This is a genomic window from Halomonas sp. NPDC076908 (assembly GCF_050269715.1).
Taxonomy (GTDB): Bacteria; Pseudomonadota; Gammaproteobacteria; order Pseudomonadales; family Halomonadaceae; genus Vreelandella.
This window is the reverse complement of sequence record NZ_JBNNIW010000004.1, coordinates 56,949-169,290: the sequence shown is the minus strand read 5'-3', so window position 1 is coordinate 169,290 and position 112,342 is coordinate 56,949. Positions and strand designations below refer to the sequence as shown.

General features: G+C 53.7%; 112 protein-coding genes (1 of these 112 running past the window's edge). 60 read left to right on the top strand and 52 right to left on the bottom strand.

Features of this window, described 5'->3' with window-relative positions:
- Positions 1–263 precede the first annotated feature (263 nt).
- The 7 genes from ACQKE4_RS04055 to ACQKE4_RS04025 all read left to right on the top strand — a co-directional run bounded on the left by ACQKE4_RS04055 (position 264) and on the right by ACQKE4_RS04025 (position 7,000).
- A complete protein-coding gene (locus ACQKE4_RS04055) occupies positions 264–1,397 on the top strand; it encodes an ABC transporter substrate-binding protein (RefSeq protein WP_290836603.1) in 1,134 nt (377 codons plus the stop codon).
- Between the two features lie 65 nt (positions 1,398–1,462).
- A complete protein-coding gene (locus ACQKE4_RS04050) occupies positions 1,463–2,323 on the top strand; it encodes a branched-chain amino acid ABC transporter permease (RefSeq protein ID WP_427387013.1) in 861 nt (286 codons plus the stop codon).
- Between the two features lie 12 nt (positions 2,324–2,335).
- Positions 2,336–3,394, top strand: coding sequence for a branched-chain amino acid ABC transporter permease (locus ACQKE4_RS04045; protein WP_427387012.1), 1,059 nt, complete (start codon positions 2,336–2,338; stop codon positions 3,392–3,394).
- Positions 3,395–3,397: 3 nt separating this feature from the next.
- Positions 3,398–4,165 carry an ABC transporter ATP-binding protein gene (locus ACQKE4_RS04040; RefSeq protein ID WP_427387011.1) on the top strand — a complete coding sequence of 256 codons (768 nt, stop codon included), beginning with the start codon at positions 3,398–3,400 and terminating at the stop codon, positions 4,163–4,165.
- Positions 4,162–4,893, top strand: a complete 732-nt coding sequence (locus ACQKE4_RS04035; protein ID WP_427387010.1) for an ABC transporter ATP-binding protein — start codon at positions 4,162–4,164, stop codon at positions 4,891–4,893. The genes ACQKE4_RS04040 and ACQKE4_RS04035 overlap by 4 nt, the downstream gene beginning before the upstream one ends.
- A gap of 78 nt (positions 4,894–4,971) precedes the next feature.
- The gene (locus ACQKE4_RS04030) at positions 4,972–6,162 is read left to right on the top strand and encodes a benzoate/H(+) symporter BenE family transporter (RefSeq protein WP_427387009.1); all 1,191 of its coding nucleotides are present in this window, start codon (positions 4,972–4,974) and stop codon (positions 6,160–6,162) included.
- A gap of 34 nt (positions 6,163–6,196) precedes the next feature.
- Positions 6,197–7,000 carry a universal stress protein gene (locus ACQKE4_RS04025; protein WP_427387008.1) on the top strand — a complete coding sequence of 268 codons (804 nt, stop codon included), beginning with the start codon at positions 6,197–6,199 and terminating at the stop codon, positions 6,998–7,000.
- 18 nt (positions 7,001–7,018) lie between these two features.
- Here ACQKE4_RS04025 and ACQKE4_RS04020 read toward each other — a convergent pair whose 3' ends face one another.
- Positions 7,019–7,921, bottom strand: a complete 903-nt coding sequence (locus tag ACQKE4_RS04020; protein ID WP_427387007.1) for a LysR family transcriptional regulator — start codon at positions 7,919–7,921, stop codon at positions 7,019–7,021.
- Between the two features lie 204 nt (positions 7,922–8,125).
- Between ACQKE4_RS04020 and ACQKE4_RS04015 the strand changes: the two genes are divergently transcribed.
- Both ACQKE4_RS04015 and mscL read left to right on the top strand, forming a co-directional pair.
- Positions 8,126–8,566 carry a universal stress protein gene (locus ACQKE4_RS04015; protein ID WP_290834370.1) on the top strand — a complete coding sequence of 147 codons (441 nt, stop codon included), beginning with the start codon at positions 8,126–8,128 and terminating at the stop codon, positions 8,564–8,566.
- 148 nt (positions 8,567–8,714) lie between these two features.
- On the top strand, positions 8,715–9,239 hold the full coding sequence (gene mscL / locus ACQKE4_RS04010) for a large-conductance mechanosensitive channel protein MscL (RefSeq protein WP_427387006.1): 525 nt from the start codon (positions 8,715–8,717) through the stop codon (positions 9,237–9,239).
- A gap of 63 nt (positions 9,240–9,302) precedes the next feature.
- On the opposite strand, the gene ACQKE4_RS04005 is transcribed toward mscL, so the two are convergent.
- Entirely contained in the window at positions 9,303–10,580 is a 1,278-nt protein-coding gene (locus ACQKE4_RS04005) for a heme biosynthesis HemY N-terminal domain-containing protein (RefSeq protein WP_427387005.1), read from the bottom strand.
- Positions 10,577–11,596 carry a uroporphyrinogen-III C-methyltransferase gene (locus ACQKE4_RS04000; RefSeq protein ID WP_427387004.1) on the bottom strand — a complete coding sequence of 340 codons (1,020 nt, stop codon included), beginning with the start codon at positions 11,594–11,596 and terminating at the stop codon, positions 10,577–10,579. Before ACQKE4_RS04000 ends, ACQKE4_RS04005 begins: the two co-directional genes overlap by 4 nt.
- Here ACQKE4_RS04000 and ACQKE4_RS03995 point away from each other — a divergent pair.
- Entirely contained in the window at positions 11,589–12,083 is a 495-nt protein-coding gene (locus ACQKE4_RS03995; RefSeq protein WP_290834362.1) for a hypothetical protein, read from the top strand. The two genes, ACQKE4_RS04000 and ACQKE4_RS03995, sit on opposite strands and share 8 nt — an antisense overlap.
- A gap of 72 nt (positions 12,084–12,155) precedes the next feature.
- Here the strand turns inward: ACQKE4_RS03995 and ACQKE4_RS03990 are convergent, their stop codons facing one another.
- Positions 12,156–12,935: a uroporphyrinogen-III synthase gene (locus ACQKE4_RS03990; RefSeq protein ID WP_290834360.1), complete on the bottom strand. Its 780-nt coding sequence runs from the start codon at positions 12,933–12,935 to the stop codon at positions 12,156–12,158.
- A gap of 10 nt (positions 12,936–12,945) precedes the next feature.
- Positions 12,946–13,890 carry a hydroxymethylbilane synthase gene (gene hemC, locus ACQKE4_RS03985; protein WP_290834358.1) on the bottom strand — a complete coding sequence of 315 codons (945 nt, stop codon included), beginning with the start codon at positions 13,888–13,890 and terminating at the stop codon, positions 12,946–12,948.
- Positions 13,891–14,025: 135 nt separating this feature from the next.
- On the opposite strand from hemC, the gene ACQKE4_RS03980 reads away from it, so the two are divergent.
- The 8 genes from ACQKE4_RS03980 to ACQKE4_RS03945 all read left to right on the top strand — a co-directional run bounded on the left by ACQKE4_RS03980 (position 14,026) and on the right by ACQKE4_RS03945 (position 22,993).
- Positions 14,026–16,809 (top strand): EAL domain-containing protein, encoded by a 2,784-nt coding sequence (locus tag ACQKE4_RS03980; protein WP_427387003.1) that lies wholly within the window; start codon positions 14,026–14,028, stop codon positions 16,807–16,809.
- A gap of 81 nt (positions 16,810–16,890) precedes the next feature.
- Complete coding sequence (gene argH, locus ACQKE4_RS03975) at positions 16,891–18,294, top strand: argininosuccinate lyase (RefSeq protein WP_290671533.1); 1,404 nt, start codon at positions 16,891–16,893, stop codon at positions 18,292–18,294.
- Positions 18,291–18,422 (top strand): LPS translocon maturation chaperone LptM, encoded by a 132-nt coding sequence (lptM, locus tag ACQKE4_RS03970; RefSeq protein ID WP_427387002.1) that lies wholly within the window; start codon positions 18,291–18,293, stop codon positions 18,420–18,422. Before argH ends, lptM begins: the two co-directional genes overlap by 4 nt.
- Before the next feature lie 33 nt (positions 18,423–18,455).
- Positions 18,456–19,727 carry a diaminopimelate decarboxylase gene (gene lysA, locus ACQKE4_RS03965; RefSeq protein WP_427387001.1) on the top strand — a complete coding sequence of 424 codons (1,272 nt, stop codon included), beginning with the start codon at positions 18,456–18,458 and terminating at the stop codon, positions 19,725–19,727.
- Positions 19,727–20,560, top strand: a complete 834-nt coding sequence (dapF, locus tag ACQKE4_RS03960) for a diaminopimelate epimerase (protein WP_427387000.1) — start codon at positions 19,727–19,729, stop codon at positions 20,558–20,560. The genes lysA and dapF overlap by 1 nt, the downstream gene beginning before the upstream one ends.
- Positions 20,561–20,593: 33 nt before the next feature.
- Positions 20,594–21,304: a DUF484 family protein gene (locus ACQKE4_RS03955; RefSeq protein ID WP_427386999.1), complete on the top strand. Its 711-nt coding sequence runs from the start codon at positions 20,594–20,596 to the stop codon at positions 21,302–21,304.
- Complete coding sequence (locus tag ACQKE4_RS03950) at positions 21,297–22,223, top strand: tyrosine recombinase XerC (RefSeq protein ID WP_427386998.1); 927 nt, start codon at positions 21,297–21,299, stop codon at positions 22,221–22,223. The genes ACQKE4_RS03955 and ACQKE4_RS03950 overlap by 8 nt, the downstream gene beginning before the upstream one ends.
- Positions 22,220–22,993, top strand: a complete 774-nt coding sequence (locus ACQKE4_RS03945; RefSeq protein ID WP_427386997.1) for an HAD family hydrolase — start codon at positions 22,220–22,222, stop codon at positions 22,991–22,993. Before ACQKE4_RS03950 ends, ACQKE4_RS03945 begins: the two co-directional genes overlap by 4 nt.
- Here the strand turns inward: ACQKE4_RS03945 and yihA are convergent.
- Positions 22,966–23,604: a ribosome biogenesis GTP-binding protein YihA/YsxC gene (yihA, locus tag ACQKE4_RS03940; RefSeq protein ID WP_427386996.1), complete on the bottom strand. Its 639-nt coding sequence runs from the start codon at positions 23,602–23,604 to the stop codon at positions 22,966–22,968. The genes ACQKE4_RS03945 and yihA overlap by 28 nt on opposite strands.
- Before the next feature lie 367 nt (positions 23,605–23,971).
- On the opposite strand from yihA, the gene ACQKE4_RS03935 reads away from it, so the two are divergent.
- From ACQKE4_RS03935 to dtd, 8 genes are all read left to right on the top strand, one after another.
- Complete coding sequence (locus ACQKE4_RS03935; protein ID WP_427386995.1) at positions 23,972–24,601, top strand: c-type cytochrome; 630 nt, start codon at positions 23,972–23,974, stop codon at positions 24,599–24,601.
- Between the two features lie 132 nt (positions 24,602–24,733).
- Positions 24,734–25,366, top strand: a complete 633-nt coding sequence (locus ACQKE4_RS03930; RefSeq protein ID WP_427386994.1) for a thiol:disulfide interchange protein DsbA/DsbL — start codon at positions 24,734–24,736, stop codon at positions 25,364–25,366.
- 38 nt (positions 25,367–25,404) lie between these two features.
- Positions 25,405–26,241 carry an endonuclease/exonuclease/phosphatase family protein gene (locus ACQKE4_RS03925; protein ID WP_427386993.1) on the top strand — a complete coding sequence of 279 codons (837 nt, stop codon included), beginning with the start codon at positions 25,405–25,407 and terminating at the stop codon, positions 26,239–26,241.
- 104 nt (positions 26,242–26,345) lie between these two features.
- Positions 26,346–26,894, top strand: coding sequence for a TRAP transporter small permease subunit (locus ACQKE4_RS03920; protein WP_290837722.1), 549 nt, complete (start codon positions 26,346–26,348; stop codon positions 26,892–26,894).
- Complete coding sequence (locus ACQKE4_RS03915) at positions 26,894–28,309, top strand: TRAP transporter large permease (protein WP_427386992.1); 1,416 nt, start codon at positions 26,894–26,896, stop codon at positions 28,307–28,309. The genes ACQKE4_RS03920 and ACQKE4_RS03915 overlap by 1 nt, the downstream gene beginning before the upstream one ends.
- A 9-nt stretch (positions 28,310–28,318) precedes the next feature.
- On the top strand, positions 28,319–29,140 hold the full coding sequence (gene thiD, locus ACQKE4_RS03910) for a bifunctional hydroxymethylpyrimidine kinase/phosphomethylpyrimidine kinase (protein WP_427386991.1): 822 nt from the start codon (positions 28,319–28,321) through the stop codon (positions 29,138–29,140).
- Between the two features lie 137 nt (positions 29,141–29,277).
- Positions 29,278–30,138, top strand: coding sequence for a universal stress protein (locus ACQKE4_RS03905; protein ID WP_427386990.1), 861 nt, complete (start codon positions 29,278–29,280; stop codon positions 30,136–30,138).
- 146 nt (positions 30,139–30,284) lie between these two features.
- A complete protein-coding gene (gene dtd / locus ACQKE4_RS03900; protein WP_427386989.1) occupies positions 30,285–30,722 on the top strand; it encodes a D-aminoacyl-tRNA deacylase in 438 nt (145 codons plus the stop codon).
- Between the two features lie 16 nt (positions 30,723–30,738).
- Here dtd and ACQKE4_RS03895 read toward each other — a convergent pair whose 3' ends face one another.
- On the bottom strand, positions 30,739–32,727 hold the full coding sequence (locus ACQKE4_RS03895) for an ATP-binding cassette domain-containing protein (protein ID WP_427386988.1): 1,989 nt from the start codon (positions 32,725–32,727) through the stop codon (positions 30,739–30,741).
- Between the two features lie 29 nt (positions 32,728–32,756).
- On the opposite strand from ACQKE4_RS03895, the gene ACQKE4_RS03890 reads away from it, so the two are divergent.
- The 7 genes from ACQKE4_RS03890 to ACQKE4_RS03860 all read left to right on the top strand — a co-directional run bounded on the left by ACQKE4_RS03890 (position 32,757) and on the right by ACQKE4_RS03860 (position 39,160).
- Positions 32,757–33,344 (top strand): TIGR02444 family protein, encoded by a 588-nt coding sequence (locus tag ACQKE4_RS03890; protein ID WP_427386987.1) that lies wholly within the window; start codon positions 32,757–32,759, stop codon positions 33,342–33,344.
- A 291-nt stretch (positions 33,345–33,635) separates the two neighbouring features.
- Positions 33,636–34,682 (top strand): TRAP transporter substrate-binding protein DctP, encoded by a 1,047-nt coding sequence (gene dctP / locus ACQKE4_RS03885; protein ID WP_290837708.1) that lies wholly within the window; start codon positions 33,636–33,638, stop codon positions 34,680–34,682.
- A gap of 230 nt (positions 34,683–34,912) precedes the next feature.
- Positions 34,913–35,500, top strand: a complete 588-nt coding sequence (locus ACQKE4_RS03880) for a TRAP transporter small permease (protein WP_427386986.1) — start codon at positions 34,913–34,915, stop codon at positions 35,498–35,500.
- 18 nt (positions 35,501–35,518) lie between these two features.
- Positions 35,519–36,802 (top strand): TRAP transporter large permease, encoded by a 1,284-nt coding sequence (locus tag ACQKE4_RS03875; protein WP_427386985.1) that lies wholly within the window; start codon positions 35,519–35,521, stop codon positions 36,800–36,802.
- A gap of 21 nt (positions 36,803–36,823) precedes the next feature.
- Positions 36,824–37,267 (top strand): universal stress protein, encoded by a 444-nt coding sequence (locus tag ACQKE4_RS03870; protein ID WP_290837702.1) that lies wholly within the window; start codon positions 36,824–36,826, stop codon positions 37,265–37,267.
- A 132-nt stretch (positions 37,268–37,399) separates the two neighbouring features.
- Positions 37,400–38,080: an FKBP-type peptidyl-prolyl cis-trans isomerase gene (locus ACQKE4_RS03865; RefSeq protein ID WP_427386984.1), complete on the top strand. Its 681-nt coding sequence runs from the start codon at positions 37,400–37,402 to the stop codon at positions 38,078–38,080.
- Positions 38,081–38,083: 3 nt separating this feature from the next.
- Positions 38,084–39,160, top strand: a complete 1,077-nt coding sequence (locus tag ACQKE4_RS03860) for an extracellular catalytic domain type 2 short-chain-length polyhydroxyalkanoate depolymerase (protein ID WP_427386983.1) — start codon at positions 38,084–38,086, stop codon at positions 39,158–39,160.
- Here ACQKE4_RS03860 and ACQKE4_RS03855 read toward each other — a convergent pair.
- Together ACQKE4_RS03855 and ACQKE4_RS03850 are read right to left on the bottom strand one after the other, a co-directional pair.
- Entirely contained in the window at positions 39,157–39,750 is a 594-nt protein-coding gene (locus ACQKE4_RS03855) for an SCO family protein (protein ID WP_427386982.1), read from the bottom strand. The genes ACQKE4_RS03860 and ACQKE4_RS03855 overlap by 4 nt on opposite strands.
- Before the next feature lie 5 nt (positions 39,751–39,755).
- Positions 39,756–40,259 (bottom strand): hypothetical protein, encoded by a 504-nt coding sequence (locus ACQKE4_RS03850; protein ID WP_427386981.1) that lies wholly within the window; start codon positions 40,257–40,259, stop codon positions 39,756–39,758.
- A gap of 106 nt (positions 40,260–40,365) precedes the next feature.
- Between ACQKE4_RS03850 and ACQKE4_RS03845 the strand changes: the two genes are divergently transcribed.
- On the top strand, positions 40,366–41,280 hold the full coding sequence (locus ACQKE4_RS03845) for an AEC family transporter (protein ID WP_427386980.1): 915 nt from the start codon (positions 40,366–40,368) through the stop codon (positions 41,278–41,280).
- A 254-nt stretch (positions 41,281–41,534) separates the two neighbouring features.
- On the opposite strand, the gene argE is transcribed toward ACQKE4_RS03845, so the two are convergent.
- The 4 genes from argE to ACQKE4_RS03825 are packed head-to-tail and all read right to left on the bottom strand — an operon-like array spanning position 41,535 to position 45,781.
- The gene (gene argE / locus ACQKE4_RS03840) at positions 41,535–42,722 is read right to left on the bottom strand and encodes an acetylornithine deacetylase (protein WP_427386979.1); all 1,188 of its coding nucleotides are present in this window, start codon (positions 42,720–42,722) and stop codon (positions 41,535–41,537) included.
- A 35-nt stretch (positions 42,723–42,757) separates the two neighbouring features.
- The gene (locus ACQKE4_RS03835; protein WP_427386978.1) at positions 42,758–44,230 is read right to left on the bottom strand and encodes a tripartite tricarboxylate transporter permease; all 1,473 of its coding nucleotides are present in this window, start codon (positions 44,228–44,230) and stop codon (positions 42,758–42,760) included.
- A gap of 25 nt (positions 44,231–44,255) precedes the next feature.
- Positions 44,256–44,759 (bottom strand): tripartite tricarboxylate transporter TctB family protein, encoded by a 504-nt coding sequence (locus ACQKE4_RS03830; protein ID WP_427386977.1) that lies wholly within the window; start codon positions 44,757–44,759, stop codon positions 44,256–44,258.
- 56 nt (positions 44,760–44,815) lie between these two features.
- The gene (locus ACQKE4_RS03825) at positions 44,816–45,781 is read right to left on the bottom strand and encodes a Bug family tripartite tricarboxylate transporter substrate binding protein (protein ID WP_427386976.1); all 966 of its coding nucleotides are present in this window, start codon (positions 45,779–45,781) and stop codon (positions 44,816–44,818) included.
- 229 nt (positions 45,782–46,010) lie between these two features.
- Here ACQKE4_RS03825 and ACQKE4_RS03820 point away from each other — a divergent pair, with 229 nt between their 5' ends.
- Positions 46,011–46,934, top strand: coding sequence for a LysR family transcriptional regulator (locus tag ACQKE4_RS03820; protein ID WP_427386975.1), 924 nt, complete (start codon positions 46,011–46,013; stop codon positions 46,932–46,934).
- A gap of 105 nt (positions 46,935–47,039) precedes the next feature.
- Here ACQKE4_RS03820 and trmB read toward each other — a convergent pair whose 3' ends face one another.
- From trmB to thiS, 3 genes are read right to left on the bottom strand one after another with little or no spacing between them, the layout of a single operon-like run.
- Positions 47,040–47,810, bottom strand: coding sequence for a tRNA (guanosine(46)-N7)-methyltransferase TrmB (trmB, locus tag ACQKE4_RS03815; protein WP_427386974.1), 771 nt, complete (start codon positions 47,808–47,810; stop codon positions 47,040–47,042).
- Positions 47,811–47,825: 15 nt separating this feature from the next.
- Positions 47,826–48,650: a thiazole synthase gene (locus ACQKE4_RS03810; protein WP_427386973.1), complete on the bottom strand. Its 825-nt coding sequence runs from the start codon at positions 48,648–48,650 to the stop codon at positions 47,826–47,828.
- 10 nt (positions 48,651–48,660) lie between these two features.
- Complete coding sequence (gene thiS, locus ACQKE4_RS03805) at positions 48,661–48,867, bottom strand: sulfur carrier protein ThiS (protein WP_427386972.1); 207 nt, start codon at positions 48,865–48,867, stop codon at positions 48,661–48,663.
- Between the two features lie 162 nt (positions 48,868–49,029).
- Here thiS and ACQKE4_RS03800 point away from each other — a divergent pair, with 162 nt between their 5' ends.
- Positions 49,030–49,410 carry a DUF423 domain-containing protein gene (locus ACQKE4_RS03800; protein ID WP_427386971.1) on the top strand — a complete coding sequence of 127 codons (381 nt, stop codon included), beginning with the start codon at positions 49,030–49,032 and terminating at the stop codon, positions 49,408–49,410.
- Positions 49,411–49,448: 38 nt separating this feature from the next.
- Positions 49,449–50,564 carry a metallophosphoesterase gene (locus tag ACQKE4_RS03795; RefSeq protein WP_427386970.1) on the top strand — a complete coding sequence of 372 codons (1,116 nt, stop codon included), beginning with the start codon at positions 49,449–49,451 and terminating at the stop codon, positions 50,562–50,564.
- Here ACQKE4_RS03795 and ACQKE4_RS03790 read toward each other — a convergent pair.
- On the bottom strand, positions 50,545–51,162 hold the full coding sequence (locus tag ACQKE4_RS03790) for a nucleotidyltransferase family protein (RefSeq protein ID WP_427386969.1): 618 nt from the start codon (positions 51,160–51,162) through the stop codon (positions 50,545–50,547). The genes ACQKE4_RS03795 and ACQKE4_RS03790 overlap by 20 nt on opposite strands.
- 97 nt (positions 51,163–51,259) lie before the next feature.
- On the opposite strand from ACQKE4_RS03790, the gene ACQKE4_RS03785 reads away from it, so the two are divergent.
- Genes ACQKE4_RS03785 through paoC form a run of 3 tightly spaced genes read left to right on the top strand, consistent with a single transcriptional unit; the run spans position 51,260 to position 54,930 of the window.
- Positions 51,260–51,793 carry a 2Fe-2S iron-sulfur cluster-binding protein gene (locus ACQKE4_RS03785; protein ID WP_427386968.1) on the top strand — a complete coding sequence of 178 codons (534 nt, stop codon included), beginning with the start codon at positions 51,260–51,262 and terminating at the stop codon, positions 51,791–51,793.
- Entirely contained in the window at positions 51,790–52,740 is a 951-nt protein-coding gene (locus ACQKE4_RS03780) for an FAD binding domain-containing protein (protein WP_427386967.1), read from the top strand. The genes ACQKE4_RS03785 and ACQKE4_RS03780 overlap by 4 nt, the downstream gene beginning before the upstream one ends.
- Positions 52,741–52,743: 3 nt before the next feature.
- Complete coding sequence (gene paoC / locus ACQKE4_RS03775; RefSeq protein WP_427386966.1) at positions 52,744–54,930, top strand: aldehyde oxidoreductase molybdenum-binding subunit PaoC; 2,187 nt, start codon at positions 52,744–52,746, stop codon at positions 54,928–54,930.
- Between the two features lie 5 nt (positions 54,931–54,935).
- Here the strand turns inward: paoC and ACQKE4_RS03770 are convergent, their stop codons facing one another.
- Together ACQKE4_RS03770 and ACQKE4_RS03765 are read right to left on the bottom strand one after the other, a co-directional pair.
- Complete coding sequence (locus ACQKE4_RS03770) at positions 54,936–55,349, bottom strand: PaaI family thioesterase (RefSeq protein ID WP_427386965.1); 414 nt, start codon at positions 55,347–55,349, stop codon at positions 54,936–54,938.
- 71 nt (positions 55,350–55,420) lie between these two features.
- The gene (locus ACQKE4_RS03765; RefSeq protein ID WP_427386964.1) at positions 55,421–57,607 is read right to left on the bottom strand and encodes a malate synthase G; all 2,187 of its coding nucleotides are present in this window, start codon (positions 57,605–57,607) and stop codon (positions 55,421–55,423) included.
- Positions 57,608–57,814: 207 nt separating this feature from the next.
- Between ACQKE4_RS03765 and ACQKE4_RS03760 the strand changes: the two genes are divergently transcribed.
- The gene (locus ACQKE4_RS03760) at positions 57,815–58,852 is read left to right on the top strand and encodes an alpha/beta hydrolase (protein ID WP_427386963.1); all 1,038 of its coding nucleotides are present in this window, start codon (positions 57,815–57,817) and stop codon (positions 58,850–58,852) included.
- Here ACQKE4_RS03760 and ACQKE4_RS03755 read toward each other — a convergent pair.
- The 3 genes from ACQKE4_RS03755 to ACQKE4_RS03745 all read right to left on the bottom strand — a co-directional run bounded on the left by ACQKE4_RS03755 (position 58,809) and on the right by ACQKE4_RS03745 (position 62,005).
- Positions 58,809–60,317, bottom strand: coding sequence for a YifB family Mg chelatase-like AAA ATPase (locus ACQKE4_RS03755; RefSeq protein ID WP_427386962.1), 1,509 nt, complete (start codon positions 60,315–60,317; stop codon positions 58,809–58,811). The genes ACQKE4_RS03760 and ACQKE4_RS03755 overlap by 44 nt on opposite strands.
- Positions 60,318–60,410: 93 nt before the next feature.
- Positions 60,411–61,301, bottom strand: a complete 891-nt coding sequence (locus ACQKE4_RS03750) for an ABC transporter substrate-binding protein (RefSeq protein WP_427386961.1) — start codon at positions 61,299–61,301, stop codon at positions 60,411–60,413.
- A gap of 332 nt (positions 61,302–61,633) precedes the next feature.
- Positions 61,634–62,005: an accessory factor UbiK family protein gene (locus tag ACQKE4_RS03745; RefSeq protein WP_427386960.1), complete on the bottom strand. Its 372-nt coding sequence runs from the start codon at positions 62,003–62,005 to the stop codon at positions 61,634–61,636.
- A 345-nt stretch (positions 62,006–62,350) separates the two neighbouring features.
- On the opposite strand from ACQKE4_RS03745, the gene ACQKE4_RS03740 reads away from it, so the two are divergent.
- The 3 genes from ACQKE4_RS03740 to glnK all read left to right on the top strand — a co-directional run bounded on the left by ACQKE4_RS03740 (position 62,351) and on the right by glnK (position 64,532).
- Positions 62,351–62,689 carry a P-II family nitrogen regulator gene (locus ACQKE4_RS03740; protein WP_007112359.1) on the top strand — a complete coding sequence of 113 codons (339 nt, stop codon included), beginning with the start codon at positions 62,351–62,353 and terminating at the stop codon, positions 62,687–62,689.
- 89 nt (positions 62,690–62,778) lie between these two features.
- A complete protein-coding gene (locus ACQKE4_RS03735; RefSeq protein ID WP_427386959.1) occupies positions 62,779–64,026 on the top strand; it encodes an ammonium transporter in 1,248 nt (415 codons plus the stop codon).
- Between the two features lie 167 nt (positions 64,027–64,193).
- Complete coding sequence (glnK, locus tag ACQKE4_RS03730) at positions 64,194–64,532, top strand: P-II family nitrogen regulator (RefSeq protein ID WP_290833388.1); 339 nt, start codon at positions 64,194–64,196, stop codon at positions 64,530–64,532.
- 176 nt (positions 64,533–64,708) lie between these two features.
- On the opposite strand, the gene ACQKE4_RS03725 is transcribed toward glnK, so the two are convergent.
- Positions 64,709–65,485, bottom strand: coding sequence for a ferredoxin--NADP reductase (locus ACQKE4_RS03725; protein ID WP_427386958.1), 777 nt, complete (start codon positions 65,483–65,485; stop codon positions 64,709–64,711).
- A 181-nt stretch (positions 65,486–65,666) separates the two neighbouring features.
- On the opposite strand from ACQKE4_RS03725, the gene ACQKE4_RS03720 reads away from it, so the two are divergent.
- Entirely contained in the window at positions 65,667–66,593 is a 927-nt protein-coding gene (locus ACQKE4_RS03720; protein WP_427386957.1) for a LysR family transcriptional regulator, read from the top strand.
- 4 nt (positions 66,594–66,597) lie between these two features.
- Here the strand turns inward: ACQKE4_RS03720 and ACQKE4_RS03715 are convergent, their stop codons facing one another.
- The 6 genes from ACQKE4_RS03715 to phnD form a co-directional block, all read right to left on the bottom strand.
- Positions 66,598–68,457 carry a methyl-accepting chemotaxis protein gene (locus ACQKE4_RS03715; protein ID WP_427386956.1) on the bottom strand — a complete coding sequence of 620 codons (1,860 nt, stop codon included), beginning with the start codon at positions 68,455–68,457 and terminating at the stop codon, positions 66,598–66,600.
- 91 nt (positions 68,458–68,548) lie between these two features.
- Positions 68,549–68,977 (bottom strand): host attachment protein, encoded by a 429-nt coding sequence (locus ACQKE4_RS03710; protein WP_427386955.1) that lies wholly within the window; start codon positions 68,975–68,977, stop codon positions 68,549–68,551.
- 92 nt (positions 68,978–69,069) lie between these two features.
- Positions 69,070–69,879: a phosphonate ABC transporter, permease protein PhnE gene (phnE, locus tag ACQKE4_RS03705; RefSeq protein ID WP_427386954.1), complete on the bottom strand. Its 810-nt coding sequence runs from the start codon at positions 69,877–69,879 to the stop codon at positions 69,070–69,072.
- Positions 69,873–70,685 (bottom strand): phosphonate ABC transporter, permease protein PhnE, encoded by an 813-nt coding sequence (gene phnE / locus ACQKE4_RS03700; protein ID WP_427386953.1) that lies wholly within the window; start codon positions 70,683–70,685, stop codon positions 69,873–69,875. Before phnE (ACQKE4_RS03700) ends, phnE (ACQKE4_RS03705) begins: the two co-directional genes overlap by 7 nt.
- Positions 70,672–71,469 carry a phosphonate ABC transporter ATP-binding protein gene (gene phnC / locus ACQKE4_RS03695; protein ID WP_427386952.1) on the bottom strand — a complete coding sequence of 266 codons (798 nt, stop codon included), beginning with the start codon at positions 71,467–71,469 and terminating at the stop codon, positions 70,672–70,674. The genes phnE (ACQKE4_RS03700) and phnC overlap by 14 nt, the downstream gene beginning before the upstream one ends.
- Before the next feature lie 74 nt (positions 71,470–71,543).
- On the bottom strand, positions 71,544–72,536 hold the full coding sequence (gene phnD / locus ACQKE4_RS03690) for a phosphate/phosphite/phosphonate ABC transporter substrate-binding protein (RefSeq protein ID WP_427386951.1): 993 nt from the start codon (positions 72,534–72,536) through the stop codon (positions 71,544–71,546).
- Positions 72,537–72,726: 190 nt separating this feature from the next.
- On the opposite strand from phnD, the gene ACQKE4_RS03685 reads away from it, so the two are divergent.
- Entirely contained in the window at positions 72,727–73,320 is a 594-nt protein-coding gene (locus tag ACQKE4_RS03685) for a histidine phosphatase family protein (RefSeq protein ID WP_427386950.1), read from the top strand.
- Here the strand turns inward: ACQKE4_RS03685 and ACQKE4_RS03680 are convergent.
- From ACQKE4_RS03680 to hemE, 8 genes are all read right to left on the bottom strand, one after another.
- Entirely contained in the window at positions 73,317–73,709 is a 393-nt protein-coding gene (locus ACQKE4_RS03680) for a RidA family protein (RefSeq protein ID WP_290833368.1), read from the bottom strand. The two genes, ACQKE4_RS03685 and ACQKE4_RS03680, sit on opposite strands and share 4 nt — an antisense overlap.
- A gap of 213 nt (positions 73,710–73,922) precedes the next feature.
- On the bottom strand, positions 73,923–74,684 hold the full coding sequence (locus ACQKE4_RS03675) for an amino acid ABC transporter ATP-binding protein (protein ID WP_427386949.1): 762 nt from the start codon (positions 74,682–74,684) through the stop codon (positions 73,923–73,925).
- Between the two features lie 50 nt (positions 74,685–74,734).
- The gene (locus ACQKE4_RS03670; RefSeq protein ID WP_427386948.1) at positions 74,735–75,835 is read right to left on the bottom strand and encodes an amino acid ABC transporter permease; all 1,101 of its coding nucleotides are present in this window, start codon (positions 75,833–75,835) and stop codon (positions 74,735–74,737) included.
- A 15-nt stretch (positions 75,836–75,850) separates the two neighbouring features.
- A complete protein-coding gene (locus ACQKE4_RS03665) occupies positions 75,851–77,041 on the bottom strand; it encodes an amino acid ABC transporter permease (RefSeq protein WP_427386947.1) in 1,191 nt (396 codons plus the stop codon).
- A 90-nt stretch (positions 77,042–77,131) separates the two neighbouring features.
- Positions 77,132–78,157 carry an amino acid ABC transporter substrate-binding protein gene (locus ACQKE4_RS03660; protein ID WP_427386946.1) on the bottom strand — a complete coding sequence of 342 codons (1,026 nt, stop codon included), beginning with the start codon at positions 78,155–78,157 and terminating at the stop codon, positions 77,132–77,134.
- A gap of 228 nt (positions 78,158–78,385) precedes the next feature.
- Positions 78,386–79,399, bottom strand: coding sequence for an amino acid ABC transporter substrate-binding protein (locus tag ACQKE4_RS03655; RefSeq protein WP_427386945.1), 1,014 nt, complete (start codon positions 79,397–79,399; stop codon positions 78,386–78,388).
- A 92-nt stretch (positions 79,400–79,491) separates the two neighbouring features.
- Positions 79,492–80,352, bottom strand: coding sequence for a polyamine aminopropyltransferase (gene speE, locus ACQKE4_RS03650; protein ID WP_427386944.1), 861 nt, complete (start codon positions 80,350–80,352; stop codon positions 79,492–79,494).
- Positions 80,352–81,464, bottom strand: coding sequence for a uroporphyrinogen decarboxylase (hemE, locus tag ACQKE4_RS03645; protein WP_427386943.1), 1,113 nt, complete (start codon positions 81,462–81,464; stop codon positions 80,352–80,354). The genes speE and hemE overlap by 1 nt, the downstream gene beginning before the upstream one ends.
- A gap of 288 nt (positions 81,465–81,752) precedes the next feature.
- Between hemE and ribA the strand changes: the two genes are divergently transcribed.
- A complete protein-coding gene (gene ribA, locus ACQKE4_RS03640; RefSeq protein WP_427386942.1) occupies positions 81,753–82,388 on the top strand; it encodes a GTP cyclohydrolase II in 636 nt (211 codons plus the stop codon).
- A 66-nt stretch (positions 82,389–82,454) separates the two neighbouring features.
- On the opposite strand, the gene mnhG is transcribed toward ribA, so the two are convergent.
- From mnhG to ACQKE4_RS03585, 11 genes are all read right to left on the bottom strand, one after another.
- A complete protein-coding gene (mnhG, locus tag ACQKE4_RS03635; RefSeq protein ID WP_427386941.1) occupies positions 82,455–82,832 on the bottom strand; it encodes a monovalent cation/H(+) antiporter subunit G in 378 nt (125 codons plus the stop codon).
- Positions 82,829–83,107, bottom strand: a complete 279-nt coding sequence (locus ACQKE4_RS03630; protein WP_298056362.1) for a K+/H+ antiporter subunit F — start codon at positions 83,105–83,107, stop codon at positions 82,829–82,831. Before ACQKE4_RS03630 ends, mnhG begins: the two co-directional genes overlap by 4 nt.
- Before the next feature lie 12 nt (positions 83,108–83,119).
- A complete protein-coding gene (locus ACQKE4_RS03625; protein ID WP_298056365.1) occupies positions 83,120–83,623 on the bottom strand; it encodes a Na+/H+ antiporter subunit E in 504 nt (167 codons plus the stop codon).
- The gene (locus tag ACQKE4_RS03620) at positions 83,620–85,251 is read right to left on the bottom strand and encodes a monovalent cation/H+ antiporter subunit D (protein ID WP_427386940.1); all 1,632 of its coding nucleotides are present in this window, start codon (positions 85,249–85,251) and stop codon (positions 83,620–83,622) included. Before ACQKE4_RS03620 ends, ACQKE4_RS03625 begins: the two co-directional genes overlap by 4 nt.
- A complete protein-coding gene (locus ACQKE4_RS03615; RefSeq protein ID WP_298056369.1) occupies positions 85,248–85,592 on the bottom strand; it encodes a Na+/H+ antiporter subunit C in 345 nt (114 codons plus the stop codon). The genes ACQKE4_RS03620 and ACQKE4_RS03615 overlap by 4 nt, the downstream gene beginning before the upstream one ends.
- A complete protein-coding gene (locus ACQKE4_RS03610) occupies positions 85,592–88,510 on the bottom strand; it encodes a monovalent cation/H+ antiporter subunit A (protein WP_427386939.1) in 2,919 nt (972 codons plus the stop codon). The genes ACQKE4_RS03615 and ACQKE4_RS03610 overlap by 1 nt, the downstream gene beginning before the upstream one ends.
- A 274-nt stretch (positions 88,511–88,784) precedes the next feature.
- Entirely contained in the window at positions 88,785–89,399 is a 615-nt protein-coding gene (locus ACQKE4_RS03605) for a glutathione S-transferase family protein (protein WP_427386938.1), read from the bottom strand.
- A 109-nt stretch (positions 89,400–89,508) separates the two neighbouring features.
- Positions 89,509–90,270 (bottom strand): co-chaperone DjlA, encoded by a 762-nt coding sequence (gene djlA / locus ACQKE4_RS03600; RefSeq protein ID WP_427386937.1) that lies wholly within the window; start codon positions 90,268–90,270, stop codon positions 89,509–89,511.
- 57 nt (positions 90,271–90,327) lie between these two features.
- On the bottom strand, positions 90,328–92,253 hold the full coding sequence (dxs, locus tag ACQKE4_RS03595) for a 1-deoxy-D-xylulose-5-phosphate synthase (protein WP_427386936.1): 1,926 nt from the start codon (positions 92,251–92,253) through the stop codon (positions 90,328–90,330).
- Positions 92,254–92,255: 2 nt separating this feature from the next.
- Entirely contained in the window at positions 92,256–93,149 is an 894-nt protein-coding gene (gene ispA, locus ACQKE4_RS03590; RefSeq protein WP_427386935.1) for a (2E,6E)-farnesyl diphosphate synthase, read from the bottom strand.
- Positions 93,143–93,430, bottom strand: coding sequence for an exodeoxyribonuclease VII small subunit (locus ACQKE4_RS03585; protein WP_290835933.1), 288 nt, complete (start codon positions 93,428–93,430; stop codon positions 93,143–93,145). The genes ispA and ACQKE4_RS03585 overlap by 7 nt, the downstream gene beginning before the upstream one ends.
- 251 nt (positions 93,431–93,681) lie before the next feature.
- On the opposite strand from ACQKE4_RS03585, the gene serA reads away from it, so the two are divergent.
- Positions 93,682–94,926 carry a phosphoglycerate dehydrogenase gene (gene serA / locus ACQKE4_RS03580; RefSeq protein ID WP_427386934.1) on the top strand — a complete coding sequence of 415 codons (1,245 nt, stop codon included), beginning with the start codon at positions 93,682–93,684 and terminating at the stop codon, positions 94,924–94,926.
- A 79-nt stretch (positions 94,927–95,005) separates the two neighbouring features.
- On the opposite strand, the gene ACQKE4_RS03575 is transcribed toward serA, so the two are convergent.
- Positions 95,006–95,695 carry a pirin family protein gene (locus tag ACQKE4_RS03575; RefSeq protein WP_427386933.1) on the bottom strand — a complete coding sequence of 230 codons (690 nt, stop codon included), beginning with the start codon at positions 95,693–95,695 and terminating at the stop codon, positions 95,006–95,008.
- Between the two features lie 245 nt (positions 95,696–95,940).
- On the opposite strand from ACQKE4_RS03575, the gene ACQKE4_RS03570 reads away from it, so the two are divergent.
- The 5 genes from ACQKE4_RS03570 (at position 95,941) to ACQKE4_RS03550 (ending at position 101,803) form a co-directional block, all read left to right on the top strand.
- Positions 95,941–96,891 (top strand): rhodanese-related sulfurtransferase, encoded by a 951-nt coding sequence (locus tag ACQKE4_RS03570; RefSeq protein ID WP_427386932.1) that lies wholly within the window; start codon positions 95,941–95,943, stop codon positions 96,889–96,891.
- A gap of 71 nt (positions 96,892–96,962) precedes the next feature.
- Entirely contained in the window at positions 96,963–97,763 is an 801-nt protein-coding gene (locus tag ACQKE4_RS03565; protein ID WP_427386931.1) for an enoyl-CoA hydratase, read from the top strand.
- Between the two features lie 158 nt (positions 97,764–97,921).
- Positions 97,922–98,743, top strand: a complete 822-nt coding sequence (locus ACQKE4_RS03560; protein WP_427386930.1) for an IclR family transcriptional regulator — start codon at positions 97,922–97,924, stop codon at positions 98,741–98,743.
- A 12-nt stretch (positions 98,744–98,755) separates the two neighbouring features.
- Entirely contained in the window at positions 98,756–99,187 is a 432-nt protein-coding gene (locus ACQKE4_RS03555; protein ID WP_427386929.1) for a YqaA family protein, read from the top strand.
- Between the two features lie 201 nt (positions 99,188–99,388).
- Positions 99,389–101,803 (top strand): mechanosensitive ion channel domain-containing protein, encoded by a 2,415-nt coding sequence (locus tag ACQKE4_RS03550; RefSeq protein WP_427386928.1) that lies wholly within the window; start codon positions 99,389–99,391, stop codon positions 101,801–101,803.
- A 67-nt stretch (positions 101,804–101,870) separates the two neighbouring features.
- On the opposite strand, the gene ACQKE4_RS03545 is transcribed toward ACQKE4_RS03550, so the two are convergent.
- Positions 101,871–102,617: an SDR family oxidoreductase gene (locus ACQKE4_RS03545; protein ID WP_427386927.1), complete on the bottom strand. Its 747-nt coding sequence runs from the start codon at positions 102,615–102,617 to the stop codon at positions 101,871–101,873.
- Between the two features lie 181 nt (positions 102,618–102,798).
- Here ACQKE4_RS03545 and folK point away from each other — a divergent pair, with 181 nt between their 5' ends.
- Together folK and ACQKE4_RS03535 are read left to right on the top strand one after the other, a co-directional pair.
- Positions 102,799–103,251 carry a 2-amino-4-hydroxy-6-hydroxymethyldihydropteridine diphosphokinase gene (folK, locus tag ACQKE4_RS03540; protein WP_427386926.1) on the top strand — a complete coding sequence of 151 codons (453 nt, stop codon included), beginning with the start codon at positions 102,799–102,801 and terminating at the stop codon, positions 103,249–103,251.
- Positions 103,252–103,318: 67 nt separating this feature from the next.
- Positions 103,319–104,137 (top strand): flagellin, encoded by an 819-nt coding sequence (locus ACQKE4_RS03535; protein ID WP_427386925.1) that lies wholly within the window; start codon positions 103,319–103,321, stop codon positions 104,135–104,137.
- Between the two features lie 26 nt (positions 104,138–104,163).
- Here ACQKE4_RS03535 and ACQKE4_RS03530 read toward each other — a convergent pair whose 3' ends face one another.
- Positions 104,164–105,732 (bottom strand): BCCT family transporter, encoded by a 1,569-nt coding sequence (locus ACQKE4_RS03530; protein WP_427386924.1) that lies wholly within the window; start codon positions 105,730–105,732, stop codon positions 104,164–104,166.
- A 360-nt stretch (positions 105,733–106,092) separates the two neighbouring features.
- Between ACQKE4_RS03530 and ACQKE4_RS03525 the strand changes: the two genes are divergently transcribed.
- The 3 genes from ACQKE4_RS03525 to ACQKE4_RS03515 all read left to right on the top strand — a co-directional run bounded on the left by ACQKE4_RS03525 (position 106,093) and on the right by ACQKE4_RS03515 (position 108,991).
- On the top strand, positions 106,093–107,154 hold the full coding sequence (locus tag ACQKE4_RS03525; protein WP_427386923.1) for an ABC transporter substrate-binding protein: 1,062 nt from the start codon (positions 106,093–106,095) through the stop codon (positions 107,152–107,154).
- Positions 107,155–107,156: 2 nt separating this feature from the next.
- The gene (locus tag ACQKE4_RS03520) at positions 107,157–107,939 is read left to right on the top strand and encodes an ABC transporter ATP-binding protein (protein WP_290835958.1); all 783 of its coding nucleotides are present in this window, start codon (positions 107,157–107,159) and stop codon (positions 107,937–107,939) included.
- Between the two features lie 281 nt (positions 107,940–108,220).
- Positions 108,221–108,991: an ABC transporter permease gene (locus ACQKE4_RS03515; protein ID WP_427386922.1), complete on the top strand. Its 771-nt coding sequence runs from the start codon at positions 108,221–108,223 to the stop codon at positions 108,989–108,991.
- Positions 108,992–109,015: 24 nt separating this feature from the next.
- Here the strand turns inward: ACQKE4_RS03515 and ACQKE4_RS03510 are convergent, their stop codons facing one another.
- Complete coding sequence (locus tag ACQKE4_RS03510) at positions 109,016–109,786, bottom strand: DUF481 domain-containing protein (RefSeq protein ID WP_427386921.1); 771 nt, start codon at positions 109,784–109,786, stop codon at positions 109,016–109,018.
- Positions 109,787–109,884: 98 nt separating this feature from the next.
- Between ACQKE4_RS03510 and ACQKE4_RS03505 the strand changes: the two genes are divergently transcribed.
- Complete coding sequence (locus tag ACQKE4_RS03505; protein WP_427386920.1) at positions 109,885–111,558, top strand: ATP-binding protein; 1,674 nt, start codon at positions 109,885–109,887, stop codon at positions 111,556–111,558.
- A gap of 98 nt (positions 111,559–111,656) precedes the next feature.
- On the top strand, positions 111,657–112,342 hold the 5' portion of the coding sequence (locus tag ACQKE4_RS03500; RefSeq protein WP_427386919.1) for a response regulator. It continues 46 nt past the right edge of the window; the window shows 686 of its 732 coding nt (coding positions 1–686); it begins with the start codon at positions 111,657–111,659; its stop codon lies beyond the right edge, outside the window.

The following is a 112,342-nucleotide window of genomic DNA, read 5'->3' as shown; positions in this document are numbered from 1 at the left end:
TACAAGAAGACCGACAGCTTTTTCGGCACGTCGTTTTACACCCTGGACGTGTCGGGTGAGACCCCGCTGATCACAAGAAAAGTCGTGCAGTTGAATAACGACTATATCCATCAAGTCATCGACGTGTATCACGTCTGATTAGCTCTAATAAGACAGGGATGTCACTTACTGCGTTAACAGCGTAGCCAAAAATAACTCAACAACAACTAAACCCTGGTAACTAAATAATGAAAACATTTAAAAAGACCTCCCTAGCAGCTTTGATGAGCGCTACTACTCTGATGTCAGCAAGCGTAATGGCTAATGATGGACCAGTGAAGCTTGGCCTGATGCTGCCTTATTCCGGTACCTATACTGCGCTCGGTGAAGCCATTACTAACGGCCTGAAACTTGCCATTGAACAAGAGGGAGGCCAGTTGGGTGGTCGTGAAGTGGAGTACGTTCAACTTGATTCAGAGGCTGACCCTTCTAAAGCACCACAAAATATGAGTCGTCTGGTTAATAGGGACGAGGTTGACTTCGTTATCGGCCCCGTACACTCCGGCGTTGCCATGGGTATGTTGCGAGTCGCTCAGCAGACCGGTGCGATTATGATTATTCCCAATGCTGGGCTAGGTGCCGCGACGAATGAACTGTGTATGCCAAACGTTTTCCGCACATCTTTCAGCATGTGGCAGGACAGTTATCCAATGGGCAAGGTGGCCTACGATCAAGGGCATCGTGAAATTGTCACTATTACCTGGGATTACGCCGGTGGCAAAGAAGATCTCGCGGGTTTTGAAGAAGCATTTACCGCTGAAGGCGGCGAGATCGTCGAACAAATTTTAGTACCCTTCCCCAGCACTGAATTTCAGAGTTATCTAACGCAAATAGCCAGCTTGGCACCAGACGCTGTGTACACCTTCTTTGCTGGCGGTGGCGGAGTAGGTTTTGTGAGGGATTATGCAGCGGCAGGCTTAAAGGAGAGCATACCGCTGTTAGGCTCCGGCTTTCTTACCGAAGGTAACCTAGCTGCTTTAGGGGATGCGGGTGAAGGCGTGATGACAACACTGCACTATGCCGAGACGTTAGAAAATGAGCAGAACCAAGCCTTCGTTGCCGCCTACGAAAGTGCTTACGGTGAAATGCCCGATACCTATGCGGTACAAGGCTACGATACGGGCATGATGCTAGTTCAAGCGCTCTCTGTACTGGGAGGTGACACCTCTGATCAAGAGCGGCTGATAGATGTATTAGCCAATGTTCAATTGGCAAGTCCACGCGGGCCTTTAAGCTTCTCAGACTCCCACCATCCCATTCAAAATATTTACCTTCGCGAGATCCGCGATGGTAAGCACGAAGTTGTCAGCATCGCTGCCGAGAATCTAGAAGTACCCGATGAAGCCTGTCAGATGTAGCAACGTCTTTAGGCATCCTGGGGCGGGCATGACCCGCCCCTTACTATGATTCTCGGAGGGATCGTATGGATCTCGCATTTTTCAGCGTACAGCTACTTAACGGTCTGCAGTACGGTCTGCTGCTTTTTTTGATTGCCAGCGGTCTGACGTTGATTTTCGGCATTATGGGAATCATCAATCTGGCCCACGGCGCCATGTATATGATTGGTGCCTATTTGGTTTATGACCTGACTATGAGACTGGGCAATTTTTGGTTGGCCATTGTTGTGGCTATTCCCATTGCTATTGCACTGGGCCTTATTATCGAACGGCTGTTTCTCGATACGCTTTACAAACGTGACCACCTTTATCAGGTGCTGCTTACCTTTGGCATGATTTTAGTGCTCAACGAAGTACAGCGCATTATTTGGGGAGGCAATGTGCACAGCGTGCCGGTACCTGCACCGTTTGATTCCAGTATCCAACTGACGGCCAACCTGCGCTATTCGGTCTACCGCCTATTTGTGATGGGGGTCTGCTTAGCATTGGCTGGTGTTATTTATTGGATTATTCGTCATACGCGCCTGGGCATCATTATTCGCGCTGGGGCGGTCAATCGCGACATGGTGGAAGGTTTAGGCATCAATGTACGCACGTTCTTTACCCTCATTTTCAGCGCTGGTGTTGCTCTGACTGCCTTCGCTGGCATGATCGCCGCGCCGCTCACCTCCATCACCCCCGGTATGGGCGATAGCATTCTTATCACCTGTTTCGTGGTCGTGGTGATTGGCGGTATCGGTTCTATTAAAGGAGCGTTTTGGGGCGCCATTATTATTGGCATGGCGACTACGTTTGGTTCCGTGCTGATCCCGAGTCTCGCCAGTATGGTGATCTACCTGATTATGGCGGCCGTGCTGCTAGTTAAACCACGCGGCTTGTTCGCGTGAGGAGAATAAGAAATGTTGCATAGATATCCCAAGCGCGTTGCGATCATCATGCTGGTATTGACGGCTTTGGTGGCAACATTTCCTCTTTGGGGGGAAGCCGCATTTGGTAATCAAGCCAACTTTATGTTGGAGAAACTGACTTTCATGCTGATTCTTGCGCTTTTTGCTATGAGCTTGGATCTATTGGTGGGGGTTTTAGGCTTAGTGAGCCTGGGGCATGCGCTATTTTTTGGCCTTGGTGCTTACACACTGGCATTAGCCAGCCCTGATTTCAGTCCGGCATCAATGTGGTGGATGCTGCCTTTGGTAATGGGTATTTCTGCCTGTGTCGGGTTACTAATCGGCGTGTTAGTGATCCGCACGAAAGGCATCTTCTTTATTATGACCACCCTGGCGTTTGGTCAGATGCTTTATTACTTCGTTAGTACTTCCCGATTTGCGGGGGGCACCGATGGGGTTTTCATCATGTTCCGCCCCAGCTTGGCGATAGGAGAAAGCACGCTGCTGGATCTTGATAACCCTTACAGTTTCTTTTACTTCTGTTTGGGCATGCTGTTGATCGGTTATCTCTTCCTACGCTGGTTAACACGCTCCTATTTCGGGCAAGTGCTCGACGGCATTCATGACAACGAGCATCGTATGCAGGCCTTAGGTTATGCCACCGGCGGTTACAAACTGATTGCCTTTGTTATCTCAGGGGTGATGGCCGCAATTGCTGGCATGTTAGCCGCTATGCAGTACGGTTTTGCTAATCCAGCACAGTTAGGTTGGCACACTTCTGGCGAGGTGTTGATGATGCTGATTTTAGGTGGAATGGGAACCATCTTTGGCCCTATTTTAGGTGCCTTCGCCTACGAAATTCTGCTCTTTACCTACGAGCATATGACGACTCACTGGCCGATACTAATGGGGCTGACCATCATCGCCGCCGTTTTAGTGCTTCCACGTGGTATTGCGGGCTTGATTATCGCACCACCCTGGAAACGCAAGCATCAAACGACGACTGAACCCATCGAAAATCCCAAAGCGTCTCCCTCCGCTCAACCCGTCACCAACAGTAAGGAGGGTTGAGCTATGCGCGATGAAATCATATTAGCCACCCAAGGTTTGACCCGTCGATTTGGTGGTTTAGTAGCGGTCAATGATGTCGATTTTGATGTTAAGTCCAATGAGATTCACGCTATTTTGGGTCCTAATGGCGCGGGTAAAAGTACGCTCATTAATTTGCTTTCCGGTGAGATGCCTCCCTCTGAAGGCCAGGTGCTTTATCGCAGCCAGCCGATTCAAGGTAAAAATTCGCGCCAGATCGCGCGCATGGGGATTGGGCGCAGCCACCAGAAGACCAACATATTCCCTCGTCTTAATTGCCTTCAGAACTGCGAGTTGGCTGCGCGTATTCATATGGGGGGAGTATTTGGCAGTTGGCGTTCTCGGCAAAAAGCCTTTGCAGTGAGCGAGCGTGCTCAAGAGGTGCTAGATACCTGCCAATTAACTCATCGCGCTTATACAACCGCATCAGACATGAGCTATGGCGAGCAGCGCCAACTCCAGATCGCGATGGTGCTGGCGACAGCACCGTCGCTAATGCTGCTCGATGAGCCGATGGCCGGTATGGGGCGAGAAGAAACAGCGCAGGTAACTGAACTGCTCGCAAGCCTAACAGACCGTTATACGTTGGTACTGATTGAGCACGATATGGATTCAGTGTTTCGCTTGGCGGATCGCATCACGGTGATGGTTGATGGCTGTGTTTTGGAGAGTGGTCCGACTGAACAGATACGCACCAGCGAACAGGTGCGCGATGTCTACCTGGGGCGTCATGATAAAGGGGCAACCGCATGAGTGCAGACAACACAACCACTCCCTTGATTGACGCGCGGGGGCTGCATACTTACTACGGTGAGAGCCATGTTTTACATGGGGTGGATTTAACCCTTATGCAAGGCGAGACGCTGAGTCTTCTGGGACGTAACGGTATGGGCAAAACCACGACGCTAAAATCGATTCTGGGATTTGTTCCGCCGCGGCGTGGCGAGGTTTTTATTAAGGGTGTCTCAGCCACCAAGCGGCGCCCCTGGCAACTGATTCGACAAGGTATCGGCTACGTTCCGGAAGGGCGCGGTATTTTTCCAGGCATCAGCGTGCGAGAGCACCTCATTATGGCTGCGCGTCCCAATGAGCGAGGAGAGACTCCTTGGACGCTGGAGCGTGTATTGGATACGTTCCCGCGGTTGAGCCAACGTATTAACCACGATGGTGCCTTACTATCAGGCGGTGAGCAGCAGATGCTCTCGATTGGCCGCGCGCTGACAACCAATCCTGATCTGATGATCCTTGATGAAGCGACCGAAGGTCTTGCGCCGCTGATCCGCGATGAAATTTGGAAGATCATCCGTGAAATTAAAGCAACCGGTATTTCCACTATTATCGTCGATAAAAATATCGATCACCTACTCGATATAGCCGAGCAGCACCTGCTACTGGTCAAAGGCGAAGTGGTCTATAGCGGTGATTCGCAGGGATTAAAAGAAAACCCTAAGATCCTTGAAACTTATCTCGGTGTTGCCTAATACGATGCCGACGAGGCTGCCTTGTCGGCGTTGTTAGCTATTAACGGCTAAATCCAGCGACATTAGGAAATTTGTTACATGCAATTTCATAAGGACTTGTCGATTCCAGCGATCACCGCTGGCTTTGTAGCGGTGTTGATCTCTTACTCTGGTCCGCTCGCTATCTTTTTCCAGGCGGCTCAAAGCGCCGAAATATCAAGCGCCATGATGACGTCTTGGGTCTGGGCCATCTCTATCGGTGCCGCCATATCAGGTATTTTCCTTAGCCTGTGGCTGAAGGTGCCGGTGGTAACCGCATGGTCAGCACCTGGCACAGCACTATTGGTGACTCTGTTTCCGGGATTATCACTGAATGAAGCGGTAGGTGCTTATCTGACGGCAGCGATAATCATTTTTGTGATCGGTGTTACAGGCTCTTTTGACCGTATTATTCAGATGATTCCACCCGGCATTGCCAGCGCAATGATGGCGGGCATTCTTTTCCAGTTCGGTATAGGAATCTTCACTTCATTGGAGAGTGTGCCAGCGCTGGCGATTGGAATGATCATCGCTTATCTACTATTTAAGCGGCTAACCCCGCGCTATAGCTTGGTACTGCTGTTGGGGGTGGGCATCGTTTTGGCGGTGTTTATCGAAGGAGCCAGTTTAGATGGCGTTTCTGTCCAGCTTGCTGAGCCACAGTTCATCCACCCTGAGTGGACCTGGAACGCTACCTTGAGCTTAGCCCTCCCACTGGTGCTCGTGAGCCTCACCGGACAGTTTTTACCGGGCATGGCGATCATGCGAAGCTCTGGATATAACACGGCGGCCAAGCCAATTGTCACCGTGGCGAGTTTAACCTCTTTTTTCACTGCCTTTTTCGGCGGTATTACCACGGTGGTCGCCGCGATTACGGCGGCGATTTGCACTAGTAAGGAAGCCCACGAAGATCCTGACAAGCGCTACATCGCTGGTGTCGCGAATGGTGTTTTCTACCTAATTGGTGGCATCTTTGCAGGCACAATTGTGGCGCTATTCACCTCGTTGCCGGGAGAGTTTGTTGCCGTACTGGCGGGGCTAGCGCTGATTGGGGCTATTACCAGCAATATAAGTGCATTTGCAGCCGAAAAGAGTCACTTGGAAGCCTCTGTACTTACTTTTGTTGCCACAGCGTCGGGCATCAGTTTTTTAGGACTCGGCTCCGCTTTTTGGGGGGTAATCGTTGGGGCACTTGCCTACAACTTATTGCACCGCCCCTTTCTCTCGCTTAACCAAAAAGCTCAAAAATAACAGTAATTACTATAGTGGTAGCAGAGGTGTGACCATGGAAAAAATAGTGGTAGCGATCGACGATAGTGAAACCTCCTTACTTGCTTTGGCATTTGGTCAAAGATTTGCCACGCAACTTGGAGCGGATTTAAGCGCTGTTTCGGTGGTGCCGGAGCAGGGCGACGTAGCAGCGCGGCGCTCTACGTTGCAGGCACGAATGATGGCTTCTCATCTAGAAGAATTAAACCTCGATGTGATTGCCCATAGTAGCGCTAAAGAGTATCTCGGCCAGCTTGCCAGTGACAAAGATATTGGTCTATGCATGATGGCGCACGGTCGACGGCCCGTGTCCGAAATGCTTATAGGGAGCGTAACGGCAGGCGTTGTGCGACGAGCGCTTCGTCCGGTTTACTTGTGCGGGCCACGTTATAATAGCCTTATTCACCAGCGGGTTGAGGTCTTCGCCGTGTGTGTGGATGGATCGACATTGTCCGAGCAGATCCTCCCCTATGTGGCCGCTCTGGCTAAGCGTTTGGGCGCGCGTTTGCAACTGTTACAAGTGATGGAAAACAGCGCTTCAAGAAAACCATCGGCTTTAGGTCATGCCGACGTGATGGAATCGAGCTATTTAAGCGCGCTGGCGCGACGTGTCGAGAGTGAACAAAAACTCGAGGTTGATTGGGAAGTGCTGCATGGCGACCCCGCGGATTCTATTGTCAGCTACTTGGCTGATAGCCATAACACTATGCTCGCAATGACCACTCATGGCCGCAGTGGCCTTTCGCAAGTGGTGGCAGGCAGTGTCAGCCATGAAGTGCTGCACGAGGCTTGTTGCCCCGTGGCCGTTCTGCGACCTTGAACCACTGGCTTGCTGAAATTATGGGTAACGCCCCGAGCGGCGATTCTCAACGAGGACTTCTAAAATAGCATTAGCTTCCAGCATAAGCGCGGAGGGCTTTTCTCCGCGGCGACGGCTGCAGATAACAGGAGAAGTAATAGACTTATCCGCTAATGCAACGTAGGTAATGCCGTCACGCTGCACCCGCTTTACCTGCTCTGGAACAATGGTAATGCCGATACCTGAGGCAACGAGGCTAAGCGCTGTTTGCACCTCGTTGGCTTCCTGCACAACTTCGACCTTCAATCCTTGACGGCGGAAAATTCCCAATACCATATCGGCAAGGCTAGGGCGGGGTTTGGCCGGGAAGAGAATTAACGGATAGCGCGCCAGCTCTTCACAGGTAGGAGTAGTGCCCTCTAGCGGGTGGCCGCTAGAGAGCGCTGCAATTAATGGCTCATCAAAGAGGATCTCTTGCTCAACGTCAGGGTCATCGATGCGTAAACGCCCGAACCCCATATCGATGCGGCCTGCTTTGAGTGCCTGGATTTGTTGTACCGTTGTAAGTTCGGCCAGAGAGAGCTCCACATTGTCCATTCGGCGTAGATCACGCACCAGCATGGGTAGTTGCCCGTAAAAAACTGAAGGCACAAACCCAATGCCGAATAGCGCGCGCTTGCTGCGCGCCATATGTCGAGTAGCTTCAATGGTGACTTCTACTTTCTCTAGTATCTGTAGAGCGTGCTGTTGAAAAAACACACCTGAAGGCGTTAGGCGCAAGCCTCTAGAACTTCTCTCAAATAGCTCTGCACCAACTTCTTGTTCTAATTGCTTAATTTGGCGCGAAAGAGGGGGCTGCGACATGTGTAAACGTTCGGCAGCGCAGGTGAAATTAAGCTCTTCGGCAACAATACAGAAGTACCTCAGGTGGCGTAGTTCCATGATACCTCCAAGGTATGAGTGGCTACTTAAATAATATTTGTTTTGTGTTTCTGATAATTTCAAGCTGGCTAGTATTCTCATGCATCACATTTTTTAACTAACCCAATGAGGCGATACAAAGCTATCAGGGTTTATGCGTGAGAAAGTGAAATATCGTCTAAGACTTTAGTAATAAAAGACATAATAAATAGAGGTGAACTCGCCATGTATACCCGTATTCTCGTGCCTATTGATGGTTCTGAGCACGCTAAGCAAGCGCTGTCAGTAGCTTGTAAATTATTAGATGAAAATGCCACGCTTTATTTACTGCACGTACCAGAAGCGCTGTCCTATACCACCACACTGGTATGGGGAATTGGTGCTGTTAATGCCGAAGCAACACTCGCTGAACGGGAGAAAGCGGGCGAGCAGTTGCTACAGCAAGCTGCTAAGTCGGCACGCGAGCAAGGTGCCAAGCAAATCGAAGAGCTACTTACCCAGGGCGATCCGGTGCGGGTAATTTTAGACTCTGCTAATGCATTTGATATCGATACGATTGTGTTGGGAAGCCGTGGATTAAGCAATTTAGGCAGTGTTGTCATTGGTAGTGTCTCGCACAAAGTGAGTCACTCTGCTAAATGTGGTGTGATTACTGTGAGGCAGTAAGCGTTGATATCAGCGTGTGTCACAATTCCGCCGTGTACAGGTTCTACGTTAAGAAATTAACTTGCCGCCTAACTCACCGTCACCCATGCTCTTAATTGGATGAAGTCGTGATGGGTGTTGGCTAAAACGAAACATTAGGACGTTTGAAATGGCAAAATTCTTCCAGGAATTCCGCGAGTTTGCGGTAAAGGGCAACGTCGTCGATATGGCGGTGGGGATCATTATTGGCGGGGCGTTCACGCTGATTGTGCAGAGCTTGGTGGCGGATGTAATGAACCCGCTGATTGGCTTACTAGTGGGAGGCGTCGATTTTTCAAATCTGTTTGTGGTTCTGCGTGAAGGGGGAGTGGCGGGTCCTTATGCGACGCTCGCGGATGCGCAGGCAGCAGGGGCGGTAACGCTAAACCTAGGGCTATTTATCAATGCGGTGGTTAGTTTTACGATTGTCGCGTTTGTGGTCTTTCTGTTGGTGCGTACTATCAACCGTTTGAAGCGTGAAGAGGCAGTAGCGCCAGCAAGTCCTACGGAGCAGCCTTGCCCTTACTGTTTAATGGTGGTGCCGATTAAAGCCACGCGCTGCGGCCACTGTACGGCGACGTTGTCTCAGCCTGAGGTGGCAGAAACATTGGTTGAACCCACTGTTTCACCCGGTATGCCTCCAGCTAAACGGTAACCTACTAAAAAGGGCGCCTCCTTGAAGAGGCGCCCTTTTACGTTATACCAGCAGCATTTGTGATTACGCGCGTTTCTTAATGGTTTTGCTGTCTGGTTTTTTAACTTCTGGCTTTTTGCTGTCGTTGGCATCGCTTGGCTGAGGCAGCGAGGGTAGCGATTTGGCCAACATTTCAACGCTATGGCGATAGTAGAGCTGACTTTTGTTATGCTCGCCAAGGCTTGCATAGAGACGGGCAAGCTCAGCGCATACTTCGCCATTAGGGCGCTGGCGCTGGCTGGCTTCAAAGTACTCCAGCGCTTTTTCCCACTTGCCGGTGCGTAGTGAAAGCCGGCCACAGGCGAGCAGCAGCTCGGGATCGTTGGGGCGCTCCTGCAACCACTTTTCAGCTTTAACGAGCTGGCGAGCAGCATCTACGTTCAGCAGGCCATAGCGTTTTACCAGGCGTGCATCCCAGTGGTGATCCAGCGAGTGGTTAAGCAGGCGTTCAGCAATCGGCTCTTCATTGGCGTGAATTAACGCCTCTGTGTAGAGCACAATCAGCTCAGTATTGCCGCGCAGGTAGTCCGGCATATCTGCCCAAAGACCACGTACCCGCTCAATATCGCTGGGGTTATGACCTTCAAAAATAATCAGCTCACGGTAGGCTTTAAACTCTAACTGCTCGCGCTCCTGCTGAGTGATCAGCTTTTGTGCAGCCAAACGCGGAATCAAACGCCGTAGGCCTTCCCAGTCGTTGACACTCAAATGCACCTGCTTGAGTAGCTTTAATACCTGCGGATGGTTAGTCAGCTTCTTATCCAAGCGATTAAGGATCGCCAGCGCTTCTTCTGGCTGCTGACGCTCAATCATCATCTGCGCCTGCATTAACCCTACCGCGGTATCGGCGCCTTCAGTGGTTAACTGCGCCTGATTGAGGTGTTCCTGAGATTTAGTGTAATTGCCTTGATAATGGGCTGCCAACGCTGCAGAGAGGTAGTTCACCAGCGGCGTGCTGGAGTCATCGGCGGCGTTAACCAGGGTTCTTTCGGCCTTTTTCCAACGGCCTTCAGTCAGTGCGACTAAGCCGCGAACGGTGCGCTGCATGGCACGACGATTACGGGCACGGCTATTCCAGCTGCGGAAGCGTCCCATGGGGCGAATAATGCCGCTGAGCAGGCGTAAAGCAAAATGCAGCACAATAAAGGCAGCGAACAGCAGCACCAGTCCAAACCAAAACGAGGTTTGCATGGAGGTGTCGCCGACACGAATAAGCCAATAGCCAGGCACCGACATCATCAGGTGCCCAAACAGGGCACCGACGGCAAGGCCTGCAACAATCAGGAGAATAAGCTTTCTCATGAGTCACCTCCGCTCTGGTCACGCGACGCATAGCGGTTCTCGATAAAGCGTGCTAACTCCTGCTGTGAAGCACTGATATCCGGAAGCTCTGGTTTTACCTGGGCTTGTTGAAGCTCTTGAAGGCGCGCGATAACGCTCTGCGCTTCTTCACGTGAGGTGTCGTAATAGCCGTTCAGTAGTTCCAGCGCCTTGTCGATGCTAGCTTCATAAAGCGCCTGCTCTTCGTTGAGCAGCGCCAGCTGAGATTGCTCTAACACAAGGCGCAGACTTTGACGCAGATAAGACTCTTGCTCGGGCGTCACCAGTGCTTCCAGCGCTTCATCGTGATGGCGAATCACCACCAAGTCTTTGAGCTCCTGACCGAAGCGCGCCAACTGGCGCTGGAAAGTGCCGGTTGGTGGCTGTTCGATACCGGACGTTACCGCACGCTCTTCAATTTCTTGAGAAAGGCGTAGGCCAGAAATACGCTCCTGCTGGGCATTCAGCGCTAGGTAGAGGCCTGTACGGTCAACCTGGGGCACGGCATCAAGTGCGGCCAGCTCACTGGCAATTTCACGGCGTACGCTGGTTAGCGCGGGGTTGTCAGCATCCACCAGACGAGCATCGGCGGTGCGCAGCAGGGCCGCGGAGCCTTCAACATCGCCTTCTAGCTGCAGGCGTTGGTTGGCCAAGCGCAGCAGATAAGCGGCTTCAGCATGCAGCCAATCACGATCGTCGGTTTCCTGCTCTTGAGAAAGCTGGTCAAGCACCTGGCCTAAGGTGTCATCAACGTCGCTACGGTAACTGGCAAACTCATCGCGAAGCTCATCCAGATTACTTTGTAAGGCCTCATCGCGTTCAGCTTCACCGCTGTCGAAGCGTGCTTCAAGGTCGCTGACTGCCTGTTGGGTAGCGCTACCTTCAGCCTGTTGCGCCAACTCGTTGATACGCTGTTGCTGGCTCTCTAAACGTTGCCAGCCTTGCCAAGCGATAAACGTTAGTGCAACCGCCAGGATAATCACCAAGACAATGGCCAAGCCGCTACCTTTACCGCCGCCATTGCCTTGGTGGCTTGTCGTGGCGAGAGGCGGCGTACCTTTTGAACCCCCATCAGACGCAGGCGGTGGTGCGCCTGGCTTTGATGTGCCAGGCGTAGATGCGCTGGACGATGATTTATTGGGCGCTGATGTACTGTGCGTTGATGCAGCAGGCGCAGGCTTAGCGGTAGAGGGAGTCGTACTGGTCAAAGGCGTCGCCGTATCGCTGGTGGAATCTTTTAAGGTGTTTGGCGCGCTGGCGCTTGTTGCCGGCGTTGTGGTGCTTTTATCGGTGCTGGCGGAGCTAGCGTTGGTTGAGCTGGTGCTAGTAGCATTTTTGCCACGTCGCCGCGAACGGCTGTTTTTCGCGCCGTTTTGCGGAGGCGTCGTGGAACTTGGCGTTTTAGCGGCATCACCCCATGCTTTTTCTGAACCAGGTGGTGTGCTGGTGGACGCGGCAGTGTCAGTCGTTATTCCACTCTCTTGAGAGGCATCGACGGACGTCTTTTGCACATCGTCCTGATCGTTTGGTTGTTTGCTCATCTGTCGCTAGCCCTTGTTAAGTTCCTTGATCAACATCGGCACCCGTTGGGTGGCTGTTCCAAGCCAGCGCGGCTTTTAGCGCTGCCGGCGTTGCTCCCGACGCTACCCTGAGGTTACAAAATCCCAGTGTACCGGCCAGTGTAGCTAAACGGCGACTGGAAACGATTAGCGGTTGGTTCAACGCTACTTGGTCGCACCATTTTGCCAGATGTTCTAGTAGTTCGCCGCTGGTGACGATTAACGCCCGGTAATTACCCGCCGCAAGACGTGCCTGTAGGGCGGGTGTGGGTGGCTGCAAGATGCGCCGATAGGTGGCTAATCGCGTTACGCTTGCGCCACGCTCAGTCAAGCTGTCCGTCAATAATGTACGACCACCTTCACCCGCTACCAGTAGAATACGCTGGTGGTCACACTTTCGTAGCGAAGCTAGTGCTAATAATGCTTCACTAGTGTCTTCGCCTGCCTGTGGAGGGGGGATATGAACGCGTACCCCCAACTGCTCAAACAGTATACGAGCCGTCGCACTGCCGACGCTGTAATAATCAATCCCCATGGGTAGCTGCGGCCAGTAGCGATCTACTGCTTCGCACAAACAGAGTGCCGCGAAGGGGCTGACAACCACTATCTTATGGTACTGATCAATATCCAGCCAGATTTGGCGCATGGCAGGGTCTTCTGGCAATGGCTCAAGCTGCATGATGGCCAGTTGCTCGACCTCAGCACCTTGTTCACGCAAGGCATCCGCCAGCGCTTCACCGCGCTCACCAGGTCGACAGATCAGCACCGGAAGGCTCATGGCTCGTTGCTCATAGCTCGTTGCCGTAAACCTCTGCCAATATATCCCCTGCGCCTTGATCAAGCAGGTCTTCAGCAACGCGAATACCTAACGCCTCGGGTTCGTGCATTGAGCCGCTACCTTCGGCGCGAATAACTTCGGTGCCTTCAGGGTTGCCGACCAAGCCGCGCAACCAAATGGTTTCATTAACGGTATCCAGAATGGCGTGGCCCGCAATGGGCACTTGGCAACCACCCTCCAGGCGCGTATTCATCGCCCGTTCGGCGCGCACGCGCGTTGCAGTATCAGCATCATCCAACGGGGCTAATAGCGCAATCAGCTCGGGGTCGTGAAGGCGGCACTCAATGCCCAATGCGCCTTGGCCACAGGCGGGCAAGCACACTTCTGGCGGTAACGCCTGGGCAATCCGCTCATCTAGACCTAGGCGCTTTAAGCCCGAGGTAGCGAGAATAATGGCGTCAAACTCGCCAGCATCTAATTTGGCGAGTCGTGTTTGCACGTTGCCGCGCAGATTAAGAATTTGCAGATCTGGCCGGGCTTCGCGCATTTGTAGGCCACGGCGAAGGCTGGCTGTGCCAATGCGCGCCCCTTCGGGTAGCTCATCAATGTTAGAGTAGTGATTCGATACAAACGCATCGGTGGGATCGGCGCCCACTAAGATGACTGACAAGCCCAGCCCTTCCGGAAAGTGCATCGGCACATCCTTCATGGAATGCACCGCGATATCGGCGCGGCCATCCAGCATGGCATCTTCCAGTTCTTTAACGAATAATCCTTTACCGCCAATTTTTGAAAGTGGCGTGTCGAGAATTTTATCGCCCTTGGTAGATAAAGGCACGAGCTCAACGTCGAGCCCGCTGTGTGCCGCCATTAAACGGTCGCGAACGTACTCAGCCTGCCACATGGCCAATTGGCTTTTACGCGTGGCGATGCGCAGTTTTGTGATAGATAGCACGTACTTCTCCCTATACCGCAGACACGGCGAGTCAAGCTATGATAGTTATCATCATAAAGCACCGAGCGCCACAGTAAAAATGAAGGGGCTAATTATAGTCTCCGCAGCGTGTGTTCCTCATCCCTAGGAAGCCTTATGCCCTCAGTGTTACCTCACGGCCAGTTGGATCAGTTTTTCCTGCTTTCGCAGGATCTGTTCTGTTGTCTTGATTTTGAGGGCAAGCTGCTCCAGGTCAATCCTGCCTTTGAGGCACTACTGGGCTATTCGTCGGATGCGTTGGTCGGTCGCCGTTGTGGCGTTGTCGTAGACCCACAGGATCACCCGGTGATTGAGGTAGCGCTGGCGCGTATGCAGAAAGGGGAAGTCATTGCTGCTTTTGAAGTGCGCGCACTGTCGGCATCAGGTGAAACCCACTGGATTGAAATTACCCCAAGTACTGGTGGCGACATTATTTATATTATTGCGCGGGTAATTACGGGGCATAAACAGGCAGAAGCGCAGTTGCTGCGTAACCAGCGGTTGTTTCAAATTGCTGGCGAGACGGCGCTCATTGGCGGCTGGTATGTCGATATGGCGGACGGGGTGCCTATTTGGTCGGATGAGCTTAGCCATATTCATGGAATGCCCTCAGGGTTTCAGCCGACGATGGCAGAGGCTTTCAATTTTTATGCCCCCGGTTCTCAGGAGCGCCTTTTAGAGGCGTTTAATGCCTGCTGTGAGCGCGGCGTTAGCTTTGATGATGAATTTGAAGTAATTACTCAGCAGGGCAAGCACCTTTGGGTGCGGGCTATTGGTAAAGCAGTACGCGATGCAGAAGGCACTATTATCCAGGTGCAGGGGGCGTCGCAAGATATCACCGAGCAGAAACAACTGCGGGAAAATTTAACTCAGCTTGCGCAACGACTCACCACAACGCTTGACAGTATCACTGATGGTTTCTTTACCCTAGATACTCGCTGGCACTTTACCTACGTTAATCGTGAGGCGGAGCGTATTTTACAGCGCCGCGAAGGCGAGCTTCTGGGCCAACATATCTGGCAGAGCTTTCCTGATGCAGAAGGCAGCCGTTTTGATGATGAGTATCAACGCGCTGCCAGACAACAAAAGGCGGTACATTTTGAAGCCTACAATCCGCGGCTGGGATTATGGCTTGAGGCGCACGTATACCCTTCCGCTGAAGGTCTTACGGTCTATTTTCGCGATATCACCGAGCGCAAAGCGAGTGAGCACCAGCTGAAACTGCTGGAGCGTAGCGTTGAATCAAGTACCAACGGCGTCATCATTGTTGACGCCCAAAGCAGCGATCTTCCGATGGTCTATGTGAATACCGCTTTCGAGCGGATTACCGGCTATTCACGTGACGAAGCGTTGGGGCGCAATTGCCGTTTCCTACAAGGCGAAGACACTGACCCCGCCGCGATTAAGTTGCTGCGTGAAGGGGTTGCCGAACAGCGTGAAGTGCACGTGGTGATGCGTAACTATCGGCGTAATGGGGCAGTGTTTTGGAATGATCTGTACATTTCACCTGTCCGCGATGAGATGGGCTTGGTTACCCACTATTTAGGGGTTCAGAATGATGTTTCTGAACAGCGTGAATACCAGACGCAGCTTACCTATAACGCTAATCATGACGCGCTAACGGGGCTACCCAATCGCGTCATGCTTAGTCAGCTTTTGGAACAGGGATGTGTGTTGGCGCGCCGTTATCAGCGCTATATAGCCGTCCTGTTCATTGATTTAGATGACTTCAAGCCGATTAACGATACGCTCGGCCATGATGTAGGCGACTTTATTTTGATTGAGGTCGCTAAGCGCCTAGAGGACGAGCTACGCCCCTGGGATACCGTGGCGCGCTTTGGCAGCGATGAATTCGTTGTTCTACTGCCAGATCTAGCCCATGAAAGCGATGTGATTCAAGTCGTCGAGCGTGTGCTGCAGCGCCTTTCACCGCCTTACTGGTATCGCGACAGTGAGTTACACATTACCGCCAGTATTGGCATCGCCATCAATGACGGCAGCACAGAAAACCCTCGCCAGTTGATTCAGCAGGCTGATTTGGCCATGTACAAGGCCAAACGACGTGGCCGTAACACTTACCATTGGTATACCGAAGACTTGAATCGCAAGGTTAGCCAGCGGGTGAGCCTGCGCAGTGCGCTGCAGCAAGCGATCGAAAAGCAGCAGTTTGAGCTCCACTACCAACCCCAAGTTCATGCGCCGAGTGGTCGCGTGGTCGGCGTAGAGGCATTGATCCGCTGGCAGCATCCGCAGCGCGGTAATATCCCCCCGTCTGACTTCATCAGCCTGGCAGAAGATACCGGTCAGATAATTCCCATCAGTGAATGGGTGCTGGCCACTGCCTGTAAAGATGCTCGCAAGATCAATAGCCTAGGTTTTGGTGAAATCACCATGGCAGTCAATATTTCGCCAATGCAGTTTCAACGGCCGGGGTTTTTAGCCTCTATTGAGCAAGTATTAGCTGACAGCGGCTTAACGCCTGCGCTTTTAGAGCTGGAGTTAACTGAAGGCGTGATGATGGACAGCACTGAGCAAGCCATCCAAGTGCTACAAGATTTACGCACGTTGGGAATACTTATTGCCCTGGATGACTTTGGAACAGGCTTCTCCAGCCTGAGCTACCTAAAGCGTCTGCCGATTAATAGAATCAAAATTGATCGCTCTTTTGTTCGCGATGTCATCACTGACATCAATGATGCGGCCATTATTGATGGCGTCGTTGCCATGGCGGGAAAAATGGGGTTAGAGGTGTTAGTAGAGGGCGTGGAGACGTGGGAGCAGTTCGCCTACTTAGAACAGCGTAAGTGTGACTATTTTCAGGGTTACTACTTTGCTCGCCCCATGCCCCTCAGCGCTCTCTGTGCGTTTCTGAACTTACCGCCCGCGTTTACTGCTCGCTGAGCGACGACTCTGGTACACTTTCCGCAACGACTCCCACTTTCCGTAACGACTTTTACGTTTTGTCAGCAGGATATACCTTCGATGAGCCAAGCTACGAATCAGTCTTGGGGCGGTCGCTTTAGCGAGCCCACCGATGCCTTTGTCGCACGCTTCACTGCGTCTGTTACTTTCGACCAGCGCTTAGCGCGTCAAGATATTCAGGGCTCCATTGCCCATGCCGCGATGCTGGCCCGCGTGGGCGTGCTGACCGATGACGAGCGCGATGCCATTATCAACGGTCTGAACGAGATTCAGGGTGAGATTGAGCGTGGCGAATTCAACTGGTCGGTGCCGCTTGAAGATGTGCACATGAACATCGAAGCACGGCTGACCGACAAAATCGGCATTACCGGCAAAAAGCTGCACACCGGGCGTTCGCGCAACGACCAGGTAGCCACCGATATCCGCCTGTTTATGCGCGATGAGATTGATGTCATTGAAGTGGAATTGAAGCGCCTGCGCGAAGGCATGATTGAGCTTGCCGACCGTGAAGCCGACACTATTATGCCGGGCTTTACGCATCTGCAGACCGCCCAGCCGGTTACCTTTGGTCACCATATGTTGGCGTGGCAAGAGATGCTGGCCCGGGATCACGAGCGCTTATTAGACTGCCGTAAGCGCGTTAACGTGATGCCGCTGGGGGCCGCCGCGCTGGCCGGGACGACCTACCCGATTGATCGCCACGTAACAGCAGAGCTACTAGGCTTTGACCGCCCGGCGGAAAACTCGCTAGACGCCGTTTCAGATCGTGATTTTGCGATTGAATTTACTAGCTTCGCCAGCATCCTATTGATGCACTTGTCGCGCATGAGCGAAGAGCTGGTGTTGTGGACCAGCGCCCAGTTTAACTTTATTGATCTGCCCGACCGCTTCTGCACCGGCTCATCTATCATGCCGCAGAAGAAGAACCCCGACGTACCTGAACTGGTACGCGGTAAAACCGGACGTGTGTATGGCCACTTAATGGCGCTGCTGACGCTGATGAAGTCCCAGCCGCTGGCCTACAACAAAGATAACCAGGAAGATAAAGAGCCGCTGTTTGATGCCGTGGATACTGTGCGCGACTGCTTAAAAGCATTTGCCGATATGGTGCCTGCCATCGAGCCGAAAAAAGCCAGCATGTATGAAGCAGCGCGACGCGGCTTTTCTACCGCCACAGACTTGGCCGACTACTTGGTGCGCAAAGGTGTAGCGTTCCGCGATGCTCACGAAATCGTTGGTCAGTCGGTGGCTTACGGCCTTAAAACTGAAAAAGATCTCTCCGAAATGAGCCTTGATGAGTTGAAACAGTTCTCCGACATTATTGAGCAGGATGTCTTTGAGGTGTTGACCCTGGAAGGCTCGGTGGCTGCGCGTAATCACATTGGTGGCACGGCGCCGAACCAGGTGCGCGCTGCTGCCCAGCGAGCGCGTGAGGCCTTAAGCGCGCTCAAGGCGGGCGCATGAAAGCGCTAGTAGCCGTTGCCTTTGCGGCATTGCTGTTAACTGGCTTGGCTGGCTGTGGTCAAAAAGGGCCGCTGTATCTGCCTGAGGATGAACCCGCTACCGCGCCGTCTGACCCAGGGGCAGAATAAACAGCCTAAGGCGCAGCAGAAGGAGAGAGCACCATGGATTATTTTAATTACCGCGATGGCGTGCTGTATGCCGAAGACGTGCCGCTGTCACGGATTGCCGACGAGTACGGCACGCCCTGCTACGTCTACTCAAAAGCAACCTTTGAACGCCATTTTCGCGCCTATACCGAAGCGTTGGGCAGCCATCCGCATCTCATTTGTTACGCGGTAAAGGCCAACTCCAACCTGGCAGTGCTGGGCCTGTTGGCCAAGCTTGGCGCAGGGTTTGATATTGTCTCCATCGGTGAGCTTGAACGTGTGCTCCAGGCTGGTGGCGACCCGGCCAAAGTAGTATTTTCCGGCGTAGCTAAGCAGGCCCACGAAATGGCCCGCGCGCTTGAAGTGGGCATTAAGTGCTTTAACGTCGAGTCGCGCCCAGAACTTGAGCGTTTGAATCGCGTCGCGGGGGAGCTGGGTAAAATTGCACCGGTGTCGCTGCGGGTGAACCCGGACGTGGACGCGGGTACCCACCCTTACATCTCAACCGGTTTGAAGGACAACAAGTTCGGTATTCCAGTCGATGCAGCGCTGGATGTCTACGAACTTGCGGCAAGCCTGCCCAACCTGCAGGTGAAGGGGCTCGATTGCCACATTGGCTCGCAACTGACTGAAACAGCACCGTTCTTGGATGCGCTGGATCGCTTGCTAATGCTGATGGAGCGGCTACGTGAGCGGGGTATCGAAATCGAGCACCTCGATTTAGGCGGCGGTTTGGGCGTGCCCTATCGCGATGAAAAACCGCCCCAGCCGTTCGATTACGCTAGCCAGTTGCTAGCACGGTTATCGCGCTGGGAAGGGGGCGAAGCACTTATGCTGCTGTTTGAGCCCGGCCGTTCGATTGCCGCCAATGCGGGTGTCATGCTGACCCGGGTGGAGTTTCTTAAGCCCGGCGAAACCAAGAATTTTGCGATTGTCGATGCGGCCATGAACGACTTAATTCGCCCTGCGCTGTATCAGGCATGGCAGGCGATTGTGCCTGTTGATACTCGCGAAGTGCGCGAAAGCGCCCTTTACGATGTGGTCGGCCCGGTATGTGAAACCGGTGACTTCCTGGGCAAAGAGCGTGAGCTGGCGATTGCCGAAGGGGATTTGTTGGCAGTGCGTTCGGCAGGCGCTTACGGGTTTGTCATGGCGTCAAACTACAACAGCCGACCACGCGCCGCTGAGCTGATGGTTGATGGCGACCGTTGTCATGTGGTGCGGGCGCGGGAAACCATTGCTAGCCTGTGGGCGGGTGAGGCTCTGCTGCCTGAAGGGGGGCGCTGATGCTATTACATTTCACCAAGATGCATGGTCTGGGCAATGACTTTGTCATGGTCGATCTAGTTACTCAGCGCGCCCGACTGGACGAAGCCCAAATTCGTGCGTTGGCTGACCGGCGCTTTGGCATTGGTTTTGACCAGCTGTTGGTCGTCGAACCGCCCCAGAATCCAGAGATGGATTTTCGCTACCGTATTTACAATGCTGACGGCAGTGAAGTAGAAAATTGCGGCAACGGCGCGCGCTGCTTTGCCCGTTTCGTGCGTGATCAGCGCTTGACCCATAAGCACGAAATTCATGTGGAAACCGCCGGCGGGCCGCTGGTGCTCACTGTACAGCTCGATGGCATGGTGCGGGTCGACATGGGGCGACCGCGGTTTAGCCCCATGGCACTGCCGTTTGACGCGCCTGGCGATCAGCCGCTACATGCCTTAGAAGTGGGCGGTGAAACGCTGCGGATTGGCGTGGTTTCCATGGGTAACCCCCACGCGGTGCTGCAGGTGGACAGCGTCGACACTGCGCCGGTCGAGCGGCTGGGGCCATTGGTGGAAGCGCATCCCCGCTTCCCCAAGCGTGTTAACGTAGGCTTTATGCAGATACTCTCGCCCAGTGAGATTCGCTTACGCGTCTATGAGCGTGGCAGCGGTGAAACGCTTGCCTGCGGCACGGGTGCCTGCGCGGCGGTGGCCAGTGGTATTCGCCAAGGGCTGTTAAAAAGTCCCGTAAAAGTCCACTTGCCTGGTGGAGAGCTCAGCATCGAGTGGCCTGATCCTGAAGGGGCGCTAATCATGGTGGGCCCTGCGACACGCGTCTTTGATGGCCGCGTAGCGATCAGTTAAGCAGCACTCAATTAATCCGAGGAGAGAATGGCGATGTCACAAGCCCCCGAACCCCGCAAAACGCTCGATCCTGATCAAGTGGCGTTCTGGCTGGCGCGTCATCCCGATTTTTTCGTCGGCCGTGAAGGGTTGCTGCAGCAGCTGCAGGTGCCCCATCCCCATATTGATGGGGCGGTGTCGCTGTTAGAACGCTTGGTTTTTGATCTGCGCAAGCGTGCTGAAACGGCGGAAGGCCGCCTAGAGCACTTGCTTGAGACCGCTCGCCATAACGAGTCCCAGTACCGTAGGCTGCGCGAAACGTTGATTGCGCTGGTGGAAGCGCAAGACCGCGATGCGCTGGCGCAAGCGCTGGCTACCCAATTGAGCGAGCGTTTTGAAACGCCTGCTATGGCGCTGTGGTGCCCTGCCACGCTAAGCGATACGGAGCCGGCGCCGCCCCAACCGCCCCGGCATGTGCTGGATCAGCATGCAAGCGCACGTTTGGCGGCGCTGTTAGATGGTCGTACCAGCCGCTGCGTGAAACTTAGCGTTAGTGATTGGAAATGTTTGTTGCCGCACGTTACAGCGCCTCGCAAAGCGGGTTCATGCGCCATTTCGCGCCTCTCGGCGGGAGATCCATTGGGTTATCTGCTGCTAGCCAGCCCCAGTCCCGACGCCTACCGGGCCAGCATGGACACGCTGTTTACCGAGTATTTAGGCGATATCGTTGCCCGGCTGCTGGTACGTCTAGGCGATCATGGTTGAAACGCTCCCTGCTGAAATAACCATAGCCAAGCGCGCCGAGGCATTTCTGGCCGCGCTGGCGACCCACGCAAGCCCTGCTACCGTAGAGGCTTATCGGCATGATCTGGCCGCGCTGTGTAAATTCACTGAGCGCCGCGAAGTAACCGATCCGACGGCGTTAGATACCGCGCTGTTAAGAACGTTTTTGGGCTCGGAACGCAGCCGAGGCCTGGCGCCTAGAAGCCTTGCCAGGCGTAGGGCGGCGCTTTCCCAGTTTGCCGACTATCTCGTTAAACAGGGCGTGCTGGTCGATAATCCCGTAGGTTTGCTACGTACGCCGAAACAGCCTAGCCACTTACCGCGTCCGGTCGATGTAGACGCCCTGGCGCGCTTTCTCGATACCCCTCACGACGGCTCGCCGTTGGGTATTCGGGATCAGGCCATTCTTGAGCTGTTTTACTCCAGTGGCCTGCGCTTGGCAGAGCTGGCGGCGCTTGATCTTGGTGACCTGCAAAACAGCCGAGTAAGAGTCATTGGCAAAGGCGGCAAGCCGCGTCAAGTACCGGTAGGGCGCCGCGCTCAACAGGCGCTTGCTGAGTGGCTGGGCTGCCGCTCAGCGCTCGCACCGATGAATGAGCTTGCGCTATTTGTAGGGCAGCGCGGCTCGCGTTTAGGCCATCGTGCTATTCAAAAACGCTTAGCGCAGCTATCGCTGGCTCGGGGCTTACCCGAGCACCTGCACCCTCACCGTTTGCGTCACTCCTTTGCCAGTCATCTGTTGGAATCAAGCCAGGATTTGCGCGCCGTGCAAGAGCTGCTCGGGCACGCCAACCTATCGACGACACAGATCTATACCCGGCTTGACTGGCAGCATCTTGCTACCAGCTACGATGCCGCGCATCCGCGTGCTAAACGCAATAGCCCAAGGAGCAAGCCATGACCACGCTGAAGGCGATTACTTTCGATCTAGACGATACGCTGTGGGATAACCATGGCGTGATGGCACGTACTGAAGAAGGGCACTACCGCTGGCTACTGGAAGCGCTTAACGCTTGGCGTGCTGCACGCCAGGAGCCTGCTCTAGGATTATCACCGGCAGGTGGCGGGAACGATTATCTTCAGCGCCGACAGCAGTTGGCTAAAGACGTACCGGAGCGGCGGGGCGATTTTACCTGGCTGCGGCTGCGCTCCCTGGAGGCACAGCTAGAAGCCACCGGTTTGCCGCGCAGTGCCGCGCTATTGTGGGCGGCGGCAGCGATGAATGAGTTCCATCGCCTGCGTGTTCAGGTGACGCCCCATCCTGAGGCAGCAGGGTTGCTGGCCGCGTTAACCGAGCGCTATCAACTGGCGGCAATCACCAACGGTAATATTCATTTGGCCCGCCAGCCACTGGCTGCTTACTTTCCTGTGGCGATTGCCGCAGGCGAATTATTAGCGCCTAAACCTGATCCCACGCCGTTTCTCACTGCGCTTTCGCGTTTAAACGTGGCCCCCGAATGCGCGATGCACGTGGGTGACTCGTGGCTGGAAGACATATTGCCCGCGCAGCAGCTGGGGATGCACGCCGTATGGGTGTCAGCGGCCACGGATCAAAAACTTCCCCCTCGGGTGCACCGCATTGCCCATATTAAAGAGCTACCCAGCGTGTTGGAGAGATTGGAAAACCAAGCTGTGGAAAGCCATCACTCTGGCGGCGTGTATAGCCACTGATTGAGTTTCTGTGACAGCGTATCGACCCCATCGCGCTTGAGTGAGGAGAATAGCTGTACGGAAACGAGATCTTCCCACTCTTTTAGGCGTGAACGCACTTTTTGTAGCGCAGCGTTGGCAGGCCCTTTCTTGAGCTTGTCTGACTTAGTCAGCAGAATATGCACCGGCATTTCGCGCTGATCGGCATAGTTAAGCATCATCTGGTCAAACTCGGTGAGCGGATGGCGTACGTCCATTAGCAGTACTAAACCGCGCAGGCTAAAGCGGTTGCGTAAGTACTCGGCCAGGTGTTTTTGCCACTCTAATTTGACTGATTCAGGCACCTTGGCGTAGCCATAGCCTGGCAGATCCACTAAGCGCCGCGCTTCATCGTTCATGACGCTAAAAAAGTTGATCAGCTGTGTACGGCCAGGGGTGCGCGAGGTGCGCGCCAGCGCAGTTTGCTGGGTTAACGCATTGATAGCGCTGGATTTGCCCGCGTTTGAGCGGCCAGCAAACGCCACCTCTGCACCGGTATCATCCGGGCAAAGCGCCAGGGTGGGAGCGCTGATAATAAAACGCGCCGTGGGGTAGTTCAGTCGAGAGACCGGGCTATCATGGGGGGTAGACATGGACTTAATCCTGGAAGACGAACATAAAAGCGGCCAGCTCGGCGCACTAATATCTCATTATTGCCTCACTATCACGTACAGTAGACAGCACGATAGCGAAGCATGATATAGAGAGCACAAAGCAGTACCGCGACGAATTACCCCTAAAGCAGACCAGGACTTGCATTCCCGCCGCCGAGGTGATTCGTTATAATGCAAGCGGTTTATATCTGCGACCTGGGGCGCTAGTGTACCATCGCGCTCTAGCCGACAGCGACCAACGCGATACGTTGTTCGTATTGGCGGAGCTAACCCTGGTAATTTATGGAGCCTGGGAAGCGCCCAGGGTGCGTACCAGTCAAACATAAAACGGCATAGTGGAATAGCAATGAGAAAGTTACTGGCAAGCCTAGCAATTACCATGGGCGCCGTTGGCACCGCCCACGCACAAACGGACTACCAAGCCGATGCTGACGCATCTGCCGGGCAAGAGATGGCGCAGACCTGTGCTGCCTGTCATGGAGCGCAGGGTATTAGTCCATCGGGTGCCTTCCCTCACTTGGCGGGGCAGCAAATGTCTTACCTCGCCAAACAGATCATGGATATTCGTGACGGTAACCGCATCGTGCCCGAAATGGCCGGTCAGGTAGACGACTACTCTGATCAGGATGCGTGGGATGCGGCGGCATTCTTTGCTGGCCAAGAGGCTAACCTGGGCCAAACTAACGACGAAGACGAAGAGCTGTTGGCGCGTGGTGAAGAGCTCTACCGCGCTGGCGATATGTCGAAGGGCATTCCAGCCTGTGCCGCTTGCCATACGCCGACTGGCGTGGGTATTGGCAGTGCCGTATATCCCGGTCTTTCGGGTCAGCATGCGGAGTATACCGTGGCAACGCTGCAGGACTTCGCATCGGGTGACCGTGCCAATAGCCCTAATAACGTGATGGGTGATATCGCTTCAAAAATGAGCGATGCCGATATGGAAGCTGTGGCTAACTATTTGTTAGGCCTTAACTAACGTTTTAAAGCGCAAATGCTTACCTATGCTGAACTTGGAACCTCATCTAGTGCTAACCGCGTGGGCTAGATGAGGGAACCCTTGGCAGTATTGCTGGTCTCAGCTTTCGCTTCCCAATGGAGAATTCACGCTATGTTTAAAACGCTAATGGTTGCGGTGGCCGGTTTAGGACTTTCTGTGGCGGTCAATGCCCAGGAACTGGTTGAGGGTCAGCACTATGAGCTGCTCCAATCGCCTGTAGAGACCCACGTTGAAGAGGGTCAGATTGAAGTCACCGAAGTGTTCTGGTTTGGCTGCCCGCACTGCTACCGGCTGCAAGAGCCGATTAATGCGTGGTATGAAACGCTGGAAGACGACGTTAGTGTAGAGCATATGCCTGCCACCATGGGGGGTGATTGGAATACCCATGCGACCGCTTTTTATGCGGCTGAATCGTTAGGCATTGGGGACGAACTGCACGCGGATTTCTTTAATGCTATTCATCAGGAAGATCGTTCGCTAACAGAGACTGATGATATCGCCGCCTTCTTCGCCGAGTATGGTGTGAGCGAAGAAGAAGCCAAACAGGCATTGACCGCTTTTAATGTGCGCAGTGATGTCAATAAGGCCAATAGCCGCATGCGTGAAATGCGTTTAATGGGCGTACCCGCCCTGGTGATTGATGGCCGCTTTGTGGTCACGCCTAGCACCGCCGGTAGCCTTGATAACATGCCGCAAATTGCGCAAGCGCTAGTTGAACAGGTGCGTGCAGAGCGCACGGAATAACCGTGTGGGAGGAAGTGAGGGAAAGTGATGAGCCCACGATGAAAGGCGTTGGATCCTCAACGACAAAGTCGTCGTTACTTGAGGGCGGACACCTGCGTCTGTTGACGTTTAACCTGCAAGTGGGCATCCAAACGTCGGCTTATCATCACTACCTCACTCGTAGTTGGCAGCATTTATTGCCCCATCCGCGGCGCCAGCATCGCCTTGATATGATGGGCGAAGTGCTCAGTCAATTTGATGTGGTGGGGTTGCAAGAGGTTGATGGCGGTAGCTTTCGTTCCAGCCGCGTGAACCAAGTGGAGTATCTTGCCACTAGAGCGGCATTTCCCCACCATTTTCAGCAGTTAAACCGAAACTTGGGGCGTATTGCTCAGCATAGTAATGGCCTGCTCTCGCGTTTAGTGCCCTGTAAAATTGAAGAGCACCGACTGCCAGGGGCAATGCCAGGGCGTGGCGCCATTCATGCGCGTTTCGGTGATGGCCCGGATGCGCTGCATATTTTTGTCGCTCACTTAGCGCTTAGTCATCGTGGCCGGGTACGGCAGTTGAATTATTTAAGTGAAATTATTCAACCGCTGCGCCATGTGGTGGTGATGGGCGACCTGAATTGTACGCCAGAGCAGTTGCATGCCCATGAACGGTTTTGTACCTCACTGCCGCTGCACCCAGTTAAACCACTGCTTAGCTACCCTTCCTGGCAGCCTCGCCGTGCGCTTGATCACATTCTACTGTCTCAGTCGCTGGAAGCTGCCGAAGTACGGGTGCTTGACCACCTTTTCTCTGACCATCTGCCAATTGCCTTGGATTTGCCGCTTCCAGCTGCTTGCCTGTTGGCGCTTGAAACGGCCAATACAAAGCAAAACTTATCCAAATAGCCGCGTTTTAAGCCGCTAAAGCAGATCTAATTGGTAGATGGGGATGACGTTCGGCCCAGAATCAGCGATGATTCTGGGCCGTTTTCTTTTCCAGGACATTTTACATGCGCTCCAATGCTCATGAGCCACGGTTACTGCGTTGGCTCGACTGCTTGACCGAGGGAGTGGGCCGGGCCATTGCCTGGCTAGTAGTCATCATGATGTTAGTGCAGTTTGCCATCGTGATAATGCGCTACGCCTTGGGTATACACAGCACCGTGATGCAAGAGTCGGTGATGTACATGCACGCGGCGGTGTTTATGCTGGGTGCCGCCTGGACGCTGCGCCATGACGGTCACGTTCGGGTCGATATCTTTTATCGTCGCTGGTCAGACCGCGGCCGGGCGTGGATCGATTTTTTAGGTACGCTTTTTCTACTTATTCCCGTATCGCTGTTTATTGCCATCAGCAGCTTTCGTTATGTCGCTACCAGCTGGGCCATTATGGAGCGCTCTCCTGATGGCGGCATCCCCGGCGTTTTCCTACTTAAAACGTTAATCCTAGTGATGGTTGGGCTGCTGCTGCTGCAGGCCGTTGCGCAGTTGATCCGCCAAGCGTTAATCATTCGTGGCAAGTTGCCCAGTTCATCCCCCGAGCATGAGGAGATCATCTAGTGCTGGCGTCCGTATTAGAATTTATGCCGCTGGTACTGTTTGCTGCGGTGTGTGTGGTACTCATGCTGGGTTACCCAGTGGCCCTGGCGTTGGCGGGCACAGCGCTGGCCTTTGCTGGGATAGGGCTAGCGTTGCAGTCCATGGGCATTCCTGTGCCGTTTGAATCACGCATGATGAGTGCTATGCCCAATCGGCTGTATGGCATCATGACCAACCAAACCCTTTTAGCGGTGCCGTTGTTTGTCTTGATGGGTGTGCTGCTAGAAAAATCGAGATTAGCGGAAGCGCTGTTGGATGCCATGGCCATGGCCCTTGGTGCATTGCGTGGTGGCCTGGGTATCTCCGTGGTATTGGTGGGTATGCTGCTGGCAGCTTCTACTGGGATTGTGGGAGCTACTGTTGTCACTATGGGGCTGCTGTCGTTGCCCACCATGCTTAAGCGCGGCTATTCACCGGCACTAGCGACAGGCACTATCTGCGCGACGGGCACGCTTGGGCAGATTATCCCCCCTTCGATTGCTCTGGTGCTGTTAGGCGATGTGCTTTCTACGGCCTATCAGCAGGCCCAGCTTTCGATGGGGGTATGGAGTCCGAAAACGCTTTCAGTGGGCGATCTGTTTATTGGTGCGCTAGTGCCGGGCCTACTGCTGGTCGTTGCCTATATCGTTTACTTGCTGATGGTTGCGTGGCTGAAACCAAGCGTGGCACCCGCAGCGGATCGTGAAGCACTTAAGGCCGAGCTTGGTCATACGGGGAGTATCTGGCCTCTGCTATTGAAGGGGCTAATACCCCCGGTTCTGTTAATTGTTGCGGTTCTTGGTTCGATTTTGGGCGGCTTTGCCACGCCGACGGAAGCGTCAGCAGTCGGTGCCTTCGGTGCACTACTGTTGGCTGCGGCCAACCGGCGGTTAAGTATCACCATGCTGCGTGAAGTGGTGCGCTCGACCGCCCAGGTCACCAGTATGGTGTTTTTGATTCTGATCGGTGCTGCGCTGTTTTCCCTGGTGTTTCGCGCCTATGGCGGTGAAGAGCTGGTAACGCACATGTTTGAAGCGATGCCGGGGGGCGTCATCGGCGCCACCATGGTGGTCATGCTGGTGATTTTCTTGCTTGGTTTTATTCTCGACTTTATTGAGATCACGTTCGTGGTGGTGCCCATTGTTGGGCCGGTATTGCTAGCCATGGGGATTGATCCGATCTGGCTGGGCATTATGATTGCCGTCAATCTACAAACATCGTTTTTAACGCCGCCTTTTGGTTTTGCACTGTTCTATTTGCGCGGTGTTACCCCACAAAGCGTGCCTACCTCGGCTATTTACCGTGGTGTGATACCCTTTATTATCATGCAGCTAGGCATGTTATTGGCGCTTGCACTGTTCCCTGAACTCGCCACTTGGCTACCGTCAGTGATGTAAGGGGGAAGTATGCAGCCTATTGCTAATGTGCTCACCATTGCAGGCTCTGATCCGTCCGGCGGCGCAGGTTTGCAAGGCGATTTAAAAACCTTCTCGGCGCTGGGTGTGTATGGCACCAACGTGATCACTGCGGTGATCGCCCAGAACACCTGTGGTGTGGCGTCGGTGTACCCGGTGTCGCCCCAGGCTATTCGCGAACAGTTAGAGCATTTGCTGGATGATGTGGCACTGGACGCGGTTAAAATCGGTATGGTCGCTAGCCGTGAAGTCGCTGAGGTCATTGCCGATGTGCTGCGCCAGCGCCGCCCGCGTTGGATTGTGCTCGACCCGGTGATGGTCGCCAAAAGCGGCGATATTCTAGTCAATGATGAAGGCATTCGAGCGGTACGCGATATTTTAGTGCCGCTGGCCGATGTGATAACGCCGAATCTACCGGAAGCGGCGGTGCTGCTTGATTCGCCATCGCCCACTAGTTTAGACGCTATGGAAGCCATGTTGCCGGGCTTAACGCAACTGGGAGCGCCCTATGTGGTGCTGAAAGGCGGCCATTTGCGCGGCGCTACCTGCCCTGATCTGCTGGCAACGCCAAGCGGCCATCAGTGGCTTCCCGCTTCGCGCATTGATACCAACAACCTGCACGGCACTGGCTGTGCGCTCTCTTCAGCGATTGCTGCCTGCCTGGCGAAGTTGCCTCTGGATGCAAGCATTGATGCGCCAACGGCCGCGATTAGCGATGCCAAGCAGTGGCTGCATTCAGCGTTAGAAGCCAGCGTGCGCCTAAATGTAGGTAAAGGACGCGGCCCGGTGCACCATTTTCACGCTTGGTGGTAATTTGGTGCTTGGTGGTAATTTGGCATAGTGCATTTAGACAGCAGGTAGCTTGCCAGAAAGCGTATTGCACACCATGCTAAGGAGTGTTTGCTTAACGGCTTGTAAGGCTGAGTTGCTCAGCCAAGGAGCGTTTCGCCATGCCCCGCACTCACTCACCAAGCACAATCCTATTTGCCACCGATCTCTCCGCTGAAAATCGTGCTGCCTTTGCCCGCGCCCTACGGCTAGCTTACGCCCAGGGCGTTCAGTTAGACGTACTGCACGTACTGGATCCGTATCTACCGCGGCATGTGCTGTTGGATGTAGAGCGCGCGGTGGTAGAAGATATCACCGCTACCTTGACGGACCTGCGCGAAGACTACGCTCTCGAAGCGCCGAAAACGTTAATTCAAACGGTGGCTGGCTCCCCCCATGTTGAGATTGTCCGTGAGGCCCACGAGCGCAATGCTGAACTGATTATTCTCGGCATGCATCGTAAACGTGGTCAGAAAGACCTGCTGGCGGGCACCACAGTAATGCGTGTGCTGCGCAGTGCCCCTTGCCCGGTGGTGGTTTCCTCTTATCAGCCAACCCAGTCCTGGCAGCATATTTTGGTGCCTATCGATTTTTCGCTGACCGCCCGGCATACCTTAAAAGAGGCCCTGATCCGCTTCCCCGAAGCGACGCTAACGCTACTGCACGCCTGGACCCTGCCCGGCGAACGTGAGCTTGGCTCGCAAGCCTATTACGCTCAGTGGCGTGAGCATGAAGTGCTACGTTTGCGTGAACAGTTGACCAGCGAAGTTGATAGCCTGATGCGCGAGCTAGATGGTGTACCTGACATTGAGCTGGTGCTAGAACAGGGAGCACCCTGCGAAGTGCTGCAAGCCTATATGAAACGCCACACACCAGACCTTGTGATGATCGGCAGTCGTGGTCAGCTTCATCACACCAGCCAAGTAACCGAAATGCTACTTAGTGAACCCCACTGCGATCTTATGCTATGCCGTGCGTGGTGAAGATAATAAGTATTTCCTTAGGCTATTTTCTGGGTAAATCGGACTGCATCTCACTTAGCTGCATGCAAAGCGGGAGTTAGCCTTTGAATAGGAAAAATCGGCCTAGCAGCGCTACACTGGCGATTTGTTAGCGCAGGAGTGGCACCTTGAAAGCATTGATTCAACGGGTGAAGCGCGCAAGCGTGGAAGTGGAAGGTGAATTGGTCGGTAGCATCGATCACGGGCTGCTGGCACTGATAGGGGTTGAGAAACACGATGACGCGACCACAGTGGAAAAGCTGCTGTATAAACTGCTCCACTACCGTGTGTTTAGCGACGCTGACGGCAAAATGAATCAAAACCTGCAGCAGGTTAACGGTGGGCTGCTGCTCGTCTCCCAGTTCACCCTCGCCGCAGATACCCGCAAAGGGCTACGGCCGAGTTTTTCAAGCGCTGCCCCTCCGGCCCAGGGTGAAGAACTGTTCGAGCTATTGGTTACCCAAGTGCGTGCTGCGTGGCCGAACGTGGCCACCGGTGAGTTTGGCGCCGATATGCAGGTGGCGCTGGTCAACGATGGCCCGGTCACGTTTTTGCTGGAAAGCTAGTGGGGCCTTGCGAGGTCTAGCTAACCTCTTCTTCGCTGGCCAGTAGCTCAGCTTCCATTGTCTCTAGTGCTTCTTCGGCGCTGAGCCACTGCCGTTCTGATTCCTCCAGGCGCGCTTTAATCTCCGCTTGTTGGCTAAGCGTCTTGGTCAGTTCGGCTTTACGTGCGCTGTCGGTGTAGAGCGCAGGATCAGCCAGCACTTGTTCTACATTCTCCAACTCCTGCTGGGCCTTTTCCATGGCCTTTTCGGCTTGGTCGCGCTGTTTTTTCAGCGGGCGTAACTTTTCGCGCAGTTCGGCGGCCGCTTTACGGGATGCTTTGCGCGCTTCGCGGCTATCTCCACTGGGCTGCTGGCTCTGGCGTTCCGCTTTTTCGCCGCGTGAGTCACGACGGCTCTCTTCCAGGCGCGCTTTAAGCCATATCCGATAGTCCTCTAAATCACCATCAAAAGGCTCCACCCGGTTATCGGCGACGCGCCAGAATTCATCTACCGTGGCTCGCAATAAGTGGCGGTCGTGAGAGACCAGAATAACGGTGCCTTCGAAACTTGCCAGCGCCTGGGTCAGCGCCTCGCGCATCTCTAAGTCCAGATGGTTGGTGGGCTCATCAAGCAACAGCAAATTGGGTTTCTGCCAGGCAACTAGCGCTAGGGCTAAGCGGGCTTTTTCACCGCCAGAGAAGCTCGCCACTTGGCCAAAGGCGTCGTCGCCCTTAAAGCCAAAGCCACCCAGGAAATTGCGGATATCCTGATCGCTAGCGGTGGGAGAAAGGCGCTGAACGTGCACAAATGGGGTCGATGAAATGTCCAGGCTCTCTAACTGATGCTGTGCAAAGTAGCCAATCGCCAAGTGTTCGCCGGGCACACGCTTGCCATTCAGTAGCTCAAGCTCGCCGGTAAGCGACTTAATTAACGTCGATTTACCTGCGCCATTGGGACCTAGCAGGCCAATACGGCTACCAGGAAGCAGCGTGATGTTGACCTTGTCCAGTTGCACATTATCGCTGCTCTCTGCGTCACCCACGCTGCCAGCTTTACCGCGATAGCCAAGCTGGGCTTGATCTAGCACCAGCAGCGGGCGCGAGGTTTTTTCAGCGGCAGGCAAGGTAAAGTGGAAGGGGGAATCAACGTGAGCAACAGCGATATCCTCCATCCGCTCAAGCATTTTGACCCGGCTCTGTGCCTGCTTGGCTTTGGTTGCCTGAGCCTTAAAGCGGGCGATGAAGCGCTCAATCTCTTCCCGGCGTGCCTGCTGTTTGGCAGCTTCGGCCTGCTGCAAGGCAAGCTTTTCGGCACGCGTACGTTCAAACTGTGAGTAATTGCCGCGGTAAAGCTCCAGCTTTTGATGATGCATATGCACGATGTGATCGCACACTGCGTCCAAAAAATCGCGGTCGTGAGAAATAAGCAGCAGGGTGCCGGGGTAGCGGGTTAACCACTGCTCTAGCCACAGTAAGGCATCCAGATCCAAGTGGTTGGTAGGCTCATCCAGCAGCAGTAGATCGGAGGGCATAAACAGCGTGCGGGCAAGATTGACTCGCATCCGCCAACCACCCGAAAAGGCAGAAAGCGGGCGGGTGAGGTCTGTCTGCACAAAGCCCAGTCCCACCAGCAGCTGTGCCGCACGTGACTCTGCGCGATAGCCATCCAGGGTTTCGATTAAGCCATGCAGTTCAGCCTCCCGGTGGGCTTCCCCCGCTTCACGGGCAGCCAGCAAGTCGGCCTCCGCTTGGCGCAGCGCGATATCGCCATCCAGTACATACTCAATAATGGGGCGGTCAAGAGCGTCTACTTCCTGGGCCATGTGCGCAATGCGCTGGCCGCCGCTCATCTCAACATCGCCCTGGTCGGGCCCAAGCTCGCCCAGCAATAGTTTAAACAGGCTCGACTTGCCGGCGCCGTTTGCCCCGATAATGCCGGCCTTGACCCCGTTATTTAGGGTAACGTCCGCGTTGTCGAGTAGCGTTTGCGTGCCGCGTTGCAGGGCGACTTGGCGCAGTGCGATCATGCCTTCTCCCGAAAAAAGTGGGTCATACGATGCGAGATTCAATTGCGCTTGATTCTACCCGATTGCAGCGGCTACAGCAGATATCACTGTGGGATTTTGCACTTTCGCTGTACGCCATGCCGGGCGTTGAGGCTGCATGTCTGACGCTGCAAGATGAGAACGACGTGGATGTGTGTGAGTTGCTGTTTCACTGTTGGCTCTATTCCTGCGGCTTGGAAGTGATCGCAGCAAAGGTGATGACGATACGCAGGGAGCGTTGCCAATGGCAGCAGCACGTAACAGAGGTATTGCGCGGATTACGCCGTGATTTAAAAGCCTCAGCGGCTGCCAGTGAGTCAGTTGCAACACTGCGCCAGACGATCAAACAAGCTGAGCTAATGGCCGAGCGTGAGAACCTTCAACGTTGGCAAGGGTGGATTTTGACATCCCTAAACAGTGAGCAAAAACTAAGAAATAGAGATGAAAAAACGCCAAACGCCGCGATATGGTTGCGAAAACAGCTGTTTATAACCGATGAAGAGGGTGTGGCTAAAGAAGCTAGCAAAATGCCAGCAGCGTCACTTCAGGCACTGCAAACGGTTGCTTGCCAGCTTGACCCTCACCAAGTAGCGCGCTAGCCTGAAATCAGGCTAATTTTAAGCTGACTTTAAAAAATCAAGCATTATTGGGTTCACCGCGAGTAGCCAAGTGTGGCATGGCTGCCTGCTAGCAACACCGTTAGTAACAACAGGCTAGTAACAACAGTTAGCGAACATCTGTTAGGGTAAAACGATAGCAAAATAGCAGTGTGGCGTTGAGAAGCGCATAAGCTGAACTGGTTTATAAAGCTAGATTTTAAAACAGGCTGATTTTTCGAAACAGGTAGTTGCGCTGGTACTGGGCATTTACCAACCCAAGGGGAACATCGCATGAAGTCAAGCAAGTTCGTTTCTACTCGCTCCGTAACGACAAAACTAATGACGACGGCTACCGTTAGCGCGCTGTTAGTAGGCATGTCGAGTGCTGCCTATGCAGATAACTGGCGTTATGCCCACGAAGAGTATGAAGGCGATGTGCAAGATGTTTTCGCCATAGCGTTTAAAGAGCACGTAGAAGAAAACTCAGACCATACCGTTCAGGTTTATCGCTTTGGTGAGCTGGGTGAGTCTGACGACATTATGGAGCAGACCCAGGCGGGTATTCTTCAGTTTGTTAACCAATCCCCAGGCTTTACCGGCGCGTTGATCCCTGAAGCACAGATCTTCTTTGTGCCTTACCTACTGCCGACTGATCCTGACACCGTCGTTGAGTTTTTCAACACCAGTACCGCGATCAACGAAACCTTCCCTGAGCTATACGCTGAGCAAGGCCTTGAACTGCTGAAGATGTACCCGGAAGGCGAAATGGTGCTGACGCTTGATGAGCCGATCACGACGCCGGAAGAGTTACGTGGTAAAAACATTCGTACCATGACCAACCCGCTGTTGGCTGAAACGTATAGCGCCTTCGGCGCCAGCCCGACTCCGCTACCTTGGGGCGAAGTTTACGGTGGCCTGCAAACTAACATCCTTCAAGGTCAGGAAAACCCGATTTTCTGGATCGAGTCTGGCGGTCTGTATGAAGTATCGCCTAACCTGATCTTTACTGGTCATGGCTGGTTCACAACGGCGATGATGGCCAACCAGGACTTCTTCGACGGTTTATCTGAAGAAGATCAGGAGCTGGTTCGCGAAGCGACAGAAGCTGCTTATGAGCACACTCTTGAGCACATCTCAGGCCTAGCGGATGAGTCGCTAGCTAAAATTGAAGAAGCGTCTGATGATGTGACGGTGACACGTTTGAACGAAGAGCAGATTCAAGCTTTCCGTGACCGTGCCCCACAAGTAGAAGAGCGCTTTATTGAGATGACCGGTGAGCGCGGTACTGCCTTGCTGGAACAGTTCAAGCAAGATCTAGAAGCCGTTACTAACGAGTAAGGTATCGCTTGCTGAAGGGTTGATGATTAAAGGGGTAGCCACAGGCTGCCCCTTTTTCGTTCAAGGCGAAGCTCTAATGACAAATACTTCGGCTAATCAGCGTTGAATGGTCATTAATCGTTACTGGTTAGAGTGTTAAGAAACGTAGCAGTGGAAAGTGATTGTGCAAAATGCTGCCACGCGTGATGCGGGTAGTGAAGACGTATGGGGAACCTAAAGGAGCAATTGCGATGGATATGAGCGAAGACGATATTGCGGAAAAAAACTATCGCTCGATGCTGCCTGGACCATTGGGCGTGCTAGACACCTGGATTAGCAAAGCGGAAGGGATCATTTTAGCGGGCGGGATTATCCTTATGGCGATTAACACGATGGCGAACGTCATCGGGCGCTTTGCGTTTGGGGAAAGCCTGCACTTCTCTGAAGAGGTTAATCGCATGCTGATTGTACTCGTCACCTTTGCGGGTATCGGCTATGCCGCGCGGCATGGGCGGCACATTCGCATGTCAGCTATCTATGATGCTTTGCCAACCGGTGGCCGCCGCTGGTTAATGATATTGATATGCCTGTTTACTGCGTTAGTGATGTTTACGCTTTGCTACTACTCCGTCCATTACATGCTGACAGTAATGGGACGCGGGCGCAGCCTACCCTCCACCGGTATACCTGCGTGGTGGATGTATCTCTGGGTGCCGGTAGGGTTCGCTATTACGGGTATTCAATATTTGTTGACGGCCTATACCAATGTGATCTCGCGGGATGTCTATCTCTCGACACATGTGGTGGATGGCTATAAAGATACTGAAACAGAAGTCTAAGCAGCGAGGAAACCACTCATGACGGCGACTATAATTACGATCATGATCGTGCTGCTGCTACTTGGCTTCCCGATGATGATCCCCTTGATGACCGCGGCTTTCGTCGGCTTCTTTATGAGCTTTGGCGGTCTGGGGCAGATGGAAACGTTAATCCAGCAGATGATGCGAGGCATTAGCCCCACCTCACTCATTGCAGTCCCGATGTTTATTCTTGCCGCCGATATTATGACGCGCGGGCAGTCGGCTAGCCGCTTAATTGATATGGTGATGACGTTTGTCGGCCATATTAAGGGCGGGCTAGCAGTAAGTACGGCTGTTTCATGTACGCTATTTGGTGCGGTGTCTGGCTCGACACAAGCAACCGTGGTCGCTGTGGGGTCTCCCTTGCGCCCACGAATGCTGAAGGCGGGCTATAAAGACTCGTTCACCCTGGCTTTGATTATCAATTCTAGCGATATCGCATTTTTAATTCCGCCGAGTATCGGCATGATTATTTATGGGGTTATTTCCCAAACCTCGATAGCTGAGCTGTTTATTGCCGGTATTGGGCCAGGCTTGTTAATTTTATTGATGTTTTCGGCTTATAGCGTGATGTATGCCATTATTAATAAAGTGCCTACAGAGCCTAAAGCTTCGTGGAAAGCGCGGGCCGTGGCGGTTCAGAAAGCGCTATGGCCATTGGGTTTTCCGGTGCTTATTGTGGGCGGTATCTATGGTGGCGTATTCAGCCCTACGGAAGCTGCCGCGGCCTGTGTACTCTACGCCATCTTCCTTGAGTTCATTGTTTTCCGCTCATTGAAATTTCCTGATATATACACGATTGCGAAATCAACCGGCTTGATTACCGCCGTGGTGTTTATTTTGGTGGCCGCGGGTAATGGTTTTTCCTGGATCATCTCGTTTGCACAAATTCCACAGGCAATACTTGAGGCAGTGGGCATTAATGAAGCAGGGCCATTGGGTGTCTTAATCGCTATTTCGGTCGCCTTCTTTGTTGCCTGTATGTTCGTTGACCCCATTGTGGTGATTTTGGTGCTGACCCCAATCTTTGCGCCAGCGATTGCCGCTTCGGGGCTTGATCCTGTACTGGTGGGCGTGCTGATCACTCTGCAAGTTGCCATAGGCTCGGCGACGCCGCCCTTTGGCTGCGATATATTCACCGCCATCGCGATTTTCAAGCGCCCCTATTGGGAAGTGATCCGTGGCACCCCGCCGTTCATTTTTATGCTGGTAGCGGCGGCAGGGTTAATCATCGCTTTCCCGCAAATTGCGCTGTTCCTGCGTGACGTTGCTTTCCGCTAAACAGCCATAAGGAGAACGCGAATGTTTAATCGCATTTTAGTCCCCGTCGATGGCTCAACCGGCGCGCTAAAGGCGCTGGAGAAAGCGGTGGGTTTGCATATGCTAACCGGTGCGGAGCTTTATCTACTGTGTGTGTTTAAACACCACAGTCTGCTAGAAGCGTCGCTTTCGATGGTACGGCCGAGCCAGTTAGATATACCTGACGATGCGCTGAAAGAGTACGCTACCGAAATCGCTGTTCACGCTAAATCCCAGGCAGTAGAGATGGGAGCTGACGCCTTAAGCGTGCGTGCTTTTGTAAAAGGGGGCCGTCCCTCGCGGATCATTGTACGTTTCGCCCGTAAGCGGGAGTGCGACCTGATTGTTATCGGCGCCCAGGGTACCAACGGTGAGAAAAACCCACTGCTGGGCAGCGTCTCCCAGCGAGTGGCTGGCGCTGCGCACTGCCCAACGTTAGTGGTATAAATCTGCTAAACCTCTCGATAATAATGTGGTCTTATGAACACCCACCTCCCTTAAGATGCAGCCAAGGGCGGTGGGTGTTAGTCTGTGAGTAACACTGATTGGCGTTCGGCGCCGCTATAAAAAGGATCTTTTATGAAACTACTGCTCTCCACAACGGCTCTGACCGGTTTGCTTTTGGTAGCCCCTTTTGCAGCGGCAGCGCCAGAAACGGATGAACAGCGCTTAGCTTACAGCTTGGGCGTTACCCTCGGTGAAAGCATGCAAGCTGACATCGAAGATCTTGATTTAGAAGCGTTTAATGAGGGCATGAGTGACGTTTTTGAAGGCAACGAACTCGCCCTTACGGAGGAAGAGATGACGGAAGCGCTGATGGCTTTCCAAGAGCGCTCCATGCAAGCGCGCGAAGCCGAAGCGGAAGAGATGGCGCAGATGAATCTCGAAGAGGGCGAAGCCTTTTTAGCTGAGAACGCTGAGCGCGAAGACGTCACGGTGACAGAGTCAGGCTTGCAATATGAAGTGCTTGAGTCAGGTGATGGCGCAACGCCTGGCCCAGATGACACAGTTGAAGTGAACTATGAAGGTATGCTGTTAGACGGCACCGTATTTGATAGCTCATTTGAACGCGGCGAGTCTGTTAGCTTCCAGACCAACCAAGTGATCGAAGGCTGGCAGGAAGCACTGCAATTGATGAGCGTTGGTGACAGCTGGATGCTCTATATCCCAGCAGAGCTCGCCTATGGTGAAGCTGGTCAAGGCCCGATTGGTCCAAATGAAATGCTGACTTTCCGCGTCGAATTGCTGGGCGTCGAATAAACTATGCGTTTAGCCCTTCCCGCTGCGCACCACTCAATGGCTTATTTGCTGTTATGTATCGGTGTGAGTGCACCGTTAGTTGCTCATGCCGAAACAGTCGAGCCTGAAGAGTTACCCGCATTAGGTGCTGCTGTTGATCAGACAAGTGTTGTCGGGCTGTCATCAGGCGGCTATATGGCCAATCAGATGGCGGTTGCCTGGCCGGAGCGCTTTAGCGGCGTAGGCGTGCTGTCAGCGGGGCCATGGGGCTGTGCGCAAGGTTCGCTAAGCTTGGCGCTTAATCAATGCATGATGACTCGCCGGGGCGCGCCTTCGCTGGTTGAGCTGGAAGGGCGCCACAGCCGTTATAGTGCGCTTGAGCAGGTGGGCAGTGCTGAGGCACTGAGCCAGCTCAGGGTGTTTGTCTGGCATGGCGAGGAGGATGAGGTAGTTGAGCCTGAGTTGGGTGAACTTCTAGCAGAGCAGTGGGAACAGTGGCTGGCGTCACCCGAGCAATTACGCGTTGCGCGCAGTGAAGATACCGGGCATGGCTGGCCAGTGCGCTTACCTGACGCATCAACACCAACGCCGCAAGAGTGGGGAAATTGCCGACAGGGCGGCGGTAGTTATGTGCTTGCCTGTGATGAAGACCTGGCTGGTGAAATGCTTGATTGGCTCTATCCTGAGCGTGAAGTATCAGGCGGCAGTGTAGAGGACGGCATGCTCACCGCTTTTGACCAATCTGAGTTTGCGGTCAAGGGCTTGGCCGACACGGGCTATGTGTTTATTCCTGAAGGCTGCGAAGCAGGGGATTGTCCGGTAACGGTGGCACTTCACGGCTGCCAAATGAGCCAAGAAGCGATCGGCGATACATTCGTGCGCCACACTGGCTTGAATAGTTGGGCGGCGTCTCACCAGCAAATTGTGCTGTATCCGCAGACGGAAAACAGCATGGCGAATCCGCAGGGTTGCTGGGACTGGTGGGGGTTTGCAGAAAGCACTTGGCAATTAAGCCCTCTGCACGATACACGTGAAGGGACTCAAATCAGTGCACTCATGGCAATGCTTGATCGTTTGCAGGAAGCCCCTGAAAGCGATTAACCACCAAGTTCGTGCTCTAATGCTGATATTAAACCGTGGGGCGTGGGTGAGTAGAGTACTCGCTGAAGGACATCACCCTCACGGTTGACCAGAAACAGTGTCGCGCTGTGATCAATGGTGTACTCCATGGCTGAATCAGGCGCATCCACACGCCGCCAAATCACGCCATAACGTGAAGCGACTTCCTCAACCTGCGCTTGACTGCCCACCACACCAATAAACTCGTCGCCGAAGAAGTTCATGTACTCCTGCATACGCTCAATGGTATCGCGTTCTGGATCCACCGTGATCATTACGGGCACTACACGGTCGCTCTGCTCATCGGATAGCTGCGCCAGCGCTTGGCGCTTCACCGCTTGTGTCATCGGGCAGACATCCGGGCAGTAGGTATAGCCAAACGACACCACTGCCACTTGATTCTCTTCTAGCTGGGTCAGGGAAAAATCACCCTGCGTAGAGGGAAGCTCAATGGGCCCCCCGGCAATGCCGTTGTCATCAGGCGCCATCGCATATTGATAGAGGCCAACGCCGCTGACCACAATCAGTACAGCGGCTAAGCCAGCGCCTAGCCATAACGGTTTACTTGCCATATGCGTTAACTCCTAATGACGTCAAAGTCGAACCAACTGCCCACTTTGCCTTCTGCGGTTTCCAGTATGACACGAGCACGCCAAGGCATAACATTTTGCGTGCAAATACCCACCTGACCCTGGCCCTGAAAGTGACCTGGTGAGCTGGCAGTCAGCCCAAAGCGGTGTAAGCCTAAATCCATATCTCGGCCAACAAAATCAACGTCTACCTTGGTCGCCTCAACCCCATCTATCTCAACTTCTAATGGTAATATCTCTAATGCATCAATTCGGCCGCTGGCTTGAACGTGCAGCGTAATTCGGCCTTTATCGCCTAGCGTGGCTGAGCAGGGGGCAGTGTGCAAGTCGCAGTTTGCTGTTGGTGGAAACCATGTCACATCGCTGTCGCGGTGCAACCAATGGGCAAAGGCATACCACGCGCAGGCGGCCAGCGCTAAGCCGGTAACCAATATCAATACCCTTAATACGGGAAAGGCCGCAGGGTGTGCAGGTTTTGACATCATCTTCATGGCAGAATAATCACTACGCAAGCCGTGAGGCGGGGTGTAAACGCCATGTTAACAGTAATCGAGCCGATATCGCTGTGCTGGGATGTCGCAGGCAAAAGGGATGCAAATGGAGAGTATCACCGGCGCCTTAGGCCCATTATTCTTGTTGATCTTACTGGGGGCCGCATTTGGCTACTGGCGTTGGCCCAGCGACACCTTCTGGCCGCAAATGGAGCGGCTAATTTACTTTGTGCTGTTTCCAGCGATGCTAGTAGGCACCTTGGCCACGGCCGACGTAAGTCAAGTGCCGGTGGGCCGTTTGGCGTTAGTGCTGCTCGGCGCGATGGCGCTGTTTGGCATGCTGTTATGGCGCTTGCGAGATTGGCTAAGATTGTCACCCGCTGCATTTACATCCGTTTTTCAGGGGGCGGTGCGTTTTAATACCTATGTGGGCGTAGCCGGCGCCGCTGCCCTACACGGCAGCCTAGGTGCCACCACCGCGGCGGTGGCTGTGGCACTGATGGTGCCAGTGGTGAACGTTATGTGTGTAGCAAGCTTTGTTGCCGCGGGTACTTTAGGCGGCGCCAGTATAGGTAAAAGCGCCATGGCATTAGTCAAAAACCCGCTGATTCTGGGCTGCTTAGCGGGTATTGGCTTGAATCTTTCGGGTGTTGGTTTGCCGGGCTGGAGCCAGGATACGGTTGAGCTACTGGGACGCGCGGCTTTGCCGCTTGGCTTGGTGGCCGTTGGCGTGGCGCTACGCCCGGCAGCGTTATTACGGGTAGACCGCGGTGTACTGGCCACTAACAGCGTAAAACTGTTGCTGATGCCCGCGCTGGTGCTGGTACTCGCCTGGGTCTTGCAGCTGGACCCAGTGAGTCGTGATGTGGCACTACTGTTTGCTGCGCTACCGACCGCTACGTCGGCGTATATTTTAGCCCGTCAGCTAGGTGGCGACGCCGAACTCATGGCGGCCATTATTACCGGTCAGACGTTGTTGGCAATGCTTACTTTGCCTCTCTGGTTACGACTAATTAGCTGAACCGAGGACAGTGGAAAAATCTAAATAAAAAATATTCGTATTTGTATTGACGGGGTAAATGAGAATGATTATAGTGTGATTGTCAGCGTTTAATGAGTCGCTGACAACCAAGACAGCTGTTGATTTAAGAATCAGCGCCAGTTTACTGTCATGGTTTCTCCCTCTCATTGCTAGTCACGGTCTTTTTGCCGCTCCATTGGAGCGGCTTTCTTTTTTGTGCGATCGCTATTTCGCAAGACCCCCACTTATTGTGCTTAGCGTTTCATCCACGCATTTAATTCATCGAAAAAAACAAGGCATTGATTAAGTTGGTCAATTTCTATGAACTCATCGGGTTTGTGGGCTTGGCGAATAGAGCCTGGGCCAATAATTACCGATGGGATACCACCAACGATCTCGAACACGCCGCCTTCTGAGCCATAAGAGACCTTGCCACCACGTTCGGGAAGAATAGGCTCAAGCTGCTTGAACATTACGGTGTCGGTTGCATCCCCCATGGCGGGGTAAGCAAATAGCTCTTGCCACTCAATGGCCGAATCTATTGATTGGTGCTGCATATCGGGGAGAAGAGCAGCCTCTACATCGCTGATCAGCGCTTTAATGTCTGTCGCAGCCGCTTCCTGATCAATGCTACGTAGCTCAAAGATAAAACTGCAGGTGTCGGGGGTAACGTTGGTCGCTACACCGCCCTCTATGATGGTGGTAAGGGTAGTGGCGTGGGGGACGGTAAAGTCATTATCAAAGGGGCCATCGTGTTCATATCGTCGCGATCGTTCTGCGATCATGGTGATGATACGCGAGGCATACTCCACTGCATTGACGTGTTGAGGGGAGAAAGATGAGTGGCCTCCTTCGCCACGCACGGTCACCCGCATCGCGATTTTGCCTTTCTGGCCATTGATAAGCTTCATTTCACTGGGTTCACCGATAATCGCTAAGGCCGGTGGTACTTTGAGTGCGGCTAAGTAGCGAGCAATAGCAGGGGCTCCCAAGCAGCCGACTTCCTCATCATGAGAGAAGCAAAAATAGAAAGGCCGCTTCAGTTCTCCGTTGGCAAAAGCAGGTGCCGCTGCCATCACGCAGGCTGCAAAACCTTTCATATCGCAGGTTCCGCGACCAAATAAGCGACTGCCACGCTGCTCCATTTTAAAAGGATCACTTCTCCAGCTCTTTGGGTTTGCGGGCACTACGTCGGTATGGCCAGAGAGCACAATGCCAGCTACGTCGGCGGGACCCAGGCGGGCGACCAAATTGGCCTTTTCTCCACTCTCATCCGGCAGCACTGCCACCTCCGCGCCAAGCATAGCGAAGAACTTCTCCATGTGATGAATAAGCTCAAGGTTGGAGTGGGCACTGGTTGTGTCATAAGCGATCAGGTCTGCGAGGTTTGAGGTTGCGGCTTCCAACAGCGGGTGAGTATTAGGCGTAGCACTAACTTGCATAATGTTTAATCCTTGGCAATAAGAGAATCATTGGCTCAGGCTTTGGCTTTCTTAAGCTGCTGACGAATCGTCACCACCACTACGAATATCGCTAGCGAGGCGAATAGCCAGGTGATAGGCGACGACACTAGGATGCTTGGATCTCCGCGCGAGAGCGCAAGAGCACGCCGCAGGTTTTCTTCCAGCATGGGGCCAAGAATAAAGGCGATTAAAAAGGGGGCGGCGGGAATGGCGAATAGGAACATGAAAAAGCCAAATATGCCCATCGCCAGTAATACGATGACGTCATACATGCTGTTAGAGATCGAAAAAATACCGAATAAGCACAGGGCCAGCACGATAGGTGCCATTAATCCGGGTGGGATGCGTGAGATATGTGAGAAAAAGCGCATGGTTGCTTTACCAGCACCAAACAGCAAAACAGATGAGAACAGCATGCCAATAAATAGCATGTAAACCTCATTAAGGTTGTTCTCAAACAGCATAGGCCCTGGGGTCATGCCGTGAATCATAAAGGCGCCCAGCATCACGCCGGTAATCACATCGCCCGGCACGCCTAGCGCTAGCAGGGGGATCATGGTGGAACCACAGCAACCATTGTTAGCGGACTCGGAAGCAGCGATTCCTTCCAGTTCACCTTTACCAAAGTTTTCACGGTTCTTTGAGCTACGTTGCGCTTCGCCGTAGGAGGAGAACGCCGCAGCTGAAGGCCCAATGCCTGGGATGGCCCCCATGACGATTCCGATCATGCTTCCTTTGAGCGTTGCTTTTAAGGATCGCCTCAGCTCATCTCGCGTCACCCGGTTATCGCCTAGTTGCATGGGCTTATGGCTTTGGTTGTTACGAAACACAATAATTTTAAGCAGCTCTGGAATCGCAAACAGCCCAATCAGTACTGGCGCGACCGCAAGGCCGCTCTGCATATCAACGGTGAGATCAAAGCGAAACGAGCCATACATGTCTTCGCCTACGGTGGCTAACAGCAGCCCTAAACACGCCGATACAAGACCAAGCAGTAGTGAACGACCTGATACCCCAGCCACGGTGGTGAGCGCGAAAATCATCAGCATGAAATATTCGGGTGGACCAATACGCAACGCAAGGAGTGCCAGCGGTGCGGCAATAAAAATCAGCGAGAGATTGGAGATAAAGTCCCCAGTACATGATGAATAGAGCGCCATATTGAGCGCCTTACCCGCCTTGCCTTGTTGGGCCAACGGGTAGCCGTCAAGGGTCGTGCAGGCCGCTGATGCTGTTCCTGGTGTTTTAATCAAAATTGCCGGGACCGAGCCGCCGTAGGTTGAGCCTTTGTATAAAGCGACCAGTAATAAAATACTCGGGATTGGCTGCATATAAAAAGTAAAGGGCAGCGCCAGCGTCACCGCCATGGTGCCAGTCATTCCGGGAATCGCACCGATAATAACGCCACCCCAAATGCCGGCGGCCATGATCAGGAAATTCTCAATGGTGGCAACCGCTTGAAAGGCAACCAGTAGGTCGTTAAGCATAGTGGTCAGTCCTATACGCGGTAAGTTAAATACCGATAGCCTTAAAAAGGCTGCCGACAGGGAAACGCGTATTGAGTGCGCTGGAGAAAAACAGGTAAAGAACAAGCGGAAGTGCCACTGCAACAATGGCCGTCACCACTTTGTTGCGCCAATAGCCGGTCATTATCAACATCGCCACTAATAGCAGGATGCTCGATAATAAAAAGCCAAACAGCATCACTGAGCCAATGAAAAGCGCAAAGGTGAGTACCGTCCAACCAAAGCGCGTGATTAATGTGGCAAGCGGTGTGTCACCGCGAATGGCACTGGCATCTTCAGGGTCAGCAATAGCTTCGGTTTTGCGTGAAAATGTCAGCCCAACGAGCAATATTCCCAGCGCCATGCCTAGCATGGAAACCGTTCTAGGCCACATATCAGGCGGGGGAGCAAAGCCTGGAATAAAGCGTGGGCGGGGCACATAGGCTGGAATCAGTAAAAAAAGAACAATACCGAACAGCGCTGTAATCACTAAACCGCGTGTTATACCCATGACCCCTCCAGTAATAACCTGATGTTTCTAGTGTCGGCGATATGCCTATCGGTAACTCACTCGAGATAGCCGAATTGCTCAGCTAGGGTGCGATAAAACTCATACTGTTCCTTTGCATATGTCGCCATGTCGACGCTACCGATAGTAGAAATTGAGCCCCGAGCTTGGGTACGGCTGAGCCAGTTTTCGTCTTCAGCTACCTGCTCCATTACATCATTCCAGGTATTCATCACTTCTTCTGGTAGCTCTGGCGGGCCATATAGCGCGCTCCAGCCAATCACTTGCCCAGCTAGCTCATAACCCAGTTCTTCCGCAGTAGGCACTTCTGGCAGTGTTTCCATGCGTTCAGGCGAGAAAACCATTAACGGGCGCATATCACCGCTTTCAATATGCGGCATTAAAGAGACTGCAGCGATTGCCAAAAAATCCACATGACCACCCAACAAAGCCGTCGCCAACTCACCGCCCCCACCGTATGGAATTAGAGTGGCCGCCGTCAGCGGGTCTAGTTCTGCGTCAGCCAGAAGTGATTGCACGGTAAAGCCATCAATAGCAGTAGCACCTGAGGCTGCATAGCTCATTGCACCAGAGGCGTTTTCTATGCCTTCCAGCAAGTCTTCAACGCTTTCATAGGGAGAGTCTTCGGCGACGGCAAGAATCATCGGCGTTGCTTCAAGCGGGCTGATAAAAGTGTACTCATCCCAGTCAACGCTGCTGTTTTCATTTACTGCCGGTGACAGCGCCATGCCCACGCGGGCTAGCAGCAAAGTGTAGCCATCTGGGTCACCCCGAGACACATCGCGAGCCCCGGTCATTCCTCCTGCACCTGCTTGATTCACTACCGTAACAGGCTCGCCCAAATATTCGCGGGCAGACTCAGCGAGTGCTCGTCCTGCGAGATCTGATGCACCGCCGGGGCCGTACGGTACTACCAGTGTGACAGGGCCAGACGGATAGCCCTGAGCATAGGCAGTCGATGCTGTGAGCAGCGTTGCTGCCGCTAAGCTTAAAGTGAGTTTCATGCTTATCTCCGCAATAGTTGTTGCACCGCTGTTATTGAAGTGGATTTGTTAACAGCACTTTTTGGAACCAGCGCTTTTAACATAGACAAGTATGAAATTTGTTGCAACAATTTGATTCAGTATTCGTTTTTGTTCTAGTGGTGAGCTGTTGTTGCAAGCTTTTCATTTGCGAAGACTATTTTTAACTAAATATTATTTAATTAATTACTGATGATAAGGTTTTAAAGGTATGAAAATAAAAGAAATTGAGGCCTTTGATGCTTTTATGAAGCATGGCACAACAAAAGCTGCTGCTGAAACATTGGGGATTAGCCAATCGATGGTAAGTCGGTTACTTACTGGGCTAGAAGATGAACTGGGATTTATATTATTTAAGCGTACAAGGAACCAACTATCGCCAACGGCAGAAGCATTTTTGTACCACGCCTCAGTACTGCGATTAATGGCAAGTATTCGGGATACACAAAAAGATGCAGATGCCATTGCTAATAATCAACTCGGCAGTGTGGTGGTGGCTGCCCAGCCAATTTTTTGCGATACCTTTTTACTTGATGTGATTAAGCGCTTTAAACAAAATCACCCCAATGTTGGCGTTCGAGTAATTGATGCAGGGTTGCAAGAGTTGCTTAAAATGATCGACAACAATACTTGTGATGTGGCACTGGGAATAACGCTTGAAGCCGATACTTATGGGGCTACCGTTAGTAGTCTTGCGCGCTGTTCTGCGAGGTGCATCATGCATCGTACACACCCTCTCGCTAAGCAGGATGCGGTAGCCATTACGAGCTTAAAAAATCAGATGTTTGTAGAGCTAATGTCAGACAGCCCGCTGCGAGCAAGAGTGGACTTTATCATGCAGACAGTTGATATAAAGAGAAATATTTCCGCTGAAATGCGCCATATGCGCGGGGTGTGCGCGTTGGTTGACCGCGGGCTTGGAGTGGCGGTCATTGACCCTATAGCTGAGTTGCTGCTGCAGGGAACAGCCGTTATATCTAAGCCAATGAAGCCTACAATCGAGTGGGAAATTGCCTTGCTTAAATCTAAACACAAGCCGCTAAGTAGCGTTGCTGAATCTTTCTGCGAAGAGATATACGCTGAAATCGATAGTTTGCATCAAATGGGTATTTTAACGTCGCTTAATATAAATTAGCAGCCCGAACAGATGACTTATCCACAGATTAGAATGCTTAAAGTCTAGGCTAGCGGTAGGTAGAGACAGCCCGCATAGGGCTGCTCTATTTTGCTATTGTTCGTTTTAAGCGTCTCGGCGATAAATCAAATCCCAAACCCCATGGCCAAGCTTTTCTCCGCGGGCTTCAAATTTTGTAAGCGGGCGGAACGCTGGGCGCGGCACGTAGGGAGCGGTTTCTGCGCTGGCGGTGTTGGCATAGCCGGGGGCTGCTTCCATGACCTCTGCCATCCACTCTGCGTAGGCTTCCCAGTCGGTAGCCATATGAAAGGTGCCGCCGGGCATTAAGCGCGTGCGGATCAGCTCAACAAACGCAGGCTGCACGACGCGCCGCTTGTGGTGTTTCTTCTTTGGCCACGGGTCAGGGAAGAATAGCTGCAGCGTGGTCAGCGAGTCTTCCGGCAGGCACTGCTCAAGCACGGCGAGGGCATCTTCGCGGTAAACGCGCAGGTTGGTAAGGCCGCGTTTATCCACTTCATCAAGCAGCTTACCAACGCCGGGGGCGTGGACTTCGATGCCGATAAAGTCGGTATCCGGGTGGGTTTCGGCCTGTTCAATCAGTGAGTTGCCCATACCAAAACCAATTTCGACTACCCGCGGTGCTTGGCGACCAAACAGCGCATCCAGGTCTTGACGACCATCGGCAATGGTTAGCCCCAAGCGTGGCCAAACATCTTCTAGGCCACGGCCTTGGGCTTGCGTCATACGGCCTGCGCGAATCACATAGCTTTTAATGCCGCGCCGGTGCAGCGGTGCATCCGCTCCCTCTGGACCAGTAGTGGCGTTGCTTTCGGGAGTGGCATTACTGTCTGGCACGGCGTCGTTGGGTTCAGTCATGGTATCTCGAATCAATTAACCGTTAATACGGCCAGCAAAAGGTGAAGAAGGGTCGGCGGATTGACGGCGTGGCATACGACCCGCTAAAAATGCGTCGCGACCGGCTTCTACGGCCAGCTTCATGGCATTGGCCATGCGTATTGGGTCTTTGGCGTGGGCGATAGCGGTATTTAGTAGTACACCGTCACAGCCCAACTCCATAGCCATGGCGGCATCCGAGGCTGTGCCAATGCCGGCATCCACCAGTACCGGTACGCTGCTCTGTTCAACAATTAAGCGCACGTTGTGTGGGTTTTGGATACCGTGACCAGAGCCTATCAGTGAGCCCAGTGGCATGATGGCGCAGCAGCCCATGGCCTCTAGTTCACGTGCCACAATGGGGTCGTCGCTGGTGTACACCATCACGTCAAAGCCATCGGCGAGCAGGGTTTCGGCGGCTTTTAGAGTCTCCACCACATTGGGGTAGAGCGTATGATCATCGCCGAGCACTTCCAGCTTTACCAGGTTGTGGCCATCAAGCAGTTCCCGGGCCAAGCGGCAGGTACGCACAGCATCTTTAGCGTTATAGCAGCCAGCGGTGTTGGGCAGTAGGGTGTAGCGCGCGGGAGAGATGACGTCTAGTAAATTGGGCGCCCCCGCATCCTGGCCTAAATTAGTACGACGCACGGCAAACGTAACAATTTCAGCGCCGCTTTGTGCAATCGCAGCGCCGGTTTCGTTAAAGTCTTTGTACTTGCCCGTGCCAACCAGCAGGCGAGAGCGGAAATCGCGACCGGCAATGGTAAACGGGGTGTCAGATAGCGCTGCATCTGTTGACGATGTATCGGTTAGTTGCGTCATAGTGTTTCCTTTAGCCGCCGCCAATGGCGTGGACAACTTCCACTTGGTCACCATCGACCAGTTGGGTAGCGGCGAGTTGGCTGCGGGGGACAATCTCTTCGTTAATTTCGACGGCGATGCGCCGCCCACTCAGACCCAGCTGTTCAACTAGGCCAGCGGCGGTCAGGTTGGTCGACAACGTATGGGGTTCACCGTTTAGACGTATCTGTATAGACATAAATAGGCGTGTCTCATTCGTCGTGGCAGTTCTTTCTTTAAGATAGTTACTATTGTAGCGGTTTCGTGCCACGCAAGGTACGCCGTGGGTGCAATCAGTACAATGTATGCCAATGAAAGATTGCGTCGAAGCGTGTGTAGAAAAGTGGATCAGGAGAGCGGTATGCAACGAATAGATAGGGTGTGGTGGTGTATAGCAGCGCTTTCTGGCGCCATGATGGTCATGCTGGGTGCCTATGCGGCCCATGGATTAGAGGCACGCGCTACCGAAGCCATGGTGAGCGCTGTTGAAACCGGCGTACGCTACCAAGCATGGCATACGCTGGCCATTATGCTCGTACTGGTGTGGCGCCAAGTACAGCCGCTGGCTGGTCAGCGCTGGGTGATGGCGCTTTGGGCGTTGGGTGTTGGGTGTTTTTCAGGTTCGCTTTATGTGATGGCGTTAGCAGGGTTGAATCTTGGCATTGTGACGCCCATCGGCGGCGTACTGCTAATGGCCGGGTGGCTGGCGCTGGCCGTGGTAGCATTAACGGCCAATCACTAGTCACGACGTTTTATACTGACTTAACATGAGCACCTTTAATGTTTCATTTCGTTGTTGCCATTCCCTGCCTTATTGTTATTTTACGATATTTAGCCCCCCTCAAATGGCCACTCTGGTTTAAGTTCCTGCTCAGCATAGTGCTGCTGTTGATTGCACAGCACCATTTGCTGACATTACTGGCATTTGGCTCCATGTTTTCTCCCGAGGTACCACGAATCATCGTGCTGGCCGTTAACTGGATTTTCGGCACAATGCTATTTCTAGCGGTACTTCAGGTAGCCGTTGATCTGATAGCGCTTATGGTGATAGCGGTTAAGCGGCGGCGTATCGCCATTCCGCCTGTACTGCGCTATAGCATGGGCGCGCTGGCATTAGGAGTGGCTGCTTTTGCCGTTAGCCAGGCTGCACGAGTGCCTGCGGTCAAGAATGTTGAGGCGGCCATTCAAGGACTGCCAGCGGCGTTTGATGGGTATGAGATCGTGCAGTTAACCGATCTACACATCAGTCGATTGTTTGAAGCCCCCTGGGTTGAAGCGGTGGTGTCACAAACCAATGCGTTAGCGCCGGACTTAATCGTAATTACCGGTGATTTGATCGATGGCGACCTAGACGTGCGCCTAGCAGATGTAGCACCGCTTCAAGCGCTATCAGCACCCGACGGCGTCTATACCATTCCTGGCAACCACGAGTACTATTTTGGCTACCCCGAGTGGATGGAGCACTATCAAGCACTGGGCATAGAAACATTAGCTAACCAGCATGTTGTGATCGAAAACGACGGCGCAAATATAGTGCTTGCTGGGGTTACGGATTTTTCAGCCCCCAGAAATGCTTTTCCTGCACCTAATGTTGATGAGGCGCTAGAGGGTGCGCCGGACAATACGTCAATTATTATGCTGGATCATCAGCCCCGGGACGCCGCTATTGCCGCCTCAGCTGGCGTAGATCTTCAGCTTTCAGGGCATACCCACGGGGGAATGATCTTAGGTTTTGAGCGGCTGGTTGCTAAAGCCAACAATGGTTTTGTGTCAGGCTTTTATGATGTTCAAGGCATGACGCTTTACGTCAACAACGGTACAGGCTTATGGCCTGGGTTTGCTCTGCGCCTTGGTAAGCCCTCTGAGCTAACCCGCATTACGCTTCGTCAGGGGTAAAGTGCTCTGGCACCACTAAGTCCGCTGGCGCGTCGATATCCATCAGCGTGCCAGCATCCTGCACATCATAGGCGCGGTAATGGTCGGCGTTGTCGCGAATCAGATCTTTGGCACCGGTGTTGCCACTTAACGCTTCCAGTGCTGGCCATAGGGCGCGTCCAAAAATGACAGGGTGGCCTTGCTTGCCTGCATGGCAGGGCCGCACGATGGTATTGACAGTGGCTAGCCGCTGTAACGACAACAGCGTCTCTTGCTTAATCCAGGGCATATCGCCCAATAAAATCGCCACCGCTTCGCTGCTATTCAGCTGGGCGTCGTGGCTAAGCGCCCTTACCGCTTCGGCTAGGCTCGCCCCCAGCCCTAAATGCGCCTGATGAAGACGAATCAAAGGCGTGTGTTCTGCCAGCCCCAGCAAATTGGCGTCATCCTCTGCGCGGATTGCCACGCGTAGCAAAGCAAAGGCTTGCTCCGCGTTAGCGACAGAGGTTGCTAACAGCGAGCGGCCATCGGCAAGCGCGGCGCAGCGCTTGTCGTGCTGGCCAAACCGTCGCGAGTAGCCAGCGGCCATCACTAAGCCGATGACATTACTAGCGGGCATTGAAAATCCCATTGGTGACCTTGTGCCAATTATGTCTATGCTGAAGACATTAGGACATTAACTAAGTGACCGCAATGAGCAGGGAAGGCACCTATTTATGAATTCACAGAGTAGCGCGGAGCGCTCTAACGTCTCTTTCGTCGTCAATGGCGCAAGGCATCAGCTTGAATTGGATAATCGGACAACGCTACTGGATGCTTTACGTGAACACTTAACATTAACCGGTACAAAGAAAGGCTGCGACCATGGTCAATGTGGCGCCTGTACGGTATCTGTAAATGGTCAGCGAATTAACGCCTGCCTAACGTTGGCGGTGATGCATGAGGGCGATGATATCGCGACGATTGAAGGAATGGGTGGTGTTGAGCATCTCGATCCCATGCAGCACGCCTTTGTCGAGCATGACGCCTTCCAATGTGGGTACTGCACGCCGGGTCAAATTTGCTCGGCAAAAGCCGTGCTTAAGGAAATAAAGGCGGGATTTCCGAGCCATGTGACTGCGAATTTAACTGCGCCTATTGAGGTAACTGACGCTGAAATTCGCGAACGGATGTCAGGCAACCTATGCCGCTGCGGTGCTTACGCTAATATTTTAAAAGCCATTACGCAGGTAGCGGAGGAGCGCGCATGAGAGCCTTCTCCTATGAACGAGTGACCGACCCGGCCGAGGCTGCCTCACGTGCTGCCACGGTTCCCGGCGCCAAATTTATTGCTGGCGGCACCAACCTGCTTGATCTGATGAAGCATGAAATTGAAACCCCACTGCACTTGATTGATGTAACCGGCACTGGGCTAAACGATATAACGCCCACCGACGACGGTGGTTTGCGTGTCGGCGCGCTGGTCAGCAATAGCGGGCTGGCCGCTGACTCACGGATTCGGCGTAATTATGCGGTATTGAGCCGGGCGCTTGTCTCGGGTGCATCGGGCCAGCTACGTAATAAAGCCACCACCGGCGGTAATCTCTTACAGCGCACCCGCTGTCCCTATTTTTATGACACCGGCATGCCCTGCAACAAGCGCTCACCTGGGGCTGGCTGTGCCGCGCTGGGTGAAGGCGCCACGTCGCGCCAGCTGGGTATTATCGGCACTTCAGACGCATGTATTGCCACCCACCCTTCGGACATGGCCGTCGCACTGCGAGTGCTAGATGCCGAAGTGGAAACCGTGATGCCCCGAGGCGAGGCGCGGCGACTGACGCTGGATGAATTTTACCAGTTGCCTGGTGATACGCCTGAGGTGGAAAACGCGTTGGAGCAGGGCGAGATGGTCACCGCCGTCGTGCTACCCGCACCGGTTGCAGGCCGCCACGCCTATTTCAAAGTGCGTGATCGAGCCTCGTATGCCTTCGCCTTGGTCTCTGTTGCACTGATCCACGCCCCTGATGGAACGGGGCGCGTCACACTCGGTGGCGTGGCCCCTAAGCCTTGGCGCCGTGATGACGCCGACGCTGCGCTGCCAGAGGGTGCGCAGGCGGTCATGGCGCGCCTGCTTGACGGTGCCCGCCCAACGCAAGAGAACGCCTACAAGCTTACCCTGGCAGAGCGAACGCTCGCCGCGCTGCTGGCTCAGGAGTGACCCATGGACTTTAATCAATCAACGGAAGATAACCTGTTTGATCGCGCTCGTATTATCGGCAAGCCCCATTCGCGCATTGACGCCACCCTCAAGGTGACGGGGCGTGCGCCCTATGCTTACGAGCGCCATGATGTGGTGGCGAACCAGCTGGTGGGCTACCCGCTGTGTGCGACTATTGCCAAGGGACGCATTACCCATATGGACGCCTCTGCTGCCCGCGCCGCCCCCGGTGTTGTATCCGTCGTCACGACGTTGGAGATGGAGCCGCTAGGGCGTGCCAAAAGTAACGTGGCACTGCTTTTTGGGGGCGATACCATTGCGCACTATCATCAGGCAATTGCCGTTGTCGTGGCCGAGACGCTTGAGCAAGCAAGAAGCGCTGCCGCGCTGATTGATGTGCGCTATGAGGAGGAGCCCGGCGTATTTGATTTGGAAGTTGCCTGGGAACGGTTACAGGACACTGGAGAGCCATTATCGGACGTCGGTGACGTGGACGCTGCTTTTCAAAACGCGGCAGTGACTGTGGATGAAGTCTACCGCACCGCCTCCCAAAGCCATGCCATGATGGAGCCCCACGCCTCCATTGTTGACTGGTCGGATGGTGGGCAGATGATGGTGTGGACCTCAAACCAGATGATCGCGTGGACGCGTAAGGCCCTGGCAACCACGTTCAATATTAAGCCCGAGACCATCTGCTTAGAGAGCCCTTATGTGGGCGGTGGCTTTGGCGGAAAGCTTTGGTTACGAGCTGATGCGGTGCTCGCAGCACTCGGCTCGCGCGCTTCAGGGCGACCGGTCAAACTCGCCTTGCCACGCCCATTGGTGTTCAACAATACCACCCACCGTTCCGGCACCATCCAGCGCCTACGTATTGCAGCCGACGCTCAGGGCAAGATAACCGCCTTCGATCATTCGGCGATTTCACATACCTTGCCCGGCTGCAGTGGCGAGAACCCGGTAGAACAAACGCGCGTTTTTTATGCCGGTGCGAACCGTCGCGTTGCTCATCACCCTATCGACATGAACCTCCCTGAGTCGGCGGATATGCGCGCACCGGGAGAAGCGTCTGGGCTTGCCGCGCTGGAAATTGCCATGGATGAAATGGCGGAAAAGCTGGGCATGGATCCGGTCGAATTCAGAATCCTCAACGACACCCAAGTTGACCCAGAAGTTGACTCCAAACCCTTTAGCGACCGCCACTATGTCGAATGCTTACGTCAGGGTGCTGAAACATTTGGCTGGGAGGCGCGCAACCGCACACCTGGGAGTACCCGCGACGGTCAGTGGTTGATTGGCCACGGTGTAGCGGGTGCCTATCGCGGCGCGCCCACCATGGATTCTGGGGCACGGGTGCGCTTGCAAGGTGGGCACCTAATCGTTGAGACCGATATGACGGATATCGGTACTGGCTCCTACACGATTATCGCCCAAACGGCCGCCGAGACCATGGGGCTTGAGCTGGAGGCCGTCGAGGTTAGATTGGGCAACAGCGACTTCCCTGTTTCTTCGGGTTCGGGCGGGCAGTTCGGTGCCGCCAGCGCGACCGCAGGCGTATATGCCGCTTGTTTAGCGCTTCAAGAGCAGATCGCCAAGCGGCTGGGTGTCGATGCGCCACGTTATGAAAACGGCCGTGTAGTAGCGGGCAATACTGATTTGGCGCTCGCTGATATCGCCGACGGCGAAGAGCTTGTTGCCGAAGACACGGTTCATTTTGGCGACTTCAAAGACGACATGCAGATCGGCACCTTTGCGGCGCACTTTGTCGAGGTAGGGGTGCACGCCTATACCGGAGAAACGCGTGTGCGACGTATGCTGGCAGTATGTGATGCTGGCCGTATTCTGAATCCGATAACGGCACGTAGCCAGGTGATCGGCGGTATGACCATGGGCGTTGGCGCGGCCTTGATGGAGGGGTTAACTGCCGACCTGGACCGCGGTTTCTTCGTTAATCATGACCTTGCTAGTTACGAAGTGGCGGCGCACGCCGATATTCCGCAACAGGAGGTTATTTTCCTGGATACCACGGATGCGGCTTCATCTCCCCTGAAAGCCAAAGGGGTGGGTGAACTGGGCATCTGTGGCGTAGCGGCCGCCATCGCCAACGCTATCTATAATGCCACCGGCGTTAGGGTGCGTGAGTACCCGATGACACTTGATCGCATGCTCGACCAACTTCCTGCTGTAAGCTAGCTGGGTTAGACCGCCGGCAGCGCATAGCTGGCGGTGACATGCGCTACTGGGCGTATGTCATCGCTGGCTGAGAAGATCTGTACTTCGCCCACCGCTAATCGGCGGCCGAGCTTAATCAGCTTGGCGTGGGCAATAATATCGTGATCGCCGGAGGCAGCGCGGAGGAAATGGCAGTTTAAGTCGCTGGTCACCGCCATAGGCTCCGGGCCAATTTGCGCCAAAATAGCCACGTACATGGCCACATCTGCAAAACCCATCATGGTGGGGCCGGAAACACGGGGGCCAGGGCGCAGGTGTTCGTTTCCAATCGCTAAGCGCATGGTGGCGCGCATCTCACCCACGCTAACGATCTTGCCCATCCGTTGAGGAAAGACCTCATCTAGAAAATGCTCGATTTGCTCGGCGGTCATTATGGTCATTGTTGTTTTCCTCTTATAAAAAAGCCCCGAGGCATAAGCCTCGAGGCTGATTAAACCATACCACGAATTTACTACGCCTTATTCACTTTGGCCTTATGCACCTGGCGCCACTCATGCAGTAGCGGTTCGGTGTAGCCGGAAGGCTGTTCGCGGCCTTTAAAGATCAGGTCAGAGGCGGCTTTAAAGGCGGTAGAGCCTGCAAAGTCAGCGCTCATGGCCGTATAGGTCGGGTCGCCTGCGTTCTGCTCATCGACCACTTTGGCCATGCGCTTAAGTGACTCTTCCACCTGCGATGCATCAATAATGCCGTGATGCAGCCAGTTGGCAATATGCTGGCTGGAAATACGCAGCGTCGCGCGATCTTCCATCAAGCCCACGTTATGAATATCGGGTACTTTCGAACAGCCCACTCCGTGCTCTACCCAACGCACAACGTAACCCAGAATACCCTGGCAGTTGTTGTCCAGCTCCTGCTTCTTCTCTTCATCGGACCAGTTGGCGTTTTCCGCTACCGGTACGCTCAGCAGGTCATCCAGATAGTCTGGCTCGCCCAACCCTTCCAGCTCGCGCTGAACATCGGTGACATTAACCTGATGGTAATGCAGGGCATGAAGCGCGGCTGCAGTGGGTGAGGGAACCCAAGCGGTGTTGGCACCGGCTTTCGGGTGGCCAATTTTCTGCTCAAGCATGTTGTGCATCAGGTCAGGCATGGCCCACATACCTTTACCGATCTGAGCGCGTCCACGCAGGCCGCAAGCAAGGCCCACTTGTACGTTGCTCTTCTCATAGGCCTGAATCCAAGCGGCGCTCTTCATGTCGCCCTTGCGCACCATGGGGCCTGCTTCCATGGCGGTATGCATCTCATCGCCAGTACGGTCTAGGAAGCCGGTGTTGATAAACGCCACCCGTGACGCTGCTTCAGCAATACACGCCTTTAAGTTAACGGTGGTGCGGCGCTCTTCGTCCATGATGCCCATTTTCAGGGTATCGCGGCTCATGCCCAGAATGTCTTCAACGCGGCCAAATAGCTCGTTGGCGAAGGCGACCTCGGCAGGGCCGTGCATCTTGGGTTTCACGATATAAACAGAGCCGGTGCGTGAGTTACGCGGCTGGTCGGCGTCTTTCTTTAGGTCATGAAGGGCAAGTAGTGAGGTGATGACCGCATCCAGGATACCTTCGGGTAGCTCGTTGCCGTTCTCATCCAAGATCGCCGGGGTGGTCATTAGATGACCCACGTTACGCACGAACATCAGCGAACGGCCAGGCAGGGTCACGCTACCGCCATCGGTAGTTTGCCAAGTGCGATCAGCGTTCAGTTTACGGGTAAAGGTTTTGTCACCTTTCTCGATCTTCTCCTCCAGATCGCCCTTCATCAGGCCAAGCCAGTTGCTGTAAACACCGACTTTGTCTTCTGAATCTACCGCGGCAACGGAGTCTTCGCAGTCCATGATGGCGGTCAGTGCCGCCTCTACCACGACATCTTTCACGCCTGCCGGGTCGGTTTTACCGATCGAGTGGCTAGGATCAATCTGAATTTCTAAGTGCAGACCATTGTTGGCCAGCAGAATTGCGTCAGGTTTGGCCGCTTCACCGGTAAAGCCAATCAGCTTGCCGGAATCTTTCAAGCCGGTTTCGCGCCCGCCTTCGAGCGTAACGACTAAATGCTCATCACGAATGACGTATTTCACTGCATCGCGGTGAGAACCAGTGGCCAGCGGGGCCGCGCGGTCAAGCACGCCACGGGCATAGGCAATCACTTTGGCACCGCGTTTTGGGTTGAAGCTAGCGCCTTTTTCGGCACCATCCTCTTCTGAAATCGCATCGGTGCCGTAGAGAGCGTCATACAGGCTGCCCCAACGTGCGTTGGCAGCGTTCAGTGCGTAGCGTGCATTACTCACGGGTACGACCAACTGAGGGCCCGCTTGAACGGCCACTTCACGGTCAACGTTGGCGGTAGACGCTTTCACATTCGCTGGTGCTTCTGCTAAGTAACCGACTTCTTTTAAGAAGCGACGGTATGCCGGCATATCGCGGACAGGGCCGGGGTGTTCCCGGTGCCACGTATCCAGCTTCTCTTGCAGGGTGTCGCGCTCTTCGAGTAATTGACGGTTTTTAGGGGTCAAATCGTGAAATAGGGCATCAACACCGGCCCAAAAGGCACTTTCATCAATGCCGGTACCCGGTAGCGCCTGTTCATTTATGAAACGGTCTAAATCTGCTGCCACCTGTAAACGGTGACGCGTGATACGCTCGCTCATGGGGTTTCTCCTGTGAGGATGCCCGTGGGGAAATATGTTTGCCACGGTCAGGGTTAAAATACATTTATGGAAAATAATTCCACACCTGCTCGGGCATGTAAACAGCGTAGACCCTAAAGCGTTAAAATGCTCGACCAAATGATAAGGGACGTGACCTTAAGGCCGCGCGTTAGCCAATAGCAAAAATGGCGTTATGGAGAAACAACAATGCGTGATTTCCAACATCTGGAAGGCTTGTTTCGCCATATTTCGAGCGATAATGCCCTTACCCGCTTATTGCCGGATGAGGTGCTGGCGGACGCCATGCAAGGTTATTTTCATCACTATGGCCTAGAAGCACTGCTCATAGATACGCATGAAGTATATGCAGGCTTTATTGATACTGGGCGCTTTGCGCTATGGTGCCAGGTATGGAGCCCTCCCCAGCCGGTAGGCACCGCCTTTGTGGTACATGGCTACTTTGACCATATGGGGCTGTATCGTCATTTACTAGAGCGGTTGCTGGTCAAGGGATGGCGGGTAGTGCTATGGGACCTTCCTGGTCATGGTCTTTCGAGCGGTGCGCGGGCGGAAATAGAAGATTTCGATGATTATCAGCACTGTCTGACTCATTTACAGACCACGCTCAAAAGTCAGGGGCTAGCGCCTGAGCCATGGCTGGGTATCGGCCAAAGCACCGGTGGCGCGATATTGGCGACGGATGCGCTGACGCGCCGGGAGGCGTCAGGCTGGTCAGGTCTCGTATTGTTAGCGCCTTTGGTGCGCCCTTGGGGGTGGAGCCAGACGAGTTGGCTGCATTTGATTGCAAGCCCGTTTCTAAAAGAGCTGCCGCGTAAATACCGGCCTAATTCGACGGATGAACAATTTACCGAGTTTCTACGTGATCACGACCCATTGCAGTCCGAAAACTTAAGCGTTGCCTGGGTGAGTGCCATGCGCCGCTGGATGCCACGGCTATTAGCACAGGCGCCCAACCCCTTACCTACTTTAATACTTCAAGGCGAGCAGGATCTGACCGTCGACTGGGAGTGGAATTTAGCGATTATGAAGAAGAAGTTTCCCAATGCCGAAATTCATCGCCACCCGGAAGCCCGCCATCATTTGGTAAACGAGGCGGACCCTATCCGTGAAGTGCTGTTTGAAGCGCTGGATGGATTTTTGGATCAACTTAGCGAGCGCCGAGAGCTGTCTATTCTTACCACTATGCCCCCCTCAACATTCGATCCAACTGCCGGTAACCAATAGCCTCGATAAGATGTGGTTGGGTGGGCTTTGGCTCACCCTGTAAATCGGCCAGCGTAAGCGCTACGCGTAACACGCGGTGGTAGGCGCGAGCGGAGAGCTTGAGCTTTTCGAGCACACCTGCCAGCCAAGCGCGCTCTTCATCGTTAAGCGCACAGGCGGCTTCTAGCGCTTTGCCGCTTAATTGGCTGTTTAGCGCGCCGCGGGCCATTTGACGTTCTCGCGCAGCCATGACGCGCTCGCGAACGGCCTCTGATGATTCGCCCTGAGTTTGCGCGGTGAGCTGCTCAGGCGGCAGGGCGGGCACTTCCACCTGTAGGTCGATGCGATCCAGCAGCGGCCCGGAAAGTCGCGCTTGATAACGCTGGATTTGGCTGGCGGTACATTGGCAGCGCTGGCGTGGGTCGCCCAAGTGCCCGCAGGGGCAGGGGTTCATAGCGGCAACCAATTGAAAGCGGGCTGGATAACGACGTTCATGGCTGGCGCGGGCTAAATGGATTTCTCCAGTTTCTAGTGGCTGCCGAAGCACCTCAAGCACATGGCGAGAGAACTCTGGTAATTCATCTAAAAACAGCACGCCGTGGTGCGCGAGTGAAATTTCGCCGGGTTTGGGTTTTGAGCCTCCACCCACCAACGCTGCGGCACTCGCACTGTGATGGGGTTGCCTAAATGGCCGCTTACCCCAGTCGGCCTCCAGCGGTAGGCCGCAGACCGAGCGCACCGCGGCCACTTCCAGGGCATCCTCCTCGGAAAGCGCGGGCAGGATACCTGGCAGGCGGCTGGCTAACATGGTCTTGCCGGTGCCGGGAGGGCCCGCAAACAATAGGTTATGACCCCCGGCAGCAGCCACTTCCAGTGCGCGACGTGCCTGCTGCTGGCCGCGTACATCGGCCAGATCATCTACCGGCGAGGTGGTTTTCACCGAGGCGCTGAGCTTGTGTGGGAAAATCTTATCTTGATCGAGTAAGTGCGCTACTACCTGCCAGAGAGTGTCGGCAGGCAGCACTGGTAAATCACCTGCCAATGCCGCTTCATCGGCGCAGGCGCGGGGGATGATCAGCGCTTTTTTAGCCCGCCGCGTGGCAAGCGCAAAAGGTAGTATCCCTGGTACGGCACGTAATTTTCCATCCAGCGCTAACTCACCAGCGCACTCCATGCCTTCTAACGCTTCCACCGGTATTTGCCCAGAGGCAGCGAGAATGCCTAACGCGATAGGAAGATCGAAGCGGCCACCCTCTTTGGGCAGATCAGCGGGGGCGAGGTTTAGCGTGATACGTCGAGTATTCGGGAAATCAAAGCCCGCATTGACTAGCGCACTGCGCACCCGTTCGCGGCTCTCTTTTACGGCGGTTTCTGGCAAGCCCACCAGCGTTAGGCCCGGCAAGCCGTTAGCCAGGTGCACTTCAACATGCACCGCCGGTGCATCTAAGCCTACGCCTGCGCGCGTGGCGACAATGGCTAGTGTCATTGCATTCCCTCGCTAAATTACCTGCTTCGTATCTAACTCTACTTTACCTTTGCAATATAAATCTAGCGCTTAGCGTATTTGCTGCTGGTCAATTTAGTCTGATAGGACGGTATCGTGTGCCTCCAACGCTATCGTCAGTTCCCGGGCAAAGCGCTGGGCGGAGGGTAGCGCGCCAAAGCTCCATACTGGTGGTAGGCGAAGTAGATGGTTGTGTTTCACGCTGGGTAGCTGCTGCCATAGACCACTCTTGGCCAGTTGCTCTTCGACCCCGGCGGGCAACGGGTCGATAATGACAAGCGTTGCCTCAGAATAGCGGGCCAGCGCTTCAATTCCCACTAACGCAAACCCCCAGTCGTTGGTGGGTTGATCCCAGGCATTGGGAAGGTCGAGCTGCTCCAGCACGGCGTTGTATAAGCTATTTTCTCCAAACACGCGTACGTGGCGAGCATCCATAAACTGCACCATCAGCAGTGGCGCGTTTTCTGCCTGTGAGGGGGGCCGGGTTTCGCGCAGGCTAGTCATTAACTCTTGGGTTTGGGCAATCAGCGCTTCTGCCTGAGGTTGGCGCTCGGTTAATTCGCCCAACTGGCGGGTAAGGGTCTGCATCTCTTGCCAGGTATCGGTACCGGGGGAGTAGAGCGCGAACGAAGAGACTGGCGCTATTCGCTCCAGGCGCGGTGTTAAACCGGCGAACATTGAAGAAATGAGCGTCTGTTCAGGCGGCACTTGGGCCAGCAGTTCGAAATTGGGCTGGGTGCGTAGCCCCATGTCGGTGGCACTGCTGGGGATCCGCGGCTCGCCCACCCATTGGTGGTAATCACTCTGCTGGGCGACGCTTCCTACAGGCGCATCAATTGCCAGCAACGTTTCAGCAATGGTCCAGTCGACCGCTGCCCACTGGGCCTGGGCGCTGGTAAACGGCAGCAGGCATACCGCGTATAGACCACATCGGGCGAGGAAAGCAAGCAGGGTGGTGCGGCGCATGGTTAGGAAAAGCCATCCAAAAAATAAGAGATGTATTTAAACGATAATGTTTATTGTTTGCAAATCAGAATTTAGCTGAAAAAGCAGGTAAATAGCCATGGCTTGGATAAAGATCACATTTTTGATAGTAAACGACGCTGGGAATAGTAGGGAGTTAGCTATCCGGTGAGGGGTGCATCAATTTGGAGCATTTGTATTTACTAATAAGACATCTGTTCTAACAGCTGCACGTAAATTGTTTATTTATCTTCGCTTGCTCTTTCTTGGTGCCTTTAATGATTTAACCAGCGGCAATTATAGAGCCTCTATTGCCGCTGACTGATCACCCATATTTAAACGGGCTTGGTGTCTTCATCGCTGTTTGGTGTTTGAGAGGCTTCTTGAGAAGCTTCTGAAGAGGGTTCTGGAGTAGGTACCGGCGGTACTTCGGCCTCCATTGGCGTGGCTGTGGTGGCTACCGACGCTTCTACCGTGGCTTCAAGATTCGCGACCTGGCGCTCCAGTGCCTCTACTCGTGAGCGCGTACGCTGCAGTACGTCCATCAAAATATCAAAATCCTCCCGTGAGACCAGCTCAAGGCGGTCAAAGGCGCCACGGACGACTTGCTGTACGCCCTTCTGAATATCTTCCGGCGCTTGGGAGGCATTCTGTAAACGGTCGCCGATCTGTTGAGCCAGGCGGCTAATGCGGTCTTGAGGCGCCATGTTTCTCTCCTAAATGGTCATATATAAAAATGAACTGCTTGCCTGTAAGGATACGCAACAGTTGGCAAGTTCGCATGTATCGTCTGCGATTACTGTCAAAGTGCTTTCTGCATCGAAATGAAGCAGGCTACTTTTTCTTACGCTCTTTTTTGGTGCATAAGCCGTGTTGCGAACGTAGGTTTGATCTGGGGAAAGGCTGTAAAACCCTCAATGTTGCGGCTAATTGGCTGACTTATAAGTAAAAAAAAACGGCTGGCACAGTATGCGCATTAACGGTTCAGGTGCTTATTCTGGCGGCTGTGCCGCTACTAATCTAGCAGGACTTATCCAGCAGGGAGATCCGGGATGAAACTCATCACCGCTATCATCAAGCCATTCAAGCTCGACGACGTTCGTGAGGCGCTAGCCGACAACGGCGTACAGGGCATTACGGTAACCGAAGTAAAAGGCTTTGGCCGCCAGAAAGGGCATACCGAGTTGTATCGCGGTGCCGAGTATGTGGTCGACTTTCTACCCAAGGTAAAAGTTGAAGTCGCTGTTGACGATGCCCGGTTGGAAAGTGTGCTAGATGCGATCTGTAGCGCGGCTAACAGCGGCAAGATCGGTGACGGCAAAGTGTTTGTAACACCGCTGGAAGATGTGATTCGTATCCGTACCGGCGAGCGCGGCGCTGACGCTGTTTAAACACAGTTAACCGGACTCTGTTGTTAGTCCAACTCTTCTCAGTAGAACTTTTCTTAGTACAGCTTGCATAGTGCAACGGGGAACAGACAATGAACGAGTTTACAGAGTTGAGCTACGCGCTCGACACCTTTTACTTCTTAATTTGCGGCGTGCTGGTCATGTGGATGGCCGCTGGCTTCTCAATGCTCGAAGCGGGCATGGTGCGCTCTAAGAACACCGCTGAAATTCTAACTAAAAACATCTCGCTGTTTGCGATTGCCTGCACCATGTATTTGCTGGTGGGCTACTTCATCATGTACTCAAGCGGTGAGGGCGGTATCTTGCCTAATTTGGGTTTCTTGATTGGCACCGAGAACAGCGTTGATGCAGTTACTGCGGGCGGTGATGACGCTCCTTACTACTCCATGCGTGCCGACTTCTTCTTCCAGGTTGTGTTCGTTGCGACGGCCATGTCGATCGTCTCTGGTGCCGTTGCTGAGCGTATGAAGCTGTGGTCGTTCCTGGTCTTTGCTGTTGTGATGACCGCGGTGATTTATCCAGTCTCTGGCTACTGGACTTGGGGTGGCGGCTGGATAGATGCCGTTGGTTACTCTGATTACGCTGGTTCGGGCATTGTTCATATGGCGGGTGCTTCCGCGGCACTAGCAGGTGTCCTGGTTCTTGGTCCGCGTAAAGGCAAATATGGTAAAGATGGCTCTATCCACGCGATTCCTGGTGCCAACATGCCTCTGGCTGCGCTGGGTACCCTGATTCTATGGATGGGCTGGTTCGGCTTTAATGGTGGCTCTGAGCTAAAAATGTCCGATATCGGATCCGCTAACAACGTTGCGCAAGTATTTGTAAACACTAACGCCGCTGCGGCAGGTGGTGTCATTGCTGCTCTGATTTTGGCCAAGCTGTGGTTCCGTAAAGCCGACCTCACTATGGCACTGAACGGCGCGCTGGCAGGCCTTGTTGCGATTACCGCCGACCCACTATCGCCTTCTGCACTAAGCGCTGCGATTATCGGTGCGATTGGTGGTTTGATTGTTGTTGCTGCCATCGTAACGCTTGATAAGTTGAAACTAGATGATCCGGTGGGTGCTATCTCAGTACACGGTGTTGTAGGTATTTGGGGTGTGCTGGCAGTGCCATTGAATAATGCCGACGCTACTTTTGGTGCTCAAATTATCGGTATCGCTGGTATCTTCGCCTGGGTCTTCCTGGCAAGCCTCGTGGTGTGGATGATCATCAAAGCGGTAATGGGTGTGCGGGTTAGCGAAGAAGATGAGTATGAAGGTGTCGATATCGCTGAGTGTGGTCTTGAGGCCTACCCAGAGTTTGGTGTTAAAAAGTAAGTTGATACTAAAGCAAGAGCTGGATGCTCTTCCTGGCCTCCCCTTCGGGGGAGGCTTTTTTATTCTCTGCCGATAGCGGTGTATGCTGTTGGTTAGCGGTGATCGGTTGCAGTACAGCAATCGTAGAACCCGACCCCATCATGGCCACCCAGTTAGAGGATATCGCAATGAAATTAATCACAGCTATTATCAAGCCGTTTAAACTCGACGATGTGCGCGAGTCGCTCTCCGATATCGGTGTGCAAGGTATAACGGTAACGGAAGTGAAAGGTTTTGGACGCCAAAAAGGGCACACCGAACTGTATCGCGGCGCGGAATATGTGGTGGACTTTCTGCCCAAAGTGAAGCTTGAAGTAGCGGTAGACGATGATATGGCTGACCAAGTGATTGATGCGATCACTCAGGTCGCTAACACAGGTAAAATTGGCGACGGTAAAATCTTCGTTATGCCACTTGAACAGGTAATTCGTATCCGTACTGGCGAAACGGGTAAAGACGCGGTTTAAATAGGTGAAGGGTGAATGGTAAGTAGTGAGTAGTAAGTTGTGAGTGGTAAGTGGCACAAAGCCCCTGTGGATCATCTCCAGCAGGGGCTTTGTATTAATGATGCGATCATGGTAGTAGCGAGAATTTTTTCTACTCACCACTCACCACTCACCACTCACCACTCACCATTTACGCCTCACTTCTCCACAAACGCACGCTCGATGACGTAGTCGCCCGGTTCGCCCATACGCGGTGAGATATTCAAACCCAGCTCGTCAAGCAGAGCGCTTGTATCGTCCAACATTGCCGGGCTACCACAAATCATTGCGCGGTCTTGGCGTGGATCGATAGGCGGCAAGCCGGTATCTTCGAACAGTTTGCCCGAACGGATATGGTCTGTCAGGCGCCCCATGGTATGAAACTCTTCACGAGTAACGGTGGGGTAGTACACCAGCTTTTCAGTCACCTCTTCACCCAGGTACTCATGGGCGGGCAGCTCTTTAGTGATGAAATCGGCGTAAGCCAGCTCAGAGACTTCGCGCACGCCGTGAATCAGTACGATTTTCTCATAGCGCTCGTAAACGTCGGGGTCTTGAATCAAGCTCATAAATGGCGCCAAGCCTGTACCGGTCGAAAGCATATACAGGTTGCGGCCAGGTAGCAGGTCGTCGGTAACCAGGGTGCCAGTGGGCTTGCGGCTAACCATAATCTGATCGCCCACTTTTAAGTGCTGAAGGCGTGAGGTAAGCGGGCCATCAGGTACCTTGATGCTGAAAAACTCAAGATGATCTTCGTAGTTGGGGCTAGCAATCGAGTAAGCACGCATCAACGGCTTGCCATTCACTTCCAAACCAATCATGACAAATTGGCCGGTTTTGAAGCGCAGGCTGCGTTCGCGAGTGGTGCGGAAGCTGAACAATGTATCGTTCCAGTGGTGAACGCTAAGCACTTCTTCCAGAGCAAACTTACTCATGCCGTTTTCTCCATTAGACGACGCGAGCGTTACACTGCGTCGATCATATTCCTAAAAAGAATAAAAAATAGTAAATCTGTTGTCAGTAATTCTAAGCAATGAATGGTATATCTGTTAAGTGAATTATAGTGATAACACTTATCTGTAGAATAGATATAGCTCTTAAATATAGGTCATATTGATGCACTATACCCTGCGGCAATTAGAGGTCTTCGTGGCGGTCGCTCAACATGAGAGTGTCTCCCATGCGGCCCGGGCGCTCTCCATGTCTCAATCGGCGACCAGCACGGCGCTTGCAGAGCTTGAACGTCAGTTTGATTGCCAATTGCTAGATCGTATTGGCAAGCGCCTAAAATTAAATGCGCTCGGCTTTCAACTGCTGCCCAAAGCGGTGGCACTGCTTGACCGTGGTGAAGAGATTGAAGAGCTGCTGCGCGGGCAGCAAGGGGTCGGTACGCTCGATGTCGGCGCTACTCTGACCATTGGTAACTATTTGGCCACACTGCTCATTAGCGACTTTATGCAGCGCCATCCCGGTAGCCGGGTGCGCTTAGCGGTGCGCAATACGCGCCATATTATCGAAGGCGTCCGTCAGCACTCGCTGGATTTGGGGTTAATTGAAGGGCAGTGTGACGACGATATGATCATCAGTCAGCCGTGGGTTGAGGATGAGCTGTGCGTGTTTTGCTCACCACGCCACCCGCTCGCGGGCCGTGAACACCTTGAGCTTGAGCAATTGCTGCGTGAGGACTGGATAATGCGCGAAGAGGGGTCTGGCACGCGCATGACGTTGGAGCACGCCGCACGGCACCGCCGCAGCCGCTTTAACACCTTGCTGGAGCTTGAGCATACCGAAGGTATTAAACGCGCGGTGGAGTCAGGCTTGGGGATTGGCTGCGTCTCGCGCTTAGCCTTACGTGATGCGTTCCGGCGTGGCAGCTTAGTGCCACTGCCCACGCCGGAGTTGGATCTAAAACGTCAATTTACGTTTATCTGGCATCGCCATAAGTATCTGACCACCGGCGTGCGTGAGTTCCTAAGGCTTTGCCGAGAGATGACCGCCGGTGCCAAGCGTAGCGACGATATAGTGCTACCGCCGATTCCTTAGTGAATTAATAGGCTGATATGGCTTTTTGCGAATTTAATGTTAGCGGTGCAGCGGGATGTTGAGACAGCTTGAAGCTACTAATCGTGCCTGACAGGTGATCCGCCTGTTCTTTCAACTGCTCGGCCGCAGTGGTGGACTCTTCCACCATGGCAGCGTTTTCCTGGGTCATACGATCGAGTTCGGCAACGGCAATATTGACCTGATTAATACCATCGCTCTGCTCACGGGTAGCGGCATTAATTTCCTCTAGAACATCCCTCACCCGAGTAATATGCGCGACGATATTATCCATGGTCGCGCCTGCATTGCGCACTAATGTGGTGCCGTTATTCACTCTGGTTTGGGAGTCTTCAATTAGCTTTTGAATATCGTTAGCCGCTTCGCTGCTGCGTCCAGCGAGTTTACGTACTTCATCGGCCACTACTGCAAAGCCGCGCCCATGTTCACCCGCACGGGCTGCTTCTACCGAAGCATTGAGTGCCAAGAGGTTGGTTTGAAAGGCAATGCTGTTCATGAGGGTGACGATATTACCGATTTTGTCAGAGGCTTGAGTGATACCTTCCATGGTGGTCACAACATTCGCCACCACTTTTCCACCTTCGTTGGCTACTTCTGAAGCGGTTTGAGAGAGCTTGTTGGCTTCCTGGGCCGAGGCAGCTGTGTGTTGAACAGTGCTAGTGATTTCTTCAATCGAGGCAGACGTTTGCTGCAAGCTAGCGGCCGCGTTATCGGTACGTCGGGATAAATCCTGACCACCCATCGCGATTTCATTGGCCGCGTGGTGAACTGATTCGCTGCTAGTGCGCACATCGATTAAAACAGCTTCCATTTTGCCCACAAAGCGGTTGAAGGCGCTGGCAATCTGAGTGACTTCATCATTGCCCTCTTCAGGCAGTCTCTGGGTTAAATCACCTTCTCCTGATGCAATGTTGTCCATTGCGTCACGTGCCACTAATAAGCGGCGTAGTAGCAGTGAAAGCAGCAGCCCAAATACCAGTGCGGTTATAACTGCGACAATTAGCAACGTCACAATTGACGTTGTGGCGATGGCACGTAGGCCTGCGGTTGCTTCTTTTTCATCCAAAGCCACAACTAACTGCCAGCCGCTGCTTCCTCCTACATCGCTGCCCATCAAGAGTTTGTCGCTGTTTTGAAGCGATAAGGCCTGTGGACTATCTGCCTGAATCATCTGTTGCAGTTTGGAAGTGGTGAGAGCGCTGCTTAATATGGTGGAGGGTTCAAGAGTGAGATTGGCATCAGGGTGAGCGATTAAAGTGCCATCTTCCGTGGTTAAAAAGGCAAAGCTAGAGGGCGTGGGAGCAATGTTGGACACAATATCAACCACATCATTGATGGCAATATCACCCCCAATAACTGCTGCAAGCTCACCATTTTGGTAGTAAGGGCGGGCAAAAGTAACAATCAATCCACCTGTTTGAGCATCTTCATAAGGCGCAGTGATGATAGTGTCTTGTGCGCTCACAGCGTCTTGGTACCAAGGACGCTGGCGGGGATCGTAATCGCTTGGAGGCTGCCAGTCATCAGAAAAAAAAGCTTCAGAAGTATTCGGGTAAGCGATATAAGCCGTCATAAAGTCACCTGAAACGGCAAGCTGGCGCATTGCGGCAAGAGGAGCATCGCTTGTCACGGCCTCTTCCATGCTTGCAAGCATGGTGAAACGGGCATTAAACCACTCGTTGAGGGCCTGAGTGTTACCGTTCACTACAGCGCTGAGGTTGCGGCTGATCTGTTGATTATTGTGGTGTTTAACGGTGGTGTAGCTGGCAATGCCATTGATGACGAGCGCTAGGACAATGGCCGTCAGGGCGGCTAGCAAGATACGTGCACGTAAAGTAGAAAACATAGTCGCTCTCGTCTTCATCGGAATGTCATATGAATATCGGCGAGAGCGACAACTACTTTAGATTAATTAACAGGTTGGGAATATATAGCGTCTAACGCAAATCGCTAACAGCGTGCTGTATATCTGCTAGCGAGGCTTTACTCAGGTCTTTCGAGAGGGAGTGAATCACAAGCTTCTGCGTAGGGCCATCAAGCTTTTCACGCAGCAGGCCCAAGAACTTGGGCGGCGCAACCATGATCAGCTTCTCCATGCTGTTATCTACTCGAGCGCTATAAAGACGTTGAGCGACCTTTTTGGCAAATAGCTCGTTTTCGTGTTTTGAGGCTGAGTTCTCCTGGCCTGCCGAGCGCGAGGTAGTGGACATCGACTCGTGCACATCGCCGCGACTATCGGTGACCAAGTCACCTTCGTGCAGACGTCCTTCGGTGTGAACCATGCTCTCTTGCTCCGCTAGCGTTAAGGCATCACGGGTAAAAATACGTGCACGAGCGGCGTCGGCTACCACGATATAGGTTGTCATCGTTGTGCATACTCCATGTCGTTGATGGTCATCTAACCATGGCAAGCGTTTGGCGCTAGGTCAAACGCTTGCCCCTGCTTAAGTAAAGCGGGCTACAGTACTTTGCTGCGCAGAACACTGGTGATCGCTTCGCCAATCAGTACCAGTACGATGATGGCAATCAAGATGGTGGCCACGGTAGGCCAGGCGAAGGTATCAATCGCACCCTGCAAAATAACCCCGATACCGCCTGCTCCCACTAACCCTAATACGGTTGATTCGCGGATATTGATGTCCCAACGCAGTATCACAATGGCAAAGAAAGCGGGCATCACTTGGGGCACAATCGCGTAGGCAATCACCTTGGCCTTGGAGGCACCGGTGGCTTCCATCGCTTCTACCGGCTTGCGGTCAATCTCCTCTATCGCTTCGCCCATAAGCTTGCCGATAAAGCCGATGGATCGAAACACGATGGCGAGAATGCCTGCGAGCACGCCAGGGCCGAAAATCGCCACGAACAGCAGTGCCCAGATGATGGTGTTTACCGAGCGGCTAGAGACCAGGATAAAGCGCCCCAGCCACAAGCAGGCCCTATTGGGCGTGGTGTTTTGTGCGGCAATAAAGGCGACCGGCAGGGCTAAAAAAATCGTTAAGAAGGTAGCCAGAGTGGCGATATGCACGGTCTCAATTAAGGCCGCAATAATGCCGTTTAGTCCGGCAGCACTGGGTGGCCACATGCGCCCGCCAAGCCCAGAAATTTGATTAGGCGCATCCCATACCCAGGGCCAGAAGATATCAATATCGCGTACTGCCCATACCACCACCATCAAGGTGGCTAAAAGAACGGCATAGCGAATAAGGCGCTGTTTGCGGTCGTAGCGTTGCCAAACCCGGTCGGCAAGCTGCTGTGCATGATCTACCATATTTTTTTCCTTACCCAGCCGCTAATACCTTCGCTGAGCAAAATGACCGCGATGATAATGAGCAAAATCGCAAAGGCGAAATCGTAGTCGTAGCGTCCAAAGGCATTCATTAAGGTGCCACCAATACCGCCTGCACCCACAATGCCGACCACCGCTGAGGCGCGTAGGTTGCTGTCCAGTTGATACATGGAAAGGCCCACTTGGCGTGGCAATATTTGTGGGAATACCGCGTAATACAGGATGGCGATATAGCCAGCGCCGGCGGCCTTCATTGCCTCTACTTGACCCCAATCAATCTCTTCGATCTCTTCGGCAAGTAGTTTGCCGACAAAGCCAATCGAATAGAGGGTTAGTGTGAGAATGCCTGCTAGTGGGCCAAACCCGACGGCGGCCACAAACAGGATGGCCACGATCACTGGGTGGAAACTACGCGATACAATAATCACCGCCCGTCCAATGATATAAATCGGCATCGGAGCAATATTGCGTGCAGCCATCACGGCAAAAGGTATCGAGAGGAAAACCCCCAGCAGCGTGGCCAAAATGGCGATTTGAAAACTCTCTTTAAAGCCGGTAATCAACAGCCCGTAGCGTTCAAGGTTGGGTGGAAACCCACCGCTAAAAATACGTGCTGCGCGAGGTAAACCTTCAGAAATACGCGCCCAGTTAAACGGTAGCGAGCCAAATGCCCACACCAGATAAACTACCGCGATCACGATCAAGCCATAACGCAGCAAAGGGTTAGCAATAAACGGGGGTTTCTTCCAGGTGCGAGGCACGGACGTGTGAGCGTCAGGCGGAGTCATGGGAGCGCTCCTCCGCTGGCGTATCGGCAACTGACTCATCCGGCGCTTCAATGCCGCCGTAGATGGCGTCTAGTGCCTCTTTGTTGAAGTCAGCAGGCGCGCCATCGAAAATCATCTTGCCGTGGCGTAAGCCGACAATCCGCTCGGTATAGGTTTTAGCCTGAGCAACGTTATGAATATTAATCAGCACCGGCAGTGAAAGCTCGCTGGCCAGGCTTTGCAGCAGAATCATAATTTGTTCAGAAGTACGCGGGTCAAGCGAGGCAGTGGGCTCATCGGCAAGTAGTACTTCCGGCTCTTGCATCAGTGCGCGCACAACGCCGACTCGCTGGCGCTCGCCGCCGGAAAGCTCATCGGCTCGCTTGTTGGCGTAGTGGGCAATGCCAACCCGCTCCATCAACACAAAGGCGCGTTCGATGTCGGCCTGGGGGTAGCGGCGGGAAATTGCTTGATAGAGATTGACGTAGCCTAATCGCCCAGCCAGCACGTTCTCCATTACCGTTAACCGATCCAGCAGGTTAAAGCCTTGGAACACCATGCCAATTTTGCGCCGCGCGCGGCGTAAGTCGCCCCCTTTCAAGTTCACCAGCTCAGTGCCGTTAAGCTTGATAGAGCCGGAGGTTGGTTCGACCAGCCGATTGATACACCTCAGCATGGTGCTCTTGCCGGCACCCGAGGCACCAACGATAGAAACAACGCTGTTGCCCTCTACCTTGAGGTCTAGCCCTTTAAGCACGGCTTCATCATGGCCATAACGTTTGACCAGATTCGTAATTTCCAGCATGTGTTCGCTTCCATCGTCGAATAAATAACCGCACCGCCGGTGGCGGTGCTGCACTTATTGCTTGAACTCAGGTTTTACTCTTCCAGGTTTTCGGGCGTGTAACGCACGTTATTCGCCGCTTGGATGGTACGAATCACCTGCCAGTTATCCTGGTAGTTGATCGGGATGAATTTCTCGACGCCTTCAAACTCTTCACCAAGCTCGGTACCGACAAAATCAAAGCTGAAAAAAGCCTCTTCGATTTTTTCGACCAAATCCGGGTGCAAATTATGGGCATAGTTGTAAGAGGTAGTGGGGAAGCGATCAGATTCGTAGACCAGGCGTACATCTTCTTCATCATAAAGACCACGTGCTGCCATGCGATCCACTACTTCTGAGGCTACCGGGGCAGCATCGTAGTCTTGGGCCACTACCCCGAGCATGGATTGGTCATGGCTGCCGGAGTAGACCACTTCGTAGTCTTCGTCAGGGGTGATGCCGAGCTCTGGCAGCAGCGCGCGGGGCGCTAGGTTGCCAGAGTTAGAGGTAGGCGAGGTGTGAGCAACGCGTTTACCCTTAAGGTCTTCCAGCTCATGAATATCGGAGTCGGCGTGGGTAAACAGCTGTAGGGTATAACCAAATTGGCCGTCGTCAGAGCCCATTAAGGCAAAGGGCACCGCACCCGCTAGGTTAACCGCAAAAGGCGTAGGCCCTGTTGAGAAACCGGCGATATGCAGTCGCCCGCTGCGCATGGCTTCTACCTGCGCGGCATTTGATTGCACCGCAAAGAAGCGCACGTCGCGCTCGGTCACTTCAGCAAGGTGATCGATAAACGGCTGCCAGATATCGGTATAGATGGCAGGGTCTTCAACGGGAGTATAAGCGAAAATCAGCGTGTCGGGGTTAACCCACTCGGATTCATCGGTAGGGCGGTCAGCGACCATATCGCCATCTTCATCACAATAGATCGCATCCAGATCACCGCGCTCGCATTCAGCAAAGGCAGGGGACGATAGCAGTGCTAGTGGCAAGAGGGATGTAGCGGTGAGCATCGCAAGTGGACGCTTGTGGAAAAATGCAGTTGCCATGTTGAGCCTCATTTGTGCGTTATTTTTGTGTTCAAGCTGATTTTGTATTCTAAATGCTTACTTCGCCGTGTTCCCTTCGCTGCGTTTTATCCACTTAGAGAGCATAAAATGTTTCGTAAGTGGACATTTAGCGCGAAGGATGGTTATTTTCGAAAACAGACACCTCCAATCTAGGGTTTATGACAAACTTATGTCAAATACTTTCCAGGTACCTTCCGACCATTGGCGTAACCGCTATTTACTAATGCGCCATGGTCATAGCCAAGCCAATCAACAGGGTGTCATCGTTAGTTCACCAGAACGGGGCATTACGGCCTTTGGTCTTTCCGAACTGGGTGAGCAACAACTTGCCCAGCTAGTGGCAGATTGGCCGTGGCCCGTGCCAACACACGTAGTGCATTCGGATTTTTTGCGCACCAGCCAAACGGCCGCCCGTGTGGCCGCCAGGTTTGAATTGGTGCCTAGCGTGGATATACGCTTACGCGAACGCCATTTTGGCGAGTTAGAGGGGCAGGGTGATGATCGCTATCCTGGGGTGTGGGCGATGGATGCCGAAGATGCCGAGCACACTAACCGCCAAGTAGAAGCGTTAAGCGCAGTGGCAGGGCGCATGCGTGCGGTCATTGAGGAGTGGGAGCAGAAAGTGAGTGGTGAAACTATTGTGCTGGTCAGCCATGGGGATCCATTGCAAATTCTGCTCACGTCGCTGGCTAATAAGCCGCTTTCCCAGCACCGTGAGCAGAAAGCGTTACTGCCGGCCAACATTATCCAAGTGGGTATTTAGTCTTTACTGGGTGGAATCCAGGCAATCATATCGACTTCCACATCGGCGCCGCCAGCCAAGCCGGTAACACCAATGCAGGTGCGTGTGGGCAGCGGCTGGGGAAAGTAGCTGGCGTAAACTTTATTCACTTCTTCGAAGTGGCCCATATTGGTAATAAACACCCGAGACTGCACCACGTACTCAAATGCGCTACCCACTTCCTCCAGCACAATGGCCAGGTTTTGCATCACGCGATGGGTCTGCTCGGTGAAGGTGCCCAAGAGCATTTCGTTAGTTTCAGGCACCGTTGGCATTTGCCCGGTGATAAATACCAAGTCGCCCACACGGCAGGCGTGGGAAAAGGGCGCAATAGGCTGCGGCGCACGGTCAATAAAGAGCTTTTCAATCATGTGCTTATCCTTTTTGAATGATGTCATTGCGATGAGCGGAGCGAAGAAGCAATCTTGTTTGTAGGGGCAGGATAACCTCAAGATCGCCGCGCTACGATCGCGATGACAAGTGGGTGGTTTGCTGATTTTTAACGTTTTTAAAACATCATGGGCCTCATTTGAGACCCATAATGACGTACTTATCAACAGCTGCTTTGGCGTTAGGCCTGTGGATTAATGCCCAAGTATTTGGCTAAGGAACAGCTTGGTACGCTCTGACTGTGGGTCATTGAAGAATGGTTCCGGCGCGTTCTCTTCAATGATTTGCCCCTGATCCATAAAGATCACTCGGTCAGCCACCTTTTTGGCGAAGCCCATTTCGTGGGTGACACAGATCATGGTCATACCCTCTTCCGCTAGCTCAACCATGACGTCCAGCACTTCCTTGATCATCTCGGGATCAAGAGCAGAGGTGGGTTCGTCAAATAGCATGACGTCGGGGTGCATGCACAACGAGCGAGCAATGGCCACACGCTGCTGCTGACCACCGGAGAGCTGCCCTGGGTACTTAGTCGCCTGCTCGGCAATACGTACGCGTTCCAGGTACTCCATGGCCAGTGCTTCGGCCTCTTTGCGCGGCTTCTTTTGCACCCACATCGGCGCGATACAGCAGTTTTCCAGCACAGTTAAGTGGGGGAACAGGTTAAAGTGCTGAAATACCATGCCCACGCTGCGGCGAATCTGCTCAATACGCTTCACATCTTGTGTCAGCGGTATACCGCCCACCACGATTTCACCTTTTTGATGCTCTTCGAGGTGATTGATACAGCGAATCAGCGTTGATTTGCCAGAGCCTGAAGGGCCACACACTACGATACGTTCGCCGCGCTTTACTTCCAGGTAGATATCACGCAATACGTGAAAATCGCCGTACCACTTGTTGACGTTGCGCATCTCGACCATCAGGTCAGAGGCGTTGGTGGCTGCTTGTGTCATGTTGAAATCCTACTCAAAAAAACCTGGCGTTAAAAATTCGGGAAGCGGCATTAGCGCTTATGGCCGGTATTTAGCTTGCGTTCTAGGTATTGGCTATAGCGCGACATGCTGAAACAGAAGATCCAGAAGACGAACGCTGCAAACACATAGCCCTCTAGCGAGAAGCCCAGCCAACGCGAGTCAGAAAGCGCCGCTTGCACAATGCCCAACAGGTCAAACAGCCCGATAATCATCACCAGGGTGGTGTCTTTAAACAGCGAGATAAACGTATTGACGATGCCGGGAATCATCATTTTCAGTGCCTGCGGCATCACAATCAGCCCCATGCGCTTCCAATACGTCATTCCCAATGCCGCTGCAGCCTCTTCCTGGCCTTTGGGTATGGCCTGCAGGCCGCCACGAATAACTTCAGCCATGTAGGCGCTTTGGAACAGCGTAAGGCCGATCAAGGCGCGTACAAGGCGGTCAACGCCCATACCTGTGGGCAAAAATAGCGGCAACATGACTGAGGCCATGAACAGAATGGTGATCAGCGGTACGCCGCGCCAAAACTCGATGAAAATCACGCAAAAGCTTTTTACGATCGGCATATTCGAACGCCGCCCGAGCGCCAGCACGATACCAATTGGCAGTGCGCCCACCATCCCCACGGTTGCCAGTAGCAGGGTCAGCATTAAGCCGCCCCAGCGGTGTGTGGAAACCCGCGGTAGGTCGAAGTAGCCGCCATGTAGCAATACATAAGCGATCACCGGGAACACCAACAACGCGAACACCGCTACCCAGCGTTTGAAGGGTAAACGCGGGATCACCATCCAGGCGATAATCGCGGCGAACATACCAAACACAATATTGGCGCGCCAATATTCGCTGCTTGGGTAGAGCCCGTACATAAACTGATTGAACCGCGCGTTTACAAATACCCAGCAGGCACCTACCCGGGAACAATCTTCGCGGCTGGTACCTACCCAGTCGGCATCAATAAATGCCCACTGAATCGTAGGTACCACCAGCAGATACAGCACATACAGGCCCAGCAGCGTGAACAAGCTATTGATAGGGCCGTTAAACAAGTTGCCACGTAACCAGGCAATCGGGCCAATGGTGCCTTTAGGAGCCGGTTGTGCGGGAATCACTTCTGTATTGTGAATCATTGGGTCGCCTCCGGCTTAGCGTTCGACCAGCGCAACGCGAGCGTTGAACCAGTTCATGAACATGGACACCAGCAAGCTGATGATCAGATAAACCGCCATGGTCATCGCAATCACTTCGATTGCCTGACCGGTTTGGTTGAGCGTAGTGCCGGCAAATACCGAGACAAGATCCGGGTAGCCGATGGCGGTGGCCAGGGACGAGTTTTTAATCAGGTTGAGATATTGGCTAGTGAGCGGCGGAATGATGACGCGCATGGCTTGAGGAATCACCACTAACCGTAGCACCAGCTTGCGCGGCAGGCTCAATGCTTGTGCGGCTTCCGTTTGACCATGAGGAATAGCCTGGATACCTGAGCGCACAATTTCTGCAATAAACGATGCGGTATAGATGGAGAGCGCCAACCACAGGGCTAGGAACTCTGGAATAATAGTGATGCCGCCGCGGAAATTAAAACCGCGAAGTTCCGGCACATCCCATGTGATGGGGACGCCAGTGGCCACCAATACCAGCATAGGGAGACCAATAATCAACGCTAATGAAATCCAGCCTGCAGGCAGGCGCTTGCCGGTAGCTTCATGGCGTCGTTTGTTCCAGATGATCAGCGCAATACTGGCAATGATGGCGGCAATCAGCGTCGCGGGAATCAGACCAAAGCCCGACTCAAACAGCGGTTCAGGTAAGAACAACCCACGAACATTCAGAAAGATGACTTCACCAAACGCCATACTATCCCGGGCACTGGGGAGTGTGCGCAGAACCGCGAAATACCAGAAGAAAATCTGCAGCAGCAGTGGGATATTACGAAACGTTTCGATATAGGCATTTGCCAGCTTAGCAATCAGCCAGTTGGGCGATAGCCGCGCAATACCTACAATGAAACCGATAATAGAGGCTGCTAATACGCCTAACCCACCCACCAGCAGCGTGTTGAGCAAACCAATGATGAACGTACGGCCATAGCTGCTTCGGGAGGAGTACTCGATTAAGGTTTGACCAATACCAAAGCCAGCTGTGTTAGTTAAGAAGCCAAAGCCAGTGGTAATCCCCCGGGCATTCAGGTTGTCTTGGGTATTGCCGATAATGTAGATCAGGAAAGCCGCAACAACGGCGACTAAAATGAGCTGAAAAATAAGTGCGCGTTTAGCGCGGTCTCGCCAGAACGGCGGCTTGTGGCCGGCGGGGCGAATGTTGGGTCTTACAGACATTGATGGCGTCTCCGCTGCACGCAAGGTCAATCAGATGGCCCGCCATGGCCTTTAGCTAAAAAGGGGGCGGGCCGGGGTCAAGCGAGACGCTTAGCGAATCGGGGGAGCGTACTGGAAGCCACCGTCGTTCCACAGGGCGTTAACACCACGTTCAATTTCAAGCGGTGAGTCCATACCTACGTTACGCTCGAAGCTTTCAGCGTAGTTACCCACTTGGCTAACAATGTTGTAAGCCCAGTCAGCTTCAAGGCCCATGCCTTCGCCGTAGTTGCCGTCTTGGCCAAGCAGGCGAGCAATGTCAGGGTTTTCTGAGTCGAGCATTTCTTCAGCGTTTTCGCTAGTTACGCCATACTCTTCTGCGTTAATCATCGCGAACAAAGACCACTTCACGATGTTGAACCAAAGGTCATCACCTTGACGAACCACAGGGCCCAGCGGCTCTTTGGAGATAACGTCAGTCAAAATAACGGAAGCTTCAGGGTCATCTAGTTGAATGCGCAGTGCGGCTAACTGAGAGGTATCAGACGTCAGAACGTCACAGCGGCCAGCTTGGTAGCCACCCACGGTTTGCTCAGAGGTATCAAATACAATCGGATCGAACTCCATGTCGTTAGCACGGAAGTAGTCAGCCAGGTTCAATTCAGTGGTAGTACCGGACTGGATACAGATAGATGCACCATCAAGCTCGTCAGCACTGGAAATGCCTAGATCACGAGAAACCATGAAGCCCTGACCGTCATAGAAGTTAACGCCGGTGAAGTTAAGACCCAGGGTGGTGTCGCGGGTAGTGGTCCAGGTAGTGTTGCGTGACAGAATGTCTACTTCACCTGATTGCAGGGCGGTAAAACGCTCAACGGCGTTTAGGGAAATATAGTTAACAGCTTCGGCATCGCCAAGAACGGCTGCGGCGACGGCGCGGCATACATCAACGTCCAAGCCTTGCCAGTTACCATCGTCATCTGGTGCTGAAAAGCCTGGCAAACCGTCACTTACGCCACACTGAACGGCGCCACGGTTAACAGTATCTTCAAAGGTGTCGGCATGTGCCGTCGCCATTCCCGCTAAGCTAAGTGAGCCAGCAGACGCCAGCAGCGCCAAGTGTTTTTTATTGAACATTTAGTTTCCCCTCGAAGTAATTAATATAGTTACGCATGCCGGAGCATGTAACTAAACCTAGCAAGGAAGATGCCAACAGGGATATGTCGACAAATTCAGCGCTTTTCAACGCAAAAAGAGCGCTATATACGAAAGTATTGGTGCAGAAACGCACATTAGCGGACAACGATTGCTCTATTTTTGTGCGCGCCGCTAATGTCGTTGTTTGTTGCGTTATGTGGTGGAGGACTAGCGGATGGGTGGAGCGTATTGAATGCCACCATCTTTCCACAGAGCGTTTAAACCTCGGGCAATGTTGAAGCCAGAGTCAGCACCGACGTTACGTTCATAAATATCCGCGTAGTTACCCACCTGTTTGATAATTTGATACGCCCAGTCATGATTGATACCCATTGGCTCGCCAACATCACTGTCTTGGCCGAGCAGGCGCATTACGTCTGGGTTTTCAGAGCCAAGCTGCTCATCGACATTGGCTTGCGTAACGTCTAGTTCTTCCGCATTGAGCATTGCAAACAGTGACCACTTCACAATATTGAACCACTGATCGTCACCTTGTCGAACCGCGGGGCCGAGCGGCTCTTTTGAGATGATTTCAGGCAACACTACCGCCATATTGGGGTCGGCGAGCTGCATGCGCTGAGCGTAAAGTTGTGAAGCGTCGGAACTCAAAATGTCGCAACGACCCGCTTCAAAACCAGCAATCGCCTGTTCGGGAGCATCAAACACGATCGCATCGTAGGTCATGCCGTGGGTGCGAAAGTAGTCGGCAAGATTAAGTTCGCTGGTAGTGCCGGACTGGGTGCATACCGCCGCACCATCAAGCTCTACAGCGCTTTGTACGCCTAGATCACTGGCCACCATAAAGGCTTGGCCATCGTAGTAGCTCACGCCGGTGAAGTTCATGCCCAGGGTGGTATCACGGCTTGATGTCCAGGTGGTAGTGCGTGATAGAACGTCTACTTCACCGGACTGCAGTGCAGTGAAACGTTCCACTGAGTCGAGTGGCACAAAATCCACTTTTGTCGCGTCGCCTAGCGCCGCAGCGGCAATGGCGCGGCACACATCGGTGTCCAGCCCCTGATATTGACCACCATCATCTAATGCCGAAAAGCCCGGCTGGGCGGCGTTAACGCCACAGCGCACGCTATCGCGTTCTTGAACGGTGTCCAAGGTACTGCCGGCCATGGCCATCACAGGTACTAATATTCCGAGTCCAAATCCCAACCAACGAGCGTTATTCATTTGTTATTCCTTCACGTGAAAGGGTCAGCCAACGTAAGCCCATAAAAAAGGCCGAGCAATGCCCGGCCTCAGCGAAACGTAGCATCGCACGTTTATGCGAAGGCTTTACGCATAAACGGCGGCAGCGCTAGCGCACCACGGTGGGCATCACTTGTGTAGTATTGTAGCGGCATTTCGTGCTCGGTGGCTGCTTGCTCGCGGAAGGTGTTAACGTCGGTGGCTTTGCCCGCCAGCGTGACACTCCACCAGCCTGAAGGGTAAACCGGCTGAGGGAAGGGGAGCGTGGCAACGCTGTCAAATCCGGCTTCCTGCATATCGTTGCGCAGCTCACGAATGATCGAGCCACTATGGTATAGCGGTGATTCGCTCTGCTGCACTATCACACCTCCACTTTTCAAAATACGGTGGCAGCGCTTTAAAAAGTCGGTTTTAAACAGCCCTTCGGCGGGACCTACCGGGTCGGTAGAGTCGATAATCAATACATCGATGCTCTCATCTGGTGCATCGTTCACCCACTTTACGCCATCGGCGAACAACAATTCCGCGCGCGGATCGTTATTCGATTCAACCAGCGTAGGGAAGAAGCGCTCTGAGGCCTTGGTGACTTCTTCGTCGATATCAATCTGGGTAACTTTCTCAACGCCTGGGTGGCGTAACACCTCTTTTAAGGTGCCGCAGTCGCCACCACCGATAATCACCACCCGTTTGGGGTCTTGGTGGGTAAACAAAGCAGGGTGAGCAATCATCTCGTGATAAAGAAAATTATCGCGTTCGGTTAGCATCACGCAGCCATCCAATACCATCAGGTTGCCGTAAGTCTCGGTGGCATAGACTTCCAGGTGTTGATATTGGCTTTGTACATCCAGCAGCTTTTCAGAAATCTTCAGCGAGAAAGCGCTGCCGTGGCTATCAAAGACTTCGGTAAACCACTGGTCGTCGCGTAATTCGCTCATCAATTGGCTCCTGAGTGTGATGTATTTGGTTGGGTTGGGATATCCCGATGGTACTGCGGACTTAGCTCGTGCAGCGCCTCCATAAAGGCAGTGACGTTATCCGGGTTGGTAAACTGGCTGATACCGTGACCCAGGTTAAACACGTGGCCCGGGCCGCGACCGTAGCTCTCCAGCACGCGGGCCACTTCTGCCCGAATAGCCGATGGGCGAGCAAACAGCACATTGGGATCAAGGTTGCCCTGCAGAGCGACTTTATGACCAACGCGAGCGCGGGCATCAGAAAGCTCGGTAGACCAATCGATACCTAGCGCATCAGCACTGGCACAGGCGATATGCTCAAGCCACTGGCCGCCATTTTTAGTAAACAGAATGACCGGTACGTGGCGTCCGTCATGTTCGCGGATCAATCCAGAAACGATCTGCTCCATATAGCGCAGTGAGAACTCAAGATACGCTGGTGTAGAGAGTGCGCCGCCCCAAGTATCAAAAATCTGTACCGCCTGAGCACCTGCGCGAATCTGGGCATTTAAGTAATCGGTCACTGCATGCGCTAGCGTATCCAGCAACTGGTGCATGGTATCCGGCGTATCGTAAAGCATGGTTTTCAGGTGGCGGAAATCCTTGCTGGAGCCGCCCTCGACCATGTACGTCGCCAGCGTCCAGGGGCTACCGGAAAAGCCAATCAGTGGCATGCGGCCATTTAACTCACGGCGAATGGTCGACACTGCACGCATCACGTAATCCAAATCGCGCTCGGCATCGGGCACGCTCAGTGCAGCTACTTCTGCTGGCGTGCGCACGGTTTTGCGAAACTTGGGGCCTTCGCCAGTTTCAAAATAGAGTCCCAATCCCATTGCATCTGGAATGGTCAAAATATCCGAGAACAGAATCGCAGCATCCAGCGGGTAGCGTTCCAACGGCTGGAGGGTGACTTCGCAGGCTAGATCGTGGTTGCGGCACAGATCCATAAAGCTGCCTGCATCGGCCCGGCTGGCGCGGTACTCCGGCAGGTAGCGTCCAGCCTGACGCATCATCCATACTGGCGTGCGGTCGACAGGCTGGCGCGCGAGAGCGCGAAGAAAACGATCATTTTGCAACGGTGTGGTGGTCATAGACACTTGCTCTTAAGAAATTTGCCCGCATCGTACTTAGAACCGTATGTGGGATAGTATGTAAATAGGGTATTTAAACAACGTATGTGGGCAATTGTACTTGAAGATAGGCGCTAGGGCGGCGTACTCGGTGGCAAAAATCGTCGCACCCCGCCAATTTTTCTCACCTAATTAACCGATTTTGGCCGCATCGCCACCGTGAGGCGGGCGCCGCTTCCTGGTAGAATAGCTGCCCACTTTGCCAACACTGGTTTGGTTGACTGGTTTGGTTAATCAGCGAGGTAACCTGTGACCATTCGCTTCATTGCTGCTTCTCAGCTGCCCACGCCCTGGGCAACATTTACTATGCATGGCTTCGAAGATGAGGCCACTGGCAAGGATCATATCGCCCTAACGTTGGGTGATGTGACCGGCAACGCGCCAGTATTGGGGCGGGTGCATTCGGAGTGCTTAACTGGCGATGCGCTGTTTTCGATGCGCTGTGACTGTGGCTATCAGCTGCAGGAAGCGCTTAAGCGTATTGCGGAAGAAGGCCGCGGTGTGCTGTTTTATCTGCGCCAAGAAGGGCGTGGTATTGGCCTGTTAAACAAAATTCGCGCTTATAATCTGCAGGATCAAGGCGCCGATACGGTTGAAGCCAACGAGCAGCTCGGCTTTGGTGCCGATATGCGTCGTTACGATCTGTGCGTGCCAATGCTCAATCATCTGGGGGTTACGTCGCTACGCTTAATGACCAACAATCCGCGCAAGGTGGATGCCCTGACTCGCGACGGTGTGAACGTGGTTGAACGCTTACCAATTACCACCGGCCTGAATCCCCATAACGAGCACTATCTCTCCACTAAAGCGGGTAAGCTCGGTCATATGATGGCACTCGATGACTTCACCCACGCCAGCGATGTGGATATTGAGCGCAAGGGGTGATATTGAAAAGGGCGTTGAGTGCCGTACTACTCCACACCCCTGCATAGCATCAGCCGATAGCCTCTTTTAATCATCCGATGAGAAGGGATAAACCTCGTTGGATTCTGTCTCACTTGCGCGCCGACGGGCGCGAAGGTCGCGATAGACAGCGGTGCGCATGAGCAGCATGGCAACCACAGGGGCGGTTAGCAGAATAAACGCGGTGATCAGTAGCTCATGAATCACCAGCCGTGACTGCAACGCAGTAAAAAACAGCATTGAGGCAATTAAAATACAGCCAGCGCCTAGCGTGACCGTAATGGCAGGGCCATGGATACGCTGATAAAAGTGCGGCAAACGCACCAAACCGATGGCGCCAATCAGCACGATAAGACTGCCCAGCAAAAGTAGTAGCGTGACGGGCAGGCTGATCCAAACCGGTAGACTGTCTAGTTCAGGACTCATTCGATTACCTCGCCGCGCATCAAAAATTTGGTGAGCGCTACCGTGGAAACAAACCCAGTTAAAGCGATCAGCATGGCCGCTTCAAAATAGATCAAATTACCGAACCGAATGCCCAGGGCGAGCGCTAGCAGCATGGCACACATCCATAGGGTATCTAGCGCGAGTACGCGGTCTTGGGCAGCGGGGCCGATCAGCAGGCGCACCATGCAGAGAATCATCGCCAGAATAATACATAGCAGCGTGAAGTTGATCGTTAGCGATAAAATGGTCGTCACTGGCGCGCGCTCCTATACATGATCGAAAATCTCGATCAATGGTTTCTCATAGCGTGTCTTGATGGTCTCGATCCACCACTGATCATCGTGGAGGTCGAAAACATGCAACGCCAAATCATGGGAACCGGGCAGAATCTCGACCCATACGGTGCCCGGAGTTGAGTTAATCAAGCACGAGAGCAGGGCCAAACCGTGAGGGTGCTGCAAATCAAGTGGTATTCGGATGAACTGCGAGTTAAGGCCTTTGGGTTTAGCGAACAGGATGATGCGGCTGACATTAAAGCAGGAACGAATAATCTCGATTAACGCCATGGTAAGCAGGCGCGCCAGCACTAAAGGCTTTCTAAATGTCACTGGCGCTAGGGGGCGCAACGGCTTGGTTAGTAATGGCGCTGCAATAGCAAGCAGCCCACCCAGCACTATTTGCCCCGGTGCGACGCTCTCGTTGAGCAGTAGCCACATAACCAGTAACGCAAGAGATAGCAGCGGTGAAGGTAGCCAGCGTTGAAGGCTCATAAGCTCTCTCCCACTGGTTCTTGAGTATATCCTGGCTCTCGGGTAATCACGGGCTCGGAGGCAATTCTATCGATGTATAGGCCGGGCTGATGAAGTGGCTCGGCACTACGCTCCAGATAGGCCAGCGTAGGACCCGCTTGAGCCGTCAATATAACGCACAGCACCAGTAGTGCGGTAATAGGGGCCACTTCAGAACGCTGCAAATGGGGCGGTGATGGGTTGCTGGAGGCCCAAAAGGTGCGCACACCAAAACGCATTAACGAAATAATGCCCGCGAAGCCTGAAAGCACGATTAACGTTAACAGCAACCAAGTCACCATGCTGGTCGCCATCTCTGTTGGATTGAGCAGCGTGTGCATCAAGCCAAACTTGGAGATGAAACCTGAAAGAGGCGGCAGGCCGGTGATCACCAGCGCGCAACCTGCAAACGCCAAGCCTAAAAAAGCCAGCGCGCCTGGAATGGGCACGCCCACAGGCTCGCCTGGCTTGTCCTCCACGGCAAATGCTTCCATGGTCAGTGCTAGCATGGCGGCACCGGGGGTTCTGATCCGCTCGATCAACTCAATGAGCAGCAAGAAGGCAGCGACTGCCAGGGTTGAGCTAATCAGATAAAAGAGTGCAATGTTGATCAGCTCAGGTTGCCCATAGCCCACTGCTGCCAGCAGCGTGCCGGAAGAAATGACCGCCGCATACCCGGCCATGCGCCCTGGCTCTTGGCTGGCCAACAGGCCAATACTGCCAAACGCCAGCGTAATAAGCCCGCCCCACAGTAATAAGTCGAACCCAAATCCTGCCGCCGGCCCCTCTGAGAACAGCAGCAGCCAGAGGCGTAGCAATACATATACGCCAATTTTGGTCATCAGCACCATCATCGCCGCAACCGGCGGCGATGCGGCCGAGTAGGTCGTCGGTAGCCAGAAGCCCAGTGGCCACATGGCGCTTTTGGTCAAAAACGCCAGCGCTAGAATGACGATACCCACTTTTAGCAGCACTAAATCCTCCGCCGCCAAAAGATCCAGGCGCGCTGCAAGATCCGTCATATTCAAAGTGCCGGTCGTCGCGTAAATCAGCGCTACGCCTATCAAGAAGAAAAACGATGCCAGCAGGTTAACCACAATGTATTGCATACCCGCGCGAATGCGCCGGGTGTTGTAGCCGTGCAGTACCAGCCCATACGAGGCGGCCAGCATCACCTCGAAGAAGACGAACAGGTTGAACAGATCATTGGTCAGAAAAGCGCCGTTAATACCCATTAATAGAAACTGGAACAGCGAATGAAAGTGAACGCCAATACGGCTCCAACGAGTCATCGAAAAGACTAACGAGGCAAGCGCCAGCACAGAGGTGAGTAGCATCATCACCGCCGTAAGCCGATCTACTAGCAGCACAATACCAAACGGTGCTGCCCAATTGGCGGAAAGGTAAACGCCAATCCCGTCAGGCCAGTACTCACTATCAGAGAGGTAGAGCAGCACCAGTGAAATCACTAACAAAGAAATAGTGCTAATCAAGTTAATGAGAAACTTACGCTCGTGGCGACGCTCATTCACTAAGATCAGCAGAGCGCCGCATAGTAAGGGCACTATGACCGGTGCGAGGATAAGGTGTTGAACCCAGGATAGGCTCATTTATCCATCTCCTTACCATCAACGTGGTCAGTACCGGTTAAACCGCGTGCGCCAATCATCACAACGAGATAAAGGGCGGTTGTTGCGAAGCCAATTACGATCGCTGTCAATACTAGTGCCTGTGGCAGCGGGTCCGCGTATAGCGAAGGGTCAATCTCTCCCCCGCCTAGTGTTAAGGGTGCCTGATTGATCGAGAGGCGCCCCATAATGAAAATAAACAGGTTCACGGCATAGGAAATCAACAGCAGCCCAGTAATCACCTGGAATGTACGTGGGCGCAGAATCAGCCAAACGCCAGCGCCGAACATAATGCCAATGGCAATCGCGATCACAGCTTCCATCAGTTGGCCTCCTTACCGACGGTGGGGATAGTGGCATTGCTGATAGGTAGGCGATGACTACGCACCGATTGGTGGGCCAAGGCGACAAGAATCAGGATGGTGGATCCAACGACCACGCCAAAGACACCCAAATCGAAAATAAACGCACTGGGCAGGTGGATCTCACCCAGCACCGGCAAGGTTATATGCGCGGTATGCGTCGTTAAGAAGGGATGACCGAACCACCAGGCACCTAATCCTGTGGCGCAGGCGGTTATTATGCCAAACGCAATCCAGCGGTGAGGCTGTAAGCGAAGGTGGCTCTCCACCCAGCTAGTGCCGGCCAGCATATACTGAACAATAATCGCCACGGCAAAGGTAAGCCCCGCCACGAAACCACCGCCCGGTAGGTTATGGCCGCGAATAAAGAAGTACGCAGCAATGACGACCATGATGGGTAGCAGCAACCGTAGGTAAACGCTGGGCACCATCAGGTAGCCGCGTTCCACTTGCTGAGTAGGCGTTTGACCTGCGGCAGGGTCAACGCTGTTAGTTTGCTGGGCAGGAATAGGCACGCTTTCAGGGGCTGGGCGGAAGCGTCGCAGCAGGGCGTAGACCGTCAGCGCCACAATGGCGAGTACGGCGACCTCGCCTAACGTGTCGAAGTTACGGAAGTCGACCAGCAGCACATTCACCACATTGCTGCCACCGCCTTCGGTGAGCGCCCGGGCCATAAAGAACTCAGAAATACCGCCCATCGGAGCAGAACGCACTAGCACCGCATAGCTGACAATCGTCATGCAAAGCCCCGCTATGATGGCCACCACCATGTCGCGGGAGCGGCGCAGCCAAGAAAGTCGCGTGGCCCGAATATTCAACTCTTTCGGTGTCTTTCGCGCAGGCAGCCAGCGAAGACCGAGCAGAATCAGCACCGTGGTGACGGTTTCCACCATCAGTTGGGTCAGTGCCAAATCAGGCGCTGAAAGCCATAGGAAGGTAATACTCACCACAATACCAACACCACCAACCAAGCTTAGTGCGGCTAAGCGGTGATATTTGGCCTGCCAAGCGGCAGCAAGCGCACAGATCGCGCCGATCACCCAAAGACCCGCGAAGAGCGGCGAGAACTCCCCGCCAGATGAAAATGTTAGCAGTGACACAGGGCGCACAATCAATAGCGGTACGACTAACAGCAGAACGATCATCAGCAGCAGTTGAGGCTGAATGCGTCGGGTGCTTAACAGTTTTTCCAGCACGGCAGCGATGGAGGAGATGCGCAACATCGTGCTCTCGTAAGCTTGCTTGCCATTAAAGCGGTGTAAAAATGGCACCCGGCTGGACTGAATCAAGCCGTAACGTGTGCGCAGCCAGATATAAAACAGCACCCCACCGACCAAGGCCAGCGCGCTCATTAACAGCGGTAAGTTAAAGCCGTGCCAAACCGAAAGGCTGTAGTAAGGCGTTTGCTCGCCCAGTACGGAGATCACCGCTGTGTTGAGGAAAGGGCCAACGCTCAAACCAGGAATAACGCCCACAACCAAACAACCCAGCACCAGCAGTTCCACCGGGAAACGCATCCAGCGCGGGGGCTCGTGAGGTTGCCGTGGTAAATCCGTTGCCAGCGGACCAAAGAACACGTAAATGAAGCGCAGCGAGTAGGCAACGCTGAAAATACCCATTAACACCGCCGCCGCTGACATGCTCCAGTTGCGGGCAGACCCCACTGCCAAGGCTTCTGCGAAGAACATTTCTTTTGAAAGAAAGCCGTTTAGCAGCGGTACGCCTGCCATGGCCGCACTGGCTACGATAGCCAAGGTAGCGGTATAGGGAAGTACTTTGTAGAGCCCGCGTAGCTTGCGCATATCACGGGTGCCGCTTTCGTGATCGATAATGCCCGCCGACATAAACAGTGACGCTTTAAAGGTTGCATGGTTAAGGGTGTGGAAAATGGCTGCCACCATTGCCAGCGGCGTGCCAATCCCTAACAGTAAGGTAATTAGCCCCAGGTGGCTGATCGTCGAGTAGGCCAATAAGCCTTTTAGATCATGCTGAAAAATGGCGGTAAAGGCGCCAATTAATAGCGTGCACAGGCCTGCCCCGCCGATGATCCATGTCCACTCCGGCGTTCCCGAAAGCGAAGGCCATAAGCGCATCAATAAAAAGATGCCCGCTTTGACCATGGTTGCCGAGTGTAAAAAGGCCGAGACGGGCGTGGGGGCCGCCATGGCGTGAGGTAACCAAAAATGGAACGGGAATTGGGCGCTTTTGGTTAGCGCACCTAAGGCGACAAGAACTAACGTCGGTAAGTACCAGGGGTGGGCACGAATAATATCCCCCGATGCCAACACAACATCTAACGAATAACTGCCCACGATATGGCCCAGCATGAGCACTCCCACCAGCAGGCATAGGCCCCCCGTGGCGGTCACCGTAAACGCCATGCGTGCACCGCGACGTGCATCCGCACGGTGGTGCCAGTAGCCAATTAACAGAAACGAGGTAAGGCTGGTTAACTCCCAGAATACAACCAGTTGAATCAGATTTCCCGATAGCACCACGCCGAGCATGGAAGCCATAAATGCTAATAAAAAAGAGAAGAACCGTGGAACCGGGTCTTTGGGTGACATGTAGTAGCGTGCATAAATAACCACCAGGACACCGATGCCTAAAATCAGCATTGAGAACATCCAGGCTAAGCCATCCATGCGCAGCACAAAGTTCAACCCGTAGTGGGGCATCCAATCGAGCTGATAACGGACTACCCCGCCAGCATCTAAGTCGCCAGGATTTATCTGGGGGTACAAAGAAGCAGTGATTAATAGCCCCGTAAAGGCAATGCCTCCCGCAAGCCACGCTTCGCGATTACGCGCATTAGCAGGCATTAGTGCGGCGACAATGCTGCCAAGTACCGGCATTAGGATCAGTAACAGTAGCAGCATGGGGCTCCGTCAATATGATGTATTTGAAGGGAGTAAAGGTAGAAATCGAAAGTAGTAGGGCACCAAAACGTATGTATGTAGTATCGACTTACGTGTTGAATTTACGTGATCACATGGTGATGCACAAGCGTAAATGAGCGGTTCTGCATACAACTGCTAGGTGTATAAAACGGTCTCAGTATGCATGATTTGCTATATGTATGTAGTTGAAATAGCTAAATAAGTGATATGCCATTCCAGCGTTTGATCGCCAGAACGGCAAATTACCACACAGCTAGACTGCTTGTTCACGCGCTATCGCACGTGCCATAGCGGGACGTAGAATGTGCCGTTCGCGATAGGCCAGTAGCGTTTCAGGTAAGCGATGTTTCATGCTAATCGCCCAAGAGAGCGTATGGGTTAAAAACACATCCGCGAGCGTAAACGAATTGCCGACCAAATTTTCCTGGCCGTTATAGCGCCGCTCTAAAGCGCTTAACGCTCGCTGAAACTCCCAGGCGCAAATCGGAAGAATGGCTGGTACGCGCTTATCCTGAGGCAGGGCAAACTTATGCTTGGCCTGATTCCATAGTGGCTGCTCAAGTTCAGTGACGATAAAGCTTAGCCACTGGTCAACCTGGGCGCGGGAGGCAGCATCAGTGGGTAGCAGCGTACCGTTGGCATAGTTTTCGGCCAAATAGCGGCAGATCGGCGCTGACTCAAACAGGGCTAGTTCTCCATCCTCAAGTACTGGCACCTTTCCATCCGGGTGGCGTGCCAAATGCTCGGCGGTTTGGCCCTCACCTTTATCCAGCGCTACGTGCTGGCACTGATACTCCAGGCCGAGTTCTTCAAGCGTCCACGAAACTCGTAGCGAGCGTGAGTGGGGGAAGCTGTATAGCGTTATCATGGCGGCGGCTCCTGGATAATAAGCAAACACTTAAATTTAGTGGGCGCGAGTGGTGCTGTCGATTTACAAGGTGCTATTTCTAAACATGCCATTTCTAAGAGCTAGTCGCTTAACCCTCACGCGCTAAACGGATACGCTCATAAGCATTGCCGATTTCGCTGGTACGTGCCTGGGCGACATCGCGCATGCTCTCGGGTAAGCCTTTACCAGCGAGTTTGTCGGGGTGATTTTGACTCATTAGACGACGATAGGCTTTTTTAAGCTCGGCATCGCTGGCGTCTTCAGAAACCCCCAACACGCGGTAAGCGTCTTTAAGCGCTTCTTCGCTAGCGCCTTGAGAGTTCGCCGCTGCGCCGTGCAGCATGGCTTCGATCTGCTGCACTTCCGCATCGCTACAGCCCACGCCGCGGGCGACGCGCAGAATCATGTCGTGCTCAACAGGGTGGAGTACACCATCAGCGGCAATCGCCGTCAGTTGAACCTGGATAAATACTTGACGCAGTACCGGCTGACGCTGGGTTAGGCGATTAACGGAGGCGAGCTCGGCATCTAAATTGAAGTCAGCGGCGCGTCCACGCTCAAAAGCAGCCCGTGCCTTGGCCCGCTGTTCGCCTTGCAAGCGCATCTGGTCAAACAGATTTTCGGCGACGTCCAGCTCGCCTTCGGTCACTTTGCCATCGGCCTGGCACAGGCAGCCCATCACCGAAAAAATCGACTCAAGAAAGCCTTCCTGAATACGCATGCGGGCGATGTTCAGGCGACGGCTCAAGCGCCGTCCTAGCCACCAACCCAGACCGCCGCCAATAAGCAGCCCCACCGGGCCACCGGTTGCAAGGCCAATCAAGGCAAAAATAATAATTAGAAATAGCATGAGGGTCTCGAAAGTTATTTAAAAACAATGCTTATAGAAGTATTGGATGAAGGGTGCTTATGGCAATCGTGCACGAATAGCGCGCTCAATACCGGCCGTATCCAAGTCGCAGTCAGCGAGTAATTCTGCTGGCGTGCCGTGCTCCACAAACGTATCAGGCAGGCCGAGGTTAAGAACTTCCACCTGAACACCTTCCGCGTGGAGAAGCTCATTGACGGCGCTGCCCGCGCCACCGGCAATCACATTCTCTTCCAGGGTCACCAGCAACTCGTGCTCGTCGGCGGCGTGCAGCACCGCATCACGATCCAGCGGCTTAACACTGCGCATATTGATATGGGTGGCGTTGAGCCGCTCGGCGACCTCAGCCGCGGCGATGTTTAGGCTGCCAAACGCTAGTAGCGCAATACGCACGCCGTCGCTTGTGGCGTGGCGGCGTACCTCAGCTTTGCCAATGGCAAGTGGCTCAAGGTGTGCAGGAATCTCTGCGCCTGGGCCGGTGCCGCGAGGGTAGCGCACCGCAGCGGGCCCAGGGTAGTGATAGGCGGCGCTAAGCATGGCGCGGCATTCGGCTTCATCGGCGGGGGCTAAAATCACCAACCCTGGCACGCAGCGCAGAAAGGAGAGGTCCATGCTGCCGTGGTGGGTGGGGCCGTCTTCTCCCACTAAGCCTGCACGGTCAATCGCAAAGGTGACATCCAGGTCCTGCACCGCCACATCGTGAATAAGCTGATCGTAGCCACGTTGCAGGAAGGTGGAGTAAATAGCTACCACCGGCTTCATGCCTTCGCAGGCCATGCCCGCTGCGAGTGTCACGGCATGCTGTTCGGCAATTGCCACATCAAAGTAGCGCTCGGGGAACTGTTTTGAGAAACGAATCAGATCAGACCCTTCACGCATGGCGGGGGTAATGCCCATCAGGCGTGAGTCAACGGCTGCCATGTCGCATAGCCAGTCGCCGAACACGTTGCAGTATTTTTTCTTAACGACGTTTTTTGGCGCGGGCTCTTTAACGATGGGCGTCTTAACTGCCTCAACGTTAATTTTTTCCAGTTTCGTGATGGCGTGGTAGCCAATCTGATCCGCCTCAGCGGGCAAGAAGCCTTTGCCTTTGACCGTTTTGATATGCAGAAACTGTGGGCCATCAAGATCGCGTAGGTTTTCAAGCGTATGCGTCAGTGCGTCAAGATCGTGACCATCAATTGGGCCGACATAGTTAAAGCCCATCTCTTCAAACAGCGTGGCGGGACTCACCATGCCTTTCATATGCTCTTCGGTGCGCCGGGCAAGTTCTAATGCGCCGGGCAGGTGCGAAAGCACTTTTTTGCTCTCTTGGCGTATTTTCAGGTAAGGCTTGCTGGACAGCACGCGGGCAAGATAAGTCGCCATGCCACCGACGTTCTCGGAAATCGACATTTCATTGTCGTTGAGAATCACCAGCAGGTTGGCGTCTACATGACCTGCATGGGCGAGGGCTTCAAATGCCATGCCTGCGGTCAGTGCGCCGTCACCAATGATGGCGCAAACACGCCGCTTATCACCCTGGGCTTTGGCCGCTAACGCCATGCCCAGTGCTGCCGAAATAGAGGTGCTGGAGTGGCCTACACCAAAGGTGTCGTACTCGGACTCAGCACGCCGTGGAAAAGCTGCCAGCCCGCTATGTTGGCGAATGCTGAGCATTGTTTCGCGGCGGCCAGTCAGTATTTTATGGGGGTAGGCCTGGTGGCCGACGTCCCAGACTAAGCGGTCATGGGGCGTATTAAAGGCATGATGCAGCGCCACGCTTAACTCAACGACCCCTAGACCTGCGCCAAAATGGCCGCCCGATACCCCTACGCTATACAGCAAGTAGGCGCGCAGCTCGTCAGCCACTTGGGCAAGTTGGCTAGCATTCATGGCCCGCAAGGCGGCGGGGTGGTCAAAGGAGTCGAGCAGCGGCGTCGTGGGGCGCTCGCGGGGTATCTTGTCGAACAGCTTCATGGGCATGTTTAGTGGTCGCGCTCGATCATATAGTGGGCTAAGTCGGCCAGCGGTGCAGCACGCTCACCCAAGGGGGCGAGCGCGGCAATGGCCTCGTCAATCAGGCTATGTGCTTTGCGTTGGGCACCTTCTAATCCTAGCAAGCTGGGATAGGTGGGCTTGGCACGAGCGGCATCGGCACCTGAGGTTTTGCCTAGAGTCACGGTGTCGCCGGTCACATCCAGAATGTCGTCGTGAATCTGGAAGGCTAGACCAATGGCGCGTGCGTAGCGAATCAGTGCGCTTAACCGTGGGTCATCTTTATCCACCGCCACTAAGCCACCCATGCGGACGGCGGCCACAATCAGGGCGCCGGTTTTATGGGCGTGCATGTGTGCCAGCGCCTCCACATCCGGGTGGCCGCCGACAGCATCTAAATCCAGCGCTTGGCCAGCTACCATGCCATCGCGACCCGAGGCCACGGCCAGGGTATGAACCAAACTGCCTAAGCGTGGATGAGCGCTGCTGGCCAATACTTCAAACGCCAACGCCTGGAGGGCATCACCAGCCAGAATCGCACTGGCTTCATCAAAAGCTTTATGCACGGTGGGCTGACCGCGGCGCAGGTCGTCGTCGTCCATGGCGGGTAAGTCATCATGGATCAACGAGTAGGCGTGAATTAGCTCAATTGCCGCGGCGGGGGCATCCAGCGCATCGTCGTCTGCGCCTAGCGCATGCCCAGCCATATACACCAGCAGCGGGCGCAGGCGTTTGCCTCCGGCCAGCAAACCATGGCGCATCGCCGCCTCAAGCCTTGGTGCTACCGCCGGGCGAGTATCGAACAGTGCTGCCAGCGTGGCATCCACGCGAGCGTTACTGGTGTGGCGCAGCGCCGTAAGCGGGCTCAATTGCGTGGCTACCATGGGGGCGTCTCCTTGGTCTCATCTTCGTCATCCTTGAGGTCTTCGGAGCCAGCAAAAGGCGCCACGTTCAAGCGGCCGTCACTGTCTTCACTCAACGCACGCACTTTAAGCTCGGCGCTGTCCAAACGCTGCTGAGCATCGCGGGTTAATCGCACGCCCTGTTCAAACGCGGTCAACGCATCTTCCAATGAGAGCTCGCCTGACTCAAGGCGTTCAACGATGGTTTCGAGTTGCTCAACCGTCGCGGCAAAGTCCTGCGGAGGTGATGTCGTTTCGCTCATTGGGGAGGCCTGCATAGCTATGTTTGCAAAAGCGGTATTTTTAAAATAAGCCTACAGTATACACCGACGCTAGGGGGTGGCGTCTGCCCTTCAAGGTACGCTAATGGTCACAACGTGTGACATATTCATCTTCACTGCGCACACTTTTCATCATCTTGACCCGGTCTGAACGGAGTGGTCTGTGCTACGATATGCGCCTCCTGTGAACCGATACACGGCGCATGCCGCCGACCATAGAGGTTGATTCAGCCATGGCCAAAACGTCCCTGGACAAGAGCAAGATCAAGATCCTGCTACTCGAGGGCGTCCACCAGAGTGCGGTGGACAATTTTCACAACGCCGGTTATGAAAATATCGAGCAACTGCCCACCTCGCTTGATGAAGACGCGTTGATCGAGAAAATCCGCGATGTTCATTTCCTCGGTATTCGCTCGCGTACCCAACTGACTGAACGCGTGTTCGAGGCAGCCGAGAAGCTGGTCGGCGTTGGCTGTTTCTGTATCGGCACCAATCAAGTGGATTTGACGGCTGCTCTCATCCGCGGTATCGCGGTGTTTAATGCACCGTACTCCAACACCCGTTCAGTAGCCGAGCTGGTACTGGCAGAAGCCATTATGCTGCTGCGCGGTATTCCCGAGAAAAATGCTCGTGCCCACCAGGGCGGCTGGCTGAAGTCGGCCAAAAACTCCCACGAAGCCCGCGGTAAAACCCTGGGTATCGTGGGTTATGGCAGCATCGGTGCTCAGCTCTCTGTGCTGGCCGAATCATTAGGCTTTAACGTTATTTTTTACGACGTAATCACCAAGCTGGGGATGGGCAATGCAAGCCAAGTGGCGAGCCTTGAAGAGCTTTTAGGGCGCGCCGATGTGGTCAGTCTACACGTGCCTGATCTTGCCTCTACCCGCTGGATGATCGGCGCCAAAGAGATTGCCGCCATGAAGCAAGGCGCTATCTTGATTAATGCTGCCCGCGGTAGCGTAGTGGAAATCGAGCCGCTGGCGGATGCGATAAAAGCTGGCAAGCTCAATGGGGCTGCTATCGACGTCTTCCCGGTTGAGCCGAAAGGCAACAATGAAGAGTTCCAGAGCCCGCTTCGCGGCCTGGAAAACGTGATTCTGACGCCGCACGTAGGGGGCTCAACCCTGGAAGCGCAGGAGAACATCGGTATTGAAGTGTCAGAAAAACTGATCACTTATTCCGATAACGGCACCACCGTGACCTCGGTGAATTTCCCGGAAGTCGCGCTGCCCGCTCACCCAGACAAGCACCGCTTGTTGCACATTCACGACAACGTGCCGGGTGTGCTGTCAGAGATTAACCGCGTATTGTCTGAAAACGGCATCAATATCTCGGGTCAGTATCTTCAGACCAATGATAAAGTCGGTTACGTCGTTATCGACGTGGATAAAGCCTACGGTCCCCAGGCGCTGGAAGCGTTGCGTGAGGTAGACCACACGCTGAAAATTCGTGCGCTCTACTCGTCCCATAATAGCTAATTCGATTAGCTAAGACGTTTCAAAAAAACGGCCCCTTAATTGGGGCCGTTTTGGTTAAGCAATTCAATAAAACAACTCATCAAGCCAAATCAAAAAGAAGCACCTCACCCGCTTCCTTGCCGGTAAGGCTGATCGTCTCATCTGGCGTAAACGCTGCGGCGTCACCTGCGCTTAGCATCTCACCGTTCACTTCCATTTCTCCGTTCACCACGTGCAGCCAGGCGTAGCGTGAAGGTGGAACGGTCGCCTCTTCATCCGCGCTAAACAGCCCCGCGTAAAGGTTTACGTCCTGATTGACGCTCACTGAGCCTTCGCGCCCCTCTTGAGAGGCGACCAACCGCCACTGACCTTGGCGCTCGGCTGCGGGGAAGGCCTTCTGCTCATAGCTGGGTTTAATGCCTAGCTGTTTGGGTTCTATCCAGATTTGCAGGAAGTGCAGTTCGTTCTCCTTGGAGTGGTTGAACTCGCTGTGCAGCACGCCAGTACCCGCCGACATACGCTGTACATCGCCAGGGCGCATCACCTCGCCGTTGCCCATGTTGTCTTTGTGCTCCATTTCGCCCTCTAGCACGTAGGAGATAATCTCCATATCCCGGTGCGGGTGGGCGCCAAAGCCGTGGCCGCCCGCCACGCGGTCTTCATTGATCACGCGCAAGGCACGAAACCCCATGTGCTTTGGATCAACATAGTTGGCAAATGAGAAGGTATGAAAAGAGCGCAGCCAGCCGTGGTCGGCGTAGCCCCGTTCGTTGGAGCGACGAATGATCATTAAATACTCCGCAAATAACCTGTAGTGAATAATGACAATATACGCCTCACTGGGGCTGCGTGGGTTGAAGCTTTCTGTACGATATCGTCGAATAAATCGACGTTTCGTAACCAGTGCTGAGCCAGATCAAGAAAGAACGAATTTCAGCATGCCGCTTGCGCTAAACTTTTTGCTCACTTTTCGCTACTATATGCGCCTTTTTAACCCGGTCCGTCCTTTGCGAGGACGACTACCTGGAGAAGTGCATGTCTGAGATTGTCGATACGCCGCCCATTGTGGTCGCGGCGCTGTATAAATTTGTCACCCTGAACGACTTCGAAGTGCTACGTGAGCCGCTGCGTCAAACCATGCTGGATAATGGTGTGAAAGGTACTTTGCTGCTGGCCAAAGAGGGCATCAACGGCACGGTAGCGGGCAGTCGCGAAGGTATTGACGGCCTACTGGCTTGGCTGACCGCCGACCCGCGCCTGGCCGATATTGATCACAAAGAGTCGTTTTGTGACGAAATGCCGTTCTACCGCACCAAGGTGAAGCTCAAAAAAGAGATCGTCACCTTAGGCGTGCCCAATATTGACCCCAATGATACGGTGGGCACCTACGTCGAGCCGGAAAACTGGAACGACATCATCGCCGACCCGGAAGTGCTGGTGATCGACACCCGCAACGATTACGAAGTGGCGATTGGCAGCTTTGAGCGGGCGATAGACCCCAAAACCACTACCTTCCGCGAGTTTCCTGACTACGTGCGCGAGCACTACGATCCGGAAAAGCACAAGAAAGTGGCGATGTTTTGCACCGGCGGCATTCGCTGCGAAAAAGCCTCAAGCTTTATGCTCAAAGAGGGCTTTGAAGAGGTTTATCACCTTAAGGGCGGCGTGCTGAACTATCTGGAAAAAGTCCCAGAAGAGCAGTCTTTATGGCGCGGCGAGTGTTTTGTGTTTGATAACCGCGTTACCGTGCGCCACGACTTAAGCAAGGGCGAGTTCGAACAGTGTCACGCCTGCCGCATGCCAATTTCAGCCGAGGATATGGCCTCCTCTGCCTATGAGCCAGGCATTAGCTGCCCCCACTGTATTGATTCGCTGCCGGAGAAAACCCGCGCGGCAGCCCGGGAGCGTCAGCGTCAAATTGATCTCGCCAAACAGCGCGGCGAACCGCATCCCTTGGGCCGCGATACCCGCCTAATGAAAAAATGAAGTAGCGCAGGGTAAGCTGAGCTTGTACGCTAGACTGATGGGCAACGTGTTACTCACCTAAGGAGTTCACCATGCCCATCACCGATGACGGATACGCTACCCCCACTCTACAGCGCCTTGACCATCAAGGTGTTGTGACGCTGACGATGAACGCACCAGCGCAATTCAATACGCTCTCGGAAACCATGCTAAAAGCGCTACACGATGCGTTGAACGATATTGCTGAAGATCAGCACGTTCGCTGTGTCGTACTCGCTGCGGAAGGTAAAGCCTTTTGCGCTGGGCATGATTTAAAGCAGATGCGTGCCAATCCAGATAAAGCTTATTACCAGGCGCTGTTTGCCCGCTGTAGCGAGGTGATGCAGGCCATCGTGAATCTTCCCGTGCCGGTGATTGCCAAAGTACAGGGCATTGCCACTGCTGCGGGCTGCCAGCTGGTGGCGAGCTGTGATCTGGTGGTGGCGGCGCGCAGCGCCCGCTTTGCGGTATCTGGCATTAACGTTGGCTTGTTCTGTTCTACACCGGCAGTGGCGTTGTCACGTAATGTCACCCCTAAGCGGGCTATGGAGATGCTGTTGACGGGGGAGTTTATCAGCGCCGAGCAGGCGGCTGAGTGGGGCCTGATTAACCGCGTGGCAGAGGATGAGTCGCTTGATGAAGCCACTCATGAACTGACGGCCAGCATCTGCGCTAAAAGCGCCGTGGCGGTGCGCACAGGTAAAGCGATGTTTGCCCGTCAGCTTGCCATGCCGTTAGGCGAAGCCTATGCCTACGCCGGTGAAATCATGGCCTGCAATATGTTGGCCGATGACGTGGGCGAAGGAATTGATGCATTTATCGCCAAACGGCCACCGCAATGGCGGCACCAGTAAGCCCATGCCGGTACAATGATGGAATTCGTTTCCGTAAACGCGACAATGGCCGTGTAGGCACGTTATCCTGATGCGCTTTATGGTTAGAGACGGTGCCTTCAAGAAAGGCGCTTATAGGTAGGAGCGCCTTTTGAGAGCGCCTATTAGGAGATAGCCAGGTGAGTGAAGCCAAGCGCAGGACGGTCGGCCGTCCGGCGAATACCGCCAAAGCCAGTGGAGGGCATAGCCAGTCGTTAGTACGTGGCTTAACGCTGTTGGAGTACCTCGCGGCCAGCCCGCTAGGATTAGCCCTTTCGGAAGTGTCGGAGATGGCCGATTTAGCACCTTCAACGACTCATCGTCTACTGCAAGCCTTGCAAAGCCAAGGTTTCGTGAGCCAGGAGAACGAACAGGGCCTGTGGCGAATTGATGTTAAAACTTTTCGTATCGGTAATAGCTTTCTTGAAGCACGGGATGTGGTGGCTACCAGCCGCCCGTTTCTGCGCCGCTTAACGGCTGAAACAGGTGAAACGGCCAACTTAGGCATCCGCGACGGTGCCACGGCGGTATTTCTAGCCCAGCATGAATCACCGCAGATGATGCGCATGATCACGCGCCTTGGCTCCCGTGCGCCCTTGCACGCCTCCGGCGTGGGTAAAGCACTGCTGGCGGGCATGCCCGATGATGAGCGGATGCAACTGCTGGAAGGGCGCGAACTTGTACGCGTGACGGCTAATACGCTTGATCAGCCTGCTCCCTTGCAGGCAGAAATGCAGCAGATTCGCGCCCAAGGCTTTGCCTGTGATCGTGAAGAGCATGCCATTGGCCTGCACTGTGTGGCCGCCTGTATTTTTGACGAGCACGGTACGCCGCTTGCGGCGATCTCTGTCTCAGGACCGGTAGCCCGCATCCCAGAGGCCCGTTTATTAACGCTGGGCGCGCTGGTTCGCCAAACGGCCGACGAAATTACCCAGCAGTTGGGTGGGCAGTTGCCTCGTTAGCGTGGATAACCGATGCTGAGCCTGTTTTTTGTCGCGTTGGTCAGCGCTACGCTACTGCCCGGTGGGTCGGAAGTGTGGCTGGCACGACTATGGTGCGTCGGCGAGCCGCCGGTGGCACTTTGGTTGGTAGCCACGACAGGCAATACACTGGGCAGCATGATCAACGTCGCGATGGGCCGCTATGCGCGTCAATTTCAAGATCGCCGCTGGTTTCCCGCATCTCCCCGTAGTTTGGCGCGTGCCGAGCGCTGGTATCACCGGTTTGGCGAAAAAAGCCTACTTATCTCCTGGGCACCGATTATCGGTGATCCGCTCACCGTGCTGGCTGGCGTGTTTAGACTGCCTTGGTGGCGGGCGCTGGCATGGATTGTGGTCGCTAAGGGCGTTCGTTACGCTGTAGTGTTGCTTTTAGCGCAGCAATGGCTGGTGCCACTCTGCCAGTAAATTTCTTCTCAATAATCTCATGTTACCCTAGGGTGCTTTGATGCAAGGCTAGCGCTGTTGAATAGGCCCTAGCGGTCACATAGCTGTAAAACGCAGTTGCTTAAACTCAGGTAGACGTTAGATTAACAAGTAGTGCTTGGATGAAGATGTTGGATGAAGTCGCTGTATGAAAGAGTACACTCACGAAATGGAGGTTGAGGTGTGACGCCAATACGTTTATTACCCTGGCTAGGTGTCTGGCTGTTGACGCTATTTGCTATGTTGGCAACGCCAGCATTAGCGCAAACAACGCTGACGGCACCAAATGAAGAGCCGCCTCAACAGGCGAGCGACCCGAATATTAGCGAAACTCAAGCCTATGCCACATTGGCTGATTTGTTGGAAAATGAGCAGGCGCGAGCCGAGCTGATTACGCTGTTGCGTAGTGAAGCATCTGCCTTACCTCCCGCTTTAGCGGATGAGTTGTCTCCAGAAGCGGCTGCACAAGGCAGTGATATGGCACCTGAAGATGTCTCTCTACCGCGCCAGCTAGCTGAATTGACCAGTCGCGTGGTGAGTGATGTGGGTGGTCAATTTGAACAGGCAGTGGGCATTGTGGGTAGCTTGTTCACTGGTCAAGGTGCGGGCAGTACGGGCAGTACATTTGATATGGCGGCCTTTACCAGTGCAGCAATTAACCTGGGCATTGTGATTGTTGCCACGTTGGCGCTGTTTTTTATTTTTAGGCGCTTGGCAAAACCTGCGTTTAGCAAAATCAACAGCTGGTCACTCCACGCCAATGGGCTGACGCCGGTACTGCGTTTGATCGTGTGCGTAGCCGTTGCCGCCGTGGTTGATGTGCTATTAGTGGCGTTGGCCTACGTGGCGGGTAACTTATTGGCTACCTTTGCCGTGGGCGAAACCGGTGAGCTTTCCACCCGTGCTTCGCTATTTTTAAATGCTTTCTTGATTATCGAACTGCTTAAAGCCGGTGTGCGGATGCTGTTTTCGTCACGCTATGATGGCCTACGCTTACTGCCGATTTCCGCCTATGAAGCCTCCTACTGGAATCGCTGGTTAGCGCGCTTGATTGGGATGGTGGGTTACGGCCTGATGGTCGTTGTGCCGTTGGTAAACTTCTACTTTGCTGCCACGTTAGGTCAAGCAGTCGGTACGCTGATTATGGTGCTGGCATTTCTCTACGCCGTGGGTGTAGTGCTTAAAAACCGCGTGCGGTTAAGCAGTAATCTTAATCAGATGGCAGCGACTTCCACGCTAACGGCAAGCCGAGTATCGCTACAATTATTCGCCCGTACTTGGCACTTATTTGCACTGCTCTACTTCTTGATGGTGTTTGTACTAACCCTGACACGCCCAGGTGATGCTCTCCCCTTTGTGCTATTTGCTACGTTAAAAACCTTGGTCGCCGTGGTGCTAGGTTTGCTGACATCTGCCTTCCTGAGCCAGACGATTGGTCGGCGCATTCAGCTATCACCAGACCTGCGGCGTAAACTGCCTCTACTAGAGAATCGTCTCAATAGCTACGTACCCAATGCATTGCGGATATTGCGTACGGTTATATTAGTTGCGGTCATTATGGTGATACTGGATGCCTGGGGAGCCTTTAACCTAGCCGCCTGGTACTCCTCCGAGCGTGGTGCCACTATCGTCGGCAATCTTACGAGCGTCTCGATCATACTGATCGTTGCCATCTGTATCTGGTTGGGACTAGCCAGTTTAATTGAGCACAACCTCAATCCCGAAACGGGCCATGGTGAACCCACCGCTCGCGCAAAAACATTGTTGAGCCTGTTCCGTAATGCCTTGGCAATTGCGATGGTCACCATTACCGGCATGATTGTGCTGTCGGAAATCGGTATTAACATCGGGCCGCTGATTGCGGGTGCTGGTGTGCTGGGCCTAGCGATCGGTTTTGGTGCTCAGAAGCTGGTGCAAGACGTTATTACTGGGGTGTTTATTCAGGTCGAGAATGCCATGAATGCCGGTGATGTTGTTACGCTGGGAGGGATTACGGGCACAGCCGAAAAACTGAGCATTCGTTCAGTAGGTATTCGTGATCTTTCAGGTACTTACCATATTATACCGTTTTCAAGCGTCGATACTGTCTCTAACTATATGCGCGATTTTGGTAATCACGTGGGTGAGTACGGTATTGCCTATCGGGAAAATATCGACGGCGCTATTGATCAGCTCAAGTTGGCCTTTGAAGATCTAAAAGTCAGCGAGTATAGCCATCAGCTACTGGCCGATATGACGGTGGCGGGAGTTATTGCCCTGGCAGATAGCTCTGTGAAAATTCGGGTGGTGATTAAAACCACCCCGGGTGATCAGTGGGCCGTTGGTCGTGCCTTTAATCGCTTAGTGAAGATGCGCTTTGATGGGGCGGGTATCGAGATACCCTTCCCGCACACGACACTCTACTTCGGTCAGGATAAGACAGGCTCTGCGCCGCCGGTGAACCTGCGCGTCATGCAGCAGGACTTCACTATCGACGGTAGCCCTGCCGGGCAGCCGAAGTCGAATGATCTAACAACGGATGATCGGTTTGATCCGCGTCAGAAAAAGACCAAGCTAGTCGATGAAGAGCATCTCAAGCCTGATGGCGATGATGTCTAAACAGCAAGTGCCACACCATGTGGCATACGCTTAATACGGGGCCGCCTATGGGCGGCCCCGTTGCGCTTTAAGCAGAATAGTTCTCAGAGTGCCGTCCTTCCATATTGATGGACTCACCACCATCTACGAACAGTATTTGTCCGGTTACAAAAGTATTGTCTAATAGATAGTGCAAAGCTTGTATCAGGTGGTTGGGTTTACCTTGGTGTTTAACCGGAATCGCGTCAATACGCCACTCAATATAGTCACTGACGCGCTGCGCAGCGGGAAGCACTACGCCAGGGGCAATGCCGTTAATACGAATGCGCGGGGCAAATTCCAGCGCCGCCATGCGTGTCATCTCCGCTAGGCTCTTTTTCGACAACAAATACGCGGCGTAAGGGTACTGATGATAGGCGATTTTACTATCAATAATATTAATCACCTGGCCTTCTGTAACGGCCTGAGCAAAGTGGCGAGTAAGCAGAAACGGAGTAAACATATTGACTCGGAACTGTGCCTCCAGCATGGCAAGCTCTGTTTCAGCAATCGGGGCGGGGTCATAAATAGATGCACTATTGAGCAGCAGACTAAAACCTGGGAAGCGCTGCTTTACCGACTGAATGAGCGCTTCAAGATCATCATTTAAAAAGTTGCAGGGAAAAACTTCACACTCACGCCCCTTGGCACGAATGCCTGCCGCGACTTCCTCTGCCTCAGTACGGGAGCCGTTAACATGGAGGGCAATGTTATAACCCACATCCGCCAGATCCTCAGCAAAGTACCTTCCCAAGCGGGTGGCACCTCCGGTAACAAGTGCAGCTTTTTGGTGCATACAAAGCTCCCTATTTTTCGTTAGTATTATTTTTTCTTGTTGGTATAAGTGTAATTTCTGCGTGAGTGCAGCGTTTGTCAATAACTTGTACAAATATTGCACGTAGGGCTAGTCTGAAAAATTAACAATAATGCCCCTTAAGGGTTGTTTATTCTGGCGTTACGTTGAATAGGATGTCGCTATGCCCCCGCAATCAATAGCTTCAGAACAGGCTATTTCTTATCATGAGTGCCTCATCTCACTAGGTTCTAATATCGAACCGGTCCTTAACTTTGCTCAGGCATTAACCATTATTGGTCATGAATGTAATCTATTGGCCACTTCAAAAGCGATTCGTACCGCACCAGTGGGTTATCAGCAGCAGCCTGACTACTTAAACGCGGCGCTGCTGGTGAGTACTCCTCTTGAGCGAGAGGCATTTCGTGCCTATTTAAAGGAAGTGGAAAACCGCTTAGGGCGTGTGCGGGGGGCGATTAAATCCGGGCCACGTACGATGGATCTGGATATGGTGGCGTGGGACGGTGAGTTGCTGGATGAGAGCTACTACCAGTACGACTATGTGCGAACACCTGTTAACGAAGTGCTTGCCAGCAGTGGCCGCACGCTTGGAGAGAAAAGTGCTCATGATTTTTAGCGATAGGCCGATAATAGCGTTATAGCTGCCAAGGGTAAGGCGAGCTACTTTCCTTTGGAGGCGCGCATTGCTCAGCCTGAATACCAATATGATGTCGCTTATTGCGCAGAATAATCTGCGCGGCAGTCAGCAAGCTATGCAGACCGCTATGCAGCGGCTCTCATCTGGGCTGCGCATTAACAGCGCTAAAGATGATCCGGCAGGGCAGGCGATTGCCAACCGCATGACGGCGCAAATTAAAGGGATGACTCAGGCGATTCGCAACACCAATGACGGCATTTCCATGGTGCAAACGGCGGAAGGGTCGCTTAACCAAATTAACGACAACCTGCAGCGCATCCGTGAGCTGAGCGTACAGGCGGCGAATGGCACCAACTCTTCTGACGACCTTGTCTCCATTCAAACCGAGATTGATCAGCGCCTAGAAGAGATCGACCGCATCGCGGGGCAGAGTAACTTTAATGGCATCGGGCTGATTAATGAGTCAAAATCATTAAATATTCAGGTCGGCGCTAACGCTGGCGATAGCATAGCGGTTCGTTTTGATGCCATGAATGTCCAGGCGCTAGGACTGCAGGGCTTTAGCGTACTGGAGGGCAGCGCCCCAGAAAGTCCACTGGATGCAATGGATGAAGCGATCAAGCTCGTGGATCGCCAGCGTAGCTACATGGGCGCTGTACAGAATCGCTTTGAAAGTGTGATTGATGGCCTCAATAACAACATTATTAACACCTCCGCCGCTCGGTCACGTATTCAGGATGCCGATTATGCTCGGGAAGTTTCCAACCTGATTCGTGCGCAAATCCTGCAGCAGGCAGGCATGGCTATTTTGGCCCAGGCTAACCAACAGCCGCAGATGATTTTGCGGCTGTTGGAAGGGCTATAAGGTAGAAAGACGTAGAGTGGGCTTATTTATTCAATAATGCCCTGCTCACGGGCCATGGCGTAAGCCGCCTGAGGGCCATTCCATAGCGACGGTAGTAGAATCAACGACACTGGAATCGCAGTGATGACGATAAACTGCTGTAGCGCGCCAATTTGCCCAGCCCCCATATACAGCAGTACCGCCGCCATCAACGCCATGGCAATCCCCCAGAATGCACGCATTACCGGGCTTGGGTTATCGTGGCCCGCGCCCACCACTGCAATCGCATAGCTCATGGAATCGCCTGTGGTGGCCACAAAAATTGTGGTTAGTAACAAAATGGCCAGCGCCATCCAGGTGCCGCCGGGCAGTGCCTGGGCGACGGTTAAGGTCGCCACATCAAACTGAAAGTTATTAAGCGCTTCGGTTAAATCAATCACACCAGTGAGCTGATAGTAGATGCCCGAGCCGCCCAGCAGGGTAAACCAAACGGTGGTGGCAATGGGGGCCAGGATCGCCACCGCAACAATCATTTCGCGAATGCTGCGCCCGCGGGAAATACGTGCCACGAAAATCGCCATTACCGGTGCATAGCCAATAAACCAAGTAAAGAAAAACACCGTCCACCACTGCATCCACCAAGCCGGTGCGGTTTCTGCGGTCATGGTCGCCATAGTGAAAAATTCGCTGACATACGCGCCCATACCGGAAACGTAACTGTTGACTAAAAATAGCGTTGGCCCAAAAACAATGATTACCGCGCCAATCGCCAGCGCCAGCAGTACATTAAACCGACTAAGGAGCTGAATGCCTTTATGTACGCCGCTCATAGAGGAGAGCACATAGATGCTGGCCAGCACGCCAAGAATGATCAGTTGGCCGGTATAGCCTTCTGGTAGCCCAAACAGCTCGTGCAGGCCAAAGCTAACCTGAGTAGCCAGAAAGCCAATCGGGCCAACGGTACCAGCCACCAGGGCAATCACGCAGCACGCGTCGACTAAGCCGCCTAGTGGGCCGCGCATTAAGCGTTCACCTAAGATCGGATAGAGCAGCGTGCGTGGCTGAAGCGGCTGGCCTTTCACGTAGTGCGCATGGGCGAGTACCACCGCAGTGAGAGAGCCCAACACCGCCCAGGCCATAAACCCCCAGTGCATAAAGGATTGCGCCAACGCACCCGAGACGGCTTCAGCGGTGCCTGCTTCGCTATCAAAGGCGGGCGGAGTTACTACAAAATGATAGACCGGCTCGCCAGCGGCAAAAAACACCCCCCCGCCTGCCAGTAGCGTACACAGAATGATGGAGAGCCACTTAAACGTGCTCATTTCTGGTGCATCTAAATTGCCGATTTTGGCTTTAGCAGCCGGTGTCATGGCTAAACCGATAGCAATAAAGAACGTCAACAAGAGCAGCAATTGGAAATAGCTACCCAGCACGAGTGCCGTCCAGGCGAAGCCTGCGCTAATAGTGTCAGCCACCAGGGTAACGTCGTAAAACGATAGCGCCAGAAAGGCAACGATAAAGCCGATGCTCAATATCAGCACTAGTGGGTCGCCGAGCGAAAGCCGCCCAGAACTGTCAGCGTTAGGGGCTTCGCCGTTAGGGGCGGGCTGGTTCATGGTTAGTACCTTATTGGGGAAGTGAGAAAGAGCCTATCCAAGCTTTGCCGTTAAGCGGTTTAAAACCGCTTAGTTAATAGAGAGTTGATAAAAAAATCGACAAAACCGCAGACAAAAAAAAGCGCCATTCAATGAATGGCGCAAGACAGGAAACTGCGCTTAGTATACCGCTTTTTTAGACCAAGGTCTAATATGTTTTAATTTGGTGCATATGTGGGGTGCAATGCACCTTGATGAGACATTGACGGCGGTTAATATGGCGATAACTACTGATTAACTATTTGATTGATAAGAGTAAAAATAAATTTGGCAGTATTGCTGCAATCACAAAGCATATTTTGTATACAAGGTATGCTCATAATGATGACGCCCGCTGTTACACGCCGCTTCCCCGCTGCTCGCCTTTTGATGGGTTGTGCGGCAGCACTGGTTTTAATGCCTACCATCAGCCAAGCGAACGATGCTCAAATACGCTTTCAGTTGGACTGGCGGTTTGAAGGCCCGGCTGCGCCATTTTTAATGGCCGCGGAGAAAGGCTATTTTGCTGAAGAGGGTCTGGACGTACAAATTGACTCCGGCAGCGGCTCAGCGGGGGCGATTAACCGCGTGGCATCCGGTGCCTACGAAATGGGCTTTGGTGATCTTAACGCGCTGATTGAGTTTCTTGCTGAAAACCCCGATGGCCCTGGCATTCAAGGTGTCTATATCGTTTACGACGGAACACCTGCCGCGGTGTTTGCCCGTAAAGAGAACGGTATTGAAAGTCCTGCGGATTTAGCCGGTAAAACCATCGCCGCCCCGGCCTTTGATACCGGTTACCGCGCCTGGGGCGTGTTTGCTGCTGCCAATGATCTCGCAGCCGATGCGGTGGCGTGGCAAAACGTTGATCCTGCTCTGCGTGAGACGCTGCTTACCCGTGGCGATGTGGATGCGATTACCGGCTTCTACTTCACTAGTTTGCTCAACCTTGAAGAGCGTGGCATGAGTGAAGATGACCTCACCATTATGCCGTTCCCGGATTACGGCGTGCCACTTTACGGAAACGCAATCATCGCCAGCGAATCCTTCGCGGAAGAGAACCCCGAAGCAGTACAAGGCTTTTTGCGTGCCTTCAACCGCGCACTCGGTGAGACCATTGCCGATCCTGACGCTGCCATTGAGTACGTTAAAAATCGTGATGGCTTGATTAACGTAGAAATGGAGACGCGCCGCTTAAAGCTCGCTCTTGAAAGCGTTGTTGATACGCCGGATGCACGTGAACATGGCGTGGGCGGCGTCGATGAAGAACGTTTGATTGAAGCGATTCAATTGGTCGCCGACGCCTATGACTTGCCATCTGTCCCCTCTCCAGACCAAGTGTTCAGCTCACGCTATTTACCGCCTACTGAAGAGCGCATGCTGTTTACGGCAGAGGGCGAATAAGTATGTCGGCAGCGTTTGTGACCTTTGACGACGTAAGCCTGGCCTACGATGAATCAGGTAACGCCATCGAAGATATCAATCTGGATATCCACGAAGGCGAGTTTGTCGCCTTCGTGGGGCCTTCAGGGTGCGGTAAGTCGACATTTATGAAGCTGTGTACCGGGTTGCACGCGCCTTCGACGGGGGCGATAAAGGTCGATGGTCAGCCGGTGACCGGGCCGCTAAAGATCTCGGGCATGGCGTTTCAAAATGCCAACCTGCTGCCGTGGCGCACCACGCTGGATAACGTGCTGCTGCCGCTGGAAATTGTGAAACCCTATCGTCACCAGTTTCGTAAACGGCGCGAAGAGTTTGTCGGCTGGGCGCGCAAGCTACTCAAGACCGTGGGGCTGGAGGGTTATGAAGACCAGTACCCCTGGCAGCTTTCCGGCGGCATGCAGCAGCGCGCCTCAATCTGCCGTGCGTTGATTCATCAACCTCGGCTGTTAATGCTGGATGAACCCTTCGGTGCGCTAGATGCCTTTACCCGCGAAGAGTTGTGGTGTGTGCTGCGTGACCTATGGGAGGAACAGCGCTTTACCGTGGTATTAGTGACCCATGACCTGCGCGAAGCAGCGTTTCTGGCCGACACCGTCTATATCATGAGCCGCCGTCCAGGCCGGGTGATTGAACGGCGCGAAATTGATTTGCCGAGACCTCGCGCGCTGGAAACTACCTACCAAAAACCCTTTATTGATCTGGTGCAGGAACTACGCGCACAAATTGGCGAAGTGCGCAGCACTTAATGGCAGTACTTTATGGTTATTGAACATTTTGCGTCGTATTAATTTTGATTAGCTATTCTGAGTCTTACTAGGTTAAGCCTAGAAGCCAACTATCTGTTGTGGGAGGCCGCTTCAGCGGGCGAAGGGTGCCGCAGGCTCCCCTTAGACTAAGCTGGCTAGGAGCTCAAATATTCGCGAGCTGAAGCTCCCTCTTAAAGGTTTAGTTATCTTCCTAGCGAAGATGTTTTCACACTTAGTGATAAATAACCGACTTAATATCAGTATCAATAAAAGGCATATTTATGGCACAGAATAACCTGTTAATTGAACGGCTAGCGCCGTGGATTGCGGTGGTGGCACTGGTTATTATCTGGGAAGTAACGGTGCGGGTGTTCGACGTGCCCAGCTTTATCTTCCCCAGCGCCTTAGAGACCGCCCAAGCGCTAGTTACCTACTCTGGGCCGATTGCCATGCACTCCTGGCAAACGTTCTGGACCACCTTGATCGGCTTTGGCCTGGGTGTCGCTGTCGGGCTGGTGTTGGGCTTTATTATCGGCTCGTCGCGCTTTCTGTATAACGCCTGCTACCCGCTGTTAGTGGGCTTTAACGCTATTCCCAAAGTGGCGTTTGTACCCATTTTGGTGGTCTGGTTCGGGATTGGTTCAGTTCCTGCAATTCTTACCGCGTTTCTGATCTGTTTCTTCCCCATCGTGGTCAATGTGGCCACTGGCTTAGCAACCTTGGAGCCAGAGATGGAAGATGTGCTGCGGGTGCTGGGCGCGCGACGCATGGACGTGCTGCTAAAAGTCGGGTTGCCCCGCTCGCTGCCGTACTTCTTCGCTTCGCTGAAAGTCGCCATTACCCTGGCGTTTGTCGGTACGGTGGTGTCAGAAACCGTTGCTTCCAATCAGGGTATTGGCTACTTAATGATGAGCGCTGGCTCGCAAATGCGTATGGGCTTGGTTTTTGCTGGCCTGCTAGTGATCAGCGCCATGGCCATGGTGATGTATGAGCTGTTTGCATTGCTAGAAAAGCGTATGACGGGGTGGGCGCACCGTGGTCAAAATCGCTAAATGCTAATGTGTGCTAAGCCCGCCTTACCAACGATAGAGCAGTGAGGCGCTGGTAGTATGATCGGTACGTTCGCTGGCCTCTTCGGGTGGTTCGGAGTTGCGCTTGATCTCATGGGAGAGGCGCAACGAGAGCCGAGAGTTTAAGCGCGTGGTTAGTGCTGTCAGTGAGCGAGATGTGGTGTTCTGGTCGGTATATTCAAGTGACATCTCTTGCTTGAAATCAGAATGTTGCGAAAACTCCCAGCGATAATCGAGCGCTGAATAGGCGACGGCGAGGCGTTCATTGGCGTCATCCCGTAGCCGGTCATGGCGATAACCCGGCCCGGCCTCAAGCGACAGATAATGTCGTTCGCCGTCAAGGATTTGACGCCCATAGCCGCCAATAGCGGAAAGCTGTTGGTCATAACCCGCAAAGCGATCTTTCTCCCAGCGGGCAAAACCAAATAAGTAGTGTGGACCCTCAAGCTCATAGCGTTCTCGCCCTGTGAGCAGGTACTGCTCGGCGCTGGTTTCACCATCTCTGCTTACGTTGCGTACCTCACCCCGCAATGAGTGGGTGAAATTCCCCTTCAGCCAGGTCAATAGTGTTTTACCGATTAAAGTGCGGCTGTCGGTGTTGCCGGACAGTTGATTAAAACCGAGCTCAGCGTCACCGCTAAAAATAGGCGCATCCTCCTGGGGCGGTGGTGGGGCGTAAAAGGGGTTGGCATACGCCGTTGTTAACCACAGTGGCCAGCAGGCCAGTACGAGAATCCATCGAGCAATTGCCACAACATCCCTCCTTGAATTAGGCATGACGACATTATATCAGCGAACGAGGGCATAGAACGGTGACAATTAACGTGGCTTGCTGACGCGTGCCATAATGAGTCATTACGCTGACGAGCCTGTTTATGACCTCTCCTCGCCCTAGAACCCTTGCTGATCTGCAGCGTTGGCGCCGAACTCGCGCCAGGCGCAGCTGGTATAAGCGCAGCTTTCGCTTGCAGGTCATGCTGCTGGTCGGGCTGCTGCTGGCAGGCATGCTACTGGCACAAGGCACCTATCTCAATCATCGCAAGGCGGAAATTATTAGCCATCAGATGGGGGAGCGGGCGCTGGCAGTGGCTAAAACCGTAGCGGCGATGCCACAAATTATCAATGCCTTTGCCATTCCTAACCCCTCCTTCATTATTCAGCCGTTCGCGGAACAGGTGCGTCATGAAACAGGTGCCCGCTATGTGGTGGTGGGCAATGCACAAAGCGTTCGCTACTCACATCCCGTACCTGATCGGATTGGAGAGCCGATGGTAGGGGGCGATAATGATCAAGCGCTAATTTATGGACAGTCCTATGTGTCGGAAGCGACCGGCTCGTTGGGCACCGCCATGCGCGGCAAAACGCCTATATGGGATGAGGAAGGCAGCATCATCGGCATTGTTTCCGTTGGCTTTATGATGGATCGCGTTGCCATGGATGTCGGCCGCTATACCAGCTTTGGTTGGGCGCTGGTCGCACTGATGATCACCTTGGGTTTTGCGGGCGCATACTGGCTATCGCAGCATCTTAAAAAGGTTATCTTAGGCTTGGAGCCTTACGAAATTGCACGGCTGGCAATGGAAAAAGAGGCCATTTTGCAGTCAATCCACGAAGGTATTTTGGCGGTTAACCGAGAGGGTCACATTACGTTGGTTAATCAGCAGGCGCGGCGTTTTCTCAATTTAACCAATGAGAAAGTACTGCTCGGCCAGCCGATTCGCGACATCGTTCCCAACTCACGGCTATTGGAAGTACTTAAGCGCGGTGAGCAGGAGTTTGATCAGGAAATGTGGCTGGGGGATCATCCAGTGGTGGTTAACCGCGTACCGATTGTTCATGAAGGCGAGATTGAGGGGGCGGTGGCGACGTTTCGAAGTCGGCGTGAAATTGTCGATTTATCCCATGCACTCACCCAAGCCAGTCGTGATGTTGATATGTTGCGCGCCCAGGCCCACGAGTTTTCCAACAAGCTCTACACCATCTCAGGTTTGCTGCAGTTACAGCGCATTGATGAAGCGCTAGCGTTGATCCATCAGGAGACCGAACGCGCCCAAGCCCAGATGAGCTTCTTAATTCGCAATGTCGCCGATGCCGTGCTCAGCGGCACCTTGATGGGTAAACTAACACGCGCGCGTGAGCTGGGCGTGGTGCTGGAGATAGATGAACATAGCACGCTCTCCTGCCCGCTGACGCCCACCGGGCAGGAGGTAATGATGAGCGTGGTCGGTAACTTGCTGGATAACTCCTGCTATGCAGCGTTGCATGGGCCTAGCCCTACGCCCAAAGTACGCTTGTTTTTCACCGACTTAGGCGAGCAGTTGCTGATTGAGGTAGAGGATAATGGCCCAGGCGTGCCCGCCGAGCACGCCGAATCAATTTTCCAAGAAGGGTTTTCCACTAAAACAGGCAAACATCAGGGGATCGGTTTGGCGCTAGTGGCACGGCTATGCCGTCAGAATGGCGGCGCTGTAACGCTGGAAGAGAGCGAACTTGAAGGCGCCTGTTTTATTGCGGTGCTTGACCGCTCACTTTGCGCTGAGGCGGTGTAAAATCCTTCTGCGCTGAACCTTAAAATATTCAATTGGCTAAATTCCAGAACATGACCTTCATGACGATAACAATGACGAGCCACCGCTAGGGGAAACGAATGTCTGAGGGGCAGTACGGTATTTTGGTCGTCGAAGACGACTTTCGCATTGCTGATATTCACCGCGCTTTTATTGAACAGAGCGAAGGCTTTTATGTCGTCGGTATGGCGCGTAACGGTAGCGAAGCTAAAGCGATCATGGCGGAGCATGGCCCCAGTATCCAGCTGGTTTTACTAGACGCTTATTTACCCGATGTAGAGGGGCTAGAGCTTCTTTGGGCGATCCGGCGCGACTATGTTCATGTCGATATCGTGATGGTCACGGCGGCGCGCGAAGTCGATACCATTAGCGAAGCGCTGCGTTGCGGCGTATTCGACTATCTGATCAAACCGATAGAAGCCGCCCGAATGACCCAGATGCTGACACGTTTTCAGCGGGAACGTGAAGCATTAGCGAACCGTGATGAGATGAATCAGGATGAACTCGATCATGTATTGGCGCGCTTGCACCCCGGCGAAGCACTTCGTCAGAAAACCAATGTACTACCGAAAGGGATTGATCGGCTCACGTTACGGCGGGTGATAGAAGCGTTGGACGAGGCACCTGATGCGTTAACCGCCATGCAAATGGCACGCACCATGGGAGCCAGCCGATCAACCGCACGGCGCTACTTGGAGTTTTTAGTCGCGGAGCAGTCTGTCAGTGCCGAGCTTGGTTATGGCGATGTGGGGCGTCCAGAGCGGCG

Bases quoted from the DNA above. Each gene is read 5' to 3' on its own strand.
- ACQKE4_RS04045 (WP_427387012.1), top strand. From the start codon at position 2,336: ATGTTGCATAGATATCCCAAGCGCGTTGCGATCATCATGCTGGTATTG.
- ACQKE4_RS03905 (WP_427386990.1), top strand. From the start codon at position 29,278: ATGCCCCGCACTCACTCACCAAGCACAATCCTATTTGCCACCGATCTC.
- ACQKE4_RS04030 (WP_427387009.1), top strand. From the start codon at position 4,972: ATGCAATTTCATAAGGACTTGTCGATTCCAGCGATCACCGCTGGCTTT.
- ACQKE4_RS03760 (WP_427386963.1), top strand. From the start codon at position 57,815: ATGCGTGATTTCCAACATCTGGAAGGCTTGTTTCGCCATATTTCGAGC.
- ACQKE4_RS03925 (WP_427386993.1), top strand. From the start codon at position 25,405: ATGAAAGGCGTTGGATCCTCAACGACAAAGTCGTCGTTACTTGAGGGC.
- phnE (WP_427386953.1), bottom strand. From the start codon at position 70,685: ATGACTCCGCCTGACGCTCACACGTCCGTGCCTCGCACCTGGAAGAAA.
- ACQKE4_RS03670 (WP_427386948.1), bottom strand. From the start codon at position 75,835: ATGATTCACAATACAGAAGTGATTCCCGCACAACCGGCTCCTAAAGGC.
- yihA (WP_427386996.1), bottom strand. From the start codon at position 23,604: ATGTCTACCCCCCATGATAGCCCGGTCTCTCGACTGAACTACCCCACG.
- ACQKE4_RS03740 (WP_007112359.1), top strand. From the start codon at position 62,351: ATGAAACTCATCACCGCTATCATCAAGCCATTCAAGCTCGACGACGTT.
- ACQKE4_RS03555 (WP_427386929.1), top strand. From the start codon at position 98,756: ATGCTGAGCCTGTTTTTTGTCGCGTTGGTCAGCGCTACGCTACTGCCC.
- ACQKE4_RS03750 (WP_427386961.1), bottom strand. From the start codon at position 61,301: ATGCGCCGCACCACCCTGCTTGCTTTCCTCGCCCGATGTGGTCTATAC.
- ACQKE4_RS03845 (WP_427386980.1), top strand. From the start codon at position 40,366: ATGGAGAGTATCACCGGCGCCTTAGGCCCATTATTCTTGTTGATCTTA.
- phnC (WP_427386952.1), bottom strand. From the start codon at position 71,469: ATGCTGGAAATTACGAATCTGGTCAAACGTTATGGCCATGATGAAGCC.
- ACQKE4_RS03850 (WP_427386981.1), bottom strand. From the start codon at position 40,259: ATGAAGATGATGTCAAAACCTGCACACCCTGCGGCCTTTCCCGTATTA.
- argH (WP_290671533.1), top strand. From the start codon at position 16,891: ATGAGCCAAGCTACGAATCAGTCTTGGGGCGGTCGCTTTAGCGAGCCC.
- ACQKE4_RS03865 (WP_427386984.1), top strand. From the start codon at position 37,400: ATGAAACTACTGCTCTCCACAACGGCTCTGACCGGTTTGCTTTTGGTA.
- ACQKE4_RS03725 (WP_427386958.1), bottom strand. From the start codon at position 65,485: ATGAGTAAGTTTGCTCTGGAAGAAGTGCTTAGCGTTCACCACTGGAAC.
- ACQKE4_RS03565 (WP_427386931.1), top strand. From the start codon at position 96,963: ATGCCCATCACCGATGACGGATACGCTACCCCCACTCTACAGCGCCTT.
- ACQKE4_RS03860 (WP_427386983.1), top strand. From the start codon at position 38,084: ATGCGTTTAGCCCTTCCCGCTGCGCACCACTCAATGGCTTATTTGCTG.
- folK (WP_427386926.1), top strand. From the start codon at position 102,799: ATGCCCCCGCAATCAATAGCTTCAGAACAGGCTATTTCTTATCATGAG.
- dctP (WP_290837708.1), top strand. From the start codon at position 33,636: ATGAAGTCAAGCAAGTTCGTTTCTACTCGCTCCGTAACGACAAAACTA.
- paoC (WP_427386966.1), top strand. From the start codon at position 52,744: ATGGACTTTAATCAATCAACGGAAGATAACCTGTTTGATCGCGCTCGT.
- lysA (WP_427387001.1), top strand. From the start codon at position 18,456: ATGGATTATTTTAATTACCGCGATGGCGTGCTGTATGCCGAAGACGTG.
- ACQKE4_RS03675 (WP_427386949.1), bottom strand. From the start codon at position 74,684: ATGACACAAGCAGCCACCAACGCCTCTGACCTGATGGTCGAGATGCGC.
- ACQKE4_RS03525 (WP_427386923.1), top strand. From the start codon at position 106,093: ATGATGACGCCCGCTGTTACACGCCGCTTCCCCGCTGCTCGCCTTTTG.
- ACQKE4_RS03890 (WP_427386987.1), top strand. From the start codon at position 32,757: ATGCGAGATTCAATTGCGCTTGATTCTACCCGATTGCAGCGGCTACAG.
- ACQKE4_RS03955 (WP_427386999.1), top strand. From the start codon at position 20,594: ATGTCACAAGCCCCCGAACCCCGCAAAACGCTCGATCCTGATCAAGTG.
- ACQKE4_RS03825 (WP_427386976.1), bottom strand. From the start codon at position 45,781: ATGAAACTCACTTTAAGCTTAGCGGCAGCAACGCTGCTCACAGCATCG.
- ACQKE4_RS03945 (WP_427386997.1), top strand. From the start codon at position 22,220: ATGACCACGCTGAAGGCGATTACTTTCGATCTAGACGATACGCTGTGG.
- mnhG (WP_427386941.1), bottom strand. From the start codon at position 82,832: ATGAGTCCTGAACTAGACAGTCTACCGGTTTGGATCAGCCTGCCCGTC.
- ACQKE4_RS04025 (WP_427387008.1), top strand. From the start codon at position 6,197: ATGGAAAAAATAGTGGTAGCGATCGACGATAGTGAAACCTCCTTACTT.
- ACQKE4_RS03655 (WP_427386945.1), bottom strand. From the start codon at position 79,399: ATGAATAACGCTCGTTGGTTGGGATTTGGACTCGGAATATTAGTACCT.
- ACQKE4_RS03790 (WP_427386969.1), bottom strand. From the start codon at position 51,162: ATGCCCGCTAGTAATGTCATCGGCTTAGTGATGGCCGCTGGCTACTCG.
- ACQKE4_RS03520 (WP_290835958.1), top strand. From the start codon at position 107,157: ATGTCGGCAGCGTTTGTGACCTTTGACGACGTAAGCCTGGCCTACGAT.
- ACQKE4_RS03755 (WP_427386962.1), bottom strand. From the start codon at position 60,317: ATGACACTAGCCATTGTCGCCACGCGCGCAGGCGTAGGCTTAGATGCA.
- dxs (WP_427386936.1), bottom strand. From the start codon at position 92,253: ATGCCCATGAAGCTGTTCGACAAGATACCCCGCGAGCGCCCCACGACG.
- ACQKE4_RS04040 (WP_427387011.1), top strand. From the start codon at position 3,398: ATGCGCGATGAAATCATATTAGCCACCCAAGGTTTGACCCGTCGATTT.
- mscL (WP_427387006.1), top strand. From the start codon at position 8,715: ATGGCAAAATTCTTCCAGGAATTCCGCGAGTTTGCGGTAAAGGGCAAC.
- ACQKE4_RS03510 (WP_427386921.1), bottom strand. From the start codon at position 109,786: ATGCCTAATTCAAGGAGGGATGTTGTGGCAATTGCTCGATGGATTCTC.
- lptM (WP_427387002.1), top strand. From the start codon at position 18,291: ATGAAAGCGCTAGTAGCCGTTGCCTTTGCGGCATTGCTGTTAACTGGC.
- glnK (WP_290833388.1), top strand. From the start codon at position 64,194: ATGAAATTAATCACAGCTATTATCAAGCCGTTTAAACTCGACGATGTG.
- ACQKE4_RS04055 (WP_290836603.1), top strand. From the start codon at position 264: ATGAGCGCTACTACTCTGATGTCAGCAAGCGTAATGGCTAATGATGGA.
- ACQKE4_RS03530 (WP_427386924.1), bottom strand. From the start codon at position 105,732: ATGAACCAGCCCGCCCCTAACGGCGAAGCCCCTAACGCTGACAGTTCT.
- ACQKE4_RS03615 (WP_298056369.1), bottom strand. From the start codon at position 85,592: ATGGAAGCTGTGATCGCGATTGCCATTGGCATTATGTTCGGCGCTGGC.
- argE (WP_427386979.1), bottom strand. From the start codon at position 42,722: ATGCAAGTTAGTGCTACGCCTAATACTCACCCGCTGTTGGAAGCCGCA.
- ACQKE4_RS03875 (WP_427386985.1), top strand. From the start codon at position 35,519: ATGACGGCGACTATAATTACGATCATGATCGTGCTGCTGCTACTTGGC.
- ACQKE4_RS03765 (WP_427386964.1), bottom strand. From the start codon at position 57,607: ATGAGCGAGCGTATCACGCGTCACCGTTTACAGGTGGCAGCAGATTTA.
- ACQKE4_RS03575 (WP_427386933.1), bottom strand. From the start codon at position 95,695: ATGATCATTCGTCGCTCCAACGAACGGGGCTACGCCGACCACGGCTGG.
- trmB (WP_427386974.1), bottom strand. From the start codon at position 47,810: ATGACTGAACCCAACGACGCCGTGCCAGACAGTAATGCCACTCCCGAA.
- speE (WP_427386944.1), bottom strand. From the start codon at position 80,352: ATGAGCGAATTACGCGACGACCAGTGGTTTACCGAAGTCTTTGATAGC.
- ACQKE4_RS03715 (WP_427386956.1), bottom strand. From the start codon at position 68,457: ATGTTTTCTACTTTACGTGCACGTATCTTGCTAGCCGCCCTGACGGCC.
- ACQKE4_RS04005 (WP_427387005.1), bottom strand. From the start codon at position 10,580: ATGAGAAAGCTTATTCTCCTGATTGTTGCAGGCCTTGCCGTCGGTGCC.
- thiD (WP_427386991.1), top strand. From the start codon at position 28,319: ATGCAGCCTATTGCTAATGTGCTCACCATTGCAGGCTCTGATCCGTCC.
- ACQKE4_RS03780 (WP_427386967.1), top strand. From the start codon at position 51,790: ATGAGAGCCTTCTCCTATGAACGAGTGACCGACCCGGCCGAGGCTGCC.
- ispA (WP_427386935.1), bottom strand. From the start codon at position 93,149: ATGGTAGCCACGCAATTGAGCCCGCTTACGGCGCTGCGCCACACCAGT.
- phnE (WP_427386954.1), bottom strand. From the start codon at position 69,879: ATGGTAGATCATGCACAGCAGCTTGCCGACCGGGTTTGGCAACGCTAC.
- ACQKE4_RS03995 (WP_290834362.1), top strand. From the start codon at position 11,589: ATGGCCAAGCCGCTACCTTTACCGCCGCCATTGCCTTGGTGGCTTGTC.
- ACQKE4_RS03605 (WP_427386938.1), bottom strand. From the start codon at position 89,399: ATGATAACGCTATACAGCTTCCCCCACTCACGCTCGCTACGAGTTTCG.
- ACQKE4_RS03835 (WP_427386978.1), bottom strand. From the start codon at position 44,230: ATGCTTAACGACCTACTGGTTGCCTTTCAAGCGGTTGCCACCATTGAG.
- ACQKE4_RS03735 (WP_427386959.1), top strand. From the start codon at position 62,779: ATGAACGAGTTTACAGAGTTGAGCTACGCGCTCGACACCTTTTACTTC.
- ACQKE4_RS03855 (WP_427386982.1), bottom strand. From the start codon at position 39,750: ATGGCAAGTAAACCGTTATGGCTAGGCGCTGGCTTAGCCGCTGTACTG.
- ACQKE4_RS03880 (WP_427386986.1), top strand. From the start codon at position 34,913: ATGGATATGAGCGAAGACGATATTGCGGAAAAAAACTATCGCTCGATG.
- ACQKE4_RS04015 (WP_290834370.1), top strand. From the start codon at position 8,126: ATGTATACCCGTATTCTCGTGCCTATTGATGGTTCTGAGCACGCTAAG.
- ACQKE4_RS03920 (WP_290837722.1), top strand. From the start codon at position 26,346: ATGCGCTCCAATGCTCATGAGCCACGGTTACTGCGTTGGCTCGACTGC.
- ACQKE4_RS03990 (WP_290834360.1), bottom strand. From the start codon at position 12,935: ATGAGCCTTCCGGTGCTGATCTGTCGACCTGGTGAGCGCGGTGAAGCG.
- ACQKE4_RS03610 (WP_427386939.1), bottom strand. From the start codon at position 88,510: ATGCTGCTACTGTTACTGATCCTAATGCCGGTACTTGGCAGCATTGTC.
- ACQKE4_RS03545 (WP_427386927.1), bottom strand. From the start codon at position 102,617: ATGCACCAAAAAGCTGCACTTGTTACCGGAGGTGCCACCCGCTTGGGA.
- ACQKE4_RS03570 (WP_427386932.1), top strand. From the start codon at position 95,941: ATGTCTGAGATTGTCGATACGCCGCCCATTGTGGTCGCGGCGCTGTAT.
- ACQKE4_RS03800 (WP_427386971.1), top strand. From the start codon at position 49,030: ATGCAACGAATAGATAGGGTGTGGTGGTGTATAGCAGCGCTTTCTGGC.
- dapF (WP_427387000.1), top strand. From the start codon at position 19,727: ATGCTATTACATTTCACCAAGATGCATGGTCTGGGCAATGACTTTGTC.
- djlA (WP_427386937.1), bottom strand. From the start codon at position 90,270: ATGCTATTTCTAATTATTATTTTTGCCTTGATTGGCCTTGCAACCGGT.
- ACQKE4_RS03585 (WP_290835933.1), bottom strand. From the start codon at position 93,430: ATGAGCGAAACGACATCACCTCCGCAGGACTTTGCCGCGACGGTTGAG.
- serA (WP_427386934.1), top strand. From the start codon at position 93,682: ATGGCCAAAACGTCCCTGGACAAGAGCAAGATCAAGATCCTGCTACTC.
- ACQKE4_RS03665 (WP_427386947.1), bottom strand. From the start codon at position 77,041: ATGTCTGTAAGACCCAACATTCGCCCCGCCGGCCACAAGCCGCCGTTC.
- ACQKE4_RS03870 (WP_290837702.1), top strand. From the start codon at position 36,824: ATGTTTAATCGCATTTTAGTCCCCGTCGATGGCTCAACCGGCGCGCTA.
- ACQKE4_RS03515 (WP_427386922.1), top strand. From the start codon at position 108,221: ATGGCACAGAATAACCTGTTAATTGAACGGCTAGCGCCGTGGATTGCG.
- thiS (WP_427386972.1), bottom strand. From the start codon at position 48,867: ATGTCTATACAGATACGTCTAAACGGTGAACCCCATACGTTGTCGACC.
- ACQKE4_RS04035 (WP_427387010.1), top strand. From the start codon at position 4,162: ATGAGTGCAGACAACACAACCACTCCCTTGATTGACGCGCGGGGGCTG.
- ACQKE4_RS03935 (WP_427386995.1), top strand. From the start codon at position 23,972: ATGAGAAAGTTACTGGCAAGCCTAGCAATTACCATGGGCGCCGTTGGC.
- ACQKE4_RS03680 (WP_290833368.1), bottom strand. From the start codon at position 73,709: ATGATTGAAAAGCTCTTTATTGACCGTGCGCCGCAGCCTATTGCGCCC.
- ACQKE4_RS03505 (WP_427386920.1), top strand. From the start codon at position 109,885: ATGACCTCTCCTCGCCCTAGAACCCTTGCTGATCTGCAGCGTTGGCGC.
- ACQKE4_RS03950 (WP_427386998.1), top strand. From the start codon at position 21,297: ATGGTTGAAACGCTCCCTGCTGAAATAACCATAGCCAAGCGCGCCGAG.
- ACQKE4_RS03620 (WP_427386940.1), bottom strand. From the start codon at position 85,251: ATGAGCCTATCCTGGGTTCAACACCTTATCCTCGCACCGGTCATAGTG.
- ACQKE4_RS03810 (WP_427386973.1), bottom strand. From the start codon at position 48,650: ATGACGCAACTAACCGATACATCGTCAACAGATGCAGCGCTATCTGAC.
- ACQKE4_RS03820 (WP_427386975.1), top strand. From the start codon at position 46,011: ATGAAAATAAAAGAAATTGAGGCCTTTGATGCTTTTATGAAGCATGGC.
- ACQKE4_RS03685 (WP_427386950.1), top strand. From the start codon at position 72,727: ATGTCAAATACTTTCCAGGTACCTTCCGACCATTGGCGTAACCGCTAT.
- ACQKE4_RS03930 (WP_427386994.1), top strand. From the start codon at position 24,734: ATGTTTAAAACGCTAATGGTTGCGGTGGCCGGTTTAGGACTTTCTGTG.
- ACQKE4_RS03625 (WP_298056365.1), bottom strand. From the start codon at position 83,623: ATGAGCCTTCAACGCTGGCTACCTTCACCGCTGCTATCTCTTGCGTTA.
- ACQKE4_RS03980 (WP_427387003.1), top strand. From the start codon at position 14,026: ATGCCCTCAGTGTTACCTCACGGCCAGTTGGATCAGTTTTTCCTGCTT.
- ACQKE4_RS03660 (WP_427386946.1), bottom strand. From the start codon at position 78,157: ATGTTCAATAAAAAACACTTGGCGCTGCTGGCGTCTGCTGGCTCACTT.
- ACQKE4_RS04020 (WP_427387007.1), bottom strand. From the start codon at position 7,921: ATGGAACTACGCCACCTGAGGTACTTCTGTATTGTTGCCGAAGAGCTT.
- ACQKE4_RS03795 (WP_427386970.1), top strand. From the start codon at position 49,449: ATGTTTCATTTCGTTGTTGCCATTCCCTGCCTTATTGTTATTTTACGA.
- ACQKE4_RS03745 (WP_427386960.1), bottom strand. From the start codon at position 62,005: ATGGCGCCTCAAGACCGCATTAGCCGCCTGGCTCAACAGATCGGCGAC.
- ACQKE4_RS03710 (WP_427386955.1), bottom strand. From the start codon at position 68,977: ATGACAACCTATATCGTGGTAGCCGACGCCGCTCGTGCACGTATTTTT.
- ACQKE4_RS03720 (WP_427386957.1), top strand. From the start codon at position 65,667: ATGCACTATACCCTGCGGCAATTAGAGGTCTTCGTGGCGGTCGCTCAA.
- hemE (WP_427386943.1), bottom strand. From the start codon at position 81,464: ATGACCACCACACCGTTGCAAAATGATCGTTTTCTTCGCGCTCTCGCG.
- phnD (WP_427386951.1), bottom strand. From the start codon at position 72,536: ATGGCAACTGCATTTTTCCACAAGCGTCCACTTGCGATGCTCACCGCT.
- ACQKE4_RS03895 (WP_427386988.1), bottom strand. From the start codon at position 32,727: ATGATCGCACTGCGCCAAGTCGCCCTGCAACGCGGCACGCAAACGCTA.
- ACQKE4_RS03785 (WP_427386968.1), top strand. From the start codon at position 51,260: ATGAATTCACAGAGTAGCGCGGAGCGCTCTAACGTCTCTTTCGTCGTC.
- ACQKE4_RS03830 (WP_427386977.1), bottom strand. From the start codon at position 44,759: ATGGGTATAACACGCGGTTTAGTGATTACAGCGCTGTTCGGTATTGTT.
- ACQKE4_RS04050 (WP_427387013.1), top strand. From the start codon at position 1,463: ATGGATCTCGCATTTTTCAGCGTACAGCTACTTAACGGTCTGCAGTAC.
- ACQKE4_RS03770 (WP_427386965.1), bottom strand. From the start codon at position 55,349: ATGACCATAATGACCGCCGAGCAAATCGAGCATTTTCTAGATGAGGTC.